The 115343-nt window shown below is 73.8% G+C and carries 107 protein-coding genes (2 of these 107 running past the window's edge); 70 read left to right on the top strand and 37 right to left on the bottom strand.

Annotated features, from left to right (window positions below; translation table 11 throughout):
- The 9 genes from GRQ65_RS01470 to GRQ65_RS01430 all read left to right on the top strand — a co-directional run.
- Positions 1-45, top strand: partial view of an SDR family NAD(P)-dependent oxidoreductase gene (locus tag GRQ65_RS01470; RefSeq protein ID WP_160874421.1) — the final stretch only. 621 nt of this gene lie to the left of the window's left edge; the window shows 45 of its 666 coding nt (coding positions 622-666); its start codon lies beyond the left edge, outside the window; its stop codon occupies positions 43-45.
- A gap of 90 nt (positions 46-135) precedes the next feature.
- Positions 136-3084 carry a Na+/H+ antiporter subunit A gene (locus GRQ65_RS01465; protein ID WP_160874419.1) on the top strand — a complete coding sequence of 983 codons (2949 nt, stop codon included), beginning with the start codon at positions 136-138 and terminating at the stop codon, positions 3082-3084.
- A 5-nt stretch (positions 3085-3089) separates the two neighbouring features.
- Positions 3090-3518 (top strand): Na(+)/H(+) antiporter subunit C, encoded by a 429-nt coding sequence (locus GRQ65_RS22350; RefSeq protein ID WP_237447512.1) that lies wholly within the window; start codon positions 3090-3092, stop codon positions 3516-3518.
- Complete coding sequence (locus GRQ65_RS01455) at positions 3515-5209, top strand: Na+/H+ antiporter subunit D (RefSeq protein WP_160874415.1); 1695 nt, start codon at positions 3515-3517, stop codon at positions 5207-5209. The genes GRQ65_RS22350 and GRQ65_RS01455 overlap by 4 nt, the downstream gene beginning before the upstream one ends.
- Positions 5206-5862, top strand: a complete 657-nt coding sequence (locus GRQ65_RS01450; protein ID WP_160874413.1) for a Na+/H+ antiporter subunit E — start codon at positions 5206-5208, stop codon at positions 5860-5862. Before GRQ65_RS01455 ends, GRQ65_RS01450 begins: the two co-directional genes overlap by 4 nt.
- Positions 5859-6197, top strand: coding sequence for a monovalent cation/H+ antiporter complex subunit F (locus GRQ65_RS01445; RefSeq protein ID WP_202387032.1), 339 nt, complete (start codon positions 5859-5861; stop codon positions 6195-6197). The genes GRQ65_RS01450 and GRQ65_RS01445 overlap by 4 nt, the downstream gene beginning before the upstream one ends.
- Positions 6194-6568 carry a monovalent cation/H(+) antiporter subunit G gene (gene mnhG, locus GRQ65_RS01440; protein ID WP_160874411.1) on the top strand — a complete coding sequence of 125 codons (375 nt, stop codon included), beginning with the start codon at positions 6194-6196 and terminating at the stop codon, positions 6566-6568. The genes GRQ65_RS01445 and mnhG overlap by 4 nt, the downstream gene beginning before the upstream one ends.
- Before the next feature lie 52 nt (positions 6569-6620).
- A complete protein-coding gene (locus GRQ65_RS01435; RefSeq protein ID WP_160874409.1) occupies positions 6621-8588 on the top strand; it encodes a TIGR03960 family B12-binding radical SAM protein in 1968 nt (655 codons plus the stop codon).
- A gap of 41 nt (positions 8589-8629) precedes the next feature.
- Complete coding sequence (locus GRQ65_RS01430; RefSeq protein ID WP_160874407.1) at positions 8630-9193, top strand: mycothiol transferase; 564 nt, start codon at positions 8630-8632, stop codon at positions 9191-9193.
- Positions 9194-9208: 15 nt separating this feature from the next.
- On the opposite strand, the gene GRQ65_RS01425 is transcribed toward GRQ65_RS01430, so the two are convergent.
- Together GRQ65_RS01425 and GRQ65_RS01420 are read right to left on the bottom strand one after the other, a co-directional pair.
- A complete protein-coding gene (locus tag GRQ65_RS01425; protein ID WP_160874405.1) occupies positions 9209-9868 on the bottom strand; it encodes a hypothetical protein in 660 nt (219 codons plus the stop codon).
- Positions 9865-10227: a hypothetical protein gene (locus GRQ65_RS01420; RefSeq protein WP_160874403.1), complete on the bottom strand. Its 363-nt coding sequence runs from the start codon at positions 10225-10227 to the stop codon at positions 9865-9867. The genes GRQ65_RS01425 and GRQ65_RS01420 overlap by 4 nt, the downstream gene beginning before the upstream one ends.
- A 46-nt stretch (positions 10228-10273) precedes the next feature.
- On the opposite strand from GRQ65_RS01420, the gene GRQ65_RS01415 reads away from it, so the two are divergent.
- Positions 10274-11158 carry a hypothetical protein gene (locus tag GRQ65_RS01415; protein ID WP_202387031.1) on the top strand — a complete coding sequence of 295 codons (885 nt, stop codon included), beginning with the start codon at positions 10274-10276 and terminating at the stop codon, positions 11156-11158.
- A complete protein-coding gene (locus GRQ65_RS01410; protein ID WP_160874401.1) occupies positions 11155-11862 on the top strand; it encodes a hypothetical protein in 708 nt (235 codons plus the stop codon). Before GRQ65_RS01415 ends, GRQ65_RS01410 begins: the two co-directional genes overlap by 4 nt.
- 15 nt (positions 11863-11877) lie before the next feature.
- Here GRQ65_RS01410 and GRQ65_RS01405 read toward each other — a convergent pair whose 3' ends face one another.
- The 4 genes from GRQ65_RS01405 to GRQ65_RS01390 form a co-directional block, all read right to left on the bottom strand.
- Entirely contained in the window at positions 11878-13149 is a 1272-nt protein-coding gene (locus GRQ65_RS01405) for an HNH endonuclease signature motif containing protein (RefSeq protein ID WP_160874399.1), read from the bottom strand.
- A 267-nt stretch (positions 13150-13416) separates the two neighbouring features.
- Positions 13417-13860: a hypothetical protein gene (locus tag GRQ65_RS01400; RefSeq protein WP_160874397.1), complete on the bottom strand. Its 444-nt coding sequence runs from the start codon at positions 13858-13860 to the stop codon at positions 13417-13419.
- A 75-nt stretch (positions 13861-13935) separates the two neighbouring features.
- Positions 13936-14811: a DUF4190 domain-containing protein gene (locus GRQ65_RS01395; RefSeq protein WP_160874395.1), complete on the bottom strand. Its 876-nt coding sequence runs from the start codon at positions 14809-14811 to the stop codon at positions 13936-13938.
- 84 nt (positions 14812-14895) lie between these two features.
- Complete coding sequence (locus GRQ65_RS01390) at positions 14896-16128, bottom strand: MFS transporter (RefSeq protein WP_337191416.1); 1233 nt, start codon at positions 16126-16128, stop codon at positions 14896-14898.
- Positions 16129-16147: 19 nt separating this feature from the next.
- On the opposite strand from GRQ65_RS01390, the gene GRQ65_RS01385 reads away from it, so the two are divergent.
- The 13 genes from GRQ65_RS01385 (at position 16148) to GRQ65_RS01325 (ending at position 30846) form a co-directional block, all read left to right on the top strand.
- The gene (locus GRQ65_RS01385) at positions 16148-17323 is read left to right on the top strand and encodes a winged helix DNA-binding domain-containing protein (protein WP_160874391.1); all 1176 of its coding nucleotides are present in this window, start codon (positions 16148-16150) and stop codon (positions 17321-17323) included.
- 30 nt (positions 17324-17353) lie between these two features.
- The gene (locus tag GRQ65_RS01380) at positions 17354-18079 is read left to right on the top strand and encodes a TIGR03936 family radical SAM-associated protein (protein ID WP_160874389.1); all 726 of its coding nucleotides are present in this window, start codon (positions 17354-17356) and stop codon (positions 18077-18079) included.
- 463 nt (positions 18080-18542) lie between these two features.
- Positions 18543-21818 carry an Rne/Rng family ribonuclease gene (locus GRQ65_RS01375; protein WP_337191415.1) on the top strand — a complete coding sequence of 1092 codons (3276 nt, stop codon included), beginning with the start codon at positions 18543-18545 and terminating at the stop codon, positions 21816-21818.
- A 175-nt stretch (positions 21819-21993) separates the two neighbouring features.
- Positions 21994-22302, top strand: coding sequence for a 50S ribosomal protein L21 (rplU, locus tag GRQ65_RS01370; RefSeq protein ID WP_160874387.1), 309 nt, complete (start codon positions 21994-21996; stop codon positions 22300-22302).
- Between the two features lie 41 nt (positions 22303-22343).
- Positions 22344-22604, top strand: a complete 261-nt coding sequence (gene rpmA / locus GRQ65_RS01365; RefSeq protein WP_160874385.1) for a 50S ribosomal protein L27 — start codon at positions 22344-22346, stop codon at positions 22602-22604.
- A gap of 102 nt (positions 22605-22706) precedes the next feature.
- Positions 22707-24248 (top strand): GTPase ObgE, encoded by a 1542-nt coding sequence (gene obgE, locus GRQ65_RS01360; protein ID WP_160874383.1) that lies wholly within the window; start codon positions 22707-22709, stop codon positions 24246-24248.
- 7 nt (positions 24249-24255) lie between these two features.
- Complete coding sequence (gene proB, locus GRQ65_RS01355; protein WP_160874381.1) at positions 24256-25380, top strand: glutamate 5-kinase; 1125 nt, start codon at positions 24256-24258, stop codon at positions 25378-25380.
- The gene (locus GRQ65_RS23670; RefSeq protein WP_160874379.1) at positions 25377-26396 is read left to right on the top strand and encodes an endonuclease/exonuclease/phosphatase family protein; all 1020 of its coding nucleotides are present in this window, start codon (positions 25377-25379) and stop codon (positions 26394-26396) included. The genes proB and GRQ65_RS23670 overlap by 4 nt, the downstream gene beginning before the upstream one ends.
- A gap of 42 nt (positions 26397-26438) precedes the next feature.
- Entirely contained in the window at positions 26439-26903 is a 465-nt protein-coding gene (locus GRQ65_RS01345) for an SRPBCC family protein (protein WP_160874377.1), read from the top strand.
- Between the two features lie 76 nt (positions 26904-26979).
- Positions 26980-28185 carry a cysteine desulfurase family protein gene (locus tag GRQ65_RS01340; RefSeq protein WP_160874375.1) on the top strand — a complete coding sequence of 402 codons (1206 nt, stop codon included), beginning with the start codon at positions 26980-26982 and terminating at the stop codon, positions 28183-28185.
- Positions 28182-29273 (top strand): tRNA 2-thiouridine(34) synthase MnmA, encoded by a 1092-nt coding sequence (gene mnmA, locus GRQ65_RS01335; protein WP_337191414.1) that lies wholly within the window; start codon positions 28182-28184, stop codon positions 29271-29273. The genes GRQ65_RS01340 and mnmA overlap by 4 nt, the downstream gene beginning before the upstream one ends.
- Positions 29270-30274: a uroporphyrinogen decarboxylase/cobalamine-independent methonine synthase family protein gene (locus GRQ65_RS01330; protein ID WP_160874373.1), complete on the top strand. Its 1005-nt coding sequence runs from the start codon at positions 29270-29272 to the stop codon at positions 30272-30274. The genes mnmA and GRQ65_RS01330 overlap by 4 nt, the downstream gene beginning before the upstream one ends.
- A gap of 35 nt (positions 30275-30309) precedes the next feature.
- Positions 30310-30846 (top strand): type 1 glutamine amidotransferase domain-containing protein, encoded by a 537-nt coding sequence (locus GRQ65_RS01325; RefSeq protein WP_160874371.1) that lies wholly within the window; start codon positions 30310-30312, stop codon positions 30844-30846.
- A 189-nt stretch (positions 30847-31035) separates the two neighbouring features.
- Here the strand turns inward: GRQ65_RS01325 and GRQ65_RS01320 are convergent, their stop codons facing one another.
- From GRQ65_RS01320 to GRQ65_RS01290, 7 genes are all read right to left on the bottom strand, one after another.
- Positions 31036-32634, bottom strand: coding sequence for an MFS transporter (locus GRQ65_RS01320; RefSeq protein WP_160874369.1), 1599 nt, complete (start codon positions 32632-32634; stop codon positions 31036-31038).
- A gap of 43 nt (positions 32635-32677) precedes the next feature.
- A complete protein-coding gene (locus GRQ65_RS01315) occupies positions 32678-33286 on the bottom strand; it encodes a TetR/AcrR family transcriptional regulator (protein WP_160874367.1) in 609 nt (202 codons plus the stop codon).
- Between the two features lie 274 nt (positions 33287-33560).
- Positions 33561-34169, bottom strand: a complete 609-nt coding sequence (locus tag GRQ65_RS01310; protein ID WP_160874365.1) for an alpha/beta fold hydrolase — start codon at positions 34167-34169, stop codon at positions 33561-33563.
- 19 nt (positions 34170-34188) lie between these two features.
- Complete coding sequence (ligA, locus tag GRQ65_RS01305; protein ID WP_439331838.1) at positions 34189-36315, bottom strand: NAD-dependent DNA ligase LigA; 2127 nt, start codon at positions 36313-36315, stop codon at positions 34189-34191.
- 27 nt (positions 36316-36342) lie between these two features.
- Complete coding sequence (locus tag GRQ65_RS01300) at positions 36343-37593, bottom strand: DUF6596 domain-containing protein (RefSeq protein ID WP_160874361.1); 1251 nt, start codon at positions 37591-37593, stop codon at positions 36343-36345.
- Positions 37590-37955: a YciI family protein gene (locus GRQ65_RS01295; protein WP_160874359.1), complete on the bottom strand. Its 366-nt coding sequence runs from the start codon at positions 37953-37955 to the stop codon at positions 37590-37592. The genes GRQ65_RS01300 and GRQ65_RS01295 overlap by 4 nt, the downstream gene beginning before the upstream one ends.
- A 94-nt stretch (positions 37956-38049) precedes the next feature.
- Entirely contained in the window at positions 38050-38601 is a 552-nt protein-coding gene (locus tag GRQ65_RS01290) for a DinB family protein (RefSeq protein WP_160874357.1), read from the bottom strand.
- Between the two features lie 114 nt (positions 38602-38715).
- Here GRQ65_RS01290 and GRQ65_RS01285 point away from each other — a divergent pair, with 114 nt between their 5' ends.
- Positions 38716-38994, top strand: coding sequence for an HU family DNA-binding protein (locus GRQ65_RS01285; protein WP_160874355.1), 279 nt, complete (start codon positions 38716-38718; stop codon positions 38992-38994).
- A gap of 92 nt (positions 38995-39086) precedes the next feature.
- Here GRQ65_RS01285 and GRQ65_RS01280 read toward each other — a convergent pair whose 3' ends face one another.
- The 5 genes from GRQ65_RS01280 to GRQ65_RS01260 form a co-directional block, all read right to left on the bottom strand.
- Positions 39087-40574 carry a PepSY-associated TM helix domain-containing protein gene (locus GRQ65_RS01280; RefSeq protein WP_160874353.1) on the bottom strand — a complete coding sequence of 496 codons (1488 nt, stop codon included), beginning with the start codon at positions 40572-40574 and terminating at the stop codon, positions 39087-39089.
- A gap of 83 nt (positions 40575-40657) precedes the next feature.
- Positions 40658-41422, bottom strand: a complete 765-nt coding sequence (locus tag GRQ65_RS01275) for a hypothetical protein (protein WP_160874351.1) — start codon at positions 41420-41422, stop codon at positions 40658-40660.
- Between the two features lie 24 nt (positions 41423-41446).
- Positions 41447-42538 (bottom strand): WD40 repeat domain-containing protein, encoded by a 1092-nt coding sequence (locus tag GRQ65_RS01270; RefSeq protein WP_160874349.1) that lies wholly within the window; start codon positions 42536-42538, stop codon positions 41447-41449.
- The gene (locus tag GRQ65_RS01265) at positions 42535-43068 is read right to left on the bottom strand and encodes a SigE family RNA polymerase sigma factor (RefSeq protein ID WP_160874347.1); all 534 of its coding nucleotides are present in this window, start codon (positions 43066-43068) and stop codon (positions 42535-42537) included. The genes GRQ65_RS01270 and GRQ65_RS01265 overlap by 4 nt, the downstream gene beginning before the upstream one ends.
- Positions 43069-43402: 334 nt before the next feature.
- On the bottom strand, positions 43403-44086 hold the full coding sequence (locus tag GRQ65_RS01260; RefSeq protein ID WP_160874345.1) for a biliverdin-producing heme oxygenase: 684 nt from the start codon (positions 44084-44086) through the stop codon (positions 43403-43405).
- A gap of 164 nt (positions 44087-44250) precedes the next feature.
- On the opposite strand from GRQ65_RS01260, the gene GRQ65_RS01255 reads away from it, so the two are divergent.
- The 15 genes from GRQ65_RS01255 (at position 44251) to GRQ65_RS01185 (ending at position 61876) form a co-directional block, all read left to right on the top strand.
- Positions 44251-45363, top strand: coding sequence for an ABC transporter substrate-binding protein (locus tag GRQ65_RS01255; protein ID WP_160874343.1), 1113 nt, complete (start codon positions 44251-44253; stop codon positions 45361-45363).
- Positions 45360-46442 carry a FecCD family ABC transporter permease gene (locus tag GRQ65_RS01250; RefSeq protein ID WP_337191413.1) on the top strand — a complete coding sequence of 361 codons (1083 nt, stop codon included), beginning with the start codon at positions 45360-45362 and terminating at the stop codon, positions 46440-46442. Before GRQ65_RS01255 ends, GRQ65_RS01250 begins: the two co-directional genes overlap by 4 nt.
- Positions 46439-47245, top strand: coding sequence for a heme ABC transporter ATP-binding protein (locus GRQ65_RS01245; protein WP_337191412.1), 807 nt, complete (start codon positions 46439-46441; stop codon positions 47243-47245). The genes GRQ65_RS01250 and GRQ65_RS01245 overlap by 4 nt, the downstream gene beginning before the upstream one ends.
- Positions 47230-48339 carry a hypothetical protein gene (locus GRQ65_RS01240; protein WP_160874341.1) on the top strand — a complete coding sequence of 370 codons (1110 nt, stop codon included), beginning with the start codon at positions 47230-47232 and terminating at the stop codon, positions 48337-48339. The genes GRQ65_RS01245 and GRQ65_RS01240 overlap by 16 nt, the downstream gene beginning before the upstream one ends.
- Positions 48332-49585 (top strand): HtaA domain-containing protein, encoded by a 1254-nt coding sequence (locus GRQ65_RS01235; RefSeq protein WP_160874339.1) that lies wholly within the window; start codon positions 48332-48334, stop codon positions 49583-49585. The genes GRQ65_RS01240 and GRQ65_RS01235 overlap by 8 nt, the downstream gene beginning before the upstream one ends.
- A gap of 55 nt (positions 49586-49640) precedes the next feature.
- Complete coding sequence (locus GRQ65_RS01230) at positions 49641-51068, top strand: HtaA domain-containing protein (RefSeq protein ID WP_160874337.1); 1428 nt, start codon at positions 49641-49643, stop codon at positions 51066-51068.
- A 75-nt stretch (positions 51069-51143) separates the two neighbouring features.
- A complete protein-coding gene (gene gatC, locus GRQ65_RS01225) occupies positions 51144-51446 on the top strand; it encodes an Asp-tRNA(Asn)/Glu-tRNA(Gln) amidotransferase subunit GatC (RefSeq protein WP_160874335.1) in 303 nt (100 codons plus the stop codon).
- Positions 51447-51454: 8 nt separating this feature from the next.
- Entirely contained in the window at positions 51455-52984 is a 1530-nt protein-coding gene (gatA, locus tag GRQ65_RS01220) for an Asp-tRNA(Asn)/Glu-tRNA(Gln) amidotransferase subunit GatA (protein WP_160874906.1), read from the top strand.
- On the top strand, positions 52981-54492 hold the full coding sequence (gene gatB, locus GRQ65_RS01215) for an Asp-tRNA(Asn)/Glu-tRNA(Gln) amidotransferase subunit GatB (protein ID WP_160874333.1): 1512 nt from the start codon (positions 52981-52983) through the stop codon (positions 54490-54492). The genes gatA and gatB overlap by 4 nt, the downstream gene beginning before the upstream one ends.
- Positions 54493-54853: 361 nt before the next feature.
- Positions 54854-56383, top strand: coding sequence for a hypothetical protein (locus GRQ65_RS01210; protein WP_160874331.1), 1530 nt, complete (start codon positions 54854-54856; stop codon positions 56381-56383).
- Positions 56384-56385: 2 nt separating this feature from the next.
- On the top strand, positions 56386-57351 hold the full coding sequence (locus GRQ65_RS01205) for a PT domain-containing protein (RefSeq protein WP_160874329.1): 966 nt from the start codon (positions 56386-56388) through the stop codon (positions 57349-57351).
- Between the two features lie 112 nt (positions 57352-57463).
- Positions 57464-58339, top strand: coding sequence for a hypothetical protein (locus tag GRQ65_RS01200; protein WP_160874327.1), 876 nt, complete (start codon positions 57464-57466; stop codon positions 58337-58339).
- A 56-nt stretch (positions 58340-58395) separates the two neighbouring features.
- Positions 58396-59478, top strand: coding sequence for a CbiQ family ECF transporter T component (locus tag GRQ65_RS01195; RefSeq protein ID WP_160874325.1), 1083 nt, complete (start codon positions 58396-58398; stop codon positions 59476-59478).
- Positions 59475-61055, top strand: a complete 1581-nt coding sequence (locus GRQ65_RS01190) for an ABC transporter ATP-binding protein (protein WP_160874323.1) — start codon at positions 59475-59477, stop codon at positions 61053-61055. The genes GRQ65_RS01195 and GRQ65_RS01190 overlap by 4 nt, the downstream gene beginning before the upstream one ends.
- A gap of 71 nt (positions 61056-61126) precedes the next feature.
- Complete coding sequence (locus tag GRQ65_RS01185; protein ID WP_160874904.1) at positions 61127-61876, top strand: ECF transporter S component; 750 nt, start codon at positions 61127-61129, stop codon at positions 61874-61876.
- Positions 61877-62094: 218 nt separating this feature from the next.
- Here the strand turns inward: GRQ65_RS01185 and GRQ65_RS01180 are convergent, their stop codons facing one another.
- The 4 genes from GRQ65_RS01180 to GRQ65_RS01165 all read right to left on the bottom strand — a co-directional run bounded on the left by GRQ65_RS01180 (position 62095) and on the right by GRQ65_RS01165 (position 65542).
- Positions 62095-63246 carry a PQQ-dependent sugar dehydrogenase gene (locus GRQ65_RS01180; RefSeq protein WP_160874322.1) on the bottom strand — a complete coding sequence of 384 codons (1152 nt, stop codon included), beginning with the start codon at positions 63244-63246 and terminating at the stop codon, positions 62095-62097.
- Positions 63246-64163, bottom strand: a complete 918-nt coding sequence (locus GRQ65_RS01175) for an alpha/beta fold hydrolase (RefSeq protein ID WP_160874320.1) — start codon at positions 64161-64163, stop codon at positions 63246-63248. The genes GRQ65_RS01180 and GRQ65_RS01175 overlap by 1 nt, the downstream gene beginning before the upstream one ends.
- 71 nt (positions 64164-64234) lie before the next feature.
- Complete coding sequence (locus GRQ65_RS01170; RefSeq protein WP_160874318.1) at positions 64235-64543, bottom strand: hypothetical protein; 309 nt, start codon at positions 64541-64543, stop codon at positions 64235-64237.
- Positions 64544-64660: 117 nt separating this feature from the next.
- Complete coding sequence (locus GRQ65_RS01165; RefSeq protein WP_160874316.1) at positions 64661-65542, bottom strand: EamA family transporter; 882 nt, start codon at positions 65540-65542, stop codon at positions 64661-64663.
- 47 nt (positions 65543-65589) lie between these two features.
- On the opposite strand from GRQ65_RS01165, the gene GRQ65_RS01160 reads away from it, so the two are divergent.
- From GRQ65_RS01160 to GRQ65_RS01135, 6 genes are all read left to right on the top strand, one after another.
- Positions 65590-66678, top strand: a complete 1089-nt coding sequence (locus tag GRQ65_RS01160; protein ID WP_160874314.1) for a WD40/YVTN/BNR-like repeat-containing protein — start codon at positions 65590-65592, stop codon at positions 66676-66678.
- Positions 66679-66833: 155 nt separating this feature from the next.
- Complete coding sequence (gene ilvD, locus GRQ65_RS01155) at positions 66834-68540, top strand: dihydroxy-acid dehydratase (protein WP_160874312.1); 1707 nt, start codon at positions 66834-66836, stop codon at positions 68538-68540.
- 166 nt (positions 68541-68706) lie between these two features.
- Positions 68707-69768: a hypothetical protein gene (locus GRQ65_RS01150; RefSeq protein WP_160874310.1), complete on the top strand. Its 1062-nt coding sequence runs from the start codon at positions 68707-68709 to the stop codon at positions 69766-69768.
- 20 nt (positions 69769-69788) lie between these two features.
- Complete coding sequence (locus tag GRQ65_RS01145; RefSeq protein ID WP_160874308.1) at positions 69789-71009, top strand: kynureninase; 1221 nt, start codon at positions 69789-69791, stop codon at positions 71007-71009.
- The gene (locus GRQ65_RS01140) at positions 71006-72022 is read left to right on the top strand and encodes a S66 family peptidase (RefSeq protein WP_160874306.1); all 1017 of its coding nucleotides are present in this window, start codon (positions 71006-71008) and stop codon (positions 72020-72022) included. Before GRQ65_RS01145 ends, GRQ65_RS01140 begins: the two co-directional genes overlap by 4 nt.
- 97 nt (positions 72023-72119) lie before the next feature.
- The gene (locus GRQ65_RS01135; protein ID WP_160874304.1) at positions 72120-73190 is read left to right on the top strand and encodes a hypothetical protein; all 1071 of its coding nucleotides are present in this window, start codon (positions 72120-72122) and stop codon (positions 73188-73190) included.
- A 6-nt stretch (positions 73191-73196) separates the two neighbouring features.
- Here the strand turns inward: GRQ65_RS01135 and GRQ65_RS01130 are convergent, their stop codons facing one another.
- On the bottom strand, positions 73197-73544 hold the full coding sequence (locus tag GRQ65_RS01130; RefSeq protein ID WP_160874302.1) for a UBP-type zinc finger domain-containing protein: 348 nt from the start codon (positions 73542-73544) through the stop codon (positions 73197-73199).
- 9 nt (positions 73545-73553) lie between these two features.
- Positions 73554-73973 carry a Pr6Pr family membrane protein gene (locus tag GRQ65_RS01125; RefSeq protein WP_160874300.1) on the bottom strand — a complete coding sequence of 140 codons (420 nt, stop codon included), beginning with the start codon at positions 73971-73973 and terminating at the stop codon, positions 73554-73556.
- Between the two features lie 263 nt (positions 73974-74236).
- Between GRQ65_RS01125 and GRQ65_RS01120 the strand changes: the two genes are divergently transcribed.
- Together GRQ65_RS01120 and GRQ65_RS01115 are read left to right on the top strand one after the other, a co-directional pair.
- Positions 74237-74932: a GNAT family N-acetyltransferase gene (locus GRQ65_RS01120; protein WP_160874298.1), complete on the top strand. Its 696-nt coding sequence runs from the start codon at positions 74237-74239 to the stop codon at positions 74930-74932.
- Between the two features lie 4 nt (positions 74933-74936).
- Positions 74937-75353, top strand: coding sequence for a VOC family protein (locus tag GRQ65_RS01115; RefSeq protein ID WP_160874296.1), 417 nt, complete (start codon positions 74937-74939; stop codon positions 75351-75353).
- A gap of 31 nt (positions 75354-75384) precedes the next feature.
- Here the strand turns inward: GRQ65_RS01115 and GRQ65_RS01110 are convergent, their stop codons facing one another.
- Positions 75385-76275 carry a M48 family metalloprotease gene (locus tag GRQ65_RS01110; protein WP_160874294.1) on the bottom strand — a complete coding sequence of 297 codons (891 nt, stop codon included), beginning with the start codon at positions 76273-76275 and terminating at the stop codon, positions 75385-75387.
- A gap of 22 nt (positions 76276-76297) precedes the next feature.
- Positions 76298-76678: a BlaI/MecI/CopY family transcriptional regulator gene (locus GRQ65_RS01105; protein ID WP_160874292.1), complete on the bottom strand. Its 381-nt coding sequence runs from the start codon at positions 76676-76678 to the stop codon at positions 76298-76300.
- Between the two features lie 96 nt (positions 76679-76774).
- On the opposite strand from GRQ65_RS01105, the gene GRQ65_RS01100 reads away from it, so the two are divergent.
- The 7 genes from GRQ65_RS01100 (at position 76775) to ilvC (ending at position 86924) form a co-directional block, all read left to right on the top strand.
- The gene (locus GRQ65_RS01100) at positions 76775-78256 is read left to right on the top strand and encodes a cytochrome ubiquinol oxidase subunit I (protein ID WP_160874290.1); all 1482 of its coding nucleotides are present in this window, start codon (positions 76775-76777) and stop codon (positions 78254-78256) included.
- A gap of 22 nt (positions 78257-78278) precedes the next feature.
- Positions 78279-79289, top strand: coding sequence for a cytochrome d ubiquinol oxidase subunit II (gene cydB, locus GRQ65_RS01095; RefSeq protein ID WP_160874288.1), 1011 nt, complete (start codon positions 78279-78281; stop codon positions 79287-79289).
- The gene (gene cydD, locus GRQ65_RS01090) at positions 79289-82594 is read left to right on the top strand and encodes a thiol reductant ABC exporter subunit CydD (RefSeq protein ID WP_160874286.1); all 3306 of its coding nucleotides are present in this window, start codon (positions 79289-79291) and stop codon (positions 82592-82594) included. The genes cydB and cydD overlap by 1 nt, the downstream gene beginning before the upstream one ends.
- Positions 82591-83274: a 4a-hydroxytetrahydrobiopterin dehydratase gene (locus GRQ65_RS01085; protein ID WP_160874284.1), complete on the top strand. Its 684-nt coding sequence runs from the start codon at positions 82591-82593 to the stop codon at positions 83272-83274. Before cydD ends, GRQ65_RS01085 begins: the two co-directional genes overlap by 4 nt.
- Positions 83275-83386: 112 nt before the next feature.
- A complete protein-coding gene (locus GRQ65_RS01080; RefSeq protein WP_160874902.1) occupies positions 83387-85225 on the top strand; it encodes an acetolactate synthase large subunit in 1839 nt (612 codons plus the stop codon).
- Between the two features lie 70 nt (positions 85226-85295).
- Positions 85296-85838, top strand: a complete 543-nt coding sequence (gene ilvN / locus GRQ65_RS01075) for an acetolactate synthase small subunit (protein ID WP_160874282.1) — start codon at positions 85296-85298, stop codon at positions 85836-85838.
- Positions 85839-85895: 57 nt separating this feature from the next.
- Complete coding sequence (gene ilvC / locus GRQ65_RS01070; RefSeq protein WP_337191410.1) at positions 85896-86924, top strand: ketol-acid reductoisomerase; 1029 nt, start codon at positions 85896-85898, stop codon at positions 86922-86924.
- A gap of 75 nt (positions 86925-86999) precedes the next feature.
- On the opposite strand, the gene GRQ65_RS01065 is transcribed toward ilvC, so the two are convergent.
- From GRQ65_RS01065 to GRQ65_RS01045, 5 genes are all read right to left on the bottom strand, one after another.
- Positions 87000-87698: a Type 1 glutamine amidotransferase-like domain-containing protein gene (locus GRQ65_RS01065; RefSeq protein ID WP_160874280.1), complete on the bottom strand. Its 699-nt coding sequence runs from the start codon at positions 87696-87698 to the stop codon at positions 87000-87002.
- A gap of 67 nt (positions 87699-87765) precedes the next feature.
- Complete coding sequence (locus GRQ65_RS01060) at positions 87766-88869, bottom strand: SGNH/GDSL hydrolase family protein (RefSeq protein ID WP_160874278.1); 1104 nt, start codon at positions 88867-88869, stop codon at positions 87766-87768.
- Between the two features lie 45 nt (positions 88870-88914).
- Positions 88915-89646 (bottom strand): hypothetical protein, encoded by a 732-nt coding sequence (locus GRQ65_RS01055; protein WP_160874276.1) that lies wholly within the window; start codon positions 89644-89646, stop codon positions 88915-88917.
- A 96-nt stretch (positions 89647-89742) separates the two neighbouring features.
- Positions 89743-90582, bottom strand: a complete 840-nt coding sequence (locus GRQ65_RS01050; RefSeq protein WP_160874274.1) for an ABC transporter permease subunit — start codon at positions 90580-90582, stop codon at positions 89743-89745.
- Positions 90579-91490 carry an ABC transporter ATP-binding protein gene (locus GRQ65_RS01045; RefSeq protein WP_160874272.1) on the bottom strand — a complete coding sequence of 304 codons (912 nt, stop codon included), beginning with the start codon at positions 91488-91490 and terminating at the stop codon, positions 90579-90581. Before GRQ65_RS01045 ends, GRQ65_RS01050 begins: the two co-directional genes overlap by 4 nt.
- A gap of 141 nt (positions 91491-91631) precedes the next feature.
- Between GRQ65_RS01045 and GRQ65_RS01040 the strand changes: the two genes are divergently transcribed.
- From GRQ65_RS01040 to GRQ65_RS01015, 6 genes are all read left to right on the top strand, one after another.
- Positions 91632-92339 carry a DsbA family protein gene (locus GRQ65_RS01040; RefSeq protein WP_160874270.1) on the top strand — a complete coding sequence of 236 codons (708 nt, stop codon included), beginning with the start codon at positions 91632-91634 and terminating at the stop codon, positions 92337-92339.
- A 167-nt stretch (positions 92340-92506) separates the two neighbouring features.
- Positions 92507-93373 (top strand): iron uptake transporter permease EfeU, encoded by an 867-nt coding sequence (gene efeU, locus GRQ65_RS01035; protein ID WP_160874268.1) that lies wholly within the window; start codon positions 92507-92509, stop codon positions 93371-93373.
- Positions 93374-93389: 16 nt separating this feature from the next.
- Positions 93390-94604, top strand: a complete 1215-nt coding sequence (gene efeO / locus GRQ65_RS01030; RefSeq protein ID WP_160874266.1) for an iron uptake system protein EfeO — start codon at positions 93390-93392, stop codon at positions 94602-94604.
- Positions 94605-94611: 7 nt separating this feature from the next.
- Positions 94612-95892, top strand: coding sequence for an iron uptake transporter deferrochelatase/peroxidase subunit (gene efeB / locus GRQ65_RS01025; protein ID WP_160874264.1), 1281 nt, complete (start codon positions 94612-94614; stop codon positions 95890-95892).
- A gap of 155 nt (positions 95893-96047) precedes the next feature.
- On the top strand, positions 96048-97076 hold the full coding sequence (locus tag GRQ65_RS23665) for a carboxypeptidase regulatory-like domain-containing protein (protein ID WP_160874262.1): 1029 nt from the start codon (positions 96048-96050) through the stop codon (positions 97074-97076).
- Between the two features lie 113 nt (positions 97077-97189).
- Positions 97190-97708 carry an MSMEG_6728 family protein gene (locus tag GRQ65_RS01015; RefSeq protein WP_202387027.1) on the top strand — a complete coding sequence of 173 codons (519 nt, stop codon included), beginning with the start codon at positions 97190-97192 and terminating at the stop codon, positions 97706-97708.
- On the opposite strand, the gene GRQ65_RS01010 is transcribed toward GRQ65_RS01015, so the two are convergent.
- Complete coding sequence (locus GRQ65_RS01010) at positions 97695-99290, bottom strand: ATP-binding cassette domain-containing protein (RefSeq protein WP_160874260.1); 1596 nt, start codon at positions 99288-99290, stop codon at positions 97695-97697. The genes GRQ65_RS01015 and GRQ65_RS01010 overlap by 14 nt on opposite strands.
- A 208-nt stretch (positions 99291-99498) precedes the next feature.
- Here GRQ65_RS01010 and serA point away from each other — a divergent pair, with 208 nt between their 5' ends.
- Both serA and GRQ65_RS01000 read left to right on the top strand, forming a co-directional pair.
- On the top strand, positions 99499-101103 hold the full coding sequence (gene serA / locus GRQ65_RS01005; protein ID WP_160874258.1) for a phosphoglycerate dehydrogenase: 1605 nt from the start codon (positions 99499-99501) through the stop codon (positions 101101-101103).
- A 47-nt stretch (positions 101104-101150) separates the two neighbouring features.
- Positions 101151-102707 carry an adenylate/guanylate cyclase domain-containing protein gene (locus GRQ65_RS01000; protein ID WP_337191409.1) on the top strand — a complete coding sequence of 519 codons (1557 nt, stop codon included), beginning with the start codon at positions 101151-101153 and terminating at the stop codon, positions 102705-102707.
- 12 nt (positions 102708-102719) lie between these two features.
- Here GRQ65_RS01000 and yczR read toward each other — a convergent pair whose 3' ends face one another.
- On the bottom strand, positions 102720-104165 hold the full coding sequence (gene yczR, locus GRQ65_RS00995; protein WP_160874256.1) for a MocR-like transcription factor YczR: 1446 nt from the start codon (positions 104163-104165) through the stop codon (positions 102720-102722).
- A gap of 61 nt (positions 104166-104226) precedes the next feature.
- Here yczR and yczE point away from each other — a divergent pair, with 61 nt between their 5' ends.
- Complete coding sequence (gene yczE, locus GRQ65_RS00990; RefSeq protein ID WP_160874254.1) at positions 104227-104910, top strand: membrane protein YczE; 684 nt, start codon at positions 104227-104229, stop codon at positions 104908-104910.
- A 107-nt stretch (positions 104911-105017) separates the two neighbouring features.
- On the opposite strand, the gene GRQ65_RS00985 is transcribed toward yczE, so the two are convergent.
- Positions 105018-105587 carry a class I SAM-dependent methyltransferase gene (locus GRQ65_RS00985; RefSeq protein ID WP_160874252.1) on the bottom strand — a complete coding sequence of 190 codons (570 nt, stop codon included), beginning with the start codon at positions 105585-105587 and terminating at the stop codon, positions 105018-105020.
- Between the two features lie 412 nt (positions 105588-105999).
- Between GRQ65_RS00985 and GRQ65_RS22040 the strand changes: the two genes are divergently transcribed.
- The 6 genes from GRQ65_RS22040 to GRQ65_RS00960 all read left to right on the top strand — a co-directional run bounded on the left by GRQ65_RS22040 (position 106000) and on the right by GRQ65_RS00960 (position 113422).
- Positions 106000-106137 (top strand): hypothetical protein, encoded by a 138-nt coding sequence (locus GRQ65_RS22040; protein ID WP_202387026.1) that lies wholly within the window; start codon positions 106000-106002, stop codon positions 106135-106137.
- A gap of 95 nt (positions 106138-106232) precedes the next feature.
- Positions 106233-107273 carry a 3-isopropylmalate dehydrogenase gene (locus tag GRQ65_RS00980; protein ID WP_439331841.1) on the top strand — a complete coding sequence of 347 codons (1041 nt, stop codon included), beginning with the start codon at positions 106233-106235 and terminating at the stop codon, positions 107271-107273.
- A 121-nt stretch (positions 107274-107394) separates the two neighbouring features.
- Positions 107395-108474, top strand: a complete 1080-nt coding sequence (locus GRQ65_RS00975; protein WP_237447511.1) for a branched-chain amino acid aminotransferase — start codon at positions 107395-107397, stop codon at positions 108472-108474.
- A gap of 48 nt (positions 108475-108522) precedes the next feature.
- Positions 108523-110238: a protein kinase domain-containing protein gene (locus tag GRQ65_RS00970; RefSeq protein WP_160874246.1), complete on the top strand. Its 1716-nt coding sequence runs from the start codon at positions 108523-108525 to the stop codon at positions 110236-110238.
- 134 nt (positions 110239-110372) lie between these two features.
- Positions 110373-111965, top strand: a complete 1593-nt coding sequence (gene cimA / locus GRQ65_RS00965; RefSeq protein WP_160874894.1) for a citramalate synthase — start codon at positions 110373-110375, stop codon at positions 111963-111965.
- A 35-nt stretch (positions 111966-112000) separates the two neighbouring features.
- Positions 112001-113422 (top strand): amidase family protein, encoded by a 1422-nt coding sequence (locus GRQ65_RS00960; RefSeq protein WP_160874244.1) that lies wholly within the window; start codon positions 112001-112003, stop codon positions 113420-113422.
- 23 nt (positions 113423-113445) lie between these two features.
- Here the strand turns inward: GRQ65_RS00960 and GRQ65_RS00955 are convergent, their stop codons facing one another.
- The 3 genes from GRQ65_RS00955 to GRQ65_RS00945 form a co-directional block, all read right to left on the bottom strand.
- Entirely contained in the window at positions 113446-114156 is a 711-nt protein-coding gene (locus tag GRQ65_RS00955; RefSeq protein ID WP_160874242.1) for a hypothetical protein, read from the bottom strand.
- A 100-nt stretch (positions 114157-114256) separates the two neighbouring features.
- The gene (bioD, locus tag GRQ65_RS00950) at positions 114257-114934 is read right to left on the bottom strand and encodes a dethiobiotin synthase (protein ID WP_160874240.1); all 678 of its coding nucleotides are present in this window, start codon (positions 114932-114934) and stop codon (positions 114257-114259) included.
- Positions 114931-115343, bottom strand: partial view of an 8-amino-7-oxononanoate synthase gene (locus GRQ65_RS00945; protein ID WP_160874238.1) — the 3' end only. 712 nt of this gene lie beyond the right edge of the window; 413 of the gene's 1125 nt are visible here — the last part of the coding sequence; its start codon lies off the right edge, out of view — the gene reads right to left on this strand; it ends in the stop codon at positions 114931-114933. Before GRQ65_RS00945 ends, bioD begins: the two co-directional genes overlap by 4 nt.

Raw genomic sequence — 115343 nt, 5'->3', positions numbered from 1 at the left:
CACACGAAGCGCACGGAGTTCCGCCGCCAGATCTCCGAGGACTGAGCCGCTCCTCACCCCGACGAGCGTCAGGAGGCGACCTCTAGGATCGAGGTGTCGCCGCCCACCCGGCCGTCCACCCGAGAGGTCCGATCGTTGCTCCTCCTCGTGCTCTGCCACGCCGTCGCGGCCCTGCTCGCGCCGTTCGTGGCCGGGAGGATCGGCCGCTGGGTCTTCCTGCCGCTCGCGCTCGTCCCGACGGCGACCGTCGTCTGGGCGCTGACGCACACCCGCACCGTCCTCGACGGGGACCGGGTGACCCAGAGGGTGACGTGGGTGCCCGATCTCGGCATGGACATCGACCTGTCGATGGGCGCCCTGCAGTGGCTGCTGGTGCTGGTCGTGGCGGGCATCGGCGCGCTCGTGCTGGCCTACTGCACGTGGTACTTCCGCGCCGGCTCGCCCCACCTGGCGTCGTTCGCGGGACACCTGACGGCGTTCATGGGCGCCATGCTCGGGCTGGTCGTCAGTGACAACCTGCTGGTGCTCTTCGTCTTCTGGGAGCTCACGACCGTCTTCTCGTTCCTGCTGATCGGCTTCGACCCCGGCAAGCGCGCGAGCCGTCTGGCCGCGCTGCAGGCGCTCGTGGTGACCACGCTCGGCGGCCTGGCGATGCTCGTCGGCTTCCTGGTGCTGGGCCACGAGGCCGGCACGCTGTCGATCAGCGGTCTGCTCGCCGACCCGCCGCGCGGCACCGCCGTCACCGTCGGCGTGATGCTGGTGCTCCTCGGTGCCCTCAGCAAGTCGGCCCAGGTGCCGCTGCACTTCTGGCTGCCCGGCGCGATGGCCGCCCCGACGCCGGTCAGCGCCTACCTCCACGCCGCGTCGATGGTGAAGGCCGGGCTCTTCCTCGTCTCCGTGCTCGCGCCCGGCTTCAGCACCGTGCCCGGCTGGCACCTCGTGCTGCTCACCCTCGGCACGCTGACGATGCTGGTCGGCGGCTGGCGGGCCCTGCGCCAGATCGACATCAAGCTGCTCCTCGCCTACGGCACGGTCAGCCAGCTGGGCTTCCTCATGGTGCTGCTCTCGATCGGCAGCCGCACCGCCGCGCTCGCCGGCCTCGGACTGCTGCTCGCCCACGCGATGTTCAAGGCGACGCTGTTCCTCTGCGTCGGCATCGTCGACACCCTCACCGGCACCCGCGACCTGCACAAGCTCTCCGGCGTCGGGCGGCAGCTGCCGGTCGTCGCGGTCGCCGCGACCCTCGCCGGTCTCTCGATGGTCGGCTTCCCGCCGCTGCTCGGCTTCATCGCCAAGGAGACGATGTGGGCCGCGCTGCTCGAGCTCGCCCACGGTGAGACCGCCGGGGTGCCGTCGTACGCCGGCTGGCTGGTGCTCGCCGGGCTCGCGGTCGGCTCGACGTTCACCGTCGGCTACACCGCGCGGTTCGTCTGGGGTGCCTTCGCGACCAAGCCCGGCGTCGAGCCGACCGAGGTCCGGCCGCTGGCGGCCGGCTTCGCGGCGCCGCCGGTCGTGCTGGCGCTCGCGGGTCTCGTCCTCGGCTTCGCCGGGGCCGCGCTGACCACCGCCATCGCGCCGTACGCCGACACGCTGGTCGCGGGGGAGCACGAGGAGTACCTCGCGCTCTGGCACGGCTGGGAGCTGCCGCTGTTGTTCTCGGCCCTCACCCTGCTCGCCGGTGCGGGCCTGTTCGCGGCTCGCGACCGGGTCTGCCACCTCCAGGCGCGCACCCACCCGCCGGTGAGCGCCGAGCAGGTCTACCGCGCCGCGATGCGCGCGGTCGACCGCAGCGCCATCGAGGTCACCGGCTTCGTGCAGCGCGGCTCGGTGACGACCTACCTGACCGTCGTGCTCGTCGTGGTGCTGGCGGTGCCGGGCAGCGCACTCGTCGCTGCCCTGGTCTCCAGCCTGGGAGGCGACGGCCCGGGCATCGACGTGGTGGCGTGGGACCGCGCGGCGCAGCCGGTCGTCGGCGTGATCATGCTGGCCGCCGCGGTGATGACGGTGCGCTCGCGTCGCCGGCTGCGCGCGGTGATCCTGGCCGGCATCACCGGCTACGGCTGCGCGCTGCTGTTCCTCGTGCACGGCGCCCCCGACATCGCGATGACGCAGGTGCTCGTCGAGACCGTGACCCTCGTGGTCTTCGTGCTGGTGCTGCGCCGCCTGCCGGAGTACTTCACCGACCGGCCGCTGCGCCCGGTCCGCTACGCCCGGATGGCGCTGGCCGCGGGTGTCGGGGTCGCGGTGGCCGGGTTCCTGCTGGTCGCCGGCTCGGGCCGCACCGCCGAGCCGATCTCGTCACAGTTCGCGAAGGCCGCCTACGACTTCGGCTACGGGCGCAACGTCGTCAACGTGACGCTGGTCGACATCCGCGCCTGGGACACCTTCGGCGAGATCTCGGTGCTGGTCGTCGCGGCCACCGGCGTGGCGAGCCTGATCTTCCTGGACTCCCGCTCCTCCGGGATCCGGCGCGTCTTCGACGTGCCCTACCCCGAGGGCGTGGACCGTCAGGCGGCCCGGCCCGGACGCCGGGTGTGGCTGCCGGGGCCGCGCACGCTGAGCCCGGAGCGGCGTTCGATCGTCTTCGAGGTCGTCACCCGGCTGCTGTTCCCGACCGTCGTGGTCTTCTCCATCTACCTGCTCATCGCCGGTCACAACCTGCCCGGCGGCGGCTTCGCGGCCGGCATGGTGACCGGGCTCGCGCTCATGGTGCGCTACCTCGCCGGCGGTCGCTACGAGCTCGACGAGGCCGCGCCCGTCGACGCCGGCGTGCTCATCGGCACCGGGCTCTTCGTTGCGGCGCTGTCGGGGCTCGGACCGGTCGCCTTCGGAGGTTCGGTGCTGCAGACCGCCGACGTCTACGTCGACCTGCCGCTGCTGGGCGAGATCCACCTCGTCTCCTCGATCGGGTTCGACATCGGCGTCTACCTCGTCGTCGTCGGGCTCGTGCTCGACCTGCTGCGCACCTTCGGCTCGCGGCTCGACCGGCAGATCCTGCGGGCGGAGCGCGAGGCCGCCGAGGGCGTCGACAGCGAGGACAGCCGCAGCCGCGAGCGGCGCGAGCGGGCGGAGGTGAGCGGCTGATGGAGATGAACGCGACCCTGCTGCTGGTCTGCGGCGGCCTCGTCGGCTGCGGCGTCTACCTCCTGCTCGAGCGCAGCCTGACCCGCGTGCTCGCGGGGCTGGTGCTCATCGGCAACGGCATCAACGTCGGGTTCCTGGCCGCCGGGGGACCGGCGGGCAGCTCGGCCTTCTACGGCTCCGCCGACCCCGAGGACATGGCCGACCCGCTGCCCCAGGCGCTGGTGCTGACCGCCATCGTCATCACGCTCGGCACCGTGGCCTTCCTGCTCGCCATGGCCCACCGCAGCTGGCAGCTCCACGGCGCCGACGACGTGCAGGACGACGTCGAGGACGCCGCGATCCGCCGGCTCGCCGTCGACGACGAGACCTCGGTCGGTCACAGCGCGACCACGCAGGGCCAGGAAGAGGACGACCCCGAGGAGGACGACCGGTGACCTCCGCGCTCGTGCCCCTGCCCGTGGTGCTGCCGCTGCTCGGCAGCGGCGCCGCCCTGATGATGTCGCGCTGGCCGCGCGCCCAGCGGATGGTGAGCGTGGTCGTGCTGGCCGCGGTCGTCGTGGTGGCCGCGCTGCTGCTCGTGGCCGCCGACCGCGAGGGCCCGCAGGTGGTCTGGCTCGGCGGCTGGCGCGAGCTCGGCATCGCCCTGGTCGCCGACCGGCTCGCCGCGCTGATGCTGCTGGTCTCCTCGATCGTCACGCTCGCGGTGCTCGTCTACTCGATCGGCCAGGGCGTCACCGACAACGACCGCGAGGCGCCGGTCTCGATCTACCACCCGACGTTCCTGACCCTGGTCGCCGGCGTGAGCAACGCCTTCCTGGCCGGCGACCTGTTCAACCTGTTCGTCAGCTTCGAGATCCTGCTGTTCGCGAGCTACGTGCTGCTGACGCTCGGCGGCACCGCCGCGCGGGTGCGCGCCGGCACGATCTACGTGATCGTCAACGTCGTCTCCTCCGCGCTGTTCCTCATCGCCATCGCCACGGCGTACGCCTCGCTCGGCACGCTCAACCTCGCCCAGATCGGCGAGCGGGTGCCCGGGCTCGACGCGACCACGGCGCTGGTGGTCCAGCTGCTGCTGCTCACGACGTTCTCGATCAAGGCGGCGGTCTTCCCGCTGTCGCTGTGGCTGCCCGACAGCTACCCGACCGCCCCCGCGCCCGTCACCGCGGTGTTCGCGGGGCTGCTCACCAAGGTCGGCGTCTACGCGATCATCCGCACCCAGACGCTGCTGTTCCCCGACCGCCCGCTCACCGACCTGCTGCTGTGGGCCGCCCTGGCGACGATGCTCGTCGGCATCCTCGGGGCGATCGCGCAGTCCGACATCAAGCGGCTGCTGTCGTTCACGCTGGTCAGCCACATCGGCTACATGGTCTTCGGCATCGGGCTCGCGACCCAGGCCGGGATGTCCGGCGCGGTCTTCTACGTCGCCCACCACATCACCGTGCAGACGGCGCTGTTCCTGGTCGTGGGACTGATCGAGAACCTCGGCGGCAGCAGCGCCCTGCTGCGCCTCGGCGGCCTCGCCTCGCTCTACCCGCTGATCGGCGTGCTCTTCTTCGTCCCGGCGATGAACCTCGCCGGCATCCCACCGCTGTCGGGCTTCATCGGCAAGGTCGGGCTGCTCCAGGCCGGCATCGCCGACGGCAGCCCGCTGGCCTGGCTGCTCGTCGCCGGCGGCACGGTCACCAGCCTGCTCACGCTGTACGCCGTCGCGAAGGCCTGGGCGCTCGCCTTCTGGCGCACGCCGCGCGAGGCGCACGAGATGGCGCTGCAGCTCGGCGGCGAGCGCGAGGGCGACGAGGAGCACGAGACCCCGCAGGTGAGCGCCCGTGGTCACGTCCACCTCGGGTCCACGGTCTTCGCGGCCGGTGACGTGCAGGAGGCCACCCGCGCCGCCGACACCGACGTCTCCGACGACTCCGAGGACGACCTGTTCCAGCTGCTCGAGCGCGAGGGCCGCCGGCCCCGTCCGCCCTGGGCGATGATCCTGCCGACCGCGGGCCTGGTCGGCGTCAGCCTGGCCATCACCGTCTTCGCCGGCCCGCTCTACGCGCTCACCGACCGGGCTGCGTCCGACCTGCTCCTGCGCACGCCGTACCTCGAGGCCGTGCAGGAGGCGGGCCGGTGACGGGCACGGGCGGCACGACCGGCGTGACCGGGCGGGGGCGCGACGGGCGGCGGGGCAGCAGCGTGCGGCAGCGCCGCGACGGCCGGTTCCGGCCCTCGCGGGTCAAGGCCGTGCAGTGGCCGATGGTGGTCTGGCTGACGCTGGTGTGGGCGGTGCTGTGGGGTTCGTGGACGCCGCTGTCGTTCGTCTCCGGCGTCGTCGTCGCCGTGCTCGCCTCGGTCGTCTTCCCTCTGCCGCCGCTGCACGTCCACGTGCGGATCCGGCCGGTCGGGGTCGTGGTGCTGGTGGCGCGGTTCGTCGCCGACGTCGTCGTCGCCAGCCTGCAGGTCGCGGCGATCACGCTGCGACCGCCGCCCGACCTGCGCAGCGCCATCGTCAAGGTGCCGCTGCACACCGAGTCCGACCTGGTGCTGACCGCGACCGCGCTGATGGCCTCGCTCGTGCCGGGCAGCGTCGTGGTCGAGGTGCACCGCTCGACACACACGCTCTACCTGCACGCGCTGCGCGTGCGCGACGAGGCCGAGCTGGAGGAGGTGCGCTGGACCGTGTGGCGACAGGAGCAGCGGATCCTGGAGGCGTTCGGGGTCGACCGGCTCGATGAGCTGCGTCCCGTCACCGCGCCTGTGTCGGTGGAGCCGGAGGCGTCGTCGTGAGCGCCGTGACGTGGCTGCACTACGCCAGCGGCGGGGTGCTCGGGCTCGCCGCGCTGCTGGTCGCCGTGCGCATCACCCGCGGCCCGACGATGCTGGACCGCTCGATCGCCTTCGACGTCATCGTGGCGATCGCCCTCGGCGGCTTCGCGGTCGACGCCGCCCTGCGCCACAGCGCCGAGAACCTCCCGCTGCTCCTCGTCGCGACGATGCTCGGCTTCGTCGGGTCGGTGAGCATCGCGCGGTTCAGCCCCGGCAGCGACGACGTCGAGGCCGAGCGCATCGAGCGCCAGGGCGACGTCGGGTTCGGCGACCGGACGGGGGACGGGCCGCTGTGAACGACTCCCTCGCCTCCGCCCTCGACCTCGTCGGGGCCGTGCTCATCCTACTCGGCGCCCTGCTCAGCCTCGTCGCGGCCGTCGGCGTGCTGCGCTTCCCTGACCTGCTCACCCGGATGCACGCCGCGACCAAGCCGCAGGTGCTGGGGCTGATGCTGGTCTGCGTCGGCCTGGCCCTCACGCTGCGCGACGCCCGGTCGGTCGCGATCCTGGTGCTGGTGCTGCTCGCCCAGATGCTGACCGCACCGGTCGCCGGGCACATGGTCGGGCGGGCGTCGTACCGCGCCGGCCAGCTGCGCGAGGACCTGCTGCTGGTCGACGAGCTGAGCTCCGACGTGGGCCCGCGCGACGACGACCGCGGCGCTCCGTGAGTTCTCGCGTAACCTAGGGGGTCGGCCTGTCCTCGACCTCGGAGTCCTTCCTGTGTCTGCGCCCGCGTCGCTCTTCGCACGTCTCGAGCCCCTGCTCCCGACCGTCTCGAAGCCGATCCAGTACGTCGGCGGTGAGCTCAACTCCACCGTCAAGGACTGGGACTCCGCCCTGGAGGGCGAGACCGTCCGCTGGGCGCTGATGTACCCCGACGCCTACGAGGTCGGGCTGCCCAACCAGGGCGTGCAGATCCTCTACGAGGTGCTCAACGAGCGGGACTGGATCGTCGCCGAGCGCACGTACTCGGTGTGGCCCGACATGGAGGCCGTGATGCGCTCCGGCGACGCGCAGGGCCCGATCCCGCAGTTCACCGTCGACGCGCACCGTCCGGTGCGGGCCTTCGACGTCTTCGGCCTGAGCTTCTCCACCGAGCTCGGCTACACCAACATGCTCACCGCCCTCGACCTCGCGGGCATCCCCCTGCACGCCGCCGACCGCGGTGACGACGACCCGGTCGTGCTCGCCGGCGGCCACGCGGCGTTCAATCCCGAGCCGATCGCCGACTTCGTCGATGCCGCCGTGCTCGGCGACGGCGAGGAGGTCGTGCTCGCGATCTCCGAGGTCGTGCGCGAGTGGAAGGGCGAGGGTCGCCCCGGCGGTCGCGACGAGCTGCTGCGCCGCCTCGCCGTCAGCGGCGGCGTCTACGTCCCCCGCTTCTACGACGTGTCCTACGCCCCCAGCGGCGAGATCGCCGCGGTCGAGCCCAACCGCCCCGGTGTGCCTCACCGGGTGCGCAAGCACACGCTGATGGACCTCGACGCCTGGCCCTACCCGGCCAAGCCGCTGGTGCCGCTCGCCGAGACCGTGCACGAGCGCTTCAGCGTCGAGATCTTCCGCGGCTGCACCCGCGGCTGCCGCTTCTGCCAGGCCGGCATGATCACCCGGCCGGTGCGCGAGCGCTCGATCGAGACCATCGGCGCGATGGTCGAGAACGGCATCCGCAAGTCCGGCTTCGAGGAGGTCGGCCTGCTCTCGCTCTCCAGCGCCGACCACACCGAGATCGCCGACGTCGCGACCGGCCTCGCCGACCGCTACGAGGGCTCCAACGTCTCGCTCTCGCTGCCCTCGACCCGCGTCGACGCCTTCAACATCACGCTCGCCAACGAGTTCTCCCGCAACGGTCGCCGCTCCGGGCTGACCTTCGCCCCCGAGGGCGGCAGCGAGCGGATGCGCGCGGTGATCAACAAGATGGTCACCGAGGAAGACCTCATCCGCACCGTCGCGACGGCGTACGGCAACGGGTGGCGGCAGGTGAAGCTCTACTTCATGTGCGGTCTGCCGACCGAGACCGACGAGGACGTCCTCGCCATCGCCGACCTCGCCCGCGAGGTGATCCGCAAGGGCCGCGAGGTCAGCGGGCGCAACGACATCCGCTGCACCGTCTCGATCGGCGGCTTCGTGCCCAAGCCGCACACGCCGTTCCAGTGGGCCGCGCAGCTCGACCACGAGACCACCGACGAGCGGCTGCGCAAGCTGCGCGACGTCGTACGCGCGGACAAGAAGTTCGCCCGCGCCATCGGCTTCCGCTACCACGACGGCCAGCCCGGCACCATCGAGGGACTGCTCTCCCGCGGCGACCGCCGCGTCGGCGCGGTCATCGAGCGCGTCTGGCGCGAGGGCGGTCGCTTCGACGGCTGGAGCGAGCACTTCTCCTACGACCGCTGGGCCACCGCCGCCGACGAGGAGCTCGCCCGCCAGGGCGTCTCGCTGGCGTGGTTCACCACCCGCGAGCGCGGCTACGACGAGACCCTGCCCTGGGACCACCTCGACTCCGGCCTCGACAAGGACTGGCTCTGGGCCGACTGGGAGGACGCCCTCGCCATCGCCGACGGCAGCGCCGCCGTCGAGGTCGAGGACTGCCGCTGGACGCCCTGCTACGACTGCGGCGTGTGCCCCGAGATGGGCACCGACATCCAGATCGGCCCCACCGGGCAGAAGCTGCTGCCGCTCAGCGTCGTCTGACCGAAGCGGGTGTCCGTCAGAATGACGGTGCGCACGATGACGTGGCCAAGTCCCGGCTGTGGCGCTCGCTCTCGGCCGGGCATCGATCGCTGATCGTCAAACTCGACGGGCTGGACGAGTACGACGCACGTCGGCCGATGACCCAGACCGGGACCAATCTGCTCGGGTTGGTCAAGCACGTCGCGACCTGGGAGTCGCGCTACCTGGGCTTCGTCATGGGTCGGCCCTTCCAGGGCCCACCCGTCCCGGTATGGGACGACGAGAGCGCCCGCGGTGCTGATCTCGTGGTGGGTCCGAACGAGTCGCGCGCCGACGTGCTGGCCCTTGTCGAGAGCGTCTCCGCATCGTCGAGGCAGACCATCGACGCTCTGCCCCTGGACGCGGCCGGGCTGGTGCCGTGGTGGGATCCGTCTGAGGTGACGCTCTTCGACGTCCTGGTCCACCTCGTCCGCGAGACCGAGCGGCACGCTGGGCACGCCGACATCATCCGCGAGCAGATCGACGGACGAATCGGCCCCATGGGAGGCGTGAGGGTGTCCGACGATCGGGAAATCTGGGCGGAGCGTCGTGCTGAGGTCGAGCGAGCGGCGCGAACGGCGGGTTGATCGACCCCGGTTGATCTAGTCCGCTGCAGCAGTGTCCGTCACCCGCGTCTTCCAGCCGTCCGGTCCGCTGTTCTCCAGCGGGCCGTCACTCCACAGTTGCACCTCGACGTAGTGCTCGAAGTCGTCGTGCTGGTGCCCGTCGTAGGAGGTAGGTCGGGCGCTGTTCGGCCAGCCGTACCGAGCCAGGGCGTCCGGCAGTTCTTCCAGTCGGAACACCTGACCGTGCCACGGTCTCGGAGTGACCTCGACACCGAACTCCGCCAGCAGCCCCATCGACGTCACACTGTCGGGGAAGGTGATGCTGACGAGATGGCTCGGTACCTCCAGGAGCGCGAGACGCACCTCCGCCACCGGCTCGTAGAGCCCGCGGAACCACGCCGACTGCCCGAGGACGAAGTAGTGAGGGCTCACGCGTTCCGGTAGTCCGCCTCGCTCGACGAACCGATCACGGAGGCGACGTTCGGTTGCTCGCCGCAGCGCGAGGTAGCGCGGCCCGAACCGGCGCGCCGAACGTCCCGCCCGGACGTCCGCCCCGAGCGCGGCCAGCACCTTGCCCACATCTGCGTCGTCGAGGTCGCTGAGGTTCGAGAACGGGGGCCGATCCGGGTGGTAGTAGTGAGTCGCGAAGTCCGGGACCGGCGCGTCGTAGCCCACAGGTCGGGCCTCTGCGCTCACGGCTGAGTGTCTCGGCTGAGGTAGCGCACCGGCGTACCGAACGCCTCGGCGTGCGCGATCTCGTGGCGGGTCGACTCACCGACGTAGCCGCCCGGGTCGACGACGTACACCTCGTCGGCCATCCGGACCTTCTGCAGGTGCACGCGCGACAGGCGACCGCGCAGGTCGTCGGGGTCGGTGGCCCAGTCGTAGCCGTCGAGGTCGGGGAGGACGAACAGGCCCGGGCCGAGCACGACCCAGCCCTCCAGGGTCAGGCGCCGGCTTGCCTCGGCGAACTCCGCCTGGAACCGGGTCGAACCGCAGAGCGTCACGACCTTCGCAGCGAGATTGGCCGGTTGCGGCGGCTCCTCGTCGGACATGGCTCCATCATCAGCGGTCGCGACCGACGATGGCACCCTTGCGGCCATGATCTCTGCGGACCGTCCTCGTCGTCGCGACCGGCTGCTGGACCTCGGGTCGCGTCGGTTCTGGCACGTGGTCGGGCGGAGGGTCGACCTGGCGGGCCGCGAGGCCTGGCTCGACGCGCCGGTCAGCGCGGCGTCGCGGGTCGCGGGCGACTGGGTGCCGGGCGAGACGGCCCGCCACGGGGGAGTGGTGGGCGATCTCGGTGCGCAGGACCCGGCGGCCGGACTGCTCCCGTCGATGGCGGCGCTGGACGGACCCGGGTTCGAGGCCCGTCGGCTTCGGCCGGAGGTCCGCGATTTCTACGAGCACACCGCGGGCTGGAAGCTGCGGACCTGGAGCGAGTGGGCGCCGTTGTTCTGGCCGGGCGGGGAGATCGTCGCGCGGTTCTGGGGGCGGCGGGTCGAGCAGCTGGCACTGCCGATGCGCCCGCTCGAATCGGCGCGGGGCATGGACAGTCAGGTCGTGCCCATCCGCGACGCCGCCGGCACCCAGGTCAGCGCCGCGTGGATGCGGACCCTGCGCGGGAGCGGCCGGACGGTCTTCAGCGGCGCCTACAGCGTGCGAACGCTGCCGGGCGCTTCCCGCCCGAGCGTGCACGTGGCCTTCCCGCTCGAGTCGGGCAACGTGCAGGTCTTCCTCCGGCCCACGGTCACCGACGACGGCGGGCTCGTGCTCGACTCGCCCCACGGGCGCTGGGGCGACAACGGCGCGTACGTCGTCGTCCGTGACGGCGGCGACCACGCTGCCCGCGTGCCGGTCCACGAGCGGTTCCACGTCTACGTCGACCCGGACGGCGTACTCCGCACCGACCACGACCTTCGGATCGGCCCTGCGCGGGCGATGCGGCTGCACTACGAGCTGACCCCCTCATCCGCGTTGTCGTGACCGTCCACACCTTCCACCTCGCCGAGGTGCCCGCCGTGGTCGGTGCTCGCGCGCTGCTGCGCCCGCCGACGCCGGACGCCGTCCCCGGCCTCGACCACGCCGAGTGCCTGGCCACGATGCGGCTCGGGGCGCCGGTCGTCTCTCCCGACCGGCTGCAGCTGCGGCGCCTGGCGGTCTTCGCCCAGTGGCGCGACGAGGCCGCTGTCGACCGGTTCCTCTACTCCGACGGGCTGGGACGGGCTCTCGCCGGGGGCTGGCACGTGCGGTTGGAGTACCTCCGCCGCTGGTCCACCATCGCCACCTTCCCCTGTCTGCCCGTGCGCGCCGGACGCTGGGAGCCGGACGAGCCGGTCGTCGCCGTCACGCTCGCGCGGATGCGTGCCGCGCAGGTGCCGCGGTTCCTGCGCTGGGGCCGCCCGGTCGAGCGGCAGGTGCGCGACCACCCGGCGACGACGCTCGCGTTCGCGGCGTACCGCCCGCCGCACACCATCTCGACGTTCTCGGTCTGGCGCAGCGCCGCCGAGATGGAGGAGATGGTGCACGGTCACTCCACCGGGCCCGAACCGATGCGGCACCGTGACGCGATGGCCGAGCGCGCACGCCACGACTTCCACCACGAGTTCGCGACCTACCGGTTCCGTGCGCTGTCCGAGCACGGGTCGTGGGCGGGACGGACCGGGATCCTGCCGAGCCCGCCTGCGTGACCTGCAGTGGCGCGTCTATTCCCGTCGGTGGAAGGTGATCTTGCCGCCGGGGAGGTGCTCGGTGCGGTAGGCGGGGTCGTGGGCTCGGGTGTGGTGGAAGGGGCAGAGGAGGCGGCCGTTGTGGAGGTCGGTGGGGCCGCCGGCGGCCCAGGGGGTGTCGTGGTGGGCGTGGGTCATGGCGGGTGGCCAGTCGCAGCCGTCGGTGGTGCAGCCGCGGTCGCGGATCGCGAGGGCGAGGCGCTGGCGGCTGGTGAAGAGGCGGGTGGTGCGGCCGAGGTCGAGCACGGTCCGCCCGTCGGTGGCGAGGACGGCGGGCAGGAGGCCGGCTTCGCAGGCGATCCGGCGGGCCTGGGCGGCGGAGATGGTGTGGCCGTTGGTGAGGGTGGCGGGCCGGTCGGTGTGGCCGAGGAGGTCGGCCAGGGTCATGGTGACCATCACGGTGGCCGCGAGGCCTCCGGTCTCGGGTAGCGCGGTGGCGGGGTAGCGGGCGACGTACTCGGCGAACGCGGCGCCCATCCGTTCGGGGGCCGGGCGGCGTGGCGGGATCGGTCCTTGCGCGGTGTCGTGGGTGGCGCTCTGGTGCTTGGGTGCGGCGATGGCGAGGAGGGCGGTGCGCAGCATGGCGCCGGTGGTGGCGTCGAGGGTGAACCGGCCGTGGACGCGGCCGTGGCCGTCGTCGTGCAGGACCAGGCGCTGGTCGGCGGCGGCAGCGCGTTCTTCGGCTTGGAGGAGGCGGGCGGTGTGGGCCTCGGCGATGTCGGGGGCGACGACCTCGACCAGGTGGGTGCCGAGGGTCTTGAGGTGGCGGGCGTCGAAGTCGGCGGCCTGGTCGAGCAGCTCGTGCTCGGCCCGGTCGCGCAGCGTGTCGTCGACCCGGTCGAGGTCGTCCGGGAGCTGGTCGACGGCGCGGGTGACGGCGAGGGCCTGGTCGAGGTGGAGGGCACCGGTGGCGAGGGCTTCGGCGGTGGCGGGGTGGGTCTGGAGCGCGGCGGCGGCGCGGGTCTCGCGGTGGGCCTGGGCGCGGGTGAGGCGGGTGCGGTGGGCGTACCAGTGGGCGGTCGAGGCGGCGCCGGCGCGGCCGGCGACGCCGAGGGCGTCGGCGTGCGCGAGGAGCCGCAGGCTGAGGGACTCGACCTGGGTGCGCAGGCGGAGCAGCTCGACCAGGGTGGCCTCGGTCTCGGCGGCGTCCATGGTCCACACCGGGACCTCGGCGAGGTCGGTGGCCGCCGTACGCATCCCCGAGACCGCGCGGGACACGCGGTGCGTCGGGGTGGTGGTGGCGGCCATGACTCCATCAGACCACCCGCCACCGACAGTCGAGTCGGGGTCGCGGCGGGGTCCTCGGAGGGGTGGATGCGGCGTCGGGGGCGGTGCGTCAGCAACCGTCCGAGACACGGAGAAGGTTGCTACGGCACCGCCACCCCAGCCGTTCTTCGGGCGACTGTCGAGTCCTAGGCCCAGCACCGAGGTGGGGCGCGTTCTCAGGCACACGGCCCGGTTCGGAGCCGGTCGGCCCGCCCCCGGCCGACGCCGGCAGCCAGGGCAGCGCGGGTCTCAGCGGGTGAGCACGCGCCCGTCGATGCGCTGACCGTCGGCGGCGAAGGCGAAGCAGGCGAGCTCGTCGCCGTCGGAGGGGCGGCGGGTGTCGGCGATGCCCGCGATGAGCAGGCGCTGGCCGGCTGCGGAGGCGGAGTCGCGGTCGCCGAGGGCGTCGGTGCACACCGCGTCGGGCACCTCGGGGCGGTACGCCGCGGCCTGGGCCGCGTCGAGGTCGACGACGAGCAGCACCTCGGCGTCGTGGGGGTCGTCGCAGTCGGCGCGGGTCAGGTCCGCGAGCGCTGGTTGCGCGCCGCGCAGGAAGGCGGCGGCGTCGACGCAGTCACCGCGGTCGAGGTCGGCGACGGTGTCGACGTGTCCGTGCTGGCTGCGGACCACCCACACCGCGACGGCGATCGCCAGGACGGCGACCACGACCGCGGTGCCCACCGCCTTCTTCACGAGCCGGTCCTCACGAGCCGGTCTCCACGAGCCGAACCCTCACGAGCGTCCCCCGACGTCCCGGTGCGGCCGGCGTCAGCCGCCGAGCTTGCCGGTCAGCGGCGAGCCGTCGGTGTTGAACGCGATGCAGGCGACCCGGTCGCCGGCCTCGGGCTGCTCCGCGGCCAGGGCGGTGAAGTTGACCGTGTCGCTGATCAGGTCCGACTTGCCGGCGGCGGTGATCGCGTCGGCGCAGGCGGAGATCGAGGGATCGGTGGTGAAGTTCTGCGCCTGGTCCGCGGTGAGCGTCGTCGTCGTCAGCACCTCGCCGTCGTGGCTGTCGGAGCAGTCGACGACCTGGATGTCGGTGACGGTCTTGGCCGTGCTGTCGGAGAGCCCGTCGGCGGTGACGCACTCGCCGGTCTTCAGGTCGTCGACCTCGACGATGCTGTTGACCGCGGCCACGACGCCGACGGCGATCAGCGCGCCCACGACGAGGCTGATGACGCTGATGATGATCGCCGCGATGGCCAGGCCCTTGCCGTGGTTGCGACCGTCCTTGCCGCGGCGCAGCACCACCACCGACATGATGATCGAGACGAGCGCGAGGATGCCGGTGCAGCCGAGGAACGACAGCACGAGCGCCGTGATCGCGAGCCCCTTGGGCGCGTCCGGCGTGCTGCCGGGGGCGCCGTACGCCGGCGCGCCGTAGCCGTACTGGCCCGGCTGCCCGGGCTGGCCCGGCTGCTGCGGCGCGCCGTACGCCGGCTGCTGCGGGGCGCCGTACGGCGGTGGCGCGGGCTGGCCGTACGCCGGGGGAGCGGGGGGCTGGCCGTAGGCCGGGGGCTGCTCGCCCTGGGGCGCGCCGTACGGGTTCTGCGCGGGCGGGGGCGGCTGCTCGCCGGCACCGCCGTAGGGGTTCTGCTGCCCGTAGGGGTTCTGCTCGCCGTCGGGGTTCTGCGGTGTGGTCATCGGGTTCCCCTCAGGTGGAGCGCGGCGGACGTCTGCGCGAGCCAGGGTTCCACATCGCGGCCCGGCGCACAGCGATAGGTGCGATCAGGCGTCGGCGTCGATCAGGGCGGTGCGCGGCAGCTGCTGCTCGATGGTGCGCGGGCGGCCGACGTAGGCGCCGACGAGCGCGAGCGGCACGCTGAGGGCGGCGAGCACGATCAGCGGGACCGTCCACCCGTCGGTGGCCTCGTGGAGTGTGCCGACGCCGAACGGCCCGACCGCGGCGAGCAGGTAGCCGACGGCCTGGGTGAAGCCGGACAGGGCAGCGGTGGTGCCGGCACTCTCGGAGCGCAGGCCGATGAGGGTGAGCGCGATGGGGAACGTCGACATGCCCACGCCGAGGACGAGCGCCCAGACGACGGCGAGCGAGACCGGCGCGACGATCAGCCCGACGTAGGAGACCGGGTAGCACGCGATGATCGCCAGCAGCACCGCGCGGCGGTCGCCGGGCCGGGCCACGAGCTGGGGCAGCCACAGCGACAGCGGGATCGACACCCCCGCGACCAGACCGACGAGCGCGCCCGCCGTGCCGGCCCCGAACCCGGCGTCGCGCCACAGCGTCGCGAACCAGCCGAAGACGGCGTAGGCCTGCAGCGACTGCAGGCCGAAGAAGACGGCCATCGCCCAGCCGAGCGGCGTACGCGCGATCTGGCCGAAGCTGACCGAGCGCTCGGTCACCTCGGTCTCGGCGCGCTCGTCGTGCGCGGCCAGCGCGAACCACGGCGCGGTGCAGGCCAGCGCCAGGATCGCCCAGACCCCGAGCCCCCAGCGCCAGGAGCCGAGCCAGTCGGCGAAAGGCACCGTCAGCAGGAACGCCGAGGTCAGGCCGATCGCCAGCGAGGTGGAGTACGCCGCGGTCATCAGCCCGATGCGGTCCGGGAAGTGCAGGCGGACCAGAGAGGGGATGAGCACGTTGGCCATCGCCATGCCGCCGACGGCGACCAGCGACAGTGCGAGGAAGGCCAGGTCGTCGCCCACCACGGCACGCCCGGCGAGCCCGACCACGACCGCGAGCAGCGCGAGCAGGGTGACCCGGTGCGGCCCGATCCGGCGGGCGGCCAGCGGGGCCAGCGCGCCGAAGACGGCGAAGGCGAGGACGGGCAGCGAGGTGAGCAGGCCGGCCTCGGCGGCTCCCATGTCCAGACCGTCGCGCAGCTCGTCGAGGACGGGGCCGACGCTCACAGCCGCGGGTCGCAGGTTGAGCGAGAGGAGCAGGATGCCGGTCAGGACCAGCGCGAGGCTGGTGGACCCGACACGGCCGGGGGAGGGTCGTGACACTGACGTCACACTAATCCCGATGAGGCACATCCCCGATTCGGAACGGCGCGCTCGGCTCGGGCGTCGTCACGCCCTCGCCCCGGGCCACCGCGCGACCGACGCCGAGGCGGCCACGCGGGCCGTCACCGTGCTGCACGCCACCGAGCCCGCGACCGTCCACCTGTCGCTGCGCGCCCGGGTCGACGACCTCACCGTCGCCGACGTCCAGCGGGCCCTCGAGGCCGACCGCACGCTGGTCAAGCAGCTCGCGATGCGTCGCACGCTGTTCGTCTTCCCGCGCGACCTCCTGCCCGCGGCGTGGGGCAGTGCCTCGGCCCGGGTGGCCGAGGCCGAGCGCAAGCGGATGGCCAAGGACGTCGAGAAGGCCGGGGTCGCCGCCGACGGCCTGGCCTGGGTCGACGACGCCCGTGTCCAGGTGCTCGCCGCGATCGAGGCCAGCCCCGATGGCCTCACCGCGGTGGAGGTCCGCGAGGCGGTGCCGGAGGTGGCCCGGAAGTTCGACGTGAGCGCCGGCTCGGTCTGGAACCACGGCCGCCTGCTCACCCACCTGGGTCTCACCGCCGACGTCGTCCGCGGCGTCAACACCCAGCACTGGCGGCTCTCCCGGCCGCGGTGGACGCGGATGGAGCGCTGGCTCGGCGAGGCCCCGGTGCCGCTCGAGTCCGACGACGGGTACGCCGAGATCGTGGCGCGCTGGCTGCGCAGCTCGGGACCGCTCACCGAGGACGACCTCGTGTGGTGGCTCGGTGGCACCAAGGCGGCCGTGCGCGCCGCGCTCACGCGGCTCGAGGCCGTCGAGGTGTCGCTCGACGGACCGCTCACCGGCTGGGTCCTCCCCGACGACCTCGAGCCCGAGCCCGTCCTCGAACCCTGGGCCGCGCTGCTGCCCGTGCTCGACCCGACGGTCATGGGATGGAAGCACCGCGACTTCTACCTCGGCCCCCACGCCGCCCAGCTGTTCGACCGCAACGGCAACGCCGGCACCACCGCGTGGTGGGACGGGCGTGTCGTCGGCTGCTGGGTGCAGGACGACGCCGGGGTCGTCGAGGTGCGGCTCCTCGAGCGGCTCCCGCGGGCCGGCGTACGCGCCCTGGCGGCGGAGGCCGAGCGGCTGACCTCGTGGATGGGGGGAGTCCGGGTGGGCACGGTCTACCCTTCTGCCGCCATGAAGGTCGTCGAGTGGGTGCACCCGTGATGCGGGCCGTGAGTCAGCAGTGAGCCAGCAGTGAGTCGTCAGCAGCCCAAGCAGGCCCCGCCGCCGGTCCAGCGCCTGCGGATCCGCTACGCCAAGCGCGGTCGTCTCCGCTTCACCAGCCACCGCGACTTCAGCCGCGCCTTCGAGCGCGCGGTCTTCCGCGCCCGGCTGCCGATGGCCTACTCGTCGGGGTTCAACCCCCACCCGCGCATCTCGTACGCCGGGGCCGCGCCGACCGGCTCGGCCAGCGAGGCGGAGTACCTCGAGATCGCCCTCGCCGAGGTCGTCGACCCCGCCGCCGTCCACGCCGCGCTCGACGAGGCGATGCCGGACGGACTCGACCTGGTCGAGGTCGTCGAGGCGCCGCCGGTCGGGCTGACCGACCTGCTGCAGGTCAGCCACTGGCGCATCCAGCTCACCGCGACCGTCGCCGAGGCCGAGCACGCCGTGGCGGCGTTCCTGGCCGCCGACGAGGTGGTCGTGCAGCGGATGACCAAGAAGGGACTGCGCGACTTCGACTCGCGCGCGGCCGTCCTCTCGCTCGCGGTGTCGGTGGACGACGACGCGCCGCTGGAGCGCTCGGTGCTGGACCTGCTGCTGCGCCACGTCGAGCCCGCCGTGCGCCCCGACGACGTGCTGTCCGCGCTCGGCTCCGCAGGTGGCCTCGAGGTCGTCGGCGTCCCCCTGCTCACCCGGCTCGCCCAGGGCCCCCTCGACCCCGACACCGGTGAGCTGGGGGATCCGCTGCACCCGTGAAGGGCGGCGGCGGGAGTTTCACCGGGTACCCGGTGAAACTGGTGCTGGGGTCACGAAACTTCGTCGGGGAAGCGTGAGTTCCGTGCACCCAGTGGTGCGGGAGGGGTCGCGGAGGCTTCGCCCGCCGCGCCCGGCGACCGCGCAGGGACCAGGCCGACCTGGCGAGATGTGCGATACTCGCCGTGGTCGACCCCCGGTCGACCCGACGACGTTCTCGCCGTACCCCCGGCCCACCGGGAAGGGCGGCACTCTGGGAGCCCGTCGGCGCCAGACCGCGACGCGGCCCGGCCGGTCGGTGACAGCGACCGCCAGGGCGAGCGACCGCGGCAGGCGTCGGGCAGGAGTCCAGCGGCGCAGTGCGGAGGGTGTCGCCGTCCACAGGCTTGAAGTCGCGCACCGGTGACAGCGGTGCAGCGGCTGTGACTGCCCGGCGCCGAGGCGACCGGGCCCCGAGGAGCATCACGTGCCCGACGACCTGAACAACGAGCAGAACCCTCCCGAGAACGGCGAGCAGACGGCCAACCCGGCCGAGGAGCTCACCGCCGCGCCGGCCAAGAAGACGACCGCGCGCAAGACCGCGGCCAAGAAGACGGCCGTGAAGAAGACCGCCGCCAAGAAGACCGCGGCGAAGAAGACCACCACCCGCAAGAGCGCGGCGAGCAGCGCGGCCGCCTCCAGCGAGGACGTGGCCGCGCCGGAGACCCCGGTCGAGGCGGACGCCACGCCGGCCGGGACCGAGACCGACGCCTCGGCCGCGCCCGTGGTCAAGAAGACCACCCGCAAGCGCACCACCAAGAAGGCCGTCGTGGCTGCGCCTGAGGCCGGTGCGCCCGAAGCCGAGCACGCTCCCGAGCCCGTCGAGGTCACGCCCGAGATCTCGGCCGCGGTCGAGGACGAGCCGGCCAAGCCGGTCGTGAAGCGCACGACCCGCAAGCGGACCACGAAGAAGGCCGTCGCCGCGCCGGCCGAGCCCGAGGTGGATGCCGCGGCGGCGGTCGACGCGCCCGCCGAGGCCGCGACGGAGGCAGTCGCCGAGCCGACCACGGAGCCGGCCCCGGAGACCGCGGTGCTGTTCCAGGCGCCCAAGCCGGTCGTCAAGAAGACGTCGCGCAAGCGCAAGAAGGATGCCGAGCCGGTCCCGGAGCCCGTCGCCGAGACCGACGCGGCCGCCGAGACCGACGAGGCCGACGAGGCCGCCGTCGAGGCGGCCGCGCTCGAAGCCGTCGCCGACGACGCCGCCCAGGACACCGCCGCGACGAGCGACGACGACGAGAGCGACGAGTCCGAGCAGGACGGCGAGCAGGGCGAGGGCGGCTCCGGTCGCCGCCGTCGCCGCCGCGGCGGACGCCGCCGGCGCAAGTCGTCCGACTCCGGTGAGTCGAACGGCGCGAGCACCGACGACGCCCAGGGCGACGCTGCGCAGGACGCTGCACAGGAAGGCGCGACCGACGACGCGGCCTCCGACGGCGAGACCGCGGAGAACGGCGAGGCCCAGAGCGACAGCGGTGAGGAGTCCGGCGAGGGCGGGGGCTCGCGCCGTCGTCGCCGCCGGCGCCGCTCGGGCGACGGGGACTCCGCCGACGGCGAGGGCGACGCCAAGACCGTCACCCGCAGCCGCCGCAGCCGCACCGGCGAGGACCAGATCACCGCGATCAGCGGGTCGACCCGCCTCGAGGCCAAGAAGCAGCGCCGCCGCGAGGGCCGTGAGGCCGGCCGCCGCCGCGCCCCGATCGTCAGCGAGGCGGAGTTCCTGGCCCGCCGCGAGTCGGTCGAGCGGGTCATGGTCGTGCGCCAGCGCGAGGAGCTCACCCAGATCGGCGTCCTCGAGGACAAGGTGCTCGTCGAGCACTACGTCGCCCGCGAGTCGCAGACCTCGCTCATCGGCAACGTCTACCTCGGCCGCGTCCAGAACGTCCTGCCCTCCATGGAGGCGGCGTTCGTCGACATCGGCCGCGGCCGCAACGCCGTGCTGTACGCCGGCGAGGTCAACTGGTCGGCGCTCGGCCACAAGGACGGCCAGGCCCGCAAGATCGAGTCGGTCCTGAGCTCGGGCCAGTCCGTGCTCGTGCAGGTCACCAAGGACCCGATCGGCCACAAGGGCGCGCGCCTGACCAGCCAGATCAGCCTGCCCGGCCGCTTCCTGGTCTACGTGCCCGACGGCACCACCAGCGGCATCTCCCGCAAGCTGCCCGACACCGAGCGCAACCGCCTCAAGACGCTGCTCAAGGAGATCGTCCCCGACAGCGCGGGCGTCATCGTCCGCACCGCCGCCGAGGGCGCCAGTGAGGACGAGCTGACCCGCGACGTCGAGCGGCTCAAGGCCCGCTGGGACGACATCGAGAAGAAGTCGAAGGGCAGCGCTCCGCAGCTGCTGTACGGCGAGCCCGACCTGACCCTCAAGGTCGTGCGCGACCTGTTCACCGAGGACTTCTCCAAGCTCGTCATCCAGGGCGAGGACGCCTGGGAGTCGGTGCAGTCCTACGTCTCCCACCTCGCGCCCGACCTCGAGGAGCGCCTGGAGAAGTACGACGCCGCCGAGCACAACGGCGTCGACCTGTTCTCGACGTACCGCGTCGACGAGCAGATCGCCAAGGGTCTCGACCGCAAGGTCTGGCTGCCCTCGGGCGGCTCGCTGATCATCGACCGCACCGAGGCGATGACGGTCGTCGACGTCAACACCGGCAAGTTCACCGGCTCCGGGGGCAACCTCGAGGAGACCGTCACCAAGAACAACCTCGAGGCGGCCGAGGAGATCGTGCGCCAGCTCCGGCTGCGCGACATCGGCGGCATCATCGTCGTCGACTTCATCGACATGGTGCTCGAGTCCAACCGCGACCTGGTGCTGCGCCGCCTCGTCGAGTGCCTCGGGCGCGACCGCACCCGCCACCAGGTCGCGGAGGTCACCTCGCTCGGCCTGGTGCAGATGACCCGCAAGCGGATCGGCACCGGCCTGCTCGAGGCGTTCAGCGAGACCTGCGACCACTGCCAGGGCCGCGGTCTCGTGCTGCACGACCACCCGGTCGACACCCACCGCGGTGGCGGCGGCGGCGCTGACGACGGCGGCGGCGACAACCGCCGCAGCGGCGGTCGCCGCTCGCGCGGCGGTCGGGGCCGCAACGGCGACGACCAGCAGAACGGCGGCCAGAACGGCGGCCAGCAGAACGGGGGCCAGCAGGCCTCGAAGCCGGCCGGCCCGCCCAGCCCGAAGGACGTCGCGGCGATGGCCCGGCCGCCGGCGCCCGAGTCGGAGGTCGAGCAGCCCGACGCCGAGCCGACGGAGGTCGAGCAGGTCGAGGAGCCGTCGTTCGAGGACCGCGCCGACGCCCCGACCGAGGCGCCCACCGTGGTGGAGGAGATCGCCCCGGTCACCGAGGTGGAGCCGACGCCGGAGCCCGAGCCGACGCCGGAGCCCGAGCCGACGCCGGAGCCCGAGCCGACGCCGGAGCCCGAGCCGACGCCGGAGCCCGAGCCGACGCCGGAGCCCGAGCCGACGCCAGAGCCGGAGCCGACGCCCGAGCCCGAGCCGACGCCCGAGCCGACCAAGCCCACCGTGGTGACCCGGACCCGGCGCCGCAGTGCCAGCCGCCCCGCCGGTCCGCCGGCGGTCACGACGGCGGACATGGGCACGCCGGCGGCGGACGGGTCCGTCGAGCCCGGCACCGCCGACGCTGCCGACAGCGCGCAGGAGCAGACCGCCGAGCACGTCCCGGTCAAGCGCCGGGGCTCGCGCAAGCGCTAGCAGCTCAGAGCGAGCCGGGGTCCGCGTTTTGCGGGCCACCGGCTCGCTCCGTACTATGGAACGTCGGCGCGCCCGCGTGCGCGCCGTCTGCCTGCGAGGCGCCGCCCGTCGCGTGCCCCAGGCCAGCAGCACCCAGCACAGACTTCAGCATCCACGAACCAACGAGGAGACCGCGGTGTACGCGATCGTGCGCGCAGGCGCGAAGCAGCAGAAGGTCGCCGTCGGCGACGTCATCGAGATCGACAAGGTCTCGACCGGCGTGGGCGAGAGCGTGACCCTGCCCGTGGTCCTCGTCGTCGACGGTGACTCGGTCACCTCCGACGCGTCGAAGCTCGACAAGGCCTCGGTCACCGCCGAGGTCGTCGGTGCGACCAAGGGCCCGAAGATCGTGATCCAGAAGTTCAAGAACAAGACCGGTTACAAGAAGCGCCAGGGCCACCGCCAGAAGTACACCCAGGTCAAGATCACCGACATCTCGGCCTGACGGTCACCCACGAGCAGCACGAGCAGACGGAGACAGTTCAGATGGCACACAAGAAGGGCGCGGCGTCCACCAAGAACGGCCGCGACTCCAACTCCCAGCGCCTCGGCGTCAAGCGCTTCGGCGGCCAGGTCGTCAACGCCGGCGAGATCATCGTCCGCCAGCGCGGCACCCACTTCCACCCGGGCGCCAACGTCGGCCGCGGTGGCGACGACACGCTGTTCGCGCTGTCGGCCGGCGCCGTCGAGTTCGGCACCCGCCGCGGCCGCAAGGTCGTCAACATCGTCCCGGGTGCCGACGCCTGACGTCGGTCCACCAGACATTCCACGCAGGGCGTCCCGGTCACGGGGCGCCCTTCGTGCGTCATCAGGGGCGCAGCCCCGCACCACTGAACCAGGAGCACCACCATGGCCGTCCCGACCTTCGTCGACCGCGTGACGCTGCACGTCAGCGCCGGGCGCGGCGGCCACGGCGTCGCCTCGGTGCACCGTGAGAAGTTCAAGCCGCTCGGTGGCCCCGACGGCGGGAACGGCGGTCCGGGCGGCTCGGTGATCCTGCGCGTCGACCCCGACGTCACGACGCTCGTCGACTACCACCACAGCCCCAAGCGCCGCGCCGAGCACGGCGGCCAGGGTGCGGGCGGCCACCGCAACGGTGCCCACGGCGCCGACCTGGTGCTCCCGGTGCCGGACGGCACGGTGGTCTCGGACCGTCGGGGGGAGGTGCTCGCCGACCTCGTCGGTCCCGGCACCGAGCTGGTCGTCGCCCAGGGCGGGCGCGGCGGCCTCGGCAACGCCGCGCTGGCCAGCAGCAAGCGCAAGGCACCCGGCTTCGCCCTGCTCGGCGAGCCCGGCGACGAGCTCGAGATCGTCCTCGAGCTCAAGGTCGTCGCCGACATCGGCCTGGTCGGCTTCCCCAGCGCGGGCAAGTCCAGCCTGATCGCCGCGATGAGCCGCGCCCGGCCCAAGATCGCCGACTACCCGTTCACCACCCTGGTGCCCAACCTCGGGGTCGTGACCGCCGGCGAGACGACGTACACCGTCGCCGACGTGCCCGGGCTGATCGAGGGGGCCAGCGAGGGCCGCGGGCTCGGCCACGAGTTCCTGCGCCACGTCGAGCGCTGCGCCGCGCTCGTGCACGTCGTCGACACCGCCTCGATGGAGCCCGGCCGCAACCCTGTCGACGACCTCGAGGTGATCGAGAACGAGCTGAGCCGCTACGGCGGCCTCGAGGACCGACCCCGCCTGGTCGCCCTCAACAAGGTCGATGTGCCCGACGGGCGCGACCTGTCCGACATCGTCATCGACGACCTGCGCGAGCAGGGCCACCGGGTGTTCCCGGTCAGCGCGGCCTCGGGGGAGGGCATGCGCGAGCTGACCTTCGCAATGGCCGAGATCGTGCGGGCGGCGCGGGCCGAGAAGGTGGTCGCCGAGGCCACCCGGATCGTGCTGCGGCCGCCGTCGGCCGACGGGGGCGACGACTTCACCGTCACCCGCAGCGACCTCGGCGGCGACCTGGTGTGGTCGGTGCGCGGCACCAAGCCCGAGCGCTGGGTGCGCCAGACCGACTTCAGCAACGACGAGGCGGTCGGGTTCCTCGCCGACCGGCTCAACCGGCTCGGGGTCGAGAAGCGGCTGCTCACGCTGGGCGCCGAGGAGGGCGACGCCGTCGCCATCGGGGACCCCGACAACGCCGTCGTCTTCGACTTCAAGCCGGGCCTCGACGCCGGGGCCGAGATCCTCTCGCGCCGCGGGGAGGACCAGCGCTTCGACGAGGAGCGGCCCGCGGCCCAGCGCCGCCGCGCGATCGACGAGGCCATGGCCGACCGCGCCGAGGGCGAGACGCGCGCCGACGTCGCCCGCCGTCTCGACCAGGCGCTGAGGGAGCAGAACCGCCCGTCCGGTCCCACGTCGTACGAGATCGGCTCCGCGGAGGACCCCGACGCATGAGCGGCGCATGAACGCACAGCAGTCGCGGGCTCAGGTGACCGCGGCGCGCCGCGTGGTCGTCAAGGTCGGCTCGTCCTCGCTCACCACCGCGGGCGGTGGCATCGACCCCGTCCAGGTCACCGCGCTGGTGGACGCCCTGGTCAGCGCGCGGCGCCGCGGGGTGGAGGTCGTCCTGGTCTCGTCCGGCGCCATCGCGGCGGGCCTGTCTCCGCTCGGCCTCAGCCGGCGTCCGAGCGGTCTCGCCGCCCAGCAGGCCGCCGCCTCGGTCGGCCAGGGGTTGCTGATCCACCGCTACACCTCCGAGCTCGACCGCCACGGCGTCGTCGCCGGTCAGGTGCTCCTCACGGTCGACGACGTGACGCGCCGCTCGCACTACCGCAACGCCTACCAGACCTTCGCCAAGCTGCTGGAGCTCGGCGTCCTGCCGATCGTCAACGAGAACGACACCGTCGCCACCAGTGAGATCCGCTTCGGCGACAACGACCGGCTCGCCGCGCTCGTCGCGCACCTCGTGCACGCCGACCTGCTCGTGCTGCTCTCCGACGTCGACGGGTTGTACGACGGCCCGCCGTCGACGCCCGGGGCCGCGCTGCTGCCCGAGGTGCACTCGCTCGACGACCTCGCCCACGTCAAGGTCGGCGGAGCGGGGTCGGCCGGCGTCGGCACCGGCGGCATGCAGACCAAGCTCGAGGCGGCCCGGATCGCGACCGGGGCCGGCATCCCGGTGGTCCTCACGGCCGCCGCCCGCGTCGCCGAGGCGCTCGACGGCTCCGAGGTCGGCACCCTCTTCCACGCCACCGGCCGCCGCCGCCCGACCCGGCTGCTGTGGCTCGCCCACGCCACCGAGCCGATGGGCACCCTCGTGCTCGACGCGGGCGCGGTCGCGGCCGTCACCCAGCGCCGCGCCTCGTTGCTCGCCGCCGGCGTCACCGGTGTGGAGGGTGACTTCCACGCCGGCGACCCCGTCGACATCGCGGGCGCCGACGGTGTTCCGGTCGCGCGCGGCCTGGTGAACTTCGACGCCGCCGAGCTGCCCGACCTGCTCGGTCGCAGCTCCGGTGAGCTGAAGCGCGAGCTCGGGGCGGCGTACGAGCGGGAGGTCGTGCACCGCGACGACCTCGTGCTGCTGTGACGCGCGCTGCTGCGCCGCGTGCTGCTGCGCCGCGTGCTGCTGCGACGAGCAGCCCGCTGGCCCGCACGGTCTTCTGGCTGGTCGTCGCGGGGCTCGCGCTCCCGGCACTGCTGCTGACCGGGAGCCGGATCGTCGACAGCGACAACGGCTCGATGATCCGGCTGGTGTCGTTCACGCCGCTCGGCGTCGTGCTGTGGGGGCTGCTGGTCTTCCTGCTGTCGTTCCGCGCCGCCGCGCGCACCGATCGCCGGCCGCTGCGGATCGGGGCCGTCGTGGTGGCCGGGGGAGCGCTGTTCCTGCACCTGCTGTGGGTCGGTCCCCAGTTCGCGGGCGCCAACCCGCCGCCCGCGCCGGGCGCCGAGCCGATCACGGTCATGAACTCCAACCTCTTCGAGGGCCACGCCGACGCCGCCCAGGTCGCCGAGACGGTGCGCCGCGAGGGCGTCGACGTGCTGGTGCTCGAGGAGATCACCCCCGACTTCCTCGCCGACCTCGACGCAGCGGGCATCGCCGACGTCCTGCCGAACCGCGCGGGCGGCACCGACCGGTTCGTCGCCGGCACCATGGTCCTCTCGGACCTGCCGCTGGGCGAGCCGGTGCTGCTCGACACCGAGTTCCAGTCCTACCGGATGAGCGTCGGCGACCTCACGCTGCTCGCGGTGCACCCCACCGCCCCGGTCCTGCCCGACGCCTGGCGCGCCGACCACGCCGTGATCCGCGAGGACGCCGACCGGTCCCACGCCGACCTGATCGTGGGCGACATGAACGCCACCCCCGACCACGACGTGATGCGCCGCCTCGACGGCCTCGGGTTCCGCGACGCCGGCGAGCTGGCCAACGAGGGCCAGCAGCCCACCTGGCCCGCCAACCACCTCGGCGTCGCGCCGTTCCTGCCGCCGGTCATCCGCATCGACCACGTCCTCGTCGCCGACACCCTCGCCTCCCTCGGCACCCGCACCGTCGAGATCGAGGGCACCGACCACCTCGCGCTCATCGCCGAGGTCGCGCCGCGCTGAGGCCCCCGTGTGCGGCGTACGCCGGTCGGGCACCACTGAGGCATGAGCGACGACACCTCCATCACCGTCAGCCGCACCATCGACGCCTCGACCCAGGACGTCTTCGACGTCCTCACCCGCCCCGACCGCCACGTCGAGCTCGACGGCTCCGGGTTCGTGCAGGGCGACGAGAAGTCCGACCGGATCACCGCCACCGGGCAGACCTTCACCATGAACATGAGCGGCCCGCACATGGGCGGCGACTACCAGACCGACAACCACGTCACGGGCTTCGACCCCAATCACCTCGTCGCGTGGCAGACCGCGCCCGCCGGCCAGGAGCCCCCCGGCTGGGAGTGGGTGTGGCGGCTGCAGGCCGAGGGCTCCGACGCCACCGAGGTCACGCTGACCTACGACTGGTCGAAGGTGACCGACCCCGAGGTGCTGAAGCAGGTGAGCTTCCCGCTGGTCGAGCGCGCGCAGCTCGAGGACAGCCTCGACAAGCTGGCCGCCGCCGTCTCGAGCTGACCCGGGCCCGTCCCGGCCTGTCCACCGCGCGGGTGCCCCGGAGCCTCCGGGCACCCGCGCGTAGGCTTGGCAGGTCATGCGCGACCCAGGCCCGAGCGATACCGTCGTCTACCTCGACCACGCCGCGACCACCCCGATGGTCCCCGCGGCGGTCGAGATGATGACGCGGCACCTGCTCGACGTCGGCAACCCCAGCTCGATCCACGCCAGCGGCCGTCGGGCGCGCCGCATCGTGGAGGAGTCGCGCGAGACCATCGCCCAGGCGCTGGGGTGCCGCCCCGGTGAGGTGGTCTTCACCTCCGGGGGCACCGAGGCCGACAACCTCGCCGTCAAGGGCATCCACTGGTCGCGGCAGAGCGCCGACGCGCGCCGGCGCCGCATCCTCACCACCGCGATCGAGCACCACGCCGTCCTCGACCCCCTGATGTGGCTGGCCGAGGTGGGCAGCGCCGAGGTCGAGCTGCTGCCCGTCGACGGCGAGGGGCGACTCGACCTCGACGCGCTCCGCGCCTCGGTCGAGCGCGACCCGGCCTCGGTCTCGATGGTCTCGGTGATGTGGGCCAACAACGAGGTCGGCACCGTCCAGCCCGTGGAGGAGGTCGTCGCGATCGCGGCACCCCACGGCATCCCGGTCCACACCGACGCCATCCAGGCCATCGGCACCCTGCCCGTCGACTTCGCCGCCAGCGGCACCGACGCGCTCAGCCTCACCGCGCACAAGCTCGGCGGTCCCTACGGCGTCGGCGCGCTCGTCGTACGCCGCGAGGTCGACGTCGTCGCGCTGGTGCACGGCGGCGGTCAGGAGCGCGACATCCGCAGCGGCACGATCGACACCCCCGCCATCGCCGGGTTCGCGACCGCCGTCGAGCTGGCCGTCAAGGAGCAGGCCGAGCGGGCCGCGCACGTCGGGGCGCTCCGCGACGACCTGGTCCGCCGCGTGCTGGCCGTCGTGCCCGACGCCCACCTGCACGGCGCCGCGCTCGACCCGCTCGGAGTGCACCGGCTGCCGGGCAACGCCCACCTCGGCTTCCCGGGCTGCGAGGGCGACTCGCTCCTGATGCTCCTCGACGCGCGCGGCATCGAGTGCTCCACCGGCTCGGCCTGCTCCGCCGGGGTGCCGCAGCCCTCCCACGTCCTCCTCGCGATGGGCTGCACCGAGGAGGCCGCACGCCACTCGCTGCGGTTCTCGCTCGGTCACACCACCACCGCGGCCGACGTCGACGCGCTCGTCGAGGCGGTCGTGCCGTGCGTCGAGCGGGCCCGGGCGGCGAAGCGGTCGTGAAGGTCCTCGCGGCCATGTCGGGCGGCGTGGACTCCGCCGTCGCGGCGGCCCGCGCCGCCGAGGCCGGCCACGACGTCACCGGCATCCACCTCGCGCTGTCGCGCAACCCGGCGTCCTACCGCTCCGGTGCGCGCGGGTGCTGCACCATCGAGGACGCCAACGACGCCCGCCGCGCCGCCGACGTCATCGGCATCCCGTTCTACGTCTGGGACCTCAGCGACCGCTTCCACGCCGACGTCGTCGAGGACTTCATGGACGAGTACGCCGCCGGCCGCACCCCGAACCCGTGCCTGCGGTGCAACGAGAAGATCAAGTTCGCCGCCGTGCTCGACCGGGCGCTCGGTCTCGGGTTCGACGCCGTCGCGACCGGCCACTACGCCCAGCTGCGCGAGGGGCCCGACGGGGTCGTCGAGATGCACCGGGCGGTCGACGACGGCAAGGACCAGAGCTACGTGCTCGGGGTGCTCGACCAGGCGCAGCTGCGCCACTCGCTCTTCCCGCTCGGCGGCTCGACCAAGGCCGACGTGCGCGCCGAGGCCGCCGAGCGCGGGCTCCGGGTGGCGGACAAGCCGGACAGCCACGACATCTGCTTCGTCGCCGACGGGGACAACGCCGGCTGGCTGCGCGAGAAGATGGGCGACCGTGCCCCCAACCGGGCCGGCCCGATCCTCGACGAGGACGGCACCGAGGTCGGCCGCCACGAGGGCACCTTCGCCTTCACGATCGGTCAGCGCCGCGGTCTGCGGCTCGGGCGCCCGGCGCCGGACGGCAAGCCGCGGTTCGTGCTCGACATCGAGCCGGTCGCCGGCACCGTCACGGTGGGCCCGCGCGAACGGCTGGCCGTGCACGGGCTGCGCGGCGAGCGGCCGCGGTGGTGCGGCACCCCGCCCTCGCGTCTCCACGGCACCGTGCAGCTGCGCGCCCACGGCGCCGAGCACCCCGCAGTCGTCACGGTCGCGGGCGACCAGGTCGACGTCGAGCTCCTCGAGCCGGCGTACGGCGTCGCGCCCGGTCAGGCCGCGGTCGTCTACGACGGCACGCGGGTCGTCGGCTCGGCCACCATCACCTCCACGCGGCGCGACCCGTGACCACGGCGACCGGCGTCGGCTCGCACCCCGGTGCGGAGCAGCGCGACCTCGACGAGGCCCTGCGGGTCGTGATCGGCGAGGTCCCCGACCTCGTCTACCTCCCCGAGGTGCCCGGTCGCGGCGCGGTGGCGTCGATGACCGGCCGGGCCCTGGCCGTGGTCGACGGGCTCGACGCCGACCTGCAGCCGGCCGGCTGGCGGCTCACCGGCACGTCCGGGACCGCCGGGGTCGACCACCGGCGGGCCCGGAGCCTGCTGGCGCAGGACCTCGACACGCTGGAGGAGCAGACCCAGGGTCTGGAGGGTGCGCTCAAGGTGCAGGTCGCGGGTCCGTGGACCCTCGCGGCCACCGTCGAGCGCCCGCGCGGCGACAAGGTGCTGGCCGACCACGGCGCCCGCCGCGACCTGGCCCAGGCGCTAGCGGAGGGCGTCGCCGGCCACGTCGCCGACGTGCGCCGCCGGGTCCCGGGGGCCTCCCGGCTGGTGGTGCAGGTCGACGAGCCCGCCCTCGCCTCGGTCCTCGCCGGGACCGTGCCGACGGCGTCCGGCTACGACCGCCACCGCACGGTCGAGCCGCCCGAGGCCAGCCAGGCGCTCACCTGGGTGCTGGAGGCCGTCGTCGCGGCCGGGGCCGAGCCCTGGGTGCACAGCTGCGCGCCCGGCACCCCGCTCGACCTGCTCCGCGGGGCGGGTGCGCGCGGGCTCGCCGTCGACCACGCCCAGCTGACCGCTCGCGACCACGACGAGCTGGCCACCGCACTGGAGGCGGGGGAGAGCGTCGTGCTCGGCGTGCTGCCCGGCACCGACCCGGCCGCCGTGCCGGACGACTCCCAGGTGGCCGAGGGTGTGCTGCGCTGGCTCGACATGCTCGGGCTCGACCCGGCCGAGGTCGGCGACCAGCTGGTGCTCAGCCCCGCCTGCGGTCTCGCGGGGGCGTCGCCGGCCTGGGCCCAGCGAGCCCTGACGCTGTTGCGCACCGCGGCCACTCACCTGACGGGGTGAAGGTCGCTCTCGGGCCCACCGGTTACCGAGTCGGCATGGCAGATCTCTCCGGCAAGCACATCGCGATCATCGTCACCGACCACTTCGAGGAGGCCGAGCTCGTCAAGCCGCGCGACGAGCTGCGCGCGGCCGGCGCCGAGGTGAAGGTCTACTCCCTCGGCACCGACCCGATCCAGGCCGTCGAGGGCGACAAGGAGCCGACGCAGAAGGTCGAGGTCGACGGGACCTTCGACGACCTCGACGTCGACTCCATCGACGCCCTCGTCGTACCCGGCGGCACCGTCAACGCCGACCAGATCCGCGTCGAGGAGAAGGCGCAGTCGATCGTCAAGGCCGTCACCGAGGCGGGCAAGCCCCTGGCCGCCATCTGCCACGCGCCGTGGCTGCTGATCTCGGCCGGCCTGGTCGACGGCAAGCGCCTCACGAGCTACGCCTCGCTCTCGGTCGACCTGAAGAACGCCGGCGCCGACTGGGTCGATGAGGAGGTCGTCGTCGACGGCAACCTCATCACCAGCCGCGACCCCGACGACCTCCCGGCGTTCATCTCGGCGATCCAGGACGCCCTGGTCTGACTTCTGCTCGTGCGTGTGGCGCCGGTGGCGCTGCGGGAGCGGTGCCCTGGCAACCTCTCGCGGCCGACGAAGGGTTGCTACGGCACCGCCCCCCTCGCGCCGACCGACTGAGGTGCTGACCTCGCGCACGACGTACGACGGCCCCCGACCTGTGCAGGTCGGGGGCCGTCGTGCGTGCGGGAGGAGGCGTCAGCCGACGTGGACCCCGCCCTCGGGGCCGTCGGTGGCGAGCTCCTCGTGCTTGACGTTGAGGAACGCCCAGATCGCCGCCGAACCGAGCGCGATGAGGACCGCGCCGACCAGGAAGGCCGCGGTCGCGCCCTCGGTGAAGGAGCCGAGGAAGGCCAGGCCGCTCGCGGCGTCGGCCGGCAGGCCCTGACCGGTCAGCTGGCTGACCAGGCCGTCCTTGGTGTCGGACGCCGCGCTCAGCGAGACCGTGCTGAGGATGGCGAGGCCCAGGGCGCCGCCGACCTGCTGCATGGTGTTGAGCACGCCGGAGCCGATGCCGGAGTCCTGCGCGGGCAGGTGGTGCACCGCGGTGAGGGTCAGCGGCACGAAGGTCAGGCCCATGCCGACCGACATCAGCATGATGAACGGGAAGATCGAGGCCCAGTAGTTGACGTCGGCGCCGAGGTGGCCGCCGTTCGCCAGGGCCGCGACGTCGGCGACGCCGTTCGGGACCGAGAGGCGGGAGAAGCCGACCAGGGCCGCGGCCGCCATCAGGGTGCCGATGCCGGCGATGAAGCGCGGGTCGATCCGGCTCACCAGGTTGGACGAGAGCCCCGCACCGATCACGATGCCCACCGAGAACGGCAGGAACGCGAACCCGGTGTGCAGCGGGCTGTAGCCCACGACCAGCTGGATGAACAGGCTGAGGAAGTAGAACATCGCAAACATTGCCGCAGGCACCAGCATCATCACCACGAAGCTCGTGGCGCGGGTGCGGTTGGCGAAGACCCGGACCGGCAGGAGCGGGTGCGCGACGCGGGACTCGATGACCGCGAAGACGACCAGGAGCGCGACGCCGGCGACGAGCGAGGCGATGGTCCAGGTGTCACCCCAGCCGTGGGCCTCCTCGCCGGCGCGGCTGAAGCCGTAGACCAGGCCGAGCAGGCCGAGAGTGCCGGTGATGGCGCCGGGGACGTCGAGCCACCCCGAGTGCGACTCCGACTCCTTGAGGAAGCGGGGAGCCAGGGCGGCCGCGACGAGGCCGATCGGGGCGTTGATGAAGAAGGTCCAGCGCCAGCCCTCGGCGCCGAGGATCGGGTCGAGGCCGGTCAGCCAGCCGCCGAGGATGAGGCCGACGGCCGCACCGGCCCCCGACATGGCGGCGTACACGGCGAACGCGCGGTTGCGGGCCGGGCCGGCCGGGAACGTCGTGGTGATGAGCGCCAGGGCGGCAGGGGAGGCGAGCGCGGCGCCGAGACCCTGGAGACCGCGCGAGCCGAGGAGCATGGCCTCGTTCTGGGCGAAGCCACCGACGAGGGAGGCGATGGCGAACGTCGCGAGGCCGATCATGAAGATCCGGCGACGGCCGTAGAGGTCGCCGAGTCGGCCACCGAGCAGCAGCAGACCACCGAAGGCGAGGGCGTAGCCGGTGACGATCCAGGTGAGGTTGGCGTCGTTGATGTTCAGGTCCTGACCGATGAACGGCAGGGCGATGTTGGCGATGGAGGCGTCGAGCACCACCATCAGCTGGGCGACCGAGATGAGCACGAGCGCCCAGCCGAGGTTCTTGCCCCCGGTTGTGCTGGGCTCGGCCTCGGAGGCCGCACGGGTGTCAGTCATGGCGTTCCTTCTGTGGTGCGTTCTGTGGTGCGGAGTGGGTCCGTCAGTCGGCCGCGTGGGCGGCCGGCAGGATGATCTGGTCGATGACGCGGACGACGATGTCGCGCGTGGGGGGCTGGCCCATCAGGAAGAAGCGGTGCATCACCACGGCGGCCAGGGCCGGGGCGAGCAGCTCGATGTCGACGCCCTGGCCGATCTCGCCGCGGGTCCTCGCCCGCTCGAAGAGCGCTGTCGTCGCTGCGACCTTGGGGGCGAGGATCTCGCTCCGGAAGGCCGCGGCGAACTCCGGGTCGATCGCGATCGCGGTCATGATCGCGGCGAAGGCGTCGACCTCGGGCTTGTCGGTGAGCCCCCCGGCGGCGCAGAACGTCGCGATCAGGTCGCCGCGCAGGGTGCCGGTGTCGACGGGGGCCTCGAAGGTGTCCGGGTGTGCGTGGCCCTGCTCGAGGGCGTCGATCACCAGGCGGGCCTTCGAGCTCCACCGGCGGTAGAGCGTGGCCTTCGACGCCTTCGCCGCCTGGGCGACGGCGTCCATCGTGAGCCGGTCGTAGCCGACGTCGGCGAGCACGCGCAGCGCGGCGGAGAGGATCTCGACCTCGCGGTCGCCCTCCACGCGCGGCCGACTGACGGCGGCGGTCTCGGCGGGGGTCATGGGGTGCGCTGCTCCTCTGGTCGCTCCGCGTCAGGTGCGGAGTGACGGTCGTCACGGATGGAACGAAACCGTTCCGTTTCATCGCGAACAGCGTCGCACGGTGGTTGATTCCGAGCAACCGGATTGACCGGCACTGGTCTGGACCAGTGCGGTTCGAGGGTGCGGAATCCCAGCATCTGCTGGGATCGCCAACGTTCTGGGGTGTTGCAACACCCCAGAACGTCAGGGATCCCAGCAGTTGCTGGGGTTCTCGGGACAGATGTGACAGGCGGGGTCAGGGGAGGAGAGCGAGGACCTGCTGGGTGGCGAAGGCGTTCCAGGCCCGGCGGCGGCTGAGGAGGTAGTGGCCCGCCCAGCCCATCGACCGCACGGAGGCGTCGCCTCCGGCGGCGACCACGCGGGCGGCGAAGGCCCGGCTCGCGGCGTACGACGTGATCCGGTCGCGGCGCCCGTGCGCGGCCCGGAGCGGGACGCCGAGGGCGGCGTCGACGGGCTCGCCGAGCGGCCACCACGGGGCGAGGGCGACGACGCCTCGGACGGCGGGGTCGTCGGCCACGTGGACCGCGGTGCGGGCGCCCATGGAGTGGCCGAGGAGAACGACGGGCAGCTCGCCCAGCCCGGAACGCACCTCGTCCAGCGCCCACCGCGCGTCGGCGACCTTGTCGGCGCCGCCGTCCCAGCCGCGGGTGCGGTAGCGCAGGAGCCAGGTGCTCGCGCCGGCTGCGTGCAAGGCCGGCGAGACGTCGCGCTGCAGGGCGGCCATCCGCGCCCAGGAGGCGCTGCGGGCATCGACCGGGCGCCGCGACGTCTCTTTGCCGCCGTGCAGGAGCAGGACGACGGCACGCGGGTGCGCGACGTCGAGACGGGTCAGGGACGGGCTCACGCGAGTGGTTCGGAGCGGGTCACTCGTCCGGTTCGGGGGCTGGGGGCGGGCCCTCGGCGAGCAACGCCTTGAACCCGTCCTCGTCGAGGATCGGGACGCCGAGGGACTCGGCCTTGTCGGCCTTGGAGCCGGCGTTGTCGCCGACGACGACGAAGTCGGTCTTCTTCGACACCGAGCCCGCGGCCTTGCCGCCCCGGGCGAGGATCGCCTCCTTGGCCGAGTCGCGGCTGAAGTCCACCAGTGAGCCCGTCACGACGACGGTCAGCCCCTCGAGGGTGCGGGGGACGGACTCGTCCCGCTCGTCCTCCATGCTGACCCCGGCACGGGTCCAGGCGTCGACGATCTCGGCGTGCCAGGGCTCGGCGAACCACTCGATGACCGCCTCGGCGATGGTCGGGCCGACGCCCTCGGCGGCCGCGAGCTCGGTCTCGCTGGCCGCGCGGATGCGCTCCATCGAGCCGAACTCCTGGGCGAGAGCCCGGGCCGCCGTCGGACCGACATGGCGGATCGAGAGGGCGACGAGCACCCGCCAGAGCTGGACCTGCTTGGCGCGGTCGAGGTTGGCCAGCAACCGCTCGCCGTTGGCCGAGAGCTGCAGGCCCTCCTCGCCCTTCTTGGGGGCGCGGGTGAACAGCGGTGTCCGGCGCAGCTGGTCGGCGTCGAGGTCGAACACGTCGCCCTCGTTGGCGATCACGCCCGACTCGAGCAGCGCGCTCGCCGCCTCGTAGCCGAGCCCCTCGATGTCGAACGCGCTGCGCGAGCTGACGTGGAAGACCCGCTCGCGCACCTGGCCGGGGCAGTTGCGGTGGTTGGGGCAGCGCAGGTCGCGGTCGCCCTCCTTCTGCTGGTAGAGCTCGGTGCCGCAGGCCGGACACGTCGTCGGCATCTCCCACTCGGGCAGCCCCTCGGGGCGCAGGGCCAGCACCGGACCGAGGATCTCGGGGATGACGTCGCCGGCCTTGCGCAGGATCACCGTGTCGCCGGGGCGCACGTCCTTGCGCTTGACCTCGTGGGCGTTGTGCAGCGTCGCCTTCTCGACCGTGGAGCCCGCGACCCGGGTCGGCACCATCCGGCCGAACGGCGAGACGCGGCCGGTGCGCCCGACCTGGACGTCGATCGCGAGGAGCTCGGCGTTGACCTCCTCGGGCGGGTACTTGAACGCGATCGCCCAGCGCGGCGCGCGACTCGTCGAGCCCAGCCGACGCTGCAGGGCGACGTCGTCGACCTTGACCACCACGCCGTCGATCTCGTAGGGGACGATCGAGTGGCGGTGCTCGCCCGCGTGCTCGACGTAGCCCTGCACGGCCTCGAGGTCGGGCACGACGCGGACCTGGTCGGACACCGACAGCCCCCAGGTCTCCAGGGCGCGGTAGGCCTGCGACTGCGAGGACACGTCGAACCCCTCGCGTGCGCCGATGCCGTGGCACACCATGCCGAGGGCCCGGCTCGCCGTGACCCGTGGGTCCTTCTGGCGCAGCGAGCCCGCGGCGGCGTTGCGGGGGTTGGCGAAGACGGGCTTGCCGGCCTCGACCATGGAGGCGTTGAGCCGCTCGAACGCCGCGACGGGCAGGAACACCTCGCCGCGCACCTCGACCAGGCGCGGCACGGGGAACTCCTCGCTGCCGCTCAGCCGGGTGGGCACCGTGTCGATCGTCTTGACGTTGGGGGTGACGTCCTCGCCCGTGCGACCGTCACCGCGCGTCAGGGCACGCACGAGCCGCCCGTCCTCGTAGAGCAGGTTGATGGCCAGGCCGTCGACCTTGAGCTCGCACAGCAGCGCGGGGTCCTCGGCGCCGTCGCGCGCCAGCCGCGCGTGCCACGCCGCGAGCTCGTCGTAGGTGAAGGCGTTGTCGAGGCTCTCCATGCGCTGGAGGTGGTCGACCGCGGTGAACTCCGTCGAGACCGCGCCGCCCACCTTCTGCGTGGGGGAGTCGGGCGTCTGCAGCTCGGGGAACTCCGCCTCGAGCGCCTCGAGGCGCCGCAGCCGCCGGTCGAAGTCGGCGTCGTCGAGCGTCGGGTCGTCGAGGACGTAGTAGCGGTAGCGGGCGTCCTCGATCTCGTCGGCGATGCGCCGGTGCTCCTCGCGGGCCTCCGGGGTCGCCGCCGTGGGCTGCTCACTCACGCTCCTCATCATGCCGCCCAGCACCGACAGTCCCCTCGGGGGACGACCGGGTCAGCTGCCGTCGTCGAGCGGGCGGCGGCGCAGCCGGACGGTGAGCAGGCGCCGCTCGGCGTCGTTCGAGGTCAGTGACAGGGCGGTCTCGTCGGCGGAGCGGGCCTCCTCGTCGCGACCGAGGGCCCGCAGCAGCTGGGCCCGCGTCGCGTGGAAGAGGTGGTACGACGCCAGCGCGGTCGCGAGGCCGTCGAGGCGCTCCAGGGCCTCGGCGGGCGAGCCGGTGTGCGACCGGGCGATCTCCTGGTTGAGGCGGACGACGGGGGAGGGGTCGTGGGCGGCGAGGAGGTCGTAGAGCGCGACCACCTGCGACCAGTCGGTGTCCTCCCAGCTCGGTGCGGTGGCGTGGACGGCCGCGATCGCCGCCCGCAGCTGGTAGCGCCCGGGCGCGCGGAGCCGGGCGGCCCGCTCGAGCAGCGCGTCCGCGCTCGCGATCGCCTCGTGGTCCCACCGGGAGCGGTCCTGGTGGGCGAGCAGGACCAGGTCGCCGTGGGCGTCGAAGCGCGCGGCCGCGCGGGCGTGCTGGAGCGTCAGCAGCGCGGCGAGGCCCAGGGCCTCCGCCGAGGTCGGCTGCGCCGCGGCGACGGCGGAGGCCAGCCACACCGCGTCGGCCGCCAGGTCACGGTCGTGGCCGGTGCCGGTGGTCGAGACGAACCCCTCGCTGAAGACCGTGCAGATCACCGAGAGGACGTCGTCGAGGCGGGCGGGGAGCTCGGTGGCCGCCGGCACCGTCAGGCTGATCCCCACGGTGCTCACCTTCCGCTTGGCGCGCACGATGCGCTGCGCGAGGGTCGCCTCCGAGGTCAGGAAGGCCCGCGCGATCTGCGGGGTGGTCATCCCCACCACGGCGCGCAGGGTCAGTGCGAGCCGGGCCTCGGGGGCCAGCGCGGGGTGGCAACAGGCGAACAGCAACGCGATGCGGTCGTCGGTGCCGGTCGAGTCGGCCGTCGAGGCGACTTCGGAGGCGCCCTCGGAGGGTGCGGGCACGCGCTCCGCGAGGCGCCGCTGCCGCGCGGAGCGGCGTACGCCGTCGAGGGCGTTGCGCTGGGCGGCGACCTGCAGCCACGCCGCGGGGTTGCGTGGCGGCCCGTCGCGCCGCCACGCGGTGAGCGCCTCCACCACCGCCGACTGCACGGCCTCCTCGGCGAGGTCGAAGTCGCGGTGGCGACGGGCCAGGCGGGCGACGAGCGGGCCGGTCTCCTCGCGCAGGACCTGCGCGAGGAGACCGTCGGTGACCCGGTGGTGGCTCACTCGAACTGCGAGTAGTCCACGACCATCGGCCGGATCTCCACGGAGGTGCCGGGAAGGTCGAGCATCGGCCAGGTGCGGGCGATCGCGATGGCGGCGTCGAGGTCCGGCACGTCGAGGACCGAGAACCCGCCGATGACCTCCTTCGCCTCGTTGAACGGGCCGTCGACGACCACCGGGCCCGCGTCGGAGCGCCGGACGGTCGTGGCGGTCTCGACGCCCATCAGCTCGGCGCCGCCGTCGGCGATGGAGGCGGCGTGCTCGCCGAACCACTCGTAGATGCGGCGGTAGACCGCGCTCGCCGTCTCGGGGTCGGTCTGCGCGTCGAGATCGGGGCTGGAGGTGAACATGACGACGTACTTCACGGTTGTGGCCTCTCTGTCGTGACCCCGGGCGGGGTCGTCTGCACCACTCGTCGCCGCTCGGTCGTCGTTCTCGACAGCGACCCGCGAGATTCTGCTACTCCTCGCTCGGTGCTGTCTGCGCCAGCAGCTGCTCGCGCAGCACGTCGCCGTGGCCGGCGTGGCGGGCGAGCTCGCGCACGAGGTGCAGCAGCACCCACCGCAGGCTCAGCGGGCTGCGGCGGTTGTGCGCCACCACCGCGTCGAGGTCGTACGACGCCACGAGGGCCCGCGACTCCTCACACGCGGCGAGGTAGGCCGTGCGGACCGAGTCGATCGTGTCGGCGTCGTGGAGCGCCCAGCTCGCCTCGGCGTCCTCGGGCACCCCGACCTCGGTGCGCGAGCGGCCCTCCAGCGACACCGGGAACCACACCCGCTCGACGAACGTGCAGTGCTTGACCAGCCCCAGCAGCGTGGTGGCCGAGGGGACCAGGCGGGCCCGGACCTGCGCCTCGTCCAGCCCGTCGAGCAGGGCCAGGACCTCGGCGCGCTGGGCGTCGACGAAGGCGAGCAGCTGCACCCGGTCGTCGGCGAGGAGGGCGTCCTCGGGGTCGACCTGTGGCCGGTGGTCGGGCGGGTGATCTGGCTCGACACGGCGTGGCTGGCTCATGGTCCGCCCACCGTAGATGGTCAACTGGTGTCCTGTGCGGGCAGATGACGGCCAGAACCGCTGGTACCGTGCCCCGCGCTGAGAGTCGTTCTCGCACCATCTGGAAGGAACCCCATGAACAAGAGCCAGCTCAAGGACGCCGTCTCCCAGGCCTCGGGCCTGAGCGGAGCGGACGCCGAGCGCGCGCTGGACGCCCTGATCGAGACCATCACCAAGACCGTCGCCGCCGGCGAGAAGGTCACGATCCCCGGCTTCGGCACCTTCGAGGCCCGTGAGCGCTCCGCTCGCACCGGCCGCAACCCGCAGACCGGCGCCGAGATGCAGATCGCCGCGAGCACCGCCCCGGCGTTCAAGGCCGGCGCCGCGTTCAAGTCGGCGGTCGCCGGGTCCTGAGGCCCCGCCCCACACGCACACGCACACGGCCCCCGGTCCGCCCGTCGTCTGACGGAGCGGCCGGGGGCCGAGTGCTGTCGCGGGGCCGTTGCTCAGGCGGGCGCGGCTGGCTTCGGCTCGACCGTGTCGAACCACCGCGACAGCGCCGGGACCCGGCGCAGCACGAGCTGGTCGAGCAGCAGCACGACCACCAGCGAGATGCCGAACAGCGGCAGGAACACCCCCAGCGCGACCAGACCGACCACGAGCAGCGGCGTCGCCTTCAGCGGCAGCCGACCGCGCGGGGCGCCGAGCCGGCCCGCTCCCTTCGGCCGGCGGCGCCACCACATCAGCGGACCGCTCAGGCACATGAAGACGACGCCGATGCACATCAGAGCGGCGCCCCAGAACGACCACAGGCCGAGGCTGCGCCCCTCGTGCAGGCCGATGCCCTGCGAGACGACCTTGGCGAGCAGCGGGTAGTCGTCGAAGCCGTACGTCGACACGACCTCGCCGCCGTAGCGCCCGACGTGCACGGTGCGCTCGTCGGAGGGGGCGTCGAAGGCGTAGCCGATGACCGAGTAGACGCCGGTCTCGTCGTCGGGCGCGGGCAGTGCGACGGTCATCGGGTGGCGCAGCCCCTCGCGGTCGGCGACCGCGACCGCGGTGTCGACGTTGGCCGTGCTGATCTCGCCGTTCTCGTCGACCGTGACCGCGTCGGGATCCGACCGCGGCACCTGCGAGTGGCCCATGCCCCACGGGACGTCCTGGGAGTGCGAGTGCGGCAGCGACTCGTCGAGCGACGACGTCGGGTCGCTGATCGCCCCGGGGTCGGCGCTCCACATCGACGAGCCGCGCGCGGTGGCGAGGCTCTGGACCTGCGCGCCCCAGAAGCCGGTCCAGGGCAGCCCCGAGACCAGCAGGGTGAGCAGCCCGACGCCGACGACCGCACCGACCAGGCCGTGGCGGTAGCGCAGCCTCGCGCCCGCCCGCTCGGCCTTGCGGGCCCGGCGCCGGTTGCGCCAGCCGCGGACGAACAGGTAGTAGCCGGTCAGGGCCATCACGATCGCCCAGCAGGCGCCGAGCTCCATCACCCGGTCGCCGACGGTGCCGGCCATCAGGTCGGCGTGCAGCGCGATCGCCCGCCCCGACAGCGTCGTCTCGGGGTCGATGGAGCCGAGCACGGCGGGGGCGTACTGGTCGACGTAGACGTCGCGGGCGGCGCCGTCGGCCGTGGTGATGGAGACGACCGTGGGGCGGTCGTCGTCGCGCGGCTCGGCGAGGGAGAGGGCCATCGAGCCGGGGTAGGCCTCCTCGACCAGTGAGAGCTGCGTCGAGTAGGGCTGGGCCACCCCAGTGCCGCTGGACGGGTCGACCTTCATCAGGTCGGGGTGCATCAGCGGCTCGAGCTGGAAGCGGAACAGGTAGATGAGCCCGGTGCTCGCGAGCACGAGCAGGACGGGCACGACCAGGAAGCTGGCGAAGAAGTGCCAGCGCCACACGGCCCGGAACAGGCCGGAGGACTTCGGGCCGCCGGACCTCGTACGGCGGGTGGGCGGTGGCTGGGCAGGCTCGCGCGAGTGCGCGAGGACGTCGGTCATGGGACTCTCCTCGAGACGGGTGGGAGCGCGCAGACGCGCCCGCCGGCCTCGGTCTCGAGTCGGGCCTGGTCAGGTGCGGGGCGTCAGCGCGCGGGGACGGCGAGGAGCAGCCGGGGCGGACCGCGACGCGCGTGCGAGCGGGCGATCCAGAGCGTGCGCGGACCGGGGGAGGCCTGGGTGACGGTGCGGGTCGCCACCCGCCGGGGCACGGCGGGCGCGGCGACCGGGCGCACGAGTGCGACGAGGGCCCGGGTGGTGAGCTCGACGAGGGTCCACAGGACGCGCTCGCCGTGGGCAAGCCAGAGGCCGACGAGGGCGGCGGCGAGCAGGTGGGCGAGCATCATCGGCGCGTGCGCGTGCAGGTCGGCCACGAGGTGGCCGACCGCGTCGCGCAGCGGGTCGCCGCCGGCACCCGGCGGCACGTCGGTGACGCTGCGGTAGGCGTCCTGCAGCGAGCCGACCCGTCGGCCGTCGACCGTGGCGAGAGTGCCGAGGTCGGGCACGGTCGGCCTGGGCGCGGGTGTCGCCGCGGCACCGGCCGCGGTCACGGCGTGGTCGCCGCGGTGGCCGGCGGTCATGGTGAGGCAGAGGTGGATGAACGTCTGTCCCACCACCAGCAGGGCGACCATCGCGGGCGCCCCCACCCGGCGTACGACGACCGGCGCGGTCGTCAGCACCGTCGCGGCCAGCAGGGCGGTGACCAGCACCGGGCCGGGGAGCAGGCCGTCGGCCATCACGTGGCCCGTCACGCCGAGGAAGAACGCCATCGACCCCACCACCAGCGCGCGCGACCACAGCGCGGCGGCGCTGACGCGGGCGTCGCTGGGCGTCTCGGTGCGGGCTCCCATGGCGCCCGCATCCTCTCACGGGGATCAGGACTCGTAGGTCACTCCGCCGAGCCGTACGTCGTCGCTGCCGGCCCCGGCCGGCAGGTCGAGACGGGTCTCGACGCATTCGCCCGTCGTGGGCGAGCACGTGGTCAGCCGGTCGCCGTCGAGGGTGAACGGCTCGTCGGAGGGAGACCACCCGATCGGGCCGCGCAGGCCCACCCGCGTGATCGCCTGGGTCTCGAGATCGACGATCCGCTCGCCGACCCGGGCGTAGCGGCCGTCCGGGGACAACGAGAGCATCCCGCTGCGACCGGTGGTGCCGGCGAGCAGCTCGCCGGTGGCGACGTCGACGACGATAGGCGCCCCGTCGGCCGTGGCGATGGTGTGGCCGCCTCGGACGTCCGGGTAGACGTCGACCTCGGCCGTCTCTGTCACCTCGCCTGTTCGCCAGTCCACAGACACGGACCCTTCCGCGCTGCCGACGTAGACGGTGTCACCGTCGAGTGAGACGACGGGGGAGGTCCAGGCTCCCCACTTCGCGACCTGGGGCACCGGCACACGTGCTGCCTCGACCCCGTCGCGAACGTCGAGCACGACCACCTGGACGGTGCCCTCAGCCACGGTCGAGAAGGCCAGGTAAGGCTCCGTGGGATCGGTTGACGGGACGGCTGACTGGAGCTCGATCGGTAGTCGAGTAAGGCTCCCGGATGCTGTCAGCAACGAGAATCGCATCACGGCTGATCCATCCTGGGCTGCGTCAGTCCCGTGGCGGACGACGACGCCGGCCGACGTGTAGTAGAGCGACCGGACTGCATCCGCCCCTACGCGAGCGATGACGTCTCCGCCGTCGAGGACGACCGTCGAACCCACCGCGAGTGCCGGGCCGTTCCCCGCGAGGTCCTCGGCTCTCCCGGTGTCGTCGGGCCGTGCCGGCTCGACCTCGGAGGTGCCGCGCCAGGTCGCGCCGACGCCGATGCCGGCGACCAGGACGACGGCCGCGGTGACGGCCGCGGCGGTGCGGCGGCGGGTGCGGCGTACGGCCCGTCCCTGCGCGACGACGCGCTCGGTGGGGGCCGGCGGGACCCGCAGGTCGTCGACGGCGCGCTGCATGAGGTCGGTGAGGCGTTCGGTCACGGTCGGCTCCTCGGGAGGCCCCGGGCGGGGGCGGGCACCACGTCGTCGCCGAGGGCGACGCGCAGCCGGTCGAGGGCGTGCGAGGTCTGGCTCTTGACCGTCCCCTCGCTGATGCCCAGGGTGTCGGCGACCTCGCGCACGCTCAGGTCGTCGAAGTAGCGCAGCACCACGACCGCCCGCTGGCGGGGCGGGAGCGTGCGCAGGGCCGCGACGACCGCGGGGCGGTCGGACGGGTCGTGCCCGGTGGCGGTCTCGGGCAGCTCGTCGGTGGGCCACTCGCGCCGCCACGAGCGGCGACGGAACCAGGAGGCGGCGGTGTTGACCAGCACGGTGCGGGCGTACGCACGGGCCGCGGCCGGCTCCCGGACCCGCCGCCAGGATGCGTAGGTCTTGGCGAGCGCGTCCTGCACGAGGTCCTCGGCGAGCTGGTGGTCGCCGAGCAGCAGGTAGGCCGTGCGGTAGAGCCCCGGCCACGCCACCTCGACGAACTCGGTGAACGACGGCAACCCCGGTGTGGCGTCCTGGCCCATCGCGTCGCCTCCCCGCTCGTCCTCGGTGTCCGTCAGTCGGTCACCAGGAAGGATGCGCGCGGACGCGGATCGGTTGGTAGGGGTTGTCGGAGTCGCCAGCGCCACAGGTGTCCCACTGGGGTCACGGAACTGGTGCTTGCCGTACGAAGTTTCGTGCGGGAAGCGTGAGTTTCACCGGGTACCCGGTGAAACTGGCGGCCGGCGACGTACTGGACGCGGGCGGACGCCGATGGCGAACTGGGGTCACGGAACTGGTGCTTGCCGTAGGAAGTTTCGTGCTGGGAGCGTGAGTTTCACCGGGTACCCGGTGGAACGGGCGCGGGCCGGCCCGAGCTCAGCCCTCCCGCGGCGTACGACGCCAGGCGGGGAGGTGGGTGCCGAGCTCGACGAAGAGGGCGCGGTTGAGCTGGAAGGCGACCTGGACCTCGGCGACGACGCGGGCCTTGTCGTCGTGACTGGAGGTCAGCGCGTCGAGGCGGGCGCGGTAGGAGTCCTTGTAGGGCTTGGGCTTGGGGATCGCGGCGAAGCGGTAGAAGTCGGTGCCGCGACCCTCCAGCCCGAACTCGCGGTCGAGGGTGCGCCCGATCGCCTGGCCGCCGGAGAGGTCGCCGAGGTAGCGCGTGTAGTGGTGGGCGACGAAGAGCCCACCCCAGGCGGCGCTGGCCTCCAGGCGGTCGACGTACGCCGCCGCCGCGGGCGACTCGCCCGGCGCCAGGTCGTGCGAGACGTCGGGCGCCCAGTGGTCGAGGTCGGCGTCGAGGGCGTCGAGCCGCTCGAGGGCGACGTCGCGCACGGCGGCGACGTAGGGGTCGTCGGCGCGCTCACGGCCGGCGGTCTCGAGAGCGGCGTAGACCGCGCGCAGACGGCGAAGGTAGGCGGCGTAGCCCGTCTCGTCGACGCGGCCGGCCATCAGCTCGCCGACGAAGGACGAGCCCTCGGCGGCCTCGTGCTCGGCGCGGCTGCCGTCGCGCATGGCGATCGAGAGCGGCTGGTCGAGGGGGGTGTCGAGGACGGTCACGGGGCTCCAGTCGGGGCTCGGCCTGAGACAGGTCTCAGGCGGTGGGCGCAGTGGGAACGCTACGCCGTCCCGTCGGTGGGACGGTCCCTGCCACGCCGAACTGCGCATAGGTTAGCCTCACCTCACTCAGGTAAGGCTTACCTCATCTCAGGAACGGAGGAGTCGTGCGCACACGTCTCGTCGCCGCAGCCGTGCTGGCGTCCGTGCTGGCGTCGACGGCGCTGCTGGGCGGGTGCGGCATCGACGCCCCCGACCCCGGCGCCACCGCAGACGGCGGCTCGTCGGTCGGGGGAGTCTCGCTGGCCGACGTGACGCCGGCCGCCGACCCCCGCGCGTACGACGGCCCGACGAGCGCGGTCGTCGCCGACCCCGCCGTCGAGCCGGTGGCCGACGCCCCGACCTCGCAGCTGCCCGTGACCGTCACCGACGCCCAGGGCACGGAGGTCACCGTGACCGACACCAGCCGGATCCTGGCGCTGGACGTCTACGGCACGCTCGCGCGCACCGTCTTCGAGCTCGGTCTCGGCGACGCGGTCGTGGGGCGCGACGTCTCGACGCAGTTCGCCGAGGCCGCCGACCTGCCGCTGGTCACGCGCGGCGGGCACGACCTCTCGGCCGAGGCGATCCTCGCCCTCGACCCGACGGTGCTCATCACCGACACCACCCTGGGGCCGTGGGACGTCGTCCTGCAGGTGCGCGAGGCGGGCGTGCCGGTGGTGGTGCTCGACTCCACGCGCAGCCTCGACAACGTCGCATCGCTGACGACCTCGGTCGCCGAGGCGCTCGGCGTCCCCGAGCAGGGCGCGGCCCTCGCCGCACGCACCGCCGCCGAGGTCGACCGGGTGCGGGCCGAGATCGCGGGGATCGCCCCGGCCGAGGAGAGCCGCCGGCTGCGCACCGTCTTCCTCTACGTGCGCGGGCAGTCCGGCGTCTACTACATGTTCGGCGAGGGCTCGGGCGCCGACGGGCTGATCGAGGCGGTGGGCGGCTACGACGTCGCCGACGAGATCGGCTGGGACGGAATGAAGCCGGTCACCGACGAGGGCATCGTCGCCGCCCAGCCCGACGTCGTGCTCGTGATGAGCAAGGGCCTCGAGTCCGCCGGTGGCGTCGACGGCCTGCTCGAGCGGCTGCCCGCCCTCGCCACCACCCCGGCCGGCCAGCACCGCCGCTTCGTCGACATGGACGACTCCCAGGTGCTCGGGTTCGGACCGCTCACCGCCCAGGTGCTCGAGGCGCTCGCCGTCGCGATGTACGCCCCCGAGGCGGTCGCGTGACCGCCACACTGCCCGCCGGCACGACGGCCCTGGCGCGTCCGCGGATCCGGGCGGGGAGGGTCGGGCTCCTGGCCGGACTCGGTGCCGCCCTCGGCGCCGCGCTCGTCGTCGCCGCCGGACGCGGGCAGCTCGACGTGCCCCCGGGCGAGGTGCTCGGCTCCCTGTTCCACCGCGTCGGGCTCGACGTCGGCCCGCTGCCGAGCCACCCCCAGGGCGAGGCGACGCTGTGGCAGGTCCGCTTCCCGCGGGTGCTGACCGCCGCCGTCGCCGGAGCTGCGCTGGCCACCGCCGGTGCGCTGATGCAGGGCGTCTTCGGCAACCCGCTCGCCGAGCCGGGCGTCGTCGGCGTCTCGTCGGGGGCCGCGCTCGGGGCGGCCTCCGTCATCGTCTTCGGCTGGACCTTCCTCGGCACCTGGAGCGTCGCGGTGGCAGCGTTCGCCGGCGGACTGGCCACGACGCTGCTGGTCTACCTGCTCTCGCGCGACGCCGGGCGCACCGAGACGGTGACGCTGGTGCTCACCGGCATCGCCCTCAACGCGATGACCAGCGCCGGCCTGGCGTTCCTGATGTTCCTCGGCGACACCCAGGCTCGCGAGGAGATCGTCTTCTGGACCTTGGGCAGCCTCAACGGCTCGCGCTGGGAGCACCTCGCCGTCATGGTGCCGGTCGCGGCCGTGGGGCTCGTCGCCGCGCTGCTCCTCGCCCGGCCGCTCGACCTGCTCGCCCTGGGCGACCGGGCCGCCCGCCACGTCGGCGTCGACGTCGAGCGGCTGCGGCTCACCACGATCGTCGTCGTCGCGCTGCTCACCGCCGCCGCGGTCGCCTTCTGCGGGGTGATCGCGTTCGTCGGGCTCGTCGTGCCCCACCTGGTCCGCCTCGCCGCCGGCCCCGGCCACCGCCTGCTCGTGCCGGCGTCCGCGCTCGGCGGGGCGGTGCTGCTCGTGCTCGCCGACCTGTGGGCGCGCACCGCGGTGGAGTACGCCGACCTCCCGATCGGGATGCTCACCTCGCTCGTCGGCGGCCCGTTCTTCTTCTGGCTGATCCGCCGCGCCCGTCGTACGGCGGGGGGCTGGGCGTGAGCTCCCACGAGCACAGCCTCGCGGCGCAGGCCGTCGACGTTCGCCTCGGCGAGGCGCACGTGCTGCGCGGCGTCTCGCTGAGCGTCGGGGCAGGCGAGCTCGTGGCGCTGGTCGGACCCAACGGCGCCGGCAAGTCGACGCTGCTGTCGGTGCTGTCCGGCGACGTCGTGCCCGAGCGCGGCACGGTCACCCTCGACGGGCGGCCGCTCGCCTCGCTCGCCGCCCGCGAGCTGGCCCGCCGGCGGGCGGTGCTGCTGCAGCGCCAGGGCCTCGCCTTCGGGTTCCGCGTCGCCGACGTCGTCGCGATGGGCCGGGCCCCGTGGCACCGCACGCCGGCCGCCGCCGACGACGAGCTGCTCGTGGCCGCGGCGATGGAGCGCGCCGACGTCACCCCGCTCGCGCTGCGGCTCTTCCCGACCCTGTCGGGAGGGGAGCAGGCCCGGGTGTCGTTCGCGCGCGTGCTCGCCCAGGCCGCACCCGTGCTGCTGCTCGACGAGCCCACCGCCGCCCTCGACGTGCGCCACCAGGAGGCCGTGCTGGGCGTCGCCCGCGCCGCCGCCGACGAGGGTGCCGCCGTGGTCGTCGTGCTGCACGACCTCTCCCTCGCCGCGGCGTACGCCGACCGCGTGGCGGTGCTGTCCGACGGCGTCGTGGCCGCCGACGGGCCGCCCGCGGCCGTGCTCACCGACGAGCTCGTGAGCCGCGTCTACCAGCACCCGGTGCGGGTGGTCGACGTCGGCGGGTCGCTCGTCGTCGTGCCGGTCCGCACCTCGACGAAGGAGGCGCCGTGCGCCGTGTCCTGATCGTGCTGCTCGCCGCGATCGCGCTGCTCGTGCCTGTCGCCCCGGCACACGCCGCCGCCCGCGTGACGGTGACGGGCGACGGGGGCACGGCCACCGTCGACCCGACGTACCTCACCACGCTGACCGTCACCGGCCGCGGGTTCCAGTCGGTCGCCGGCGGTCACGGCGGCATCTACGTCTTCTTCGGCACGGTCAGCGGCACCTGGCGCCCGAGCCAGGGCGGCCAGACCGGGCGCGACCTGCTCTACGTGCCCGACGACGAGTCGGCCGACAACGCAGGCCACCAGCGGTTCATCGCCTTCCCGGGCTCCGACACCGCCGGCTCGGCCACCTCGACCATGCGCGCCGACGGCTCCTGGTCGACCACGATCAACGTGCCCGGCGCAGCGTTCGACACCGTCGACCGCGACGGCGCGGTGCGCCGCGTCGACTGCCGCCGGGTCACCTGCGGGGTCATCACCGTCGGCGCCCACGGCGTCGTCAACGCCCGCAACGAGTCCTTCACCCCCGTGCGGGTCGCCTCGGTCGCACCGACCGAGCCGGCCGCCTCGACCCCGGCGAGCACCACCACGGATGGCGACGACGTGTCGACCGCGGCACCCACCGCCGAGCCGGCGGACGAGCCGACGGACGAGCCGGCCGGCACGAAGCGTCCTCGCCCCGGCAAGGCCGTCCCCGCGACCCTCGAGGTCGACCGGGCCTCCGCGCGCCCGGGCAACGTCCTGGCCTTCACCGCCGCCGGGCTCACGCCCGGCAGCCAGGTCTCCGCCGTCCTCGACGACGGCGCGGCCGGCGCCGGCCCGTTCCTGGTCGGCCCCGACGGTCGCCTCGCCGGCGTCGTCTCCATCCCCGCCTCGACCGAGGTGGGGACCCACGAGCTGCGGTTGTTCGGCGTCGAGGAGCCGCCGTCGGTGAGCTTCGCCGTCACCGACGTCTCGACGCCGGACACCGCTCCCACCCCTGTGACCACGCCCGTCGCCGCCGAGGTGCCCGACGAGCGCGGGGCCGTGCTGTTCGCGGCCGGCTCGGCCGCGGTGCTGCTGCTCGCCCTCGCCCGCCTGGTCGTCGTACGCCGCAGGACGCGTCGTGCGTAGGGCGGTCCTCGTGGCGCTGGTGCTCGTCGCCCTCCCAGCCCGGGCGGTCGCGAGCGAGGAGCCGACCCCGACCCCCACGGCCACCCCGACGAGCACCATCAACGTCACCGGCGCCACGCTGCGCTGGGGGCTGAGCCGTGAGTCGGGCAACCGCGCCCACGCCCCCGGCACGGTCAACCTCTTCTCGGCCGGGCGCCACCCCGACCCGGGCCGCGGGGGAGTGCAGATCGCGCCCGAGCAGTGGCGCCAGAGCGACGGTGCGGTCTCGGTGCAGAAGTGGACCGGCGGCGCCTGGCAGCCCGCCACCTGGGCCGGCCTGTCGACCACCAGCGACGGCGCCCCGCTCGGTCCGCCGGCGGCCGGCACCACGAGCGACCACACGTTCGTCTTCGCCGGCGGCAGCGGTGAGGTCGACGCCGCGGCGGGCACCGCCCGGATCTCGTGGAGCGGCTCCGTCAGCGTCCTCTACTACTCCGGGATGTCGGCGTTCGTCGTCTCCGACCCCGTCCTCGAGGTCGCCGGCGGCCGTGGCGAGCTGCGGGCCAGCGTCGGCGGCCACGCCTCGTCGCAGACCGACCAGACCGTGTGGCAGGAGGTGCCGGCGCAGGTCGTCACCCTCGCCACCCTCCCGGCGGTCGACCTGTCCGACCCGCGTGGCTTCACGGCGACCCCTGCCTACCTCGGCGTCACGGTCTCGGGCGTCCCGCAGGTGACCGGTACGCCGAGCAGCGGGTCGTTCCCGCAGTCGTTCGTCGACCAGCTCGACCGGCTCGGCGCGGCGGCGTTCTGGTACTCCTCCGGCACCTCCACCGACCCCTTCAAGGTCGCGCTGCCCCTGACCGTCGGCCTCGACGCCGCGGGCGGTCCGCCGGCCGCGCCACCGACGAGCGCCCCCGCGACGCGGCCGCCGTCGGTGCAGAACTCCGCGCCCGTCCGTCCGTCGTCCTCCACGCCCGACCCGACCCCCACCCCGAGCGCCTCCGCCACGCCCACCGCGGCGTCGCAGCCCCAGCCGGTGGCGGTGCCCCCGCTGGCGGCCCCGACCGCCGCCGACCCGGTCCCGGAGGACGCGGCGGCGGGTGCCCTGCTCGCGCAGCCGCCGACCGCGACCCGGGTGGCCCCCGTCGCGGCCGTCATCCCGGCGACCCCCGCCTCCGACCCCTGGCCGTGGTGGCTCGGCAGCGCCCTGCTGCTGCTCGCCGCCGCCAGCCTGCTCGTCCCACCCCGCTCCGCACGCCGTCGGTGAGACGTCCGTGACGCGAGCTCTCCACCCACCCGGTCCCACCCCGAGAGGAACCACCATGTCCACCCTCGTCACCCGCACACGCCGCTGCGCGGTCGGCACCGTCGCGGGAGCGCTCGCCACCGGCGGGCTCCTCGCGCTGGCGCCCGTGCAGGCCCAGGCCGCCGCCCCCGCACCCGTGCTGGCCTGGGAGGTGTCCCAGCAGTTCGACGACCACCTCTCCACCCACGTCCTCGGCGGCGGCGCCACCGAGGACGCCGACGGCGTCGTGAGCTTCCCCGGCGGCACCGCGACCTACGAGGTCGCGACGCGCGCCTCGACGGTGCAGTACGCCGGGTCCGTGGCCGGGTCGTTCGTCAACGCCGGCACGACCCTCTACACCGTCACCCTCGCCGACCCGGCCGTGACCTACGGCCCTGACGGCAGCGGCCGCCTCACCGCCGTCGTGTCTGCCTCGAACGCCGCCTTCGGCGGCCCCGCAGCCAGCACCGACCCGGCTCGCGTGGTCGTCGCGACCTTCGCGGCCTCGACCCGGCCGGACCCCACCACGCTCGCCGCCACACCCGACTGGGCCGGCGTGCTCCCCGCCGACAGCGCCGAGGCGACCGCCCTCGGCATCGGCGCCGGCAAGCCGGTCGACGGCAAGTCGTTCGCCGCGTCGTTCCTCGGCAACCTCACCAGCGGGGTGCGGGCACACTTCTACGCCACCGGGACCAACCCGGCCTCGGACCTGAAGAAGCAGGTCGCGTCGTTCACCGCCGGCGTGCCGACCCCGACGGTGACCGCGCGGGTCAGCGACGCCAGCCCGACCGCCGGCCTCACCGTCGCGGCGACCGGCACCGGATTCCGCGGGGTGACCAACATCGGCGACAACGGCATCTACGTCGGCCTGGCCCCGGCGGGTGGCCTGCCCCCGACCGGCTCGCGCGATGGCATGGACGCCTTCGCCGCCGCGACCTGGGTCCCGGCCTCGGCGCTCACCAGCGGCTCGTTCTCGACCTCGCTGACCGCACCGACGGCCCGCCTCGACCGCACGAAGGCGTACTCCGTCTACACCTGGCAGGCCCACACCCGGTCGAACACCACTCAGGACACCGAGACCCCGGTCGCGATCGACTGGACGCGCCTGCAGGCCCCGGTGACCACGCAGCCCACCCAGCCGACCACGCCTGCTGCGGTCGTCAAGGCCACCCCGAGCGTCACCGCGACGATCAAGGGCAAGCCCGTCGTCGGCCGCCGTGCGAAGCTCGCCGTCGCCCTCGACGGCACCACCTCGGTGCCGAGCGGCGCCCTCGAGGTCGCGCTGACCAAGAAGGGGACGAAGAAGTCGAAGGTCGTCCGGGTCGCCGTCTCCGGCACCACGCAGAGGGTGACGCTGCCCCGGCTCACCCGCGGCGTCTGGAAGGTCGTCGTCGCCTACTCCGGTGACACGTCGCACGCCGCCGCCTCGGGCACCACGAAGCTCACGGTGAAGGCGAGGAAGTAGCGCCCGGCACAGCGCGGGCCGGGTCGCCGCAAGGCGGCGACCCGGCCGTCGTCGCACTTCCCTAGGATCGACCCCATGCCCGACTCGCTCTCCCGTGACGAGGTGGCCCACCTGGCCGACCTCGCCCGGATCGACCTCACCGACGCCGAGCTCGACCACCTCGCGCCCCAGTTGTCGGTGATCCTCGACTCCGTCGCCTCCATCCGCGGGGTGGCCGGTGACGACGTCCCCCCGACGTCGCACGCGCTGCCGCTGACCAACGTCTTCCGCGACGACGTCGTGCGCCCGAGCCTGACGCCCGCCGAGGCGCTCTCGGGGGCCCCCGACGTGGACCAGCAGCGCTTCTCCGTGCCGCGCATCCTGGGGGACGAGCAGTGAGCGCCGACCTGCCCGAGGTCCTGACCCGCTCCGCGGCCGACCTCGCCGACGACCTCGCCTCCGGCGCGACCACCAGCGTCGAGCTCACGCGTGCGAGCCTCGACCGCATCGCCGCCGTCGACGGCGCGGTCCACGCCTTCCTCCACGTCGACGCCGAGGGCGCGCTCGCCCAGGCCGCCGCGGCCGACGAGCGCCGCGCCGCCGGGCAGCCGGCCTCGGCCCTCGACGGCGTGCCGATCGCGGTCAAGGACGTGCTCGCCACCCGCGGTCTGCCGACCACCTGCGGCTCCAAGATCCTCGAGGGCTGGGTCCCGCCGTACGACGCCACGGTGGTCGCCAAGCTCCGTGAGGCGGGGCTGCCGATCCTCGGCAAGACCAACATGGACGAGTTCGCCATGGGCTCCTCGACCGAGCACTCGGCGTACGGCCCCACCCACAACCCGTGGGACCTCACCCGCATCCCCGGTGGCTCGGGCGGCGGCTCGGCCGCCGCGGTGGCCGCCTTCGAGGCGCCGCTGGCGCTCGGCACCGACACCGGCGGCTCGATCCGCCAGCCCGGTGCGGTGACCGGCACCGTCGGCACCAAGCCGACGTACGGCGGGGTCTCGCGCTACGGCCTCGTCGCGATGGCCAACAGCCTCGACCAGGTCGGCCCGGTCACCCGCACCGTCCTCGACGCGGCGCTGCTGCACGAGCTGATCGGCGGCCACGACCCGCTCGACTCCACCTCGATCGCCCAGCCGCTGCCCGGCATCGTGGACGCCGCCCGCCAGGGCGCGACCGGTGACATGAGCGGGGTGCGCATCGGCGTCATCACCGAGCTGGGTGGTGACGGCTGGCAGGCGGGCGTGCAGGACCGGTTCCGCGAGTCGCTCGACCTGCTCGTCAAGGCCGGGGCCGACGTCGTCGAGGTGTCGTGCCCGAGCTTCGTGCACGCGCTGGCGACCTACTACCTCGTGATGCCGGCCGAGGCGTCGAGCAACCTCGCGAAGTTCGACGCGATGCGCTACGGCCTGCGGGTGCTGCCCGAGGGCGTCGCCTCGCCTTCCGCCGAGGAGGTCATGAAGGCCACCCGCGCCGCCGGCTTCGGCGACGAGGTCAAGCGCCGCATCATGATCGGCACCTACGCCCTCTCCAGCGGCTACTACGACGCCTACTACGGCCAGGCGCAGAAGGTGCGGACGCTGATCAGCCGAGACTTCGCCGCGGCGTTCGAGAGCGTCGACGTGCTGGTCTCGCCGACCGCGCCGACCACGGCGTTCCCGATCGGGGAGAAGGTCGACGACCCGCTGGCGATGTACCTCAACGACCTCGCCACCATCCCCGCCAACCTCGCCGGCGTGCCGGGCATCTCGGTGCCCAGCGGCCTCGCCTCCGAGGACGGCCTGCCGGCCGGGTTCCAGATCCTGGCCCCCGCGCTCGCCGACGACCGCTGCTACCGCGTTGGCGCCGCGCTCGAGTCCCTGCTGGTCGAGCAGTGGGGCGGCCCGCTGCTCGCCCAGGCCCCGGCCCTGCCCTCGGAAGGTGCGTCCGCATGACCACGACCTCCCACGACGACGTCGAGCTCGTCGACTTCGACACCGTGCTCGCGGCGTACGACCCGGCCCTCGGGCTCGAGGTCCACGTCGAGCTCAACACCGCGACCAAGATGTTCTGCGGCTGCCCCGCGACCTTCGGCGGCGAGCCCAACAGCCACGTCTGCCCGACCTGCCTCGGCCTGCCCGGCGCGATGCCGGTCGTCAACGGCAAGGCCGTGGAGTCCGCGATCCGGATCGGGCTCGCGCTCAACTGCGAGATCGCCGAGTGGTGCCGCTTCGCGCGGAAGAACTACTTCTACCCGGACATGCCGAAGAACTTCCAGACGTCGCAGTACGACGAGCCGATCTGCTTCGACGGCTACATGGACGTCGACGTGGACGGCGAGACGTTCCGCGTCGAGATCGAGCGCGCCCACATGGAGGAGGACACCGGCAAGTCGACCCACGTCGGCGGCTCCACCGGTCGCATCCACGGCGCCGACCACTCCCTGGTCGACTACAACCGCGCCGGCATCCCGCTCATCGAGATCGTCACCCGCCCGATCCTCGGCGCGGGGGAGAAGGCCCCGGCCGTCGCCCGCGCGTACGTCGCGCAGCTGCGCGACCTCATCGTCGCGCTCGGCGTCTCCGAGGCGCGGATGGACCAGGGCAACCTGCGCGCCGACGTCAACCTCTCGCTCTCGCCGAAGGGGTCGGGCACGCTTGGCACCCGCACCGAGACCAAGAACGTCAACTCGTTCCGCTCGGTCGAGCGCGCGGTGCGCTACGAGATGCAGCGCCACGCGGCGGTGCTCGACTCCGGCCGCTCGATCCTGCAGGAGACGCGCCACTGGCACGAGGACACCGGGATCACCACGAGCGGGCGCGAGAAGTCCGACGCCGAGGACTACCGCTACTTCCCCGAGCCCGACCTCGTGCCCGTCGCGCCGTCGCGCGAGTGGGTCGAGGAGCTGCGCGGCACGCTGCCCGAGAACCCCACCGAGAAGCGCGCCCGGCTGCAGTCGGAGTGGGGCTTCAGCGACCTCGAGATGCGTGACACCGTCGGTGCGGGCGCCCTCGGTCTCGTCGAGGAGACCGTCGCCCTCGGCGCCGCCCCGCAGGCCGCCCGCAAGTGGTGGCTCGGCGAGCTCGCCCGCCGCGCCAACGACGCGGGCCAGGAGCTCACCTCGCTGGGCGTCACCCCGGCCGACGTCGCCGCCGTGCAGGGGCTCGTCGACGACGGCACCCTCAACGACAAGCTCGCCCGCCAGGTCTTCGACGGCCTCTTCGCCGGCGAGGGCACCCCGGCCGAGATCGTCGCCGCCCGCAGCCTGGCCATCGTCTCCGACGACGGCGCCCTCTCGGCCGCCGTCGACGAGGCCATCGCCGCCAACCCCGACGTCGCGGACAAGATCCGCGACGGCAAGCACGCCGCCGCCGGCGCCCTCATCGGCGCCGTCATGAAGTCGATGCGCGGGCAGGCCGACGCCGGCAAGGTGCGCGAGCTGATCCTGGCCAAGCTGTCCTGAGGGTGTCGGGATCCCAGCATCTGCTGGGATCCCGACCGTTCTGGGGTGTTGCAACACCCCAGAACGTCAGGAAGTGCCCCCGCCCGGCGCGCGATTCTCCGCCGTGCCGGGGGCGAGGTACGGTGCCGGGGATCTGACAACTCCATCCAGTCGACGCCCACAGCAGGGGAAGCCGGTCCGAGTCCGGCGCTGACCCGCAACCGTAGGCCCGCCTCCCGCCGTACGAGTCCGTACGCCGCGCGAGGGGCGAGCGAGCCGGAGCACCTGCCGCGGTGCGTTTCCTGACCAGTCGCTGTCGAGGAACGCAGCGGGTCGGACTCCCTCGTGGAGCCTGCCCGCTCGTGCAGCGGGAAGGACCACCATGCGCACCACCACCCGCCGGGTCGCGGCACTCGTCGCCGCGCCGGCTCTCGCCCTGGGGCTCGTCTCCGGGTTCGGGCCGGCCGCCCAGGCCGCCCCCGGCCCGTCCAGCACGTCGGCCGCCTCGTGGCTCACCACGCAGCTCAGCAACGGCCTGTTCCGTCCCGGCGGCACCGTCAACTACAGCGTCAGCATCGACATCGCCCTCGGTCAGCTCGAGGGCGGCAACCCCGCCGTCGCGACCCAGATCCGCGACGCGATCGCCCCGTCGGTCAACGACTACATCCAGAACGGCGCCACGCAGTACGGCGTCCGCACCGCGCAGGTCCTCGACCTGGTGCAGGCCACCGGCGGCAACGGCACGGCCTTCGGCGGCGTCAACCTGGTGAGCCGTCTGGAGTCGCTGACCGCGGCCGACGGCAAGCTCACCGACTCCAACGGCGGCAGCTACTCCGCCTACGGCCAGGCGCTCGGCGTCGACGCCCTGACCGCGGCGAAGAGCCCCGAGGCCGCCCAGGCAACGGCCTTCCTGCTCGGTCAGCAGTGCCCGGCCGGCTTCTTCATCCCCTTCGAGGGCACCGCGTGCGGCGACGAGTCCGCTCCCGACACCGACGCGACCGCCCAGGCCGTCCTCGGGCTGCAGGGCCGGCTCGCCGAGCCCAACGTCAAGGCCGCCGTCGACCGGGCGATCGCCTGGCTCAAGGCACGTCAGGCGGCGGACGGCTCCTTCATCGGCTCGAGCTTCGTGCCGTCGGCCAACACCAACAGCACGGGCCTGGCCGCCGCCGCGCTCGGCGCGTCGTGCGAGGTCGGTGCGGCCGACCGCGCGGGGACGTTCCTGCGCAGCCTGCAGGTGCCGGCCGGCACCACCGGTCCGCTCGCCACGGCGGTCGGAGCGGTCGCCTACGACCAGGCCACGCTGACCGACGGCAGGACCAACGGCATCGACCCGGCCGACGTCTACTCCTGGCGCCTGCCGACCGCGCAGGCCGCGCTCGGCCTGCCGTGGGACAAGACGGCCAAGTCCGAGCTGCGCCTGCGCGGCCCCAAGGGCGGCTACGTCAAGGCCGGTGCCACGTCGACCTTCCGCATCAAGGGCGCCCCGGACGGCGAGCGGGTCTGCGTCACCACGCCGACCGGCACGCAGGCCGTGACCGTCACCGGCGGCAAGGTCGAGGTCACCGTCAAGACCCGCCGCAAGGCGACCGAGGCCTACACCGTGTCGGCCACGACCGGCCCCGGCGAGGTCGCCAAGACCGTCACCCCGCTCCCGCGCACCCGGCTCAAGGCGGCCTTCGCCAAGCGCGTCGAGCGCGGCGACCGCGTCGTGGTCAAGGTCCGCAAGCTGGCCTCGAAGGAGCGCGCCCGCATCGTCGTCGACGGCAAGGTCGTCGCCAAGGGCAAGGCCAACGCCAAGGGCGTCTTCGTCGCTCGCTTCCGGGCCCGCTACGGCCTCGGCCAGCACAAGCTCGTCGCCCAGGGCGCGTACGGCAACCGCAAGGCCGTCTACCGCTTCACCGTGACGCGCTGACGGTGTCCCTCCTGCGCCACACCGCTCGTCTCGCCGCCGCGGTCCTCGTGACCGCGGCGGCGACGACGGCGGGACTCGCGAGCGCGCCGGCCGCTCAGGCCGCGACGTGCTCCACGTCGGCCGGGGCCAGCGTCGTCGTCGACCCCGGCTCGCTCGGCGGGTCCGTCCAGTCCGGCTGCGTGGCCGGCGGCCGGACCCCCGCCGCGCTCTTCCCCGACGCCGGCTTCCCCCTCACCTACGTGCAGAGCCAGCCGGGCTTCGTGTGCCGGGTCGCCGGCCAGCCGTCGGGCTCGGACGAGGCGTGCGTCGACACGCCGGCTGCGAACGCCTACTGGGGTCTGTGGTGGTCCGACGGCCGCACCGGCACCGGCACCTGGACCTACGCCAGCTACGGGGTCAGCGGCTTCCGCGTCCCCGAGGGCGGGTCGGTCGCCTTCGTCTGGCAGGACAGCAGCACGCGCACCGCCCCTGCCGTCGCGCCGCCCGTCAACGCCGCTCCGGCGTCCGCGGCACCGAGCCCCACCGCCGCTCCCACGCGTCAGCCGAGCGCCAAGCCGAGCGCCAAGCCGACCCGCCAGCCGACCCGCCAGCCGACGTCTCGGCCCACGCGTCAGCCCAGCACGGAGCCGACGACCGCTCCGACGGCTCCGTCGAGCAGCCCGTCCGCCTCCGCGTCGGTGTCGTCCCCTGCCTCTGCGTCGGCCTCGGCCGTCCAGCCGTCGACCGCACCGAGTGCCCCGGCGCCGGCACCGACGTCGCCGGCGACGCCGTCGTCAGCAGCCCCGAGCCCGAGCGAGGTCCTGCCGTCGAGCGCGGCGAACGACGCGCCGTACGACGACGCCTCACCGGCGTCGGCGACCACCGACGGGGCGCTGCCCGCGTGGGTGGCTCCGCTGGTGATCGTGCTGGTGCTCGGTGCAGCGGCGGGCGCGTTCGTCGTGCGTCGCCGTCGGCAGTCCACAGGCTGACACCTCGCTGTGGCGGTGCTGTGGGTCCTCGTGGGTTAGTCTCCGCGAGGTCGACCAGACCACCGTCCGGACCCGTCCGGCACGGTCCGCCTCCACCGCACAGGAGCCGACGGTGAGCCCGAGCCGCACCCGCCTCGCCCGAGCGCTGGTCGCCGTCCTCCTCGGCCTCGCGGCCGGGCTGGTCGCCTGGTGGCCGCAGGCCGCGCTCGGTCAGGCCGCCCAGGTCTCGCAGTCGGTCGTGCGGGCGAGCGCCGCGGCGCTCCGCGCCACGCCGACCGCGCCGACCAAGCCGACGCAGCGTCCGACCGACCCCAACGGCCCGGGTCAGGGGCAGGGCCCCGGCCAGGCCCCGACCAAGACCCCCACCGCTCCGACCCAGCCGTCGCCGACCGTCCAGGCCGCCGATCCGACGACCGCGGCCGCGCAGCCGCAGCCGGCCTCGGCGACCGTCCAGCCCACCCACGGCGCGCCCGGGCAGGGCAAGGACCCCAAGCCGCCGAAGTCCGGTGGCGGCAAGAACGACGGCAAGGGCGGCTCCAGCGGCTGGAGCGGCAGCAACGGTGGCCAGGGGGGCACCAGCGACCACAGCAGCAACAACGGCAGCAGCAACAACGGCGGCCAGTCGCAGGCCCAGCCGACCAGTCGACCGACGTACGCCCCGACCACGAGCGGCTCCAGCGCCTCGCAGTACGCGCCCCCGGCGCCCGTCTCGTCCGCGTCGGCGGCCGCAGCGAGCAAGCCCGCGAAGCCCGTCCGCCCCAGTGCCGCCGCCGTCCCGTCGACCGCCGCGGCGTCCCCGGCCGCCGGGGCGCAGACCGAGGCCGACGCCAGCGACACCTACCTCGCCAGCGCCGCACCCGAGCCGACCACCGGCGGCGGAGCACCGGTGTGGCTCATCCCCGGCCTGCTGCTCCTCATCACCTCGGTCCTCGCGCTGCTCGGCGGGCTCGCCGGGCGCAACCGCGCCGAGGCGCCCGCCGACGTCTGAGCGCCGGCCCCGCCGCCGATTCCCCGGCGGGTCTCGCGACCACGGATGATCGGGGGATGAGCTCGGCCCGCCTGCCACGGGACCTGCATCCCGTCGCCTGGTGGGTGTGGGCCATCGGGCTCGCCGTCGCCGCGTCCTCCACGACCAACCCGCTGGTGCTGCTGACGGTGGTGGCGGTGGCCTCGCTCGTGGTGTTCGCGCGGCGCTCGGAGCAGCCGTGGGCACGGGCGTTCCGGCTCTACGTGCTCGTCGCGGTGGTCATCGTGGTGATGCGGGTGCTGTTCCGGGTGCTGCTCGGCGGTGGGGTCGGCGGCGGGCACGTGCTGCTCGACCTGCCCGAGGTGCCGCTGCCCGACTGGGTGCTGGGCCTGCGGTTGCTCGGGCCCGTGACGCGGGAGTCGGTGCTCGCGGGGCTGTACGACGGCCTGCGGCTCGGCGCCGTCGTCGTCTGCGTCGGTGCGGCCAACGCCCTGGCCAACCCCAAGCGGCTGCTGCGCTCGGTGCCCGCGGCCCTGCACGAGGTCGGCACCGCGCTCGTCGTCGCCGTGACGGTGCTGCCCCAACTGGCCGAGAGCGCGCGCCGCGTGCGCGCCGCGCAGGCGCTGCGGGCGGGCGACGAGCGGCGTACGGGTCGGTTGCGGCGCCAGCTCGTGCCGGTCCTCGAGGACGCCCTCGACCGCTCGTTGCAGCTCGCGGCGGGCATGGACACCCGGGGCTACGGACGGGCCGGCACCGCCACCCCGGCCGAGCGCCGCGTCACCGGCGCCCTGATGCTGACCGGTCTGTGCGGGGTCTGCGTCGGCACCTACGCCGTGCTCGACACCTCGGTGCCGCGGCTGCTGGGCACGCCGATGCTCGTGCTGGGCGTCGCCGCCGCCGTCGCCGGCCTGCTGAGCGCCGGGCGCCGCGTCGGGCGCACCCGCTACCGGCCCGACCCGTGGCGCTGGCCGGAGTTCGCGGTGATGGCCTCGGGCATCGCCACCGGGGCGGTGCTGCACTGGGTCTCCGAGCACCAGCTCGTCGTCGCCTACCCCGACCTCGCGTCGTTCCCCCAGGTGACACTCGTGGCGCTGCTCGGCTCGCTGGTCGGTCTGCTCGCCGCGGTCGCCGCCCCCGAGCCCCGGCCGGTGACGTCATGAGCCTGCTCGAGCTGCGGGGTGTCAGCGTCGACTACGACGGCACACCCGTCCTGCGCGACGTCGACCTCGACCTCGCCGACGGCGAGCTCGTGCTCGTCTCGGGCCCGACCGGCTCCGGCAAGTCGACGCTGCTCGGGGTCGTGACGGGCCTGGTGCCGCGCTTCTCCGGGGGGACCCTGGTCGGCGACGTGCTCCTCGACGACGTCAGCGTCGTGCACGCGGCGCCGCGCGAGCGCGCCCACGCCGTCGGCTACGTCGGCCAGGACCCGCTCGCGGGGTTCGTCACCGACACGGTCGAGGAGGAGCTCGCCTACGGCATGGAGCAGCTCGGCCTGCCGCCCGAGACGATGCGCCGCCGCGTCGAGGAGACCCTCGACCTGCTCGGCATCGCCGACCTCCGCGGCCGCGACCTGCGCACGCTCTCGGGCGGGCAGCAGCAGCGCGTCGCCATCGGCGCGGTCCTCACCATGCACCCGCGACTGCTCGTGCTCGACGAGCCCACCTCCGCGCTCGACCCGACCGCCGCCGAGGACGTCCTGGCGACGCTCACCCGCCTCGTCCACGACCTCGGCGTGACGGTGCTGCTCGCCGAGCACCGCCTCGAAAGGGTCGTGCCGTTCGCCGACCGGATGGTGCTGCTCGGCGCCGACGGCCGCGTCCAGGTGGGGGAGCCGGCCGACCTGCTGGAGACCTCGCCTGTCGTGCCGCCGCTCGTCGAGCTCGGCCGCGCGGCCGGCTGGTCGCCGCTGCCGCTCAGCGTGCGCGAGGCGCGTCGTCGGGCACGGGCACTCGACCTCGTCCCGCCTGCTGAGGCCGTGTCTGTCGACCCTGCGCCCGGTGTCGACGTACGCCGCCTCTCGGTGGTCCACGGGCGCACCGTCGCGGTGCGCGAGGTGTCGCTGCCGCTCGGGGCCGGGCGGGTCACGGCCCTCATGGGGCGCAACGGCGCGGGGAAGTCGTCGCTGCTGTGGGCGGTGCAGGGGTCCGGGCCGCGCCAGGCCGGGTCGGTGAGGGTGGCGCCCTCCGGCTCCGACCCGGCCGACCTCAAGGCGGGTGGCCGGCGCTCGCTGGTCGGACTGCTGCCGCAGCAGGCCGGTGACCTGCTCTACCTCGAGACCGTCGACGAGGAGTGCGCGGCAGGCGGCCCCCGCACTCGCGGGCTGCTCGACGAGCTGGTGCCGGGCATCCCCGGCGACCGGCACCCGCGCGACCTCTCCGAGGGTCAGCGCCTGGCCCTCGCGCTCGCGCTCGTGCTGGCCGGCGACCCGCCGGTCCTGCTGCTCGACGAGCCGACGCGCGGTCTCGACTACGGCGCCAAGGCGGCGCTGGCCCGGACCCTGCGCCGCCTCGCCACCGACGGGCGCACCGTCGTCGTCTCGACCCACGACGTCGAGTTCGTCGCCCAGGCCGCCGACGAGGTCGTCGTGCTCGCCGACGGAGAGGTCGTCTCCCGCGGACCGGCCCGCCGCGTCGTCGCCGAGTCGCCCGCCTTCGCCCCCCAGGTCACCAAGGTGCTCGGGGCGCCGTGGCTGCGCGTCGACGAGGTCGCCGCCGCGCTCGAGGGACGTGGCTCGTGAGCACGCCTGCCGCCGTACCCGTCTCCCGGCGCACCGCGCTGGTGCTCGCGCTCGCCTCGCTCGGCGGGCTGATGATGCTCCTCTGGCCGCTGCTGCTGCGGGTGCCGCCCGATACCGAGCGGATCGACCCGCCGTTCCTGTTCCTCGCGCTGCTGCCGGTGGTGATCGCGGTGGTGCTCGCCGAGCTCAGCGAGGGCGGGCTCGACACCCGGGTGCTCGCGGTGCTGGGGGTGCTGTCCGCGGTGATCGCGGTCCTGCGCGGCATCTCCGCCGGCACCGGTGGCATCGAGCTGGTCTTCTTCCTGCTGGTGCTGGCCGGGCGGGTGTTCGGCCCCGGGTTCGGCTTCGTGCTGGGGGTGACGTCGCTGTTCGCCTCGGCGCTGATGACCGCCGGCGTCGGGCCGTGGCTGCCGTTCCAGATGCTCGTCTCGGCGTGGGTCGGGATGGGTGCGGGGCTGCTGCCCCGGCGGGTCACCGGCCGCGCCGAGATCGTCATGCTGGTGGTCTACGGCGTGCTCGCGGCGTACCTCTACGGCCTGCTCATGAACCTCTCCGGCTGGCCGTTCCTGCTCGGCATCGTCGTCCCGGGACACGAGCAGACCGCGCTGTCGTTCGATCCCGGCGCCCCGCTGTGGGAGAACCTCCGCCGCTTCGGCGCATTCACCCTCATCACCTCGACCGGCTCCTTCGACACCGGCCGCGCGATCACCAACGCCGTCGCCATCGCCGTCCTCGGCCCCGCCGTCCTCACCACCCTGCGCCGCGCCGCCCGCCGCGCCACCGTCCGCGGTCACGTCGACCCGGCGCGAACTGCTGCCTGAGCGACGCCGACCCGGCGTGAAGTGCGGTGCGAACGACGCCGACCCGGCGCGAAGTGTCGTCCGCCGACGGCACTTTCAGCCGGGTCGACGTGCGTGGAGCAGCACTTGCAGCCGGGTCGGCGTACGCGGAGCAGCAATTTGAGCCGGGTCGGCGTACTTCGAGCAGCACTTTCAGCCGGGTCGGCGTACGTGGAGCAGCACTTTGCGCCGGGTCGGCGTCAGCCGGTGGGGCTCACCTGGAGGATGCGGTCGTCGTCGGGGCCGGGGCGGCCGCGGCCGTCGCGGTTGGAGGTCGTGACCCACAGGGTCCCGTCGGGGGCGGGTACGACGGTGCGCAGGCGGCCGTAGTCGCCGACGAGGTACTCCTCGGGCGTGCCGGCCTGCTGGTCGGCACCGGAGCCGTCGGACGAGGAGGTGACCGGGATCTTCCAGAGCCGGTTGCCCTTGAGGGCGGCCATCCAGAGCGCCCCGTCGGCGTAGGCGAGGCCGGAGGGGGAGGCGGAGTCGGTGTCCCAGGTGGCTTGCGGGTCGACGAAGCCGTCGGCGGTGCCGCCGGTGCCCTCGAACGCCGGCCACCCGTAGTTCGCCCCTGCGTCGATGCGGTTGAGCTCGTCGCTCGTGGACGCCCCGAACTCCGAGGCCCACAGCTGGTCGCCGTCGAAGGCGAGGCCCTGCACGTTGCGGTGGCCGAGCGAGAACACCGCCGTGCCGGACGGGTTGCCCGGCGCGGGCTCGCCGGTGGGCGTGATGCGCAGGATCTTGCCGGCCAGGCTGTCCGGGTCCTGCGCGAGGTCGGGCTGGCCGGTCTCACCGGTCGAGGCGTAGAGCATGCCGTCGGGGCCGAAGGCCAGGCGTCCGCCGTCGTGGATCTGGCCCAGCGGGATGCCGGTCAGGATCGGCGTGGTCGGGCCGAGCCGGCCGTCGCGCAGCGTCGCGGTGACGATGCGGTTGTCGGTCGCGGAGGAGACGTAGAAGTACAACGTCGCGTCCTGGTCGTACGACGGGGAGACGGCGACGCCGAGCAGCCCGCCCTCACCCTGCGGGGCGGCCTCCCCGACGGTGCCGACCGTCTCCACCTCACCGGTCCCGGCGGCGACCACCTTGACCGAGGCGGTGTCACGCTCGGTGAGCACGGCGTCGCCGCCCGGCAGGAAGGCCAGTCCCCAGGGCGCGTCGAGACCCGTGGCGATCGTGCCGACCACCCTCGGCGCCGTCCCCGACGCGCCGGCGCTGGCCGTGGGCTCCACGTCGGGCTCGGCCGAGACGGTCACGCCGATCTCGCGACCTGCGTCGGGCTCGGAGCCGGACCCGGAGGAGCAGGCGGCGAGCGCGAGCAGGGCACCGACCGCGAGGACGGCGGGACGCCGCATCAGGCGGAGGCCCGCGCGATCAGCTCGAGGAGCAGTTCGTGCACCCGCTCGGGCTGCTCCATCTGCAGGAAGTGGCTGCCGGACAGCTCGACGTAGACGGCGTCGGGGATGCGCTCGGCCGCGGTCGCCATGTCGCGCGCGCCGGCCAGCACGTCCCAGGTGCCGCCCACGAGGGTGACCGGCACGCGCAGCCGCGACAGCGAGACCCGGCCGTGCTTGGCGGTGGCGAGCGCGAGGTGGAAGTACCACTCCAGCGGGGTGGTGAGGAACTCCTGCACCGCCCGCGCGGTCATCGCGGGGTCGGCGACGGGCAGCATGAAGCCGGAGTGGCTGATCGCGGTCACGGCGACCGGCCCGATGGGCAGCCGGGTGCTGATCGGGGAGACCGCGCGGCCGGCGACCTGCACGGTGCGGGCCAGGGCCGTCGTGACGGTGCGCGTCACGCGGCGGGGCAGGTGGAACGGGCCGAGCATGGTCGAGAAGGTGTCGCCCGGCACGCCGGCGACGGCGAAGATGCCACGGACCCGTTCGGGGTGGCGGAAGGCCAGCTCGAAGGCGGTGTTGACGCCCATCGACCAGCCGATCAGCACCGCCTGGTCCACGCCGTAGGCGTCCATCACCGACAGCGCGTCCTCGACGAACTCCACGATGCCGCAACGCGCCGGGTCCTCGGGGCGGTCCGAGCCGCCGACGCCGCGGTGGTTCCACGACACGACGCGCACGCCGCAGTCGGGGTCGAGCAGCGCGGGCCAGCACCAGGGGTTGGTGCCGAGGCCGTTGCACAGCAGGACCGTCGGACCCTCGATGGTGCCGTCGGGGTCGTTGGTCCAGGCGGTCAGGCGGGTGCCGTCGTCGGAGAGGACGTCGCGGAAGGCGATCGGTGCTGCTTCGGACGTCGGTGCGGCCGAGGTACGCATGTGCACCAGTGTGCCCGAGGCCCCCGCCCCCGGTCGGTGACCCAGGTCACGGGTTCGGCGTCGCGCTCGCCTCAGTGGTGGGCGGCGTGGTGCGCCGCGTGGTGGGCGGCGTGGGGCGCGACCGACGGTGTCTCGTCGGCGCGTACGCCGGGCGTCCGCGCCGCGAGGAACGCCTCGACGTCCTCGCGCTCGGCGCGCCGCGCGGCCAGCGCGGTGCCCGCGACCATCGCGTTGCGCCGGGCCCGCAGCTGCGACTCGACCGGCCAGGCACGCACCCGCTCGACCGCCGGGGCGACCAATGGTGAGACGACAGCGCTCACGGCCGCCCCGACCCTGCGCGAGGCGCCGAGCCGGGAGGAGAGGGCGATGAGGGGGGACATCGGGACCGAACCTAGTCGGACAGGTCGGGGTTGTCGTCACCCCCGCGTGAAGAACGTGTGAACAAGCCGCTGAGCGAGTGCTGAGAGGCCTCTGGGGGCCTGAGACGGGCGCAGACGTCAGTCGGGCGCGGGCTCGCGCAGGGTCCCGGAGCGGGTGGCGCCGATGCTCGCGGCGACGACGCAGGCCATCGCGAGCAGCTGCACCGGACCGAGCAGCTCGCCGACGACGAGCAGCGCGGCGAGGGCGGCGGCGGCGGGCTCGAGGCTCATCAGGATCGAGAACGTCGCGGGGCTCAGCGAGCGCAGCGCCACCAGCTCGAAGCTGTAGGGGATCACCGAGCTGAGCAGCCCCACCAGCGCACCGACGACGAGGATGCGGACGTCGAGCAGCTGCTCGCCGTACCGGCCGAGGGTGAGGGGGCTGAGAAGCAGCACGGCCACCAGGCTGGCGACGGCGAGGCCGTCGACGCCCTGCCAGCGGGCGCCGGTGCGGGCGCTGAGCAGGATGTAGCCCGCCCACATCGCGCCGGCGAGCAGCGAGAAGCCCACGCCGGCCCAGGTCAGGTCGCCGGGCTGCAGACCGAGCAGGACGACGCCGAGGCCGGCGAGGACCACCCACACGAGGTCGCGCCGGCGGCGGGAGCCGAGGACGGCCAGGGTGAGGGGACCGACGAACTCCAGCGTCACGGCGATGCCGAGCGGGATGCGCGCGAAGGCCTGGTAGATCGCCCAGTTCATCACGCCCAGGCAGACCCCGAACCCGAGGACGACCAGCCAGTCCTCGCGGCTGCGGCCGCGCAGCCGCGGACGCGCGATCGCGAGGAGCACGACCGTGCTGGTGGCCAGGCGCAGCCAGACGATCGTGGTGGGCGAGACCTCGTCGAAAAGCGTCTTGGCGATGCTGGCGCCGAACTGCACCGAGAGGATGCCGCCCAGCACGAGCCAGACGGGGGAGACGCGGTCCCGTCCCGAGGGTGACGATGATTCCGAGGCCGCCACCGGGTCAACGTAGTGCGCCGTGCGGACGGCGGGACGAGGAGGTCGTGATGACGACGACGGTGCTGATGGTCGGCACGCGCAAGGGGCTGTGGGTCGGCCGCTCGGACGAGGCGCGCGAGGAGTGGAGCTTCACCGGCCCGCACCTCGACATGGAGGAGGTCTACTCCTGCCTCGTCGACACCCGCCACGACCCGCCGCGCCTGCTCGCGGGGGCCTCGTCGAGCTGGCTCGGGCCGAGCGTGCGGCGTTCGGACGACCTCGGGGCGACCTGGGCGGAGGGCGAGGTCGGCGGCATCCGGTTCCCGGAGTACGCCGGCGCCAGCGTCGAGCGCGTCTGGCAGCTCGTGGCCGGCCTCGAGCCCGACACGGTGTGGGCCGGCACCGAGCCCGGGGCGGTCTGGCGCTCGGACGACGGCGGGCGCACCTTCGCCCTCGAGCAGGCGCTGTGGGACCACCCCCACCGGCCCCAGTGGGGCGAGGGGTACGGCGGGCAGGCGTTCCACACCGTGCTGCCGCACCCGAGCGACCCGGCGTCGATCACCGTCGCGATCTCGACCGGCGGGGTCTACCAGACCCGCGACGCCGGTGCCTCGTGGGAGCCGCGCAACGTCGGCATCCGGGCGGAGTTCCTGCCCGAGGGGCAGCAGTTCCCCGAGTTCGGCCAGTGCGTGCACAAGGTGGCCCGGCACCCGTCGCGGCCCGAGCGGCTGTTCCTGCAGAACCACGGCGGCGTCTACCGCTCCGACGACCACGGCGCCTCCTGGCGCTTGATCGCCGCGGGCCTGCCGGCCGACTTCGGCTTCCCCGTCGTCGTGCACGCCCACGAGCCCGACACCGTCTTCGTCTTCCCGCTGAACGGCGGCGACCGGCGCTACCCGCCGCGCGGCCAGGCCCGGGTCTGGCGTTCGCGCGACGCCGGCGAGACCTGGGAGCCGAGCGGCTCCGGCCTCCCCGACGACTTCTGGGTCGGCGTCGTGCGCGACGCGATGTGCGCCGACACCCACCCGGCCGCCGGGCTCTACGTGGGCGCCCGCAACGGCACGGTCTGGGTCTCCACCGACGACGCGAGCTCCTGGCGGCCCGTCGTCGCCAACCTGCCCGACGTGATGTGCGTGCGGGCCGCGGCGCTGGCGTGAGCTGGGACGTGGTTTCGAGACGGTCGTTGCACGACCTCCTCAACCACCGCGACGGTGGTTGAGGAAGGACGGAGTCCCGTCTCGAAACCACTCGGCTCAGCGGGCCGGTGAGACCGCGGGCGGCGCGACCCGCGGGCCGTCGTACGCTCCCTGTCATGGCCGAGCAGTCCCCGCAGCAGTCCACCACGCCCGACATCAAGCCCCGCTCGCGCGACGTCACCGACGGCCTCGAGAAGGCCGCCGCGCGCGGGATGCTGCGGGCGGTCGGCATGGGCGACGACGACTGGGTCAAGCCGCAGATCGGCGTCGCGTCGTCGTGGAACGAGATCACCCCCTGCAACCTCTCCCTGCAGCGGCTCGCGCAGGCGGTCAAGAACGGCGTGCACGCGGCGGGCGGCTACCCGCTCGAGTTCGGCACGATCTCGGTCTCCGACGGCATCTCGATGGGCCACGAGGGGATGCACTTCTCGCTGGTCTCGCGCGAGGTCATCGCGGACTCCGTCGAGACGGTGATGAACGCCGAGCGCCTCGACGGCTCGGTGCTGCTGGCCGGCTGTGACAAGTCGCTGCCCGGGATGATGATGGCCGCCGCGCGCCTCGACCTCTCGAGCGTCTTCCTCTACGCCGGCTCGATCATGCCCGGACAGGTCGACGGTCGCGACGTCACGATCATCGACGCCTTCGAGGCCGTCGGCGCCTGCCTGGCCGGCAAGATCACCCGCGAGGAGGTCGACCGGGTCGAGAAGGCGATCTGCCCGGGCGAGGGCGCCTGCGGCGGCATGTACACCGCCAACACGATGGCCGCCGTCGCCGAGGCGATCGGCATGAGCCTGCCCGGCTCGGCCGCCCCGCCGGCCGTCGACCGCCGGCGCGACGGGTTCGCCCACCGCTCCGGTGAGGCCGTCGTCAACCTGCTGCGCAAGGGCATCACGGCGCGCCAGATCATGACGAAGGAGGCGTTCGAGAACGCCATCACCGTCGTCATGGCCCTCGGTGGCTCGACCAACGCCGTCCTCCACCTGCTGGCCATGGCCCGCGAGGCCGAGGTCGACCTGACCCTCGACGACTTCAACCGCGTCGGCGACAAGGTGCCGCACCTCGGCGACCTCAAGCCGTTCGGCAAGTACGTCATGTACGACGTCGACAAGGTCGGCGGCATCCCGGTCGTGATGAAGGCGCTGCTCGACGCCGGCCTCATGCACGGCGACTGCCTCACCGTCACCGGCAAGACCATGGCCGAGAACCTCGCCGACATCGCGCCGCCGCCGCTCGACGACGACGTGATCCGCTCGCTCGACCGCCCGATCCACGCCACCGGCGGCCTCACCATCCTCAAGGGCTCGCTGGCCCCCGAGGGTGCCGTCGTGAAGTCGGCCGGCTTCGACGAGTCGGTCTTCACCGGCACCGCCCGGGTCTTCGACGGCGAGCGCGCCGCGATGGACGCCCTCGAGCAGGGCCGCATCGGCGCGGGCGACGTCGTCGTCATCCGCTACGAGGGCCCCAAGGGCGGCCCCGGCATGCGCGAGATGCTCGCCATCACCGGCGCCATCAAGGGCGCCGGGCTGGGCAAGGACGTCCTGCTCATCACCGACGGCCGCTTCTCCGGCGGCACGACCGGTCTCTGCGTCGGCCACATCGCGCCCGAGGCGGTCGACGGCGGCCCGATCGCGTTCCTGCGCGACGGCGACACCATCACCCTCGACGTCTCGAACCGCTCGCTCGAGGTGGAGATCGTGGACGAGGACGAGTGGGCCTCGCGCCGCGAGGGCTGGGAGCCCAACCCGCCGAAGTACACCCGCGGCGTCCTCGGCAAGTACGCCAAGATGGTCCAGTCGGCCGCCCACGGCGCCGTCACGGGCTGAGGCTGTCGGAATCCCAGCATCTGCTGGGATCGCCAACGTTCTGGGGTGTTGCAACGCCCCAGAACGTTGCTCTTCCCAGCAGATGCTGGGGTTCCGCCGCCAGGGTGACCTGACGGGCGGCGCGGGTCCGCGAGGGGGCGGCTGGGCTCGGTTAGGGTCGGCGCCGATGTCTCGGAAGCTCCTCCCGTCCGGCCCCCGTGAGCGCTCGTTCGCGGTGGGGCTGCTGCTCGCCCTGCTGACCCTCGCCGCGGTGGCGTACGCCGTGCTGCCGTCGTCCGGCCCCGACGCCGACCCCGATGCCGAGGAGCGGGGCGCGCTCGCGGCCCTCGAGACGACACCACGTCCGGAGCCGGTCGCGAGTGCCGCTCCTGCGCCTGGGACCCCGGAGGTCACGGCAACCCCGACGGCCGCCCCGACCGCAGCGCCGACCGCAGCCCCGAGTGCACAGCTGCCCGGCGGCGTCGACACGATCTTCGGCGACGACCGGTTCCTGGTCGCCTACTACGGCACCGCCGGCACCGGCGCGCTCGGCGTGCTCGGCGAGGACCCGCCGGAGCAGGCGTTCGCGCGGCTGCAGCAGGCGGCGGCGCCGTTCGCCCGCCCCGGCAGCGAGGTGATGCCGGTCTTCGAGCTGATCGTCACTGTTGCCGACGCGGCGCCCGGCAAGGACGGCGACTACGCCCACGACATCTCGCGCGCGGCGGTGCAGACCTACATCGACGCCGCCCACGAGCACGGCGCGCTGCTGCTGCTCGACGTGCAGCCGGGCCGCACCAGCTTCGACGAGGCCGCCAAGCGCTGGGCGTGGGCGCTGAAGGACCCCTACGTCGGCCTCGCGCTCGACCCGGAGTGGCGGATGGGAAACCGCGGCGTGCCGGGGCAGCGGATCGGCTCCGTCGGCGTCGCGGAGGTCAACCGCACCTCGGCGTGGCTGCGCGACCTGGTGCGCCGACACGACCTGCCGCAGAAGCTCTTCGTCCTCCACCAGTTCCGCACCGACATGGTCCGCGACATCGAGCGGGTCCAGCCCCGTCGCGGGCTGGTCATGGTGCAGCACGTCGACGGCTTCGGCACGCCGGGCCAGAAGCTCGCGACCTACCGCCACGTGGCCCGCCCGGGGCAGATCCGGATGGGGTTCAAGCTGTTCTACGACGAGGACGTGCGCCTGATGAGCGCCGCCGACGTACGCCGGATCCGTCCGACGGTGCGCTTCGTCAGCTTCCAGTGACGGAGGCTAGGTTCGGCGTCATGAGCACCGGCACGATCACCGACCCGGCCCCGCTCGACGCCGCCGACCCGCTGGCGGCCCACCGCGACCTGTTCGTGGGCGCGGAGACGCCGCTGGTCTACTTCGACGGCAACTCCCTCGGCCGCCCGCTGCGCGTCACCGGCCCGCGCCTGGCGGCGTTCGTCGAGCAGGAGTGGGGCGGCCGGCTCATCCGGGGCTGGGACGAGCGGTGGTTCGAGCTGCCGCTGACCCTCGGCGACCGCCTCGGCCGCGCCTGCCTCGGGGCGGCGGCGGGCCAGACGGCGATCGCCGACTCGACGACCGTGCTGCTCTACAAGACCATCCGGGCCGCGCTCGCCGCCCGCCCCGGCCGCACCGAGATCGTGCTCGACCGCGACCAGTTCCCGACCGACCGCTACGTCGCCGCCGGCATCGCCGAGGAGACCGGCGCGACGCTGCGCTGGATCGAGGTCGACACCAGCGCCGGCGTCACCCCCGAGCTGCTCGCCGAGGTGGTGGGGGAGCAGACCGCGGTCGTGCTGCTCAATCACGTCGCCTACCGCTCCGCCTGGCTGGCCGACGCCCCCGCGCTCACCCGCATCGCGCACGACGCCGGCGCGCTGGTGATCTGGGACCTCTGCCACTCCGCCGGGGTCGTGCCCGTCGAGCTCGACGCCTGGGACGTCGACCTCGCGGTCGGCTGCAGCTACAAGTACCTCAACGGCGGCCCCGGCGCTCCGGCGTTCGTCTACGCCGCCGCCCGGCTGCAGGACGAGCTGCGCCAGCCCCTGCAGGGGTGGATGGGCGCCGCCGACCCGTTCACGATGGGCCCGTCCTACGAGCCCGCCCCCGGGATGCGCCGCTGGCTCTCGGGGACGCCCGCCGTCGTCGGCATGCTCGCGCTGGAGGACATGGTCGACCTGCTCGGCGAGGTCGGCGTCGAGGCGGTGCGGGCCAAGTCCGTCGGGCTCACGGCGTACGCCGCCGAGGTGGCCGCGGAGCTGCTCCCCGAGGTCGCCCCGGCCTCGCCCACCGACCCCGAGCGGCGCGGCGGCCACCTCACCCTCAGCCACCCGGCCATGCGCGAGGTCACGGCCGCGCTGTGGCGCCGCGACGTCATCCCCGACTACCGCGACCCCCACGGGCTGCGCATCGGGCTCTCGCCCCTCTCCACGTCGTACGCCGAGGTGCGGGCCGGGCTCGACGCCGTCCGCGAGGTGCTGGACGAGGTGACGGCATGACCCGGTGGCCGCGGCCGCTCGCGCCGGGCGACACGATCGCGGTGACCGCACCCTCCAGCGGGGTCGCCGCCGAGCTCCGGCCCCGGCTGGACTTCGCGGTCGGCTGGCTGCGCGAGCGCGGCTACGACGTCGTCGTGGGCGACTGTCTCTCCGGCGACCACGTGCGCTCCGCGTCGCGCGACGAGCGGGCCGCCGAGCTGACGGCGTACCTCACCGACCCCGCGGTCGCCGCCGTGCTGCCGCCGTGGGGCGGCGAGCTGGCCATCGACCTCGTCGACGTCCTCGACTGGGACCGGCTCGCGGCCGCCGAGCCGACCTGGCTCGTCGGCTGGAGCGACATCTCGACGCTCCTGGTGCCGCTCACGACGCGGCTGGGCTGGGCGTCGCTGCACGGGGTCAACCTGATGGACACCCCCTACACCCCGCCCGCAGGGCTCGCCCACTGGCTCGACCTCGCGACCGCCGCGACCGGCACCCGGATCGACCAGACCAGCCCGGGCCGCACCCGCGACGGCTTCGACCGGTGGCAGGACCAGCCGGCCATCACCACGATGACCCTCGACCGGCCGGCCTCGGCCGCGGTGCTCGGCGGCGGCGACGCCGAGGTGAGCGGCACGCTCATCGGCGGCTGCGTCGAGGTGCTCTCCCCGCTCGCCGGGTCGCCGTACGCCGACGTGCCGGGCTACGCCGCCGACCACCCCGACGGGCTGCTCGTCTACCTCGAGGTCGCGGAGACCGACGCCTACGACGCGTGCCGCAAGCTGCACGGGCTGCGGCTCTCGGGCTGGTTCGAGCACGCCACCGGGGTGCTGGTCGGGCGCACCAGCGCGCCGGACTCGCCCGACCTCACCCAGGCCGAGGCGGTGACCGACGCACTCGGGTCGCTGGACGTGCCGGTGCTGACCGGCCTCGACATCGGCCACACCCAGCCCTACCTGCCCCTGGTCAACGGCGCCCGGGCGACCGCCCGGGTCGTCGACGGGGTCGCGACGGTGGAGCAGACGCTGGGCTGAGCTCCGGCTGCAGGCGAGCCGCAAGCGGCGCCAAGGTGGGCACAAGCGGGGCGGCCGAGGGTGGTGGTGTCCAGCACAGACCACCCTGGGAGCCACCATGCCCGCCCGCTCGACCATCCGCACCCTCTCCGGAGTCCTGGCCGCCGCCACCCTCGTGGCCGCCGTCCAGCCGGGCGGGGCCTCCGCCGCCGGCGGCGGCCAGAAAACGAAGAAGGCCGACCTGAGCGTGACCGCGCTCAGCGGCGTGCCGACGACCGTCTCCCGCACCGCCCCGCTGCCGCTCACCGCCACCGTCCGCAACCGCGGCAAGGTCAAGGCCAAGAAGGGCACCGTCTCCTTCTGGTGGTCCGCCGACACCCGCGCCGGGGGCGACACCCTGCTCGCCAGGGTTGGCGCTCCGGGTCTCGGGCCGGGGCGCACGGCCGAGGTGAAGGCGGTTGCGACCGTCCCGGCGTCGGTCTCGGGCGGCGGCCACGTCCTGGCCTGCAGCACGTCGGCCAAGGACGCCTCGTCCCGCAACGACTGCAAGGCCTCGACGCCCACCACCGTCCCCGCGGTGGTCACCACTCCGCCGACCACCCCGCCGACCCAGCCCCCGGTGCAACAGGCGCCCGGGTCGACGTTCTCGGGAGAGCTCAGGGGCGACCTGCACTTCGTCGACGCCGGGTCGGAGACCAGGGACGCCGACGTGTGGCGGTTCACCGCCGACGTCAGCATCGGCGCGACGGTCTCGGGGACGACGGTCCAGCCCACGAGCGCGGTCGTCGCCTCGACGACCAGCAGCTACGTGCTGGCCGGCAGGAGTCTGACCCGCACCTCCTCAGCGCCCTGCCCCGGCAGCTGGGAGCAGGTCAGCCAGGGCAGTGGCCGGTTCCCCTGGACCGGCGACCCCTACGAGGACGGTCTGCGCACCGGCATCGCCAAGACCGACATGTCCGAGCTCTCGATGGTGATCGAGATGCCGTTCACCCACACCGAGACGTGGAGCAGCTGCGACGGGAGCCAGTCGCGAACGTTGCCCGCCCGCCACATCATCGTGCTCGAGTTCGAGCAGGTCGCGCGCACCGCCAGGAGCGTGCGCTACGCCGTGAGCGACTACCACGACGTCGACAGCACGACGTCGGAGTTCGAGACCCTGACCGGCCAGCTCGAACTCTCGCTCGACTGACCTTCCTCAGTGGATCTGCGAGCGCCAGTCCAGCGGCACCCGGCCCCGAGGGCCGGGTGCCGGCTGGTCCTCGGGGTGCGAGGTCGGCGGCGCGAGCGGCGGGCCGTCGTACGCCGCCTCCTCGGTGAACGACCAGAACCACTCCTCACCGGGCTCGAAGCTCTGCATCACCGGGTGGCCGGTCGCGCGGAAGTGCGCGCTCGCGTGCTGCGCGGGGGAGGAGTCGCAGCACCCGACGTGCCCGCACTGGGCGCAGCGGCGCAGGTGCACCCACCAGCCGCCCACCTCGTCGCACTCGGCGCAGCCGGTGCCGCTCGGCGGGACGTTGGTGTCGATGCCCGGCGATGCACTCATGCGGTGACGCTACTCGCGACGGGACCGGTCGCGACGCGGCAGTGGTCGACCCTGCACGTCGACAATCCGGACGACGGCTGCGAGCGCCCCGAACAGCGCGGTCACGGCGAGGCTCGCGACGAGCACGCTGCCCCACCCCTCAGTGTCCACGTCGAGGAACGGGTAGGGGTACCAGCCCGTGGTCGCCCCGACCACCAGCGTCACGCCGAGCCAGGCGAGCGGCCACGCGGTGGCGAACGCCAAGGTGGCGAGGTCCCAGCGCGGCCGCGGCCCGGCCAGCAGCCAGCCCGCCACGGCCAGGAGGGGGACCACGACGTGCAGCAGGGTGTCGGCCAGCAGGTCGAGACCGTCGAGGTCTTGCAGGGGTCGCAGCAGGAAGAAGTGGACGAGCGCGGTGACGGTGATGCCCAGGAGACCGGCCAGTCGCACGGGACACCGGGCCGTCGCGGTCGGGCGCGGCTGCGAGGAGCCCCGCGCCGAGCGCGACGAGCAGATTGCTCTGGATCGTGAAGTAGGCGATGAGCCGGAGCAACCGGGTGCCGGTCGGCGCCACCGCCGAGTCGTCCAGGACCCGGCCGCCCTGGAGGACGAGCACGAGCTGCAGGAGCAGGGCGGCGGCCGCCACGCCGGCGGTGACCGTGTGCCAGACGCGCGCCTGCCGGGGGTCCACGGCCCGACCCTAGGGTGACGACGTGGTGAGCATCAACGAGCACGGTCAGCCCGTCGGTGACGAGGTGCCCGGCTGGGCGGGCTGCCCGTGGCCCGAGCCGGTCCGGCTCGGGGGTCGCCACGTCGTCGTCGACCCGCTCGCGCTCGACCACGCACCGGCGCTGTTCGCCGCGCTCTGTGGCGCCGAGGACCACGCGCTGTGGACCTACCGCGCGACCGAGCCCCCGGCCACGGTCGAGGACATGACCGACCTGGTGCGACGCGACCTCGAGGACCCCTCGACGGTGACGTTCGTGCTGCGGCCGGACGGCGGCGAGCCGGCCGGGCTGGCGTCGTACCTCCGCATCGACGCGGCCTCGGGCAGCATCGAGATCGGCAGCATCCTCTTCGCCCGCTCGCTGCAGCGCACCGCCGCCGCGACCGAGGCGGTCCACCTGCTGATGCGCCACGCCCTCGAGGACCTCGGCTACCGGCGCTTCGAGTGGAAGTGCGATGCGCTCAACGAGCCGTCGCGGCGGGCGGCGGAGCGGTTCGGCTTCACCCACGAGGGCCGGTTCCGCCAGCACCTCGTCGTGAAGGGTCGCAACCGCGACACCGACTGGTACGCCGTGACCGACGCCGACTGGCCCGCCGTGCGCCGCGAGCACGAGCGGTGGCTCGACCCGGCCAACTTCGACGCCGAGGGCCGGCAGCGCAGTCGGTTGCGTGTGGTGGGGTGAGGGGGTGGACCAGCGCATCAGCTTCCTGACCCTGGCCGTGCGCGACCTGGCCGCCAGCCGCCGCTTCTACGTCGACGGCCTCGGCTGGACGCCCGAGGTGGAGGTCGAGGGCGACGTCGTCATGATCCGCACCGGGGACCGGCTCGTGCTGAGCCTGTGGGACCGCGAGTACTTCGAGGCCGAGGTCGGCCGGATCGGCGACGGCGACGGGGTCGCGCCGTTCACCATCTCCTACAACTGCGCCACCCCCGCCGACGTCGACGACGTCCTCGAGACCGCCCGCGCGGCCGGCGCCGACCCGGTGCAGCTCGGCGAGGAGCGGGTCTGGGGCGGCTACTCCGGCTACTTCGCCGACCCCGACGGCTACCGCTGGGAGGTCGCCTGGAACCCCCAGGAGATCGGGATGTCCGTCGTCTCCTGACGTTCGGGGGACGGCGCACCCCGGGCGAGCCTCAGACCAACCCGTTGAGCCAGGGGAGCACGACGAACGCCGTGGGGAGGGCGAGGACGGCGCCGGCGAGGGCGACGAGGACGGCGGCCTGGACGCGGTGGGGGCGGTGGTCGGCGAGCAGGCGGACGCGCACGAGCAGGGTCGAGTCGTCACCCGAGGCGGCGAGGGCGAAGCCGGGGCCGGTCGCTCGGCCCTCGGCGAGGGTGACGAGCGCGCGGCCGAGGGCGGCGCAGCGGCCGTCGCGGGAGGCGGCCCGGTCGGCGAGCACCTCGACGAGCAGCCGCACCTCGGCGAGGGCGGCGGCGCTGGAGACCCAGCGGGGGAAGGCGTGGTGCAGCACGCTGAACGCCTCGAGCACGAGGTCGTGGCGCGCCCGCAGGTGGGCGCGCTCGTGTGCGAGGACGGCGCTGACCTCGTCGGGGGAGAGACGGTCGAGAGCGCCGACGGACACGACGACGCGCTGGACGTGCCGCCCGGGCACGCAGTAGGCGACGGGCAGGTCGTTCTCGAGCACGGCCGTGCCGCCCGGCGCGCGGGCGTCGCGGCGCGCGACCACGTCGAGCTGGTCGCGGTGGCGGCGGCGCAGCGCCCGCAGGTCGGTGCCGACCAGGTGACCGCTGAGCAGCAGCCGCCCGAGCACGAGCGCGGTGAGCAGCAGGGCGATGCCGGCGGTGAGGTACGGCAGCAGGTCGGGGGCGCGCTGCCACGCCGTCCCGGTGACCAGCGAGAGGCCGGCCCCGACGGCGGCCAGCACCGCCGCGAGGGCCCCGCTCTGCCACAGCACCATCGCGGCGCGCGGGGTGTGGCGGGTGCGGTGCACGCGGGCGAGCAGCGCCGGCGCCGGGCCGGCGAGCAGCACGGCGAGGGCACCGAGCAGCAGCGGGGTGACCACGACGGGGAGACAGACCGGCGGGTCAGCGACCGTCGAGGCCCGACAGCGCCTCGCGCAGCGCCGCGATGTCCTCGGCGCTGGCGTCCTCGACGAACGCCGCGAGCGCGGTCTGGCGGTCGTGGCCGGTGAAGTCGGCAAGGGTCTCGCGCATCAGCTCCGCGGTCATCGCGGCCCGCGAGCCGCGGGCGCGGTAGCGGTAGGCGCGACCGTCGCGCTCCTGGGTGACCAGCTCCTTGCGCGCCAGGCGGTCCATCACGGTCATCACCGTCGTGTAGGCGATGTCGCGGGTCTCGGCGAGGGCGGCGTGCACCTCGCGGACGGTCATCGCAGCGTCGGGGGAGTGGGCCGCCCACAGCTGCTCCATGACCGCGCGCTCGAGGTCTCCGAGGTTGCGAGGGGGCATGCCGGCGATTGTACCTACGGACCGCGTCGTACTACATTCAGTAGTAGTTACTACGCGTTGTAGTAAGACGGGCAGTCCGGCAGACAGGAGGCGTCCGTGGACGTCGTCGACATCGCACGGTGGCAGTTCGGCATCACGACCGTGTACCACTTCCTCTTCGTCCCGCTGACGATCGGGCTCACCGCCCTCGTCGCGCTCCTCGAGACCCGCTGGCTGCGCACCCGCGACCCGGCGTACCTGCGGCTGACGAAGTTCTTCGGCAAGCTCCTGCTCATCAACTTCGCCATCGGCGTGGTGACCGGGATCGTGCAGGAGTTCCAGTTCGGGATGAACTGGTCGGACTACTCCCGCTTCGTCGGCGACGTGTTCGGGGCCCCGCTGGCCATCGAGGGGCTGCTGGCCTTCTTCCTGGAGTCGACGTTCCTCGGCCTGTGGATCTTCGGCTGGGACAAGCTGCCCGGGCGGCTGCACGCCGGCTGCATGTGGATCGTGCACCTCGGCACGCTCTTCTCGTCGTGGTTCATCCTCGCGGCCAACTCCTGGATGCAGCACCCCGTCGGCTACCGCTACGACGCCGAGACCGGCCGCGCCGAGCTCACCGACTTCGCGGCGGTGATGTTCAACGAGGTCCAGCTCGTCACCTTCCCGCACGTCATCCTCGCGGCCTACCTCACCGCGGCGGCGTTCATGGTCGGCGTCTCGGGCTGGCTCTACGCCAAGCGTCGCCGCGACCTCGACGGCGAACAGGGCGAGGCCGCCGACGCGGAGCGCTCGATGCACCGCAAGGCGATCCGCATCGGCGCGGCCGTGGCGATGGTCGCGGGCCTCGGCGTCGCCGTCACCGGCGACCTCCAGGGCAAGGTGATGACCGAGGTGCAGCCGATGAAGATGGCGGCCGCCGAGGGGCTCTACGAGACCCGTGAGTCGTGCGCGCCGTTCTCGGTCTTCACCCTCGGCACCCCCGACGGCCGGGAGGAGAAGTTCGCCCTCACCGTGCCGTGCCTGCTGTCCTTCCTCGGCACCGGCTCTTTCGACGGCAAGGTCGAGGGCATCGACGACCTGCGCGAGGCCTACCGCCAGGAGTACGGCCAGGACCCCGGCACCGTCTACTACCGCGCCTCCGACTACGTGCCGGTGATCCCGGTGACCTACTGGTCCTTCCGCTTCATGATCACCTTCGGCATGGCCTCGGCCGCCGGCGCGGCGCTCGTGCTGTGGCTGACGCGGCGTGGCCGCACGCCGACGGCGCGCTGGTTCCCGGCGCTGTGCGTCGCCCTGCCGCTCGCCGCGCTCGCCGGCAACTCGTTCGGCTGGATCTTCACCGAGATGGGCCGCCAGCCGTGGGTCGTGTTCGGGCTGATGACGGTCGACCACGCGGTCTCGCCCAGCGTCTCGACCACCGAGGCGTGGATCTCGCTGCTCACCCTCACCTCGCTGTACGGCGTGCTCGCGGTCGTCGAGGTCGGGCTGATCCTGCGCACGATCCGCAGCGGACCCGCGCCGTACGTCCAGCCGACGGGGCGCGACGGCAGTGACGCCGACGACGACCAGGACGCCCCGCTGGCGTTCGCCTACTGATCTCGCGAGCTGAGGAGGAGTCATGGAGCTCACCACCGTCTGGTTCGCGCTCATCGCGCTGCTGTGGATCGGCTACTTCGCCCTCGAGGGGTTCGACTTCGGGGTCGGGATGCTGCTGCCGGTGCTCGCCCGCGACGACACCGAGCGCCGCGTCATGATCAACACCATCGGCCCGGTCTGGGACGGCAACGAGGTGTGGGTGCTCGTCGCCGGCGGCGCGACGTTCGCGGCGTTCCCGGAGTGGTACGCCACGCTGTTCAGCGGCTTCTACCTCCCGCTGCTGATGATCCTCGTGGCGCTGATCCTGCGCGGGCTCGCCTTCGAGTACCGCCACCAGCGCGCCGAGCGCCGCTGGCAGGCCCGGTGGGACCGCGCCATCACCTACGGCTCGCTCGTGCCGGCCGTGCTGTGGGGCGTCGCCTTCGCCAACATCGCGGGCGGCGTGCCGCTCGACGCCGACCACGAGTTCACCGGCTCGCTGCTCACGCTGCTCAACCCCTTCGGTCTGCTCGGCGGGCTCACGACCCTGCTGCTCTTCGCCACCCACGGGGCGATGTACGTCGCGCTCAAGACCGACGGCGACATCCGCTACCGCGCCCGGGCACTGGCCCTGCGGCTCGGCCTCGCCGCCGCCGTGGTGGCGGTCGCCTTCCTGGTGTGGACGCAGGCGCGGACCGGCTCGGCGGTCTCGGGCGCGCTGTTCGTGCTCGCCGCGCTCGCGCTGGTCGCCGGGCTCGTGGCCGTGCGCGCCGGGCGCGAGGGGTGGGCCTTCACCGGCACGTTCGCCACCATCGCGCTGGCCGTCGCCGGGCTGTTCGTCGCGCTGTTCCCCGACGTGATGCCCTCGACCCTCGACCCGGCCTGGAGCCTCACGACGACCAACGCCGCGGCCACGGCGTACACCCTGACGATCATGACGTGGGTCGCGGCGGTGTTCACGCCGCTGGTGCTGGCCTACCAGGCGTGGTCCTACTGGGTCTTCCGCAAGCGGATCTCGACCCACCACATCCCGACGGCCGAGCTGGCCCACTGATGGCTCGCCCCCTGGACCCGCGGGTCCTGCCCCACCTGCGCCCGGCGCGCGGCCCGCTGGCCGTGGTGGTCGGCGGCAACCTGCTCGCCGGGGTGCTGGTGGTCGCCCAGGCCTTCGCCGCCGCGTGGCTCGTGGCGGGGCTGCTGACGGGGCCGCGCACGGGGGAGGCGTGGCACCCGGCCGCGGCCGCCCTCGTGGCCACGCTGCTGGGCCGGGCCCTGGTCGGCTGGGTGGTCGACGTCGCCGCCGCGGCCGCCGCCCAGCGGGTGGGCGACGGGCTGCGGGAGACCCTGCTGCGGGGCGTGCTCGACCACGCGTCCGACGTACGACGCTCCGGCGAGGTCGGCGCGCTGGCCACCCGCGGCGTCGCGGCGGTCGAGCCCTACCTCACCCGCTACCTCCCGGCGCTGGTGCTCGGCGTCGTCCTGCCGGTGCTGACGGTCGTGGCGATGGCGACCCAGGACCTGCTCGCCGCCGGCGTGGTGGTGGCGACGCTGCCGCTCGTGCCGGTGTTCGCGGTGCTCGTCGGCGTCGAGACCCGGCAGCGCGCGGAGCGGCAGTGGCAGGCGCTGGCCGCACTGTCGGGCCACTTCGTCGACGTCGTGCGCGGGCTCCCGACGCTCGTGACCCACCGGCGCGCGCGGGCGCAGACCGCGCGGATCCGCGAGGTCACCGACCGCTACCGCCGCGCCAACCGCGACCTCCTGGGCGTCGCCTTCGCCTCCTCGGCGATCCTCGAGCTGGTCGCCACGCTCTCGGTCGCGCTCGTCGCGGTCGTGGTCGGGCTGCGCCTGGCCGACGGCGGGCTCGACCTGCGCACCGCCCTCACCCTGCTGCTGCTCGCGCCGGAGGCGTACTGGCCGCTGCGCCGCGTCGGCGCGGAGTTCCACGCCGCGGCCGAGGGGACCGCGACGTTCGAGGCGATCCACGCGCTCGGCTCGTCGCAGCCGCCCTCCCGTGGGCTCATGGCTCCGCGCGGGCCGCTCGAGCTGGCCGGGGCCTCGGCGAGCTGGCCGGGCCGCGAGCGACCGGCCGTCGCCGGGGTCACCGCGACCGTGCCCGAGCGCGGGCTGACCGTGCTCGTCGGGCCGAGCGGCTGCGGCAAGAGCACGCTGATGGCCGTGCTCCAGGGCGACCTGGCGTACGCCGGCAGCGTGCGCGTCGGCGGCGTCGAGCTCGACGGCGTCGACCGCGGTGCGTGGCGGCGACAGGTCGCCTCGCTGCCGCAGCGGCCCTGGCTCGCCGACGCGACGGTCGCCGACAACGTCCGCCTCGGCCGGCCCGACGCCTCCGCCGCCGAGGTTGCCGCCGCCCTGGCGCGGGTCGGTCTGGACCTCGACCCGCAGACCCGGCTCGGCGAGGACGGCGCCGGGCTCTCGGCCGGGCAGCGCGCCCGGGTCGGTCTCGCCCGCGTGCTGGTCGCCGACCGACCGCTGGTGCTGCTCGACGAGCCCGCCGCCCACCTCGACCCCGCCACCGAGGCCCTGCTCGTCGACGCCGTCCGCGAGCTCGCCCGCACCCGCGCGGTCGTAGCCGTCGCCCACCGGCCCGCCCTCGTCGAGGCCGCCGACACCGTGGTCGAGCTCGTCCCGCCCGCGCCCCCGGTGGTCGAGGAGGTCGTGCAACGACCGTCTCGAGACCACGTCGCCCACAGCTCTGCGCCCGCACCCGCACGACGCCGTCCCCGCCTCCTCTGGCCGCTCGTCTGGCTCCTCGGCGTCCTCGCCTCGACCTCGGGGGTGGCGCTGACGGCGACGGCGGGCTGGCTGATCGCCCGGGCGGCGGAGCAGCCGCCGGTGCTGACGCTGATGGTGGCGATCGTCGGGGTGCGGCTCTTCGGCCTGGCCCGCCCGGTGCTGCGCTGGCTCGAGCGCCTCCTGGGTCACGACCTCGCGCTGCGCGAGCTGGCCGAGCAGCGGGCCGCGGTCTACGACGCTCTCGTGCCGCTGGTGCCGGGGCGGCTCGGTCGTCGCCGCGGCGACCTGCTCGCCTCGGTCGTCGACGACGTCGACGCTCTGCTGGACGCGCGGCTGCGGGTGCGGGCGCCGCTGTGGACCTGGCTCGGCACCAGTCTGCTCACCGGCGCGCTGGCCGCCTGGCTGCTGCCGGCTGCCGGGGCCGTGCTGCTCGTGGCCGCCCTCGGCGGCGGACTGCTCGCCTGGACGACCGGCCGGGCCGCCGGACGTCGCGGTGCCACCGACGGCGTCGCGGCGCGGGCGGCCCTGTCGCGACGGGTGCTCGAGGTCGTCGCCGACGCCCGGCCGCTGACGCACTGGCAGGCGGAGGGCGCGGCCCTCGACCGGGTCGCCGCCGAGGCCCGGCGCCGGGCTGCCGCGGCCCGCAGACGCGCGAGGTGGGTCGCCACCGCACGCCTGTGGCCCGCCGTCGCGGTGGCCGCGGCGATCGCTGTGACCGCGACGGTGCTCGACCCGGCGCTGCGCGCGGGCGAGGTCGGCGCTCCGGTCGCGGCGCTCCTGCTGCTCGTGCCGCTCGCGCTGCTCGACGTGCTGTTGCCCGTCGCCGACGCGGGGGCGCTGCGCGCCGACTGCGCGGCCGCTCGTCGCCGCCTCGACGACCTCGCCGCGCTCGAGCCGGCGGTCGTCGACCCGCGCCGCCCGGCGGCGTACGACGGGAGCCGGGACGGCACCGTCGAGCTGCGTCGTGCAGCCGCCCACTGGCCCGGCGGTCGCGGACTGGCCCCCGTCGACCTGCGCCTCGACCCCGGGGACAGCGTCGCCGTGGTCGGCCCCTCGGGGTCCGGCAAGAGCACGCTCGCCGCGCTGCTGGTGCGCCACCTCGCCCCGGACTCCGGGCGCTACGCGCTCGGCGGCACCGACACGGCGACCCTCACCGGCGACGACGTACGGCGCACGGTGGGGCTGCTCGACGACGACCCCTACCTGTTCGCGACCACCCTGGTCGAGAACGTCCGCCTCGCCCGCCCCGACGCCTCCGACGCCGACGTCGAGCGGGCGCTGCGGGAGGCACGGCTGGCCGGCTGGCTCGACGCCCTGCCCGACGGGCTGGCGACCCGGTTGGGGGAGGGTGCCGCATCGGTGTCGGGAGGTGAGCGCACCCGGATCGGACTGGCCCGGCTGCTCCTCGCCGACCACCAGGTGGTCGTCCTCGACGAGCCGACCGCCCACCTCGACGCACCGACCGCGCGCCTGGTGGCGAGGGACCTGCTCGCGCAGCGCGGACGGCGTACGGTCGTGTGGGTGACGCATGACGGCATCGGGCTCGACTCCGTCGACGGCGTCCTCGACCTGACGGACACGAGCGAGCGGGAGATGGCACCGGCATGAGCGACGCGAAGCGGACCCTGACCTTCGAGCAGGTGGAGGAGGAGACCGGGCTGGGGGACTGGCGCTACGTCTACGGCAAGCTGCGGGCGCGGTTCGCGACCGGCGACTTCGCCACGGGCCTGGCGCTCGTCGACCGCATCGGCGCCGCGGCCGAGGAGGCCGACCACCACCCCGACGTGACGCTGACCTACCCGCAGGTCGACGTCGTGCTGGTCAGCCACGACGCCGGCGGGGTCACCTCGCGCGACCTCGACCTGGCCCGCACGATCAGCGGCTTCGCGGCCGAGGCGGGCGTCGAGGCGCGGCCCCACGAGGTCGCGGTGGTCGAGCTCGCGCTCGACGTGCCCGACGAGGCCGAGGTGCGCGACTTCTGGGCGGCGGTGCTCGGCTACGAGGTCGACGGCGACGAGGTGCACGACCCGGCCGCGGCGCTGCCCGCCCTGTGGTTCCAGCGGGCGCCGGGCGCGACCGGACCGCTCGGCCAGCAGCGCTTCCACGTCGACATCGGTGTGCCGCTCGAGCTCGCCGAGGAGCGGGTCGCGGCGGCCGTGGCGGCGGGCGGCACCCTGGTCAGCGACGACCGGGCGCCGGCGTTCTGGGTGCTGGCCGACGCCCACGGCAACCAGGTGTGCGTCTGCACGTCCGCGGGCCGCTCGTCCAGCGATGGTGCCACCGACTGAGACGCGCGTCTCGAATGATGGGATGGCCAGGGTGCGGAATGACGGCTGCGCGCCCTGGCCGTTACCGTGGTGACATGCACCAGGACCTCCTCGTACGCACGCGACGCGCCGACTGAACCGATCAGTCAGTGCGTCACCCCCTCGTCGCCCGGTGCGACCGAGGGGTTTTTTGTTGGTCGAGGCAGAGACGGAAGAGGAACGAGCAGGGATGAGCAGCGAGCAGATCACCGGGGCCCAGAGCCTGGTCACGTCGCTGGAGGCAGCGGGCGTCACCGACATCTTCGGCATCCCCGGCGGGGCGATCCTGCCGGCGTACGACCCCCTCATGGACAGCTCGATCCGCCACATCCTGGTGCGCCACGAGCAGGGCGCGGGCCACGCCGCCCAGGGCTACGCCAGCGCCACCGGCCGGGTCGGGGTCTGCATGGCCACGAGCGGTCCGGGGGCGACCAACCTGGTGACGCCCATCGCCGACGCCCACATGGACTCCGTGCCGATGGTCGCGGTGACCGGGCAGGTCGGGGCGTCGATGATCGGCACCGACGCCTTCCAGGAGGCCGACATCCGCGGCATCACGATGCCGATCACCAAGCACAACTTCCTCGTCACCGACCCGGCCGACATCCCGCGACGCATCGCCGAGGCCTTCCACATCGCCAGCACCGGCCGCCCCGGCCCGGTGCTCGTCGACGTCGCGAAGTCGGCCCTGCAGGCCACCACGACGTTCGAGTGGCCCGACGAGATCCAGCTGCCCGGCTACCGTCCGGTGACCAGGCCCCACGCCAAGCAGGTGCGCGAGGCGGCCCGCCTGCTGCTCGACTCGCGCCGTCCGGTGCTCTACGTCGGCGGCGGCACCATCCGCGGCAACGCCCACCGCGAGCTGCTCGAGCTCGCCGAGCTCGCGGGCATCCCCGTCGTCACGACGCTGATGGCCCGCGGTGCGTTCCCCGACAGCCACGCCCTCAACTACGGCATGCCCGGCATGCACGGCACCGTGGCCGCGGTCGCCGCCCTGCAGAAGAGCGACCTGCTCATCAGCCTCGGCGCTCGCTTCGACGACCGCGTCACCGGCAACCTCGACTCCTTCGCCCCCGGCGCCAAGGTGATCCACGCCGACATCGACCCGGCCGAGATCGGCAAGAACCGCCACGCCGACGTCCCGATCGTCGGCGACGTCCGCGAGGTCATCACCGACCTCGTCGCCCTGCTCCGCGCCGAGGCCGACGCCGGCACCACCGGTGACTACGAGGGCTGGGTCCGCTTCCTCGACGGCGTGCGCGGCACCTACCCCCTCGGCTACGACACGCCGATCGACGGCCTCGCCCCGCAGTACGTCGTCGAGCGGCTCGGCGCCATCGCCGGCCCCGACGCGATCTACGCCTCCGGCGTGGGCCAGCATCAGATGTGGGCCGCGCAGTTCGTGAAGTACGAGAAGCCGCGCACCTGGCTCAACTCCGGTGGCCTCGGCACCATGGGCTTCGCGGTGCCCGCGGCGATGGGCGCCAAGGTCGGCGCGCCCGACACGACCGTGTGGGCGATCGACGGCGACGGCTGCTTCCAGATGACCAACCAGGAGCTGGCCACCTGCGCGATCAACAACATCCCGATCAAGGTCGCGATCATCAACAACGAGTCGCTCGGCATGGTCCGCCAGTGGCAGACGCTGTTCTACAACGAGCGCTACTCCAACACCGACCTGCAGTCCAAGCGGATCCCCGACTTCGTCAAGCTCGCCGACGCCTACGGCTGCGTGGGCCTGTCCTGCGACAGCCCCGAGGACGTCGACGCCACGATCACCAAGGCGATGGAGATCAACGACGTCCCCGTCGTCGTCGACTTCCGGGTCCACCGCGACGCGATGGTGTGGCCGATGGTCGCCGCCGGCGCCAGCAACGACGAGATCAAGTACGCGCGCGACCTCGCGCCGAAGTTCGACGAGGACGACCTGTGATCACCCCACGAAACTGCGGGCTCCTCCCGCTTCGCTCCTTCCGCCCACACTTCCGCGGGGGCCCCGACCTGTGAACACCCACACCCTCTCGGTCCTCGTCGAGGACAAGCCCGGCGTCCTGGCCCGCATCGCGGGGCTGTTCAGCCGCCGCGGCTTCAACATCGAGTCGCTGGCCGTCGGCCCGACCGAGCACCCCGAGGTCTCGCGGATGACGATCGTCGTCAACGTCGAGTCCTCGCCGTTGGAGCAGGTGACCAAGCAGCTCAACAAGCTGGTCGAGGTCATCAAGATCGTCGAGCTCGACCCCGAGCACTCCGTCACCCGTGAGCTGGTGCTGGTGAAGGTCGCGGCCACCGCCGAGACCCGCAGCCAGGTGCTCGACGTCGTCCAGCTGTTCCGCGCCAAGGTCATCGACGTCGCCACCGACGCCATCACCATCCAGATCACCGGCAACAGCGGCAAGATCGCCGACCTGCTGCGGGTGCTGGAGCCCTTCGGCGTCCGCGAGCTCGTGCAGTCCGGCATGGTCGCGATCGGTCGCGGCTCCCGCTCGATCTCCGAGCGCTCGCTGCGCCCCGTCGGCGTTCCCGTGCCGCCCGCGGCTGCCGGCTGAGCCGCGCCGCCCCCGAATCTCGAACCCGAGAAGAAACCACAGAAGGAGAAGCCCACCGTGGCTGAGATGTTCTACGACGACGACGCCGACCTGTCCCTGATCCAGGGCAAGAACGTGGCGGTGATCGGCTACGGCAGCCAGGGCCACGCGCACGCGCTGTCGCTGCGCGACTCCGGCGTCGACGTCCGCATCGGCCTGCAGCCGGGCTCGAAGAGCCGCGCCAAGGCCGAGGCCGAGGGCCTGCGCGTCGTCACCCCCGCCGAGGCTGCGGAGGAGGCCGACGTCATCGTCATCCTCGCCCCCGACCAGCACCAGCGGAAGCTCTACGCCGAGGAGATCGAGCCGCAGCTCGCCGAGGGCGACACCCTGGTCTTCGGCCACGGCTTCAACATCCGCTTCGGCTACATCACCCCGCCCGAGGGCGTCGACGTCTTCATGGTCGCCCCCAAGGGCCCCGGCCACCTGGTCCGCCGCGAGTACGTCGACGGCCGCGGCGTCCCCGTCCTCGTCGCCGTCGAGAAGGACGCCTCCGGCAACGCCTGGCCGCTCGCCCTGTCGTACGCCAAGGGCATCGGCGGCCTGCGCGCCGGCGGCATCAAGACCACCTTCACCGAGGAGACCGAGACCGACCTGTTCGGCGAGCAGGCCGTCCTCTGCGGTGGCGCGAGCCAGCTGGTCATGTACGGCTTCGAGGTCCTGACCGAGGCGGGCTACCAGCCCGAGGTCGCCTACTTCGAGTGCCTCCACGAGCTCAAGCTGATCGTCGACCTGATGTACGAGGGCGGCATCGCCAAGCAGCGCTGGTCGGTCTCCGACACCGCCGAGTTCGGTGACTACGTCTCCGGCCCCCGCGTCATCACCCCCGAGGTGAAGAAGAACATGGAGGGCGTGCTCGAGGACATCAAGAACGGAAAGTTCGCCGAGCGCTTCATCTCCGACATGGACAACGGCTCGCCGGAGTTCACCACGTTCCGCGAGACCGCCGAGCAGCACCCCATCGAGAAGACCGGCCGCGAGCTGCGCAAGCTCATGGCGTGGGTCAAGAGCCACGACTCCGACTACGTCGAGGGCAGCTCCGCCCGCTGACCTCTGGACGCCGAGAAGGCCCGCTCCCACCGCTGGTGGGGGCGGGCCTTCGTCGTCTGCGACGTGAACGTCGGCCTAGGACACGGTCGGCTCGAACCGGTGCCACTGCCCGTCCGAGACCACCTCGACCTCGCCGTCGACCACCCGCAGGGCGCTCCGCTCGTCCAGGGCGTACGCCGGAACGTCGAGCCCGGCGGCCCACCGCTCGGCCTCGGCGAGGGTGTTCTCGGGCATGTCGGGGTGGTCGAGGTGCGGGAAGATCGCGAACTCGACGAGCCCGAGGGTGCGGTCGTCGTCCGGGTCCTGATCAGCGGAGCGCCACTGCACGAACTCCGGCCCGACCCGGGGCGTCAGCACCATGCTGCCGGCGCTGACGCCGACCCACACCAGGTCGGGGCGCTCGGCGAGCGCGTCCCACAGCCCCGACGCGCGCAGCCAGTGGGCGAGGAAGAGCGCGTCGCCGCCGTCGACCAGCAGCGCATCGGCCCGGTCGAGCCACGGCTGCCACCGGGCCGGGTCGACGTGGGGCAGCGCGGTGAGCTCGAGCAGCCCGAGCGAGCCCCAGCCCAGGTCGCTCATCGGGGCGATCGGCCCGCCCAGCGGCTGCCCGCTCACCGCCCGCCACGCCGACTCGGGCGTGCACATCGGGTGGCCCCACTGGGCGCTGGGCACGACGAGCGCCGAGCACTCCGCGACGGGTCGGGGGAGCAGGTCGTCGAGGGCGGTGCGGATCGCGGGAGCGGGCACGCCGCCGGAGGTGAGCAGCAGCTTCACGGGGCACTCCTGGTCGGTCGGATGTGCCCATGGTGACCCGTCACGGCCCTGCGAATCAGCGGCAGACTCAGCGGCAGCCCGAGAGGCCCGTCGCGAGCAGCCCGGCGTAGACCTTCTCCCCGCGGTGGGTGGGGTGGGTGCCGTCGAGGAGCAGCCCGGGGCGCTGGTCGAGCAGCCGCGGCCAGTCGGCGACGCAGGTGCGGGACCGCGTGCGGGCGAGGTCGCGCATCCAGCCGCCGTACGTCGCCGCGCTGGGCGCGTTGCCGCGGGCGACCTGGCGGTAGGGCAGGACGAACAGCACGGCGGTCGAGCGGGGCAGGGAGCGGACGCTCGAGCGCAGGTCGCGCTCGGAGAACCCGGTCGTGGCGTTGGTGCCGAGCTCGACGACCAGCGCCGACGGCTGGCCGTGCACGGCGCGGTAGGCGTCGAGGCGCCCGCGCAGCTCGCCGATCTTGCGCGAGGGCATCGCGTCGACGGCCCACCCGGGCCGGCGGCCCTCGAGCTCGTCGGCCGAGCGCCAGCCCAGCGAGTCGCCGATGACGAGGGTCTGGTCGGTGTGCGCCGGCGGCGGGGCGTCGCTCAGCGCGCAGACGCCGTCGACCATCGCCCGGCCGACGCGGTCGCCGCACTGCAGAGCGGAGCGGCGGTCGACCTGCTGGGCCAGGGTGGTGCCGGCGGCGGCGGCGAGGCCGCGCAACTGGTCGGCGTACGCCGGCGCGAGGCACTCGTCGTAGTGCCCGGGCTTCTCGCCCTGGACGACATAGACCGCGTCCGGTGCGCGGCACTGCGGGGCACCCGCGACCGCCTCGGTGCCGCGGTCGGGGGAGGAGGCGCAGTAGTTGGCCGAGGCCACCCAGACCCGGCCGAGAGCCACGCAGCGCGACGGCTCGACGTAGGTGCCGTACGGCGCACCCGCGCGTGACGCGCACACCTCGGCGCCGAGATTGGCATTGAAGAGGACGGCGCCGGCGACGCACCGCGAGCGCGCACAGCCGCGCTGCTGCGACCACCGCCGACCGAGCAGGGCGCACTGGGTGGCGCCGACGGAGGAGTCGAAGGCGCCGGGCTGCTTGACGGCCTGGGCGCCGCCGCTCAGGCTGACGAGCCCGACCACGAGCAGCGGTGCGACGAGCGCGACCAGCGCCACCAGCACGCGCTCGCGCCGACCCATCCGTCCCCCTGACCCGTGTGACTCCTGGGACAGGATCGCAGCGGTTCAGCGACGCAGGCGCAGAACTCCGGAAACAGAACCGTAGGTGTTGTCGGCGGGCTGGACCACTGCCCGCACCCGGGTCCCGATCGGCAGCCGCTTGCGCAGCTTGGCCACGCCACCGGCCGCGGTGAGGTCGCGGCGCACGACCGGTGCCCACTGGTCGCCGACCAGTCGCTCGAAGCGCACCAGCGCCCCGGCGTACGGCGTCCAGCCCTGGGCCCGCTCCTCGGAGACGCGCGCCTTGAGGACGTAGCGACCACCGCGGATCCGCTTCGCGGACAGGACCGCGGAGGACTGGGCCGGGCGGACCTCGAACGTCGAGTCGGCGAGCGCGGCGGTGCCGGTCTGGGGGTCGGTGAACAGGCAGGTGAAGCTGGCGCACAGGGCGCCCTTGACCGTCCAGGTGCCCGGCAGCTCGGAGCCGCAGAACTGCATCGAGAAGGTGCCGGTCGTGGCGGCGCCGGCGTTCGAGTTCGCGACGAAGCCCTGCGAGGTCCGCCCGTCGGGGTCGAAGATCTGCAGCTGGAGCCGCCACGAGGTGGCCCCACCGGGGTCGATCGCGTAGCTGATCGGCACCTGCTGGCAGGCGTCGTAGAGGACGACGCCGGGGGCGCTCGTCGTCCCGCCCACGGCCGCCTGCGCCGGAGCAGGCGCCGCCGCGAGGGAGGCGAGCAGGACGCCCAGGACCGTGGCGGCTGCCGCGAGGGGTCCACGCAGGTGGGTCGGTGCACGCATGTACCCGACGGTAACCGCGGGTGCGCCGTTCAGCGCACCCGCGGAGCCCGACTGTGACCGATCCGACGGCGCGGGCTGCCCAGAGGGCACGACGCCCTACTTCACCTCGGAGCGACCGACCAGCCAGAGCCCGACGGCGAGCGGCAGCACGAGCCAGAGCGAGCCGGTGACCGCGAGGTGCGCCCAGGCGGTGGCGTCGAAGGTGCCGTCGAAGAACGGCGCCTGCGCGGCGTTGAAGTCGACCCAGGGCTGGAGGTCGGCGAACCACGGCTGGTAGGCGGCCAGGGCCATCGTCAGGGTCGAGAGCACGAAGTTGTAGACGAAGTACGCCACGATCGCGCCGGGGGAGTTGCGGATCAGCACTCCCAGCATGAACCCCACGAGCATGAGCAGGACGTAGGCGAGGACCAGGCCGCCGAGCTGGGCCGCCGAGACGTCCCAGACGGTGTCGACGCCGGCGACCGAGGAGCCCACGAGGTTGCCGACCGCCCCGGTCCCGAGCGCCACCGCGATGCCCACGATCCCGACGAGGACCGACGCGACGAGCTTGGCCCGGACCACGCGATGGCGGTGCGGCACGAGGGTGAACGTCGTGAGCCCGCTGCGCTGGGTGTACTCGCTCGTGACCGAGAGCAGCGCGAGCACCGGCAGCAGGACGGCCATCGGCACGCCCACCGCCGTCCCGAACGTGTCGAAGGTGAGGGCGGTGTCCGGGGCGAACGCGATCACGGCTGCGGTCGCGATCAGGGCGGTGACGGCCACCGAGGTGGTGAGCCAGCGGCCCGAGCGGGTGTCGAACATCTTGGTCAGCTCGACCCCGAGCAGCCGGGTGAACGGGATCGGCTCGGGCGCGGGGCGTGGTGTGCGGTCGGCGGCACGCGCGGGTGAGGCCGTGATCGGTGCGGGGGCGGTGGCGGGGGTGGTGGTCGTGCTCATGCTGCGACTCCTTCGGGGGCGCTCTCGCGAGCCGTGTCGGCGGTGAGCTCGAGGAACATCTCCTCGAGGCCGGCGCCGTCGGCGGCGCGCAGCTCGGTCAGGGGGGTGGCGGAGGCGAGCGCGATGCGCCCGACGAGGTCAGGGTCGGCCTCGACGCGCAGGCCGTCGGGACCGACGGGCGCGACGTGGACGCCCTCGGCCTCCAGCGCCTGGGCCAGGGCGGCGACGCCGGGCGAGCGCACGAGCGTGCCGGCCGCGGTGAGCAGCTCGGCCTTCGAGCCCTGCGCCACGATGCGGCCCTGCCCGATGACGACGAGGTCGTCGGCCACGACCTCGATCTCGTGCAGCAGGTGGCTGGAGAGCAGCACGGTCCCGCCGTCGTCGGCGAAGCCGCGCAGCAGGTCGCGCATCCAGCGGATGCCGGCCGGGTCGAGACCGTTGGCCGGCTCGTCGAGGATCAGCACCTCCGGGTCGCCGAGCAGGGCGGTGGCGATGCCGAGGCGCTGGCGCATGCCGAGGGAGTAGTTCTTCACTCGACGGCGGGCCTCGGGGCCGGTCAGCGACACGCGCTCGACCATCTCGTCGGCGCGTCGCGCCGGCAGCCCCATCGTGCGGGCGGCGATGCGCAGCGTCTCGAGCCCGGTGCGTCCGGCGTGCTGTGCCGAGGCGTCGAGCAGGACGCCGACCTCCCGGCCGGGGTTGGGCAGGTCGGCGTAGCGGCGCCCGAGCACCGTGGCCGAGCCCGAGGTGGCGGGGGTGAGGCCGACCAGCACGCGCATGGTGGTCGACTTGCCGGCGCCGTTCGGACCGAGGAACCCGGTCACGCGGCCCGGGAGGGCGGTGAAGGTGACGTCGTCGACGGCCCGGTGGCCGGCGTACGTCCTGGTGAGTGCGGTGACGTCGATCATGGGTCACACGCTGGCGCCCGGCGGGGTCCGCGCACATCGGGGACGGGACCCGACCCGCCCCCGGTGCGACCCCGAGACGAGACCCACGCCACCTCGGGGTCGACCGGGGAACACCGTTCCTCTGCGCTGTGTTGGGTCGCCGTGCGCATCGAGATCTGGTCCGACGTCGTCTGCCCGTGGTGCTACATCGGCAAGCGCCACCTCGAGGAGGCGCTGGCCGACTTCGAGCACCGTGACGACGTCGAGGTCGTCTACCGCTCCTACGAGCTCGACCCGAGCGCCCCCGAGGTGCCGGTCGAGACGACGGAGGAGGCCCTGGCCCGCAAGTTCGGCACCGACGTGGCGGGCGTGCGCGAGCTGATGACCCGCACCGACGCCCCGGCCGCGGCCGCCGGCCTCATCTTCCGTCACGGCGAGGCGCCCCACGCTCGCACGGTCACCGCCCACCGGCTGCTCCACCTCGCCCTCGACCTCGGCGGCCCGGCCCTGCAGGCCGAGCTGAAGGAGGCGCTGCTGGCGGCGTACTTCACCCGCGGCGAGTCGATGGGCGACGCCGTCGTGCTGCGCCGGGCCGCGGTCGGGGCCGGGCTCGACGCCGAGCGTGTCGACGCCGTCCTGGCCTCCGACGAGTACGCCGACGCCGTGGCCGCCGACATCGCCCAGGCCCGCGCGTACGGCGCCACCGGGGTGCCGTTCTTCGTCGTCGACGCGAAGTACGGCGTCTCCGGCGCCCAGCCGACCGAGGTCTTCAGCCAGGTCCTCGCCACCGCCTGGGGCGAGGCCCACCCGCAGGTCCAGCTCGTCGGTGGTGACGCGGGTGCGTGCGGCCCCGACGGCTGCGCGATCTGACGCCTCCCGACCCGACCGGTCGCCCGCTCGCCGGGTGGTCGTCGCGTCGACAGTCGAACATCCGGGACAGCCAGACGTCCCGGATGTTCGACTGTCGACCGGGGAGCCACGTGGCGTGCGCAACTATGGTTAGGCAGTCCTAAGGAACCGGAGTAGATTCCTGCTCCGTGTTCGCCAACTACCTGATCGGACTGCGGGAGGGCCTCGAGGCCGCGCTGGTCGTCAGCATCTTGGTGGCCTACCTCGTCAAGTCCGACCGTCGGCACCTGCTGCCGCGGATCTGGGCCGGGGTGGCCCTGGCGGTGGCGGTCAGCCTCGCCTTCGGCGCGGTGCTCACCTTCGGCCCCCGCGGGCTGACCTTCGAGGCCCAGGAGCTCATCGGCGGCGTGCTCTCGATCGTCGCGGTCGGCTTCGTGACCTGGATGATCTTCTGGATGGCCCGGGCCGCGCGCAGCCTGAGCGGCGAGCTGCGCGGCCAGATCGACGAGGCCGCCGAGGGCAGCCGCTGGTCGCTGGTGATCGTCGCGGTCCTCGCGGTCGGTCGTGAGGGACTCGAGACCGCGCTCTTCCTGTGGGCGGCCACCCAGGCCGGCACCCGCGACGCGGGCGGCGTCGCCGCCCCGACGTGGCAGCCGCTCCTGGGCGCCGCGCTCGGCATCCTCACCGCGGTCGCACTGGGCTACCTCATCTACCGCGGCGCGATCTCGATCAACCTCTCTCGCTTCTTCACCTGGACCGGCGCGTTCCTCATCCTCGTGGCCGCCGGCGTCCTCGCCTACGGCGTCCACGACCTGCAGGAGGCGCGCTTCCTCCCGGGCCTCAACGACCTCGCCTTCGACGTGAGCGACACCGTCGACCTCAACACGTGGTACGGCGCGCTGCTCAAGGGCATCTTCAACTTCTCCCCGGCCACCACCTGGCTCGAGGCGGCCGCCTGGCTGCTGTACGCCGTCCCGGTGATGGCGCTGTTCGTGGTCGGCGTCCGTCGACGCTCGACCCCCACCCCGGCCGCGCCCGCGCGCGCCGCCGTCTGACGAAGAAGGCACGACCATGCGTCCGATCCAGCGCACGACCCTGCTCCCGATCGCCCTCGCCGTGGCGCTGCCGTTCCTGGCCGCGTGCACCGAGAACGCCGAGCCCTCCGCCGCGGGCACCGGCGGCGGCAGCGGTGGCGGCGACCCCCGCGCCGTCACGGTCGAGTCGACCGACGACGCCTGCGACGTCTCGACGACCGAGGTGCCCGCCGGCACTCTCACCTTCGACGTGACCAACTCCGGGTCGCAGGTCACCGAGTTCTACCTCCTGGACGAGGACGGGCTCCGCATCGTCTCCGAGGTCGAGAACATCGGCCCCGGCCTGAGCCGCGAGATGACCGTGAGCGCACCGGCCGGCTCCTACCTCACCGCCTGCAAGCCGGGCATGCAGGGCGAGGGCATCCGCGCCGACTTCACCGTCTCCGAGTCCGACGACGACTCGCAGCCCTCGGTCAGCGCCGACGACCAGCAGCTGATCGACCAGGCGACGGCCAACTACGCCGCCTACGTCAACGACCAGACCGACCAGCTGCTCGACAAGACCACCCAGTTCGTCCAGGCCTACGAGGCCGGCGACGACGACAAGGCCCGGGCGCTCTACCCCGTCGCCCGCACCCACTGGGAGCGCATCGAGACCGTCGCCGAGTCCTTCGGCGACCTCGACCCCAAGATGGACCTGCGCGAGGCCGACCTCGAGCCCGGCGCCGACTGGACCGGGTGGCACCGCCTCGAGAAGGACCTCTGGCCCCAGCGCGCCGAGCAGGAGGACGGCGGCTACACCCCGCTGACCGCGGCCGAGCGCACGACGTATGCCGACGACCTGCTCGCCAACACCACCGAGCTCGACCAGCGCGTCGGCGAGCTCACCTACACCGTCGACCAGATCGCCAACGGCTCGCGCGGCCTGCTCGAGGAGGTCGCGACCGGCAAGGTCACCGGCGAGGAGGAGTACTGGTCGCGCACCGACCTGTGGGACTTCCAGGCCAACGTCGACGGCGCCCGCGTCGGCTACGAGGGGCTGAAGCCGATCCTCGAGCAGAAGGACCCCGAGCTCGCCACCCAGCTCGACACCCGCTTCGCCGACCTGCAGACGCTGCTCGACGCCCAGCGCCAGGGCGACGGGTTCGTGACCTACGACCAGCTCACCCCCGAGCAGGTCAAGGCCCTCTCCGACGCGGTCAACGCACTCTCCGAGCCGCTGTCGAAGCTGACCGCGGCCGTCCTGGCCTGAGGTCCCAGTGACCAGCAGGTTCTCCCGTCGCTCCCTGCTCGGCGGCGGCGCGGCCGCCGCGGGCGCGATCGGCGCGTTCGCCGTGGGCCGGGCGACCGACTCCGGCGCGCCCGCCGGCGCCGCCGCGCGTACGTCGGGCGAGCGGGCCGCGTCCTACGCCTTCCGCGGCACCCACCAGGCCGGCATCGTCACCCCGGCGCAGGACCGGCTGCACTTCGCGGCCTTCGACGTCACCACCGACGACCGCGCGGCGCTGGTCGAGCTGCTGCAGCAGTGGACCGACGCCGCCGAACGGATGACCCGCGGTGAGCCGGCCGGTCCCAGCGGCGCGGTCGAGGGGCCGGTCGACCTGCCGCCCGACGACACCGGGGAGGCCTACGGGCTGCCGGCCTCGGGGCTGACGATCACGTTCGGCTTCGGCCCGAGCCTGTTCCGCACCGACGACGGCGTCGACCGGTTCGGGCTGGCCGACCGCCAGCCCGCCGCGCTGCGCACCCTGCCGCACTTCCCGGCCGACGTGCTCGATCCCGCCCGCTCCTACGGCGACCTGTGCGTGCAGGCCTGCGCCGACGACCCGCAGGTCGCGGTCCACGCGATCCGCAACCTCGCGCGCATCGGCTTCGGCACCGTCTCGGTGCGCTGGAGCCAGCTCGGCTTCGGCCGCACCTCGAGCACGTCGGTCGACCAGACGACGCCGCGCAACCTGTTCGGCTTCAAGGACGGCACGATGAACCTCAAGGCCGAGGAGCCCGAGGAGGTCGACGCGCACGTGTGGGTCGCCGCCGAGGACGACCCGGCCGCCGGATGGCTGGCCGGCGGGTCCTACCTGGTCGCGCGGCGCTTCGCGATGGGCATCGAGGTCTGGGACCGCCAGCCCCTCGGTGACCAGGAGGCGTTCGTCGGTCGCACCAAGGACTCCGGCGCCCCGCTCTCGGGCGGCGACGAGTTCACCGCGCCCGACTTCGACATGCCGGGCTCCGGCGGCACCACGATCATCGCCGAGGACGCGCACGTGCGGCTCGTGCACCCCGACTTCAACGGCGGCGTCAAGATGCTGCGCCGCGGCTACAACTTCGTCGACGGCAGCAACGCGCTCGGCGGCCTCGACGCGGGGCTGTTCTTCCTCGCCTTCGTCCGTGACCCCGACACCCACTTCATCCCGATTCAGACGAAGATGGCGGCGGGCGACGCCCTCATGGAGTACCTCAAGGTCAACGGCTCCGCCCTCTTCGCCGTGCCGCCCGGCATCGGCGAGGGCGAGTACGTCGGCCAGGCGCTCTTCGCCTGACGCCCGCACCTCACCGTCACGAGGGCCCCGCGTGGGGGTCTCGTGGGTGCGTTGTCACTGTCTCGTGGACGACGTCCGGGAGGCCTGACGCACTCGCTGGACCAGCGGTCGCCAAGACCCCCGCGCACCGCCCCGGTCGTGAGAACCTTCCTCACGTGACCGCCGTCGTCCGCGCCTGCCTCGTGGCGCTCCTCGCCCTGGTCGCCGCGCTGCTGCCGGTGCCGGGGGCCGTCGCCTCTGGTGCCGGGACGGGATCCATCTGGGTGCAGGTGAAGAGCCAGAGCGCGACCCCGCTGCCCGCGGGGACCTGGGTCGACCTGGTCAAGGTCAACGCCCCTCAGTGGACCTCGGACCCGCAGGACGTCGCCGTGGACGGGACCTACACCTTCACGGGTCTCGAGCCGGGCACCTACCGCCTCCAGGCCGAGAACAACGCCGTCGGTGGAGCGTGGTGGCCGCGTGCGGCGACCTACGAGACTGCGTCGGACATCGTTGTCGTGGCCGGGAGCACCACCGAGGTCACCATGGCCCTGGGGCCGACGGGCAACGTCGCCGGCACAGTGCTCGGGCCTGACGGCGGGCCGGTGTCCGGCATCGCGGTCGTTGCCTACTCGACCACCGACGACGGGTTCCCGTCGCGATCCAGCCGTGGGGCTCAGACGGATGCCTTCGGCCGCTACGACATCGCCAACATCGCCCCCGGGACCTACAAGGTCGAGTTCCTCGACCCGAGCGGACGACTCGCGGGCGAGTTCTGGAACGACACGCTGACCTACCAGACCGCGACGGTCGTCAACGTGGAGGCGAGTCAGGTCACGACTCTCGGCCCGACCACGCTCGCGCTCCCGGTCAGCATCAGCCAGCCCGGCCCGGTCCTGCCGGGAGCCGGCACCGGCACCGCGGCCGTCATCACGGTCGCCCAGCGTCCGCGCATCGTGGGTCGCACCCGCGTCGGCCGCACCCTGCGGGTCCGCCCGGGCACCTGGTCGCCGGCGGCCGTCAACCTGACCTACCAGTGGTTCGCCCGCGGCGTCGCGATCGAGCGCGCCACCACCTCGACGCTGCGGCTGACCCGGGCGCTGCGCGGGAAGCGGATCCAGGTGCAGGTCACGGCCTCGCGGATCGGCTCCATGCCGGTCATGGCCGCCAGCCCGCGGACCGCGCGGATCAAGCCGCGCCGCTGAGCCGTTCGCTCGACCCACGTGGTTTCGAGACGGTCGCTGCACGACCTCCTCAACCACCGACCACGGTGGTCGAGGAAGGACGAAGTCCTGTCTCGAAACCACACCCGTCCCGGATGACGGCCCCGCCGCGGGGCACCGGGGCTTCCGTGCAGACCTTCCTGCCGTACGCCGACTTCCGTCGCTCCGCCGAGGTGCTCGACCGTCCGCGGCTGGGCAAGCAGCGCGCCGAGTGCCTCCAGGTGCTGCGCGGGCTGACCGTGCCGACGTACGGCTGGCGCCACCACCCGGCGGTGAAGATGTGGCGCGGGTGCGAGGAGGCGCTGGGGCGCTACACCTTCACGGTCTGCGACGTGTGGGTCGAGGGCGGCGGGGCCGACACCGTGGCCGAGAGCTTCGCGCGCGAGCTCGCGGCGATCGACGTCGACACCGTGCGCACCCAGGAGCAGCTCGCCGAGGCCGATCGGCTGCCCGCGTGGCTCGGCGACCCGGCGTTCCACACCTCGCACCAGTCGGCGCTGGTGCGCAAGGACCCCGAGCGCTACGCGCGGCTGTTCCCCGGTGTGCCCGACGACCTGCCCTACCTCTGGCCCGATGTCGACTGGCCCGAGGTCGACGCCGTCAGCCCAGGGTGAGGGTGCGGTCGACCCCGATCTCCTCGAGGAACGCCGCGTCGTGGCTGACCACGACGAGCGCACCGCGGTAGGCCGCCAGCGCCTCGACGAGCGCGTCGAGGGAGGCCAGGTCGAGGTTGTTCGTCGGCTCGTCGAGCAGGAGCAGCTGCGGCGCCGGGTCGCTCAGCAGCAGCGCCGCCAGCGTCGCTCGGAACCGCTCGCCGCCCGACAGCGTGCCCGCCGGCTGGTCGGCGGACGCGCCGCGGAACAGGAACCGCGCCAGCTGTGCGCGCACCGGGTTGGGCTCGGACCCCGGCGCCCGCGCGACGACGTTCTCGAAGACCGAGAGGTCGTCGTCGAGCACGTCGAGCCGCTGGGGGAGGAGCCCGAGCGGCACGTGCACCCGCACCGAGCCCGCCGCAGGCGCCAGCCTGCCGGCCAGTGTCTCCAGCAGCGTCGTCTTGCCGGCTCCGTTGCGTCCCACCACGGCGACCCGGTCGGGGCCGCGCAGGTCGAGCTCGACCGCCACCCCGTGGCGCAGCACGAGCCCGTCGGTGCTGAGCACCTCGCGACCGCGCGGCACCTGGGTGTGCGGCAGGTCGACCCGGATCGTGCGGTCGTCGCGCAGCCGCGCCTCCGCCTCCTCCAACCGGTCGCGGGCGGCGTCGAGCCGCTCGTCGTGCACCCGGCGGTACGACGAGACGTGCTTCTCCGAGCGGTTCTGCCAGAAGTGCTGCGCGCCCTTGCCCATGTTGCTGCGCACGGCGTTGCGGGCGCCCTGCCGCTTGCGCTGGGCGAGCAGCCGCTCGGCCTCGGCGCGGTCGGCCCGCTGTCGGCGAACGTCGCTGCGCGCAGTCGCGACCGCCTGCTCGGCCGCCTCCTGCTCGGCCCGCACCTGCGCGGCGTACGCCGAGAAGCCGCCGCCGTACCACCGCACCGAGCCGTCCCTGAGGTCGCCGACGCGGTCGACCCGTTCGAGGAGCTCGCGGTCGTGGCTGACGACGAGCAGGGTGCGCGGCCACGAGCCGACGACGTCGTGCAGACGGGCGCGGGCGCCTGCGTCGAGGTCGTTGGTCGGCTCGTCGAGCAGCAGCACGTCGGGGCGGCGCAGCAGCAGCCGGGCGAGCCCCAGGCGCACCACCTCGCCTCCCGAGAGCTCGCCCAGGCGCCGGTCGAGGACCGCGGGGTCGAGACCGAGACGGTCGAGCTCGGCGGCGGTGCGCTCCTCGACGTCCCAGTCGTCGCCGACGGTCTCGAGATGGGCGGCGACCTCGGCCGGGCTGCCGGTGCCCGCCTCCAGCGCGCGGATCGCGGCCCGGACCTCGTCGATGCCGAGGAACGTCGCGACCGGGCGCTCGCGGTCGAGGGTGAGGCCCTGGGGGAGATAGCCGACCTCACCGCTGACCTGCACCGATCCGGTGGTCGGGCGCAGGAGTCCGGCGGCGAGCCGCAGGATCGTGGACTTGCCGGAGCCGTTGGACCCGACGAGGCCGGAGCGACCGGTGGACACGAGCAGGTCGAGACCGTCGAGGGCGGTGCTGCCGTCGGGCCAGGTGAGGCCGACACCGGAGAAGGAGACAGCGGTGGGAGCGGGTGAGGACACGAGACACCTCGGGAGGGAGGACGGGCAGGCGGGCGGGCAGGACTGCGCGGCGGCTCCGGTTCACTCCACGCCTCGAGGCTAGGCGCAGGTGCGTGTGCGGCTCCACCGGTTTTCCGGTGTTTCGGTGGAGTAACGTGACACCGCACAGCGTCGTGCAGCCCCGCTTCCCCGCGCCCGCTCTCTCGAGCCCGAGCCCCGGAGACCCGCTGTGAGCAAGCCCGTGGTGCTGATCGCCGACGAGCTGAGCCCCGCCGTGCTCGCCGAGCTCGGTCCCGACTTCGAGGTACGGCACGTCGACGGCGCCGACCGCGCGGCGCTGCTGGCCGCCGCACCCGAGGCCAGCGCGCTGCTCGTGCGCTCCTCCACCGTCGTCGACGCCGAGCTGCTGGCCGCGGCGCCGCGCCTGGTCGTCGTCGCCCGGGCCGGGGTGGGGCTCGAGCACGTCGACGTGCGCGCCGCGACCCAGGCCGGTGTCATGGTCGTCAACGCGCCGTCGTCCAACGTCGTCTCCGCAGCCGAGCTCACCGTCGCCCTGATGCTCGCCGCCGCCCGGCAGATCTCGCCCGCGCACGCCGCGCTGCGCCGCGGCGAGTGGGAGCGCTCGCGCCACATCGGCACCGAGCTCTACGAGAAGACGGTCGGCATCGTCGGACTGGGCCGCATCGGGGTGCTGGTCGCGCAGCGGCTGGCGGCGTTCGGCATGAGCGTCATCGCCTACGACCCCTACGTCCAGGCCGGGCGCGCCGCGCAGGTCGGCGTGCGACTGGTCGACCTGACGACGCTGCTCGAGCAGTCGGACTTCATGTCGGTGCACCTGCCCCGCACGGCCGAGACCGTCGGGCTGATCGGCGACGCCGAGCTGCACCGGGTGCGCCCGCACCTGGTCCTGGTCAACGCCGCCCGCGGCGGCATCGTCGACGAGACCGCGCTCTACGCCGCGCTCAAGGAGGGGCGGGTCGGGGCCGCCGGGCTCGACGTGTTCGCGACCGAGCCCGCCGTCGAGAGCCCGCTGCTCGAGCTCGACAACGTCGTGGCCACCCCGCACCTCGGCGCCTCGACCCAGGAGGCGCAGGAGAAGGCCGGCCTGTCGGTCGCCCGCTCGGTGCGGCTCGCGCTCGCCGGCGAGCTGGTGCCCGACGCGGTCAACGTGCAGGGCGGCGTCATCGCCGAGGACGTGCGGCCCGGGCTGCCCCTCACCGAGAAGCTGGGCCGGATCTTCTCCGCGCTGGCGGGCGAGGTGGCGCAGCAGGTCGACGTCGAGGTGCGCGGCGAGATCGCCGACCACGACGTCAAGGTGCTCGAGCTCGCCGCCCTCAAGGGCGTCTTCGCCGACGTCGTCGCGGAGACCGTGTCCTACGTCAACGCCCCGCTGCTCGCCGCCGAGCGCGGCACCGCCGTACGCCTCGTCGCCGACCCCGAGAGCCCGCACCACCGCAACCTCATCACGCTCCGCGGCACCCTGGCCGACGGCTCGCAGGTCTCGGTCAGCGGCACGCTCGTGGGCATCCACCAGCGCGAGCGGATCGTCGAGGTCAACGGCTTCGACGTCGATCTCGAGCCGACCGACCACCTGGCCTTCTTCACCTACGACGACCGTCCCGGCATGGTCGGCAGCGTGGGCGTGGTGCTCGGCGAGGCGGGTGTCAACATCGCGGGCATGCAGGTCGCGCGCGCCAGTCTCGGCGGGCGGGCGCTGGTCGCGCTGTCGGTCGACTCCGCGATCCCGCACGACGCCCTCGTCGAGATCGAGCACGCCATCGAGGCGTGGTCGGTGCGTGCGGTCGACCTGACGGACGACCCCGCCCGACCGTGAGGCCCTTCGTCGTGGCGACCCGGTGGTGAGCCGGTGGTGAGCCGGTGGTGAGCCTGCCGAGGCTGGGGTCGCTGACCCGCTCCGGCCCGTACGGCTCTCGGCTGCTCGGCCCCGCGCACCAGTCGACCCGCGCGCTGCGGGTGCGGGTGCAGCTGCTGCTGACCGTGCTGCTGGTCGTCACCAACGTCATCGGGGCCGGCGCGGTCGTCTCGATCCTGCTGCTCGTGCGACCGCGCGAGGCGCTCGACCCGGACCTGGTGCTGTCGACGTTCATCGCGGTGCCGGTCTACGTCGTGCTCGCCGTCGTGGTCGGGGCCACCGTCGGCACCCGCAACGCCTTCGACGCGCTGCGCTGGGCCTACGAGGACCGCGAGCCGACCGAGACCGACCGGTTGCGCACCCTGCGGGTGCCCCGCACGCTCACCGCCGTCCAGGCCGGTCTCTGGGCGGTGGCGACCGCCCTCTTCAGCGGTCTCGCCCTGCTCCTCGACCCGCAGCTGTTCACGACCGAGCTGCTGGCGGTCGGCATCACGGGCGCTCTCATCTGCGCGATCGCCTACCTCGTCACAGAGTTCGTGCTGCGGCCCGTGGCCGCCCGCGCCCTGGTCGACGGGGTGCCGGCGCCGGGACGCGGGTCCGGCGTACGCCGCCGCATGATCGGCTTCTGGGCGATCGGCAGCGGGGTGCCCGCGGCCGGGATGGTCGTCGTCGGGATCCTCGCCCTGGCCGACGACCAGCTCACGCTCACCCGGCTCGCGGTCGTCTCGCTCGTGCTCGGCACGGTCGTGCTGGTCGTCGGGCTCTTCATCACCGCACTCAACGCCCGCGCCGTCGTCGGTCCGATCTCGTCGGTGCGCCACGGGCTGCGCCGACTGGAGGAGGGGGAGTTCGGCGCCGACATCCCCGTCTACGACGGCACCGAGCTCGGTCTGCTGCAGTCGGGCTTCAACCGGGTCTCGGCCGGGCTCGCCGAGCGGGAGCGGATCCGCGACCTGTTCGGCCGCCACGTCGGCCAGGAGGTCGCCGAGGCCGCGATGGCCGCCGGCGTCGAGCTGGGCGGCGAGGTGCGCACGGTCTCGGTGCTCTTCGTCGACCTCAAGGGCTCGACCGCGCTCGCGACCGAGCGGCCCCCGGGCGAGGTCGTCGAGGTGCTCAACCGGTTCTGCGCCGTCGTCGTCGCCGAGGTCGACCGGTGCCACGGGCTGGTCAACAAGTTCATGGGCGATGCCGTGCTGGCGGTCTTCGGCGCCCCCGTCGAGCGCGAGGACCACGCCACCGACGCGCTGCGGGCCGCTCGCGCCATGGCCGACCGGCTGCGCGCGGAACTGGCCGAGATCGACTTCGGGGTCGGCGTCGCCACCGGCGAGGCGGTCGCCGGCAACGTCGGCGACCGCGAGCGCTTCGAGTACACCGTCATCGGCGACGCCGTGAACTCCGCCGCCCGCCTCACCGAGCTCGCCAAGGACCGCCCCGAGCGCGTCGTCGCCACCGCTGCCTCCCACGAGGCGGCCTCGTCCGACGAGCAGGACTGCTGGGTCCCCGGCGGCGAGGAGACCCTGCGCGGCCGCTCCGAGCCCACCCGGCTCGTCGTACCCCGCCGATAGTCCGCGACCCCGTCAGGCCACCATGACGCGACCGCCGGTGCGGGAGCGCTGGGGACGACGGTCCTCGACGGCCGTCCAGGCGGCGGCGAGCCGGTCGACGGCGACCTCGAGCTCCTCGACGCGGCGGGTGTAGGGCACGCGGACGAACCTGTCGAGCCCACCCTCGGCGGCGAACACCGGCCCCGGCGCCACGATGAGCCCGTGGCGCTCGGCCTCGGCCGCGACGGCGACCCCGGCGCCGCGGTGCGGCAGCTCGCACCACAGCGCCAGCCCGCCCGCGGGCAGCCGGAACCGCCAGCTCGGCAGCGCCCGCGCGAGTCCGGCGGCGAGGGCGTCGCGCTGGGCGCGCAGCTGCTCGCGGTGGCTGCGCAGCACCGCGTCGGCGTCGGCGAGCAGGCTCGCAGCCGCGAGCTGCTCGACCACCGGCACGCCCAGGTCGAGGGTCACCCGGGCCTCGACGAGCCGTTCGAGCAGGTCGTGCGGCGCGCGCACCCAGCCGACCCGCAGCCCACCCCAGAAGCCCTTGCTGAGGCTGCCGACGGTGATCGCGCCGGGGGCGTGCGCGGCCATCGGCCGCGGCATCGGTTGGCCCTCCAGCGCGAGCATCGCGTGGGACTCGTCGACCACGGCGGTGACGCGGTGGCGGTGCAGGTCGGCGGCGAGGCGCTCGCGCTGGTCGTCGTCCATCAGCAGCCCGGTCGGGTTGTGGAAGTCGGGGATGAGGTACGCCGCGCGCGGGGCGACCTGGCGCACCGTCGCGGCGGTCGCCTCCAGGTCCCAGCCGTCGGGGTCCACCACACTGGCCGCGACGCGCGCCCCGGCCAGGCGGAACCGCTCGGTGGCGTTGGGGTAGCCCGGCGTCTCGACGAGCACCCGCTCACCACCACCGCGGCCGAACAGCGCCGCGGCCACGACGCTCACTGCCGCCAGTGCGCCGGGCGTGACCATGACCTGCTCCGGGTCGGTCGGCAGCCCGCGGGCGTCGTACGACGCGGCGATCGCGGCTTGAAGCTCAGGCACGCCGGCGGGGAAGTAGCCGTGCCCGCCGAGGTACGCCGGCAGCCGGGTCAGCGCGTCGGCATAAGCCCCGGCGATGGCGGGCGGGGCGAGCGGTGCGGCGCAGTTGAGGTCGATGGCCTCGGCGTCGCCGGCGCGGGGGAGGAGGGCGCGGTCGTGGGCGCGGGTGGTGCCGCCCGGCACCCGGGTGAAGGTGCCGGCACCCTGCCGCGCCTCGGCGTACCCGCCGTCGCGCAGGGTGGCGTAGGCGCGGGTGACGGTGGTGCGCGAGACGCCGAGGGCCTCGGTCAGCTCGCGCTCGCTCGGCAGTCGGGTCTCGGCGGGCAGCCGGCCGTCGCCGATGAGCAGGACGAGCGCGTCGGCGAGGCCGGCGTAGGCCGGGCTGCGGTCGAAGTCGCCGACGAGGGTGGCCACGCGGCGGGCGCCGATGGAACGGGTCATGCAGGCCACTGTCTCACGATTGGCCATTTCGCTGCAGTCCACTTCGGGTCAGGATGAGCAGGTGAGCACGACCGCCCCGACCCCCTCGACCACCCGCCCCCGCCGCACCCTCGCCGACCTCGGCCCGATCGCGCAGCTGCGTGCGGGGCGTCTCGGGCGCCGGCTGCCGCAGCTCGTGCTGGGCCTCGCCCTCTACGGGCTCTCGATCGCGATGATGGTGCGCGGCCGCCTCGGCACCGCGCCCTGGGACGTGCTCCACACCGGCCTGACCCGCCACCTGCCGATGAGCATCGGTGCGGCACTGGTGCTGACCAGCGCGCTCGTCATGCTGCTCTGGGTGCCGCTGCGCGAGGTGCCCGGCCTCGGCACCGTCGCCAACGGCGTACTGATCGGCGTCTTCGCCGACCTGTTCCTGCGGGTGCTGGACAGCCCCGACGCGCTCGTGCTGCGCGGCTCGCTGACCGTCGGCGGCGTCGTGGTCTGCGGCCTCGCCACTGCGATGTACATCGGCGCCCAGCTCGGCCGCGGTCCGCGTGACGGGCTGATGACCGGCCTCGCGCGGCGTACCGGACTCTCCCTGAGGCTGGTGCGCACGCTCCTCGAGGTAGCCGTCGTGGTCGTCGGCCTGCTGCTCGGCGGCGCCCTCGGCCTCGGCACCGTGCTCTACGCCCTCGCCATCGGGCCGATCGCGCAGTGGATGCTGCCCACCTTCATCGTCGACCTCCCGGTGCGCGCCGAGGCCTGACGGGTCCCTGATGCCTCCCCGAGGCGTGCCTGGCGTCGACAGTCGAACATCCGGACCACCCAGCGGTACCGGATGTTCGACAGTCGACGCGACGGTCGAGAGGGGCCTCAGCGCTTGGTGGCGATGATCGTCGAGGCGTCGGGGGCGACCATGACCTCGACGGCCGTGAAGCGCTCGTCGGTGAGCCAGTGCTCGCGAAGGGTGTCGACGCGCCCGCCCGTGATCGGGGGCCAGAGCTCGCACGGCACGAAGTCGTCGAGCACGACGATGCCGCCGTCCTCGACCAGGTCGGCGATGGCGTCGACGGTCACCGCCGACGGCTCGCCGGCGTCGAGGAAGAGCAGTGAGTAGGGGCCCTTGTCGAGCAGGGTCGACCAGTCGGCCGTCAGCACCTCGACCTGCGGGTCGTCGGTGAAGATCTCGGCCGCGCTGCGTGCCAGCTTCGGGTTGAGCTCGGCGGTGACGATGCGCGCCTTCTCGCCGCGTACGCCGGATCTCAGCCATGCGGTGCCGACGCCGCAGCCGGTGCCGAACTCCGCCATCGTGCCGTCGCGGGTGGCGGCCAGCATGGCGAGCAGCCGGCCCGTCTCGTTGCGGCAGAAGGACACGTAGCCCGCCTTGCGCGAGACCGCGAAGGCGCGGTTCACGATGTCAGGCAGATCCGGCGGGTGGCTCACCGCTCGAGTCTCCCATCCCGGAACGGTCGTCTCACATGGAGAGACAGTCGTGGGAAGCTCGCTCCGCGAGCCGGGGGAGCGTCGTAGCCTGGCGAGACCATGCGGAGCGTCTTCGTACTCATCGAACGCCGCGGCGAGGCCTGACGAGAGGCCACCTCGCCGCGGTGGTTCGGCGTTGCGTGGCTTCTCACCTCGATCGAAGCCCCGCGGCGGGCCGCCCCAGCAGCCCCGCGCGATCCGCTCCCCTCCTGGCAGGCCCTGTGCGGTCCCGGTGCGATCCACCCGCACCCACCCGGCCTCCGCGACCCGCCCCGGGTCTTCGGTCACCGCTCACCGCGTCGCTCGACACGTCACTCGACGCCGGTGCGCACCCGACCGATCCAGACACCTGACGCACACCCGGAGCTGAGCGATGTACGACATGTATCCCGACTGGGGCCCTGCGAGCCACCACCCCGAGAACCCCCGCAGCCACGAGAACATCAACGCCGCCGTCCAGGCCGCGCTCGACCTGCGGGACGGTGGCGGCCCGCGCCACGACGACAACTAGCCTTCACGACCGTGACCACGACCCCCGGCGCCAACGCCTCGTCCGAGCCCACCGTCGACCCCGCAGCCGCCTCCGGGACCGTCCGCCTCGCCGTCATCCCCGGCGACGGCATCGGCCCCGAGGTGACCACCGAGGCTCTGAAGGTGCTCGAGGCCGCCGCGCCCTCGGGGGTCACGTTCGACCAGACCCGCTACGACCTCGGCGCGGAGCGCTACCTCGCGACCGGCGAGGTGCTGCCCGACTCCGTGCTCGGCGAGATCCGCGAGCACGACGCCATCCTCCTCGGGGCCGTCGGCGGCAAGCCCAACGACCCGAACCTCCCGCCCGGCATCCTCGAGCGGGGCCTGCTGCTCAAGCTGCGCTTCGAGCTCGACCACTACGTCAACCTGCGACCGTCGCGGCTCTTCCCGGGGGCGACCTCCCCGCTCGCGCCGCACGTCCTCGACGCCGGCGAGATCGACTTCGTCGTCGTCCGCGAGGGCACCGAGGGCCCCTACACGGGCAACGGCGGCGCCCTGCGCGTCGGCACCCCGGCGGAGATCGCCACCGAGGTCTCGGTCAACACGGCGTACGGCGTCGAGCGGGTCGTGCGCGACGCGTTCGCCCGCGCCCAGCGCCGCCCCCGCAAGAAGCTCACCCTGGTCCACAAGACCAACGTGCTCGTCAACGCCGGGTCGCTGTGGTGGCGCCTCGTGCAGGCCGTCGCGCCGGAGTTCCCCGAGGTCAGCGTCGACTACATCCACGTCGACGCGGCCATGATCTTCCTCGCCACCGACCCGGCGCGCTTCGACGTCATCGTCACCGACAACCTCTTCGGCGACATCGTCACCGACCTCGCCGCCGCCATCACCGGCGGTATCGGCCTCGCGGCCTCGGGCAACGTCAACCCCGACCGCACCGCCCCGAGCATGTTCGAGCCCGTCCACGGCTCGGCGCCCGACATCGCGGGCCAGCAGAAGGCCGACCCGACCGCCGCCATCCTCTCGGCGGGTCTGCTCCTCGACCACCTCGGCCACCCCGAGGCCGCCGCCGCCGTCGAGCGCGCCGCGATCGCCGACATGGCCGATCGCAGCCCCGGCGCCACCCGCACCACCACCGAGATCGGCGACGCCATCGCCGCTCGGGTCGCCGGCTAGTTCCTGCTGGCGAAGCCAGCCCGCCCGACCGCGAGCGCAGCGAGCCTGGTCGGGCGGAACAGCAGTCAGTGCCGCGCAGCGGCTCGACGCCTCTGAAGCCCGAAGGGCAGTATTGATGTCCATGCAGATCAGCACGACGCGCTCAGAGCGACCCGCGGACGACGCCCGCCTTGCCGATATCCTGGCCAACCCCGGCTTCGGCACCTACTTCACCGACCACATGCTCACGGTCGAGTGGACGCCGGACGCCGGGTGGCACGCCGCCCGGATCGAGCCCTACGGCCCGCTCTCGCTCGACCCGGCCACCGCCGTCCTGCACTACGGCCAGGAGACCTTCGAGGGGATGAAGGCCTACCGCCACCCCGACGGCTCGGTGTGGTCGTTCCGCCCGGAGGAGAACGCCGCCCGGGCGATCCGCTCCAGCCAGCGCCTCGCGCTGCCCGAGCTGCCGGTCGACGACTTCGTGCAGGCGGTCGACGCGCTCGTCGAGGTCGACCAGCGCTGGGTGCCGACCAACGACGAGGCGGGCGAGAAGAGCCTCTACCTGCGTCCGTTCATGTTCGCCTCCGAGGCGTTCCTCGGGGTGCGGCCCTCGCAGCACGTGACCTTCATGGTCATCGCGAGCCCCGCCGGCTCCTACTTCAAGGGCGGCATCAAGCCGGTCAGCCTCTGGCTGTCGGAGACCTGGACCCGCGCCGGCCGCGGCGGCATGGGCGCGGCCAAGACCGGTGGCAACTACGCCAGCTCGCTGCTGCCGCAGCACGAGGCGATCGCCCAGGGCTGCGACCAGGTGGTGTTCCTCGATGCCGAGGAGTCGACGTACGTCGAGGAGCTCGGCGGCATGAACCTCTACTTCGTCTTCAAGGACGGACGCATCGTCACCCCGGCGCTCGGCACGATCCTCGAGGGCATCACCCGCGCCTCGATCATCGAGCTCGCCGGCAAGCTCGGGCACCAGGTCGAGGAGCGTCGCGTCGGCATCGACGAGTGGCGCGACGGCGTGGCCAGCGGCGACATCGTCGAGATCTTCGCCTGCGGCACCGCCGCGGTGGTCACCCCCGTCGGGGAGCTGAAGTGGGACGGCGGCTCGACGCCGGCGCCGGCCTCGACCGAGCTGACGTTCAAGATCCGCCAGGCGCTGGTCGACGTGCAGTTCGGCCGGGCCGAGGACACCTTCGGCTGGATGCACCGCATCGTCTGAGCCTTGTCCAGCCGGGAACCGGACGCCCCACGCCTTAGTCTGACTGGCGTGACCACTGCACCCGAGACCCCGGCGCGGGGCGTGCCCACCGTCCGCCCGGGGTCGGGTGCGGGTGCCGCTGCGCCGCGGGTCGGCGGCTACCAGCTGCTGAGCCGCATCGGCGAGGGCGGCATGGGCGTCGTGCACCTCGCCCGGCGCGACGGCGGACCGCGGGTGGCGCTCAAGGTACTGCGTCCGCAGGTCGTCGGCGACGACGAGGCCCGCCACCGGCTCGCGCGCGAGGTCGCCTCGTTGAGCCTGGTCCGCAGCCGCTGGGTCGCCGAGATCGTCGACGCCGACCCGTGGGCGCCGGTGCCCTACGTCGCCACGCGCTACGTGCCCGGGCTCTCCCTGCACGACCACGTGCACGAGGAGGGGCCGGTCACCGGGCGCGACCTGACGTGGTTCGCCGCGTGCCTGGCCGAGGGGCTCGCCTCAGTCCACGCGGTCGGGGTGCTGCACCGCGACGTGAAGCCGTCCAACGTGCTGATGGAGGGTCGCACGCCGATCCTCATCGACTTCGGTCTGGCGCGCGTCGCCGACGACCCGAAGCTCACCCACACCGGCTGGCTGCTCGGCACGCCGGGCTACCTCGCGCCCGAGATCCTCTACGGCGACGACGCGACCACGGCCGCCGACGTGCACTCGTGGGCCTCCACGGTCGCGTTCGCGGCGATCGGGCGAGCGCCGTTCGGGCGCGGGCCGTCGATGGCGATCATGGACCGCGTCCGTCGCGGCGAGCACGACCTCGACGGGGTGCCCGTGCCGCTGCGGCACCTGCTCGCCGAGTGCCTCGACCCCGAGCCGGCCCGCCGCCCCACGCTCGACGCGGTGCTCGGCTGGCTGCGCCCGCAGGTCGCGCCCGGAGCCGCGCAGCCACCCGGGCCCGTGCCCTCGGCGCACGTGCCGCTCCCTCTGCACAGCCCCGTCCCGCCGGCGCCGCCGACGGTCGTCGCGCGTCCGCGGCCAGGCGTGACCGCGCCGTACGCCGCGGCACCGGTCCGTCCCGCGGAGCAGCTGGTTCCCGACCGGCCGACCGACGTGCTCCCCGGGTCGCAGCCCGGGCCGACGCGCTACCTCGACGGCGGCGCGCCGTACGCCCAGGCCTGGCCGGCGCCGCTGCACGAGCCGCCCGTCGGCGCGGTCGAACGGGCCCGTCGCGGCAGCCTGCTCGTCGTGCTCGCGCTGGTCGTCGGCGGACTGGTCTCGCTGTGGCCGTGGTGGAGCTCGCTCGTGCTCGTCGTCGCCGTGTGGCTGCTCCGTGCGGGGTCGCTGGCCGCGAGCCGCGCCGGCGACCGACGCCGGCTGCGCGGCCGGCGGTGGTACGACGGCGTGCTCGTCGCCGTCCGCACCCCCTGGGACCTCGTGCGCTCGCTGGTCACGACCCTCGTGCTCGTGCTGTGGGCGGCCGGACTCGCCGTCGCCGGTGCGCTGCTCTGCTACGCCTTCGCGGCGGGGGAGAGCCTCACGCTCTTCGTCTGCGGCACGGTCTTTGTGATCGCCACCTGGAGCGGTCCCGGTGGGTCGCGGCTGCGCTCGCCCGTGGGCCGGGTCGTGCGGCCGGTCGCGCGCCAGTGGCGCCTGTGGCTGCCGGTCGCCTTCGTCCTGCTGCTCCTGGCCACCTCGCTCGGCGCGCTCGCCGAGTCGCGCGGGCCGTCATGGTCGCCCGGATCGGACCGTCCGCTCTCCGGACCGGCCCTCGACGATGTGACGTCCGTGGCATGATCGGCGCCGTGACGACCTCGCCGCCCTTCCGCACCGAGATCATCATTCGCTAGCGCGTCGAGTTCCTCGACGCGCCGACCTCTCGCACTCCGAGAGGTTTTTTCATGTCCGGACCAGCAACCGAGAGCGACCCCATGGACCTGCACGGCGCCTTCCACGTCTACGACACCACCCTGCGCGACGGCGCGCAGCAGGAGGGGCTCAACCTCTCCGTCGCCGACAAGCTGGCCATCGCGCGGCAGCTCGACGGGCTCGGGGTCGGGTTCATCGAGGGCGGGTGGCCGGGGGCCAACCCCAAGGACACCGAGTTCTTCCGCCGGGCCGCCCAGGAGCTGGACCTGCGCCACGCGCGGCTGACGGCGTTCGGCTCGACCCGCCGGGCGGGCGTACGCGCGGCCGACGACCCGCAGGTCGCCGCGCTGCGCGACAGCGGAGCCCCCGTGGTCACCCTGGTGGCCAAGTCGCACGACCGCCACGTCGAGCTCGCGCTGCGCACCACGCTGGAGGAGAACCTCGCGATGGTGCGCGACACCGTCGGCCACCTGCGCGCCGAGGGGCAGCAGGTCTTCCTCGACGCCGAGCACTTCTTCGACGGCTACCGCGCCAACCGTGACTACGCCCTCGAGGTGCTGCGCACCGCCCACGAGGCCGGGGCCGAGGTCGTCGCGCTGTGCGACACCAACGGCGGCATGCTGCCCGGCTGGATCTCCGACGTGGTGCACGACGTCATCGAGACCGCGGGCGTGCGCGTCGGCATCCACGCCCACAACGACTCCGGCTGCGCCGTCGCCAACAGCCTCGCCGCGATCGACGCCGGCGCCACGCACGTGCAGGGCTGCATCAACGGCTACGGCGAGCGCACCGGCAACGCCGACCTCGTCACCGTCGTCGCCAACCTCGAGCTCAAGCTCGACCGGGCGGTGCTGCCGGCCGGGCTGCTGCAGGAGTCGACCCGCATCGCCCACGCCGTCGCCGAGGTCACCAACGTCCCGCCCGCCTCGCGCCAGCCCTACGTCGGCGCCTCGGCCTTCGCCCACAAGGCCGGGCTGCACGCCAGCGCCATCAAGGTCGACCCGGACCTCTACCAGCACACCCAGCCCGAGCGGGTCGGCAACGACATGCGCCTGCTCGTGTCCGACATGGCCGGGCGCGCCTCGATCGAGCTGAAGGGCCGCGAGCTCGGCTTCGACCTCGGCTCCGACAAGGAGCTGCTCGCCCGGGTCACCGACCGCGTCAAGGCGCTCGAGGCCACCGGCTTCACCTTCGAGGCCGCCGACGCCTCTTTCGAGCTCCTGCTCGAGGAGATGGTCTCCGGCCAGCGCCCGTCGTACTTCGAGGTCGAGTCGTGGCGCGTCATCACCGAGACCCTCGACCGTCGCTCCGCGGGCGAGGAGGCCGTCTCCGAGGCGACGGTCAAGATCGTCGCCCAGGGCCAGCGCCACGTCGTGACCGGCGAGGGCAACGGCCCGGTCAACGCCCTCGACCAGGCCCTGCGCACCGCGATCGGGCAGGCGTTCCCCGCGGTCGTGAAGTTCGAGCTCATCGACTACAAGGTGCGCATCCTCGACCAGGGCCACGGCACCGACGCCATCACCCGCGTCCTCATCGAGACCACCGACGGCGAGTCGTCGTGGGTCACCGTCGGCGTCGGCCACAACGTCATCGAGGCCTCCTGGGGAGCCCTCGTCGACGCCCTCACCTTCGGCCTGCGGCGCCAGGGCGCCTGAGCCCGCCCCGCAGCGGGGCGTCGTACGGTCGAGGCGTGAGCGAGCTGCACGACCTGACGGCCCTCGAGCAGGGGGACCTGGTGCGCCGCGGCGAGGTCTCGCCCCGCGAGCTCGTCGAGCACCACCTCGAGCGCATCCACCGCATCGACGGCGAACCGGCGACGACCCTCGGCGCGTTCGTCACGGTGACCGACGACCTCGCTCTCGAGCGCGCCGACGCCCTGATGGCGGCGGGTCGGCCCGAGGCCGCCTCCCCGCTGTGGGGCGTGCCGACGGCGGTGAAGGACCTCAACCTCACGGCCGGGGTGCGGACCGAGTTCGGATCGCCCGCCTTCGCCGGCTTCGTGCCCGACGTCTCCGACGCCGTGGTCCTGGCGCTGGAGGCGGCCGGCACGATCAGTCTCGGCAAGACCGCGACGCCGGAGTTCGGCTCGCCCTGCTACACCGAGCCCGAGGGCCGGCCCCCGGCCGTGACGCCCTGGGACCGCACCCGGATGGCGGGCGGCTCCTCGGGCGGAGCGGCGGCCGCCGTGGCGGGCGGACTCGTGCCGGTCGCCCAGGGCTCCGACGGCGGCGGCTCGATCCGGATCCCGGCCTCGTGCTGCGGACTGTTCGGCCTGAAGCCGACGCGTGGCCGCATCAGCGCCTACCCCGGGTACGGCGACCCGGTCGGGTTGGCGACGGCCGGGCCGATCGCCCGGACCGTGCGCGACGCGGCGGCGGTGCTGGACGCACTCGCCGGTCGTCGGGTGGAGGACCCCGCCTGGGCACCACCGCCTTCCTCGTCGTTCCTGGCCGCCTGTGACCGGTCTCCGGGGACGCTACGGATCGCCCGGATCACCACGCCACTGATCGCGGACGCCCCTGTGGACGACGCCTGCCTGCGCGCGGTTGTGGACGCTTCGCGGACACTCGAGGACCTCGGCCACGTGGTCGTCGACGTCGAGGCTCCGCTCCCGCGCGAGGCGGTGGCGGAGTTCGAGACGTGCTGGTCCGTGCTGACTGCACTGTCCGTGGTGCCGCCCGAGCAGGAGCCGCTGCTGCGTCCGCTGACCCGGTGGCTGAGCGAGCGGGGCCGGGCGGTGAGCGGGCCGGAGTTCGGCCTCGCCATCGGCGCCGTGCGGCGTTTCGCCGGCGCCGCGCTCGCCGCGCTCGCGGCGTACGACGCCGTGCTGACGCCGACGCTCGCCCAGCCGCCTCTGCCCATCGGGGCGCTGCGTGACGACGCGGACCCGGCGGCCGACTTCGAGGCGCAGAAGCGCTTCACCCCGTGGACCTCGGCCTGGAACGTCACCGGCATGCCCGCCGCCAGCCTCCCGCTCGGCTGGACCGACGACGGACTGCCGGTCGGGGTGATGCTGGCCGCGCGGCCCGCGGAGGAGGAGCTGCTCCTCGCGCTCTGCGCGCAGGTCGAGGAGGCCGTGCCCTGGGCGCACCGGCGACCGCCGGGGTGGTGAGCGCCCCCCGCACGGCGACGGCCTCAGAGAGGCGCGGCGGGCACGGCCCGGGTGATCTCGGCGGTCACCGTGGCGCGACCGGCGGCGCCGCTGAGCGAGAGGGCGAGCGAGACGCGGCGACAGTCGTCGGCCAGGGTGAGCGTCGAGGGGCCGGCGCCGGGGTCGAACCACCACGCCGACTCACCGTCGTCGCCGAGCTCGAGGCCCCAGTCGAGGAGGTCGTCGAGCCCGGAGGCCCGGCGCGCGGCGTAGACCGCCGCGAGGTCCCAGGTGCCGTCCCTCGCGGGCTCCGGGAGCAGGAAGGCCAGGCGGGTCAGCTCGTGGCCGTCGAGGACCGGGCGCGCGTCGGCCAGGGGGAGGACCTCGACGAGCAGCTCGCCGTCGACCTCCTCCCACCGCAGGGGCAGCTCGGCATCGACCGCGCCGTCTGCGGTCCCGGACGACCGGAGGGAGACCTGCGCGCGGGGGAGGGCCCGCAGCTCGGACTGCTCGGCGGCGACCTGCTCGGCCTCGGCGAGGCGGCGGCGCTCGGCCTGGCGCTCGGCGGCGTCGGCGAGGCCGGGCAGGGCCGTGCGCACCGCCTGGTCACCGAGGCCCACCCGGGCCTCGTGCTCGACCTGGTCGGAGCGGAGGCCGGCGTCCTCGCGGACGGAGCGGTCGGTGGTGATCAGCTCGGTGGTCTTCACGTGCACCCACGCACGCGCCATGCCACCGAGTCGGTCGGTGAAGCCCATCTGGAGTCCCTCCTGTTCGCAGGACGAGGACGCTAGGGGGCCGTGCGACCCGGCGACCACGGACGGGCGTCCCGGCGGGGAGGCACCGATGGCGGCAGAGTCAGCCGGCGAACCAGCCTGCTGCCGCAGCGCGGAACGCGTCACCGTCCAGGGCCCCGGCACCCTCGGGCACCGTCGCGACGACGTCCACGCCGATGCGGGGCAGGTCCTCGCGGTTGCACCGCTCGGCGAGTCCCGGCTCGGCCGGCCACGAGCCGATGACCAGCCCTGCGGGCTCGACGTCGCGCGCCCGCAGCGCCTGGACCGTGAGCTCGGTGTGGTTGAGGGTGCCCAGCCCGGCGGCCACGACCACGACGACGTCGACGGGGACGTCGGGGAGCGACGACCGCAGGGCCAGGGCGAGGTCGAGCAGCGTGCCGCCGTCGGAGTCCAGGCGCACCAGCAACCCGCCCGCGCCCTCCACCACCACCGTGTCGTACGACGGCACGAGGTTCGCGAGCCGCGCGGCGTGAGCGGCGACGGTGGGGATCGAGACGCCCTGGCGGCGAGCGGCGGTGTCGGGCGCCAGCGGCTCCTCGAGCACGGTCCACTCCTGGACCTCGCCGCCGGTGAGCCGGGCGACCTCGCGGGCGTCGGAGTCGCCGTCGAGCGAGCCGGTCTGCACGGGCTTCACGACGAGGACCGAGCCGGTGCGGGCGGCCTCGACGGCCAGGGCGGCGGTGGCGACGGTCTTGCCGACGCCGGTGCTGGTGCCGGTGACGACGACGACGCGGCTCACCGGTGCTCCTTCACGACGGCGAGCAGCACCTCGACCGCGCGGTCCCAGTCGGCCTGCGGCACACCGGCGCTCACGGTGACGCGCAGGCGCGAGACGCCGTCGGGCACCGAGGGCGGCCGGAAGCAGCCCACGGCGACGCCCTGGTCGCGGGCCGCGGCCTGGGCGGCCACGGCGACCTGGGGCGAGGGCATCGGCACGGAGAGGACCGCTCCGGCGGTGGGCTCGACGCCGAGGGTGGCGGCGAGGTCGTGGCGGCGCCGGGTGACCAGGTCGGTGAGCTCGGGGCGGGCCCGCAGCTGGCGCAGGGCCTCGAGCGCGGCGCCCGCGGCGGCCGGCGCGAGCCCGGTGTCGAAGATCAACGGACGGGCGCGGTTGACCAGGTGGTCGAGCAGCGGCTGCGGCCCCAGGA

This window comes from Nocardioides flavescens (assembly GCF_009823805.1).
GTDB classification, from domain to species: domain Bacteria; phylum Actinomycetota; class Actinomycetes; order Propionibacteriales; family Nocardioidaceae; genus Nocardioides; species Nocardioides flavescens.
The sequence above is the reverse complement of the archived record's forward strand: the minus strand, read 5'-3'. Positions and strand labels throughout refer to the sequence as shown.

Excerpts from the sequence above, each read along its gene's own strand:
- GRQ65_RS22350 (WP_237447512.1), top strand. The coding sequence starts at position 3,090 with ATGAACGCGACCCTGCTGCTGGTCTGCGGCGGCCTCGTCGGCTGCGGC.
- GRQ65_RS01420 (WP_160874403.1), bottom strand. The coding sequence starts at position 10,227 with ATGTCCGACGAGGAGCCGCCGCAACCGGCCAATCTCGCTGCGAAGGTC.
- GRQ65_RS01415 (WP_202387031.1), top strand. The coding sequence starts at position 10,274 with ATGATCTCTGCGGACCGTCCTCGTCGTCGCGACCGGCTGCTGGACCTC.
- GRQ65_RS01405 (WP_160874399.1), bottom strand. The coding sequence starts at position 13,149 with ATGGCCGCCACCACCACCCCGACGCACCGCGTGTCCCGCGCGGTCTCG.
- GRQ65_RS01395 (WP_160874395.1), bottom strand. The coding sequence starts at position 14,811 with ATGACCACACCGCAGAACCCCGACGGCGAGCAGAACCCCTACGGGCAG.
- GRQ65_RS01385 (WP_160874391.1), top strand. The coding sequence starts at position 16,148 with ATGAGGCACATCCCCGATTCGGAACGGCGCGCTCGGCTCGGGCGTCGT.
- rpmA (WP_160874385.1), top strand. The coding sequence starts at position 22,344 with ATGGCACACAAGAAGGGCGCGGCGTCCACCAAGAACGGCCGCGACTCC.
- obgE (WP_160874383.1), top strand. The coding sequence starts at position 22,707 with ATGGCCGTCCCGACCTTCGTCGACCGCGTGACGCTGCACGTCAGCGCC.
- proB (WP_160874381.1), top strand. The coding sequence starts at position 24,256 with ATGAACGCACAGCAGTCGCGGGCTCAGGTGACCGCGGCGCGCCGCGTG.
- GRQ65_RS01345 (WP_160874377.1), top strand. The coding sequence starts at position 26,439 with ATGAGCGACGACACCTCCATCACCGTCAGCCGCACCATCGACGCCTCG.
- GRQ65_RS01340 (WP_160874375.1), top strand. The coding sequence starts at position 26,980 with ATGCGCGACCCAGGCCCGAGCGATACCGTCGTCTACCTCGACCACGCC.
- GRQ65_RS01325 (WP_160874371.1), top strand. The coding sequence starts at position 30,310 with ATGGCAGATCTCTCCGGCAAGCACATCGCGATCATCGTCACCGACCAC.
- GRQ65_RS01320 (WP_160874369.1), bottom strand. The coding sequence starts at position 32,634 with ATGACTGACACCCGTGCGGCCTCCGAGGCCGAGCCCAGCACAACCGGG.
- GRQ65_RS01315 (WP_160874367.1), bottom strand. The coding sequence starts at position 33,286 with ATGACCCCCGCCGAGACCGCCGCCGTCAGTCGGCCGCGCGTGGAGGGC.
- GRQ65_RS01290 (WP_160874357.1), bottom strand. The coding sequence starts at position 38,601 with ATGAGCCAGCCACGCCGTGTCGAGCCAGATCACCCGCCCGACCACCGG.
- GRQ65_RS01285 (WP_160874355.1), top strand. The coding sequence starts at position 38,716 with ATGAACAAGAGCCAGCTCAAGGACGCCGTCTCCCAGGCCTCGGGCCTG.
- GRQ65_RS01280 (WP_160874353.1), bottom strand. The coding sequence starts at position 40,574 with ATGACCGACGTCCTCGCGCACTCGCGCGAGCCTGCCCAGCCACCGCCC.
- GRQ65_RS01275 (WP_160874351.1), bottom strand. The coding sequence starts at position 41,422 with ATGGGAGCCCGCACCGAGACGCCCAGCGACGCCCGCGTCAGCGCCGCC.
- GRQ65_RS01265 (WP_160874347.1), bottom strand. The coding sequence starts at position 43,068 with ATGGGCCAGGACGCCACACCGGGGTTGCCGTCGTTCACCGAGTTCGTC.
- GRQ65_RS01230 (WP_160874337.1), top strand. The coding sequence starts at position 49,641 with ATGTCCACCCTCGTCACCCGCACACGCCGCTGCGCGGTCGGCACCGTC.
- gatC (WP_160874335.1), top strand. The coding sequence starts at position 51,144 with ATGCCCGACTCGCTCTCCCGTGACGAGGTGGCCCACCTGGCCGACCTC.
- gatB (WP_160874333.1), top strand. The coding sequence starts at position 52,981 with ATGACCACGACCTCCCACGACGACGTCGAGCTCGTCGACTTCGACACC.
- GRQ65_RS01210 (WP_160874331.1), top strand. The coding sequence starts at position 54,854 with ATGCGCACCACCACCCGCCGGGTCGCGGCACTCGTCGCCGCGCCGGCT.
- GRQ65_RS01195 (WP_160874325.1), top strand. The coding sequence starts at position 58,396 with ATGAGCTCGGCCCGCCTGCCACGGGACCTGCATCCCGTCGCCTGGTGG.
- GRQ65_RS01190 (WP_160874323.1), top strand. The coding sequence starts at position 59,475 with ATGAGCCTGCTCGAGCTGCGGGGTGTCAGCGTCGACTACGACGGCACA.
- GRQ65_RS01185 (WP_160874904.1), top strand. The coding sequence starts at position 61,127 with ATGATGCTCCTCTGGCCGCTGCTGCTGCGGGTGCCGCCCGATACCGAG.
- GRQ65_RS01180 (WP_160874322.1), bottom strand. The coding sequence starts at position 63,246 with ATGCGGCGTCCCGCCGTCCTCGCGGTCGGTGCCCTGCTCGCGCTCGCC.
- GRQ65_RS01175 (WP_160874320.1), bottom strand. The coding sequence starts at position 64,163 with ATGCGTACCTCGGCCGCACCGACGTCCGAAGCAGCACCGATCGCCTTC.
- GRQ65_RS01170 (WP_160874318.1), bottom strand. The coding sequence starts at position 64,543 with ATGTCCCCCCTCATCGCCCTCTCCTCCCGGCTCGGCGCCTCGCGCAGG.
- GRQ65_RS01160 (WP_160874314.1), top strand. The coding sequence starts at position 65,590 with ATGACGACGACGGTGCTGATGGTCGGCACGCGCAAGGGGCTGTGGGTC.
- ilvD (WP_160874312.1), top strand. The coding sequence starts at position 66,834 with ATGGCCGAGCAGTCCCCGCAGCAGTCCACCACGCCCGACATCAAGCCC.
- GRQ65_RS01150 (WP_160874310.1), top strand. The coding sequence starts at position 68,707 with ATGTCTCGGAAGCTCCTCCCGTCCGGCCCCCGTGAGCGCTCGTTCGCG.
- GRQ65_RS01145 (WP_160874308.1), top strand. The coding sequence starts at position 69,789 with ATGAGCACCGGCACGATCACCGACCCGGCCCCGCTCGACGCCGCCGAC.
- GRQ65_RS01140 (WP_160874306.1), top strand. The coding sequence starts at position 71,006 with ATGACCCGGTGGCCGCGGCCGCTCGCGCCGGGCGACACGATCGCGGTG.
- GRQ65_RS01135 (WP_160874304.1), top strand. The coding sequence starts at position 72,120 with ATGCCCGCCCGCTCGACCATCCGCACCCTCTCCGGAGTCCTGGCCGCC.
- GRQ65_RS01130 (WP_160874302.1), bottom strand. The coding sequence starts at position 73,544 with ATGAGTGCATCGCCGGGCATCGACACCAACGTCCCGCCGAGCGGCACC.
- GRQ65_RS01105 (WP_160874292.1), bottom strand. The coding sequence starts at position 76,678 with ATGCCCCCTCGCAACCTCGGAGACCTCGAGCGCGCGGTCATGGAGCAG.
- cydB (WP_160874288.1), top strand. The coding sequence starts at position 78,279 with ATGGAGCTCACCACCGTCTGGTTCGCGCTCATCGCGCTGCTGTGGATC.
- cydD (WP_160874286.1), top strand. The coding sequence starts at position 79,289 with ATGGCTCGCCCCCTGGACCCGCGGGTCCTGCCCCACCTGCGCCCGGCG.
- GRQ65_RS01085 (WP_160874284.1), top strand. The coding sequence starts at position 82,591 with ATGAGCGACGCGAAGCGGACCCTGACCTTCGAGCAGGTGGAGGAGGAG.
- GRQ65_RS01060 (WP_160874278.1), bottom strand. The coding sequence starts at position 88,869 with ATGGGTCGGCGCGAGCGCGTGCTGGTGGCGCTGGTCGCGCTCGTCGCA.
- GRQ65_RS01055 (WP_160874276.1), bottom strand. The coding sequence starts at position 89,646 with ATGCGTGCACCGACCCACCTGCGTGGACCCCTCGCGGCAGCCGCCACG.
- GRQ65_RS01050 (WP_160874274.1), bottom strand. The coding sequence starts at position 90,582 with ATGAGCACGACCACCACCCCCGCCACCGCCCCCGCACCGATCACGGCC.
- GRQ65_RS01045 (WP_160874272.1), bottom strand. The coding sequence starts at position 91,490 with ATGATCGACGTCACCGCACTCACCAGGACGTACGCCGGCCACCGGGCC.
- efeO (WP_160874266.1), top strand. The coding sequence starts at position 93,390 with ATGCGTCCGATCCAGCGCACGACCCTGCTCCCGATCGCCCTCGCCGTG.
- GRQ65_RS01015 (WP_202387027.1), top strand. The coding sequence starts at position 97,190 with ATGACGGCCCCGCCGCGGGGCACCGGGGCTTCCGTGCAGACCTTCCTG.
- yczR (WP_160874256.1), bottom strand. The coding sequence starts at position 104,165 with ATGACCCGTTCCATCGGCGCCCGCCGCGTGGCCACCCTCGTCGGCGAC.
- GRQ65_RS22040 (WP_202387026.1), top strand. The coding sequence starts at position 106,000 with ATGTACGACATGTATCCCGACTGGGGCCCTGCGAGCCACCACCCCGAG.
- GRQ65_RS00975 (WP_237447511.1), top strand. The coding sequence starts at position 107,395 with ATGCAGATCAGCACGACGCGCTCAGAGCGACCCGCGGACGACGCCCGC.
- cimA (WP_160874894.1), top strand. The coding sequence starts at position 110,373 with ATGGACCTGCACGGCGCCTTCCACGTCTACGACACCACCCTGCGCGAC.
- GRQ65_RS00955 (WP_160874242.1), bottom strand. The coding sequence starts at position 114,156 with ATGGGCTTCACCGACCGACTCGGTGGCATGGCGCGTGCGTGGGTGCAC.